The organism is Pseudomonas helleri (assembly GCF_045830615.1).
GTDB lineage: Bacteria > Pseudomonadota > Gammaproteobacteria > Pseudomonadales > Pseudomonadaceae > Aquipseudomonas > Aquipseudomonas helleri.
Genome location: NZ_CP174501.1, coordinates 3,374,641 through 3,486,748 on the forward strand (window position 1 = coordinate 3,374,641; position 112,108 = coordinate 3,486,748).

General features: G+C 56.4%; 118 protein-coding genes, 1 tRNA gene and 6 pseudogenes (1 of these 125 cut by a window edge). 58 read left to right on the forward strand and 67 right to left on the reverse strand.

What is annotated here, in order from left to right:
- A protein-coding gene (locus tag ACJJU9_RS14955; RefSeq protein WP_407728875.1) for an APC family permease crosses the window boundary here: on the forward strand, positions 1-689 show its 3' portion. The gene continues 682 nt to the left of window position 1, outside the view; 689 of the gene's 1,371 nt are visible here — the last part of the coding sequence; the start codon falls outside the window, past its left edge; it ends in the stop codon at positions 687-689.
- On the forward strand, positions 686-1,132 hold the full coding sequence (locus tag ACJJU9_RS14960) for a DUF3574 domain-containing protein (RefSeq protein WP_407728876.1): 447 nt from the start codon (positions 686-688) through the stop codon (positions 1,130-1,132). The genes ACJJU9_RS14955 and ACJJU9_RS14960 overlap by 4 nt, the downstream gene beginning before the upstream one ends.
- Here ACJJU9_RS14960 and ACJJU9_RS14965 read toward each other — a convergent pair.
- On the reverse strand, positions 1,129-1,593 hold the full coding sequence (locus ACJJU9_RS14965; protein ID WP_048386895.1) for a DUF3574 domain-containing protein: 465 nt from the start codon (positions 1,591-1,593) through the stop codon (positions 1,129-1,131). The genes ACJJU9_RS14960 and ACJJU9_RS14965 overlap by 4 nt on opposite strands.
- Positions 1,594-1,982: 389 nt before the next feature.
- On the opposite strand from ACJJU9_RS14965, the gene ACJJU9_RS14970 reads away from it, so the two are divergent.
- Genes ACJJU9_RS14970 through argE form a run of 4 tightly spaced genes read left to right on the forward strand, consistent with a single transcriptional unit; the run spans position 1,983 to position 5,580 of the window.
- Positions 1,983-3,314 (forward strand): flavin-containing monooxygenase, encoded by a 1,332-nt coding sequence (locus ACJJU9_RS14970; protein ID WP_407728877.1) that lies wholly within the window; start codon positions 1,983-1,985, stop codon positions 3,312-3,314.
- 24 nt (positions 3,315-3,338) lie between these two features.
- On the forward strand, positions 3,339-3,749 hold the full coding sequence (locus ACJJU9_RS14975; protein WP_047293191.1) for a RidA family protein: 411 nt from the start codon (positions 3,339-3,341) through the stop codon (positions 3,747-3,749).
- A gap of 11 nt (positions 3,750-3,760) precedes the next feature.
- Complete coding sequence (locus ACJJU9_RS14980; RefSeq protein ID WP_047293189.1) at positions 3,761-4,438, forward strand: DUF1028 domain-containing protein; 678 nt, start codon at positions 3,761-3,763, stop codon at positions 4,436-4,438.
- On the forward strand, positions 4,435-5,580 hold the full coding sequence (gene argE / locus ACJJU9_RS14985; protein WP_407728878.1) for an acetylornithine deacetylase: 1,146 nt from the start codon (positions 4,435-4,437) through the stop codon (positions 5,578-5,580). The genes ACJJU9_RS14980 and argE overlap by 4 nt, the downstream gene beginning before the upstream one ends.
- An 89-nt stretch (positions 5,581-5,669) precedes the next feature.
- Here argE and ACJJU9_RS14990 read toward each other — a convergent pair whose 3' ends face one another.
- Positions 5,670-6,581, reverse strand: coding sequence for a LysR family transcriptional regulator (locus ACJJU9_RS14990; RefSeq protein ID WP_047294692.1), 912 nt, complete (start codon positions 6,579-6,581; stop codon positions 5,670-5,672).
- A 250-nt stretch (positions 6,582-6,831) separates the two neighbouring features.
- Between ACJJU9_RS14990 and ACJJU9_RS14995 the strand changes: the two genes are divergently transcribed.
- The gene (locus ACJJU9_RS14995; protein ID WP_047294695.1) at positions 6,832-8,247 is read left to right on the forward strand and encodes a cytosine permease; all 1,416 of its coding nucleotides are present in this window, start codon (positions 6,832-6,834) and stop codon (positions 8,245-8,247) included.
- A gap of 231 nt (positions 8,248-8,478) precedes the next feature.
- Positions 8,479-8,835, forward strand: a complete 357-nt coding sequence (locus tag ACJJU9_RS15000) for a DUF488 family protein (RefSeq protein WP_353231839.1) — start codon at positions 8,479-8,481, stop codon at positions 8,833-8,835.
- 43 nt (positions 8,836-8,878) lie between these two features.
- On the opposite strand, the gene ACJJU9_RS15005 is transcribed toward ACJJU9_RS15000, so the two are convergent.
- The 5 genes from ACJJU9_RS15005 to ACJJU9_RS15025 all read right to left on the reverse strand — a co-directional run bounded on the left by ACJJU9_RS15005 (position 8,879) and on the right by ACJJU9_RS15025 (position 12,925).
- Positions 8,879-9,103, reverse strand: a complete 225-nt coding sequence (locus tag ACJJU9_RS15005) for a hypothetical protein (protein ID WP_407728879.1) — start codon at positions 9,101-9,103, stop codon at positions 8,879-8,881.
- 114 nt (positions 9,104-9,217) lie between these two features.
- The gene (locus ACJJU9_RS15010) at positions 9,218-10,150 is read right to left on the reverse strand and encodes a hypothetical protein (protein WP_407728880.1); all 933 of its coding nucleotides are present in this window, start codon (positions 10,148-10,150) and stop codon (positions 9,218-9,220) included.
- Between the two features lie 43 nt (positions 10,151-10,193).
- The gene (locus ACJJU9_RS15015) at positions 10,194-10,643 is read right to left on the reverse strand and encodes a glycine zipper 2TM domain-containing protein (RefSeq protein ID WP_048369308.1); all 450 of its coding nucleotides are present in this window, start codon (positions 10,641-10,643) and stop codon (positions 10,194-10,196) included.
- A 132-nt stretch (positions 10,644-10,775) separates the two neighbouring features.
- Entirely contained in the window at positions 10,776-11,735 is a 960-nt protein-coding gene (locus ACJJU9_RS15020; protein ID WP_407728881.1) for a tetratricopeptide repeat protein, read from the reverse strand.
- Positions 11,732-12,925: a retropepsin-like aspartic protease gene (locus tag ACJJU9_RS15025; RefSeq protein WP_407728882.1), complete on the reverse strand. Its 1,194-nt coding sequence runs from the start codon at positions 12,923-12,925 to the stop codon at positions 11,732-11,734. Before ACJJU9_RS15025 ends, ACJJU9_RS15020 begins: the two co-directional genes overlap by 4 nt.
- Before the next feature lie 237 nt (positions 12,926-13,162).
- Here ACJJU9_RS15025 and ACJJU9_RS15030 point away from each other — a divergent pair, with 237 nt between their 5' ends.
- Together ACJJU9_RS15030 and ACJJU9_RS15035 are read left to right on the forward strand one after the other, a co-directional pair.
- Positions 13,163-13,372, forward strand: a complete 210-nt coding sequence (locus tag ACJJU9_RS15030; protein ID WP_082148698.1) for a hypothetical protein — start codon at positions 13,163-13,165, stop codon at positions 13,370-13,372.
- A 20-nt stretch (positions 13,373-13,392) separates the two neighbouring features.
- The gene (locus ACJJU9_RS15035) at positions 13,393-13,599 is read left to right on the forward strand and encodes a hypothetical protein (RefSeq protein WP_123751518.1); all 207 of its coding nucleotides are present in this window, start codon (positions 13,393-13,395) and stop codon (positions 13,597-13,599) included.
- A gap of 169 nt (positions 13,600-13,768) precedes the next feature.
- Here ACJJU9_RS15035 and ACJJU9_RS15040 read toward each other — a convergent pair whose 3' ends face one another.
- Entirely contained in the window at positions 13,769-14,068 is a 300-nt protein-coding gene (locus ACJJU9_RS15040; RefSeq protein ID WP_401095399.1) for an RcnB family protein, read from the reverse strand.
- Positions 14,069-14,515: 447 nt separating this feature from the next.
- On the opposite strand from ACJJU9_RS15040, the gene ACJJU9_RS15045 reads away from it, so the two are divergent.
- The 3 genes and pseudogenes from ACJJU9_RS15045 (at position 14,516) to ACJJU9_RS15055 (ending at position 18,746) form a co-directional block, all read left to right on the forward strand.
- Positions 14,516-14,989 (forward strand): hemerythrin domain-containing protein, encoded by a 474-nt coding sequence (locus ACJJU9_RS15045; RefSeq protein WP_407728883.1) that lies wholly within the window; start codon positions 14,516-14,518, stop codon positions 14,987-14,989.
- A gap of 246 nt (positions 14,990-15,235) precedes the next feature.
- A pseudogene (locus ACJJU9_RS15050) lies at positions 15,236-15,364 on the forward strand (IS3 family transposase); the annotation flags it as partial.
- Between the two features lie 148 nt (positions 15,365-15,512).
- On the forward strand, positions 15,513-18,746 hold the full coding sequence (locus ACJJU9_RS15055) for a DEAD/DEAH box helicase (protein WP_407728884.1): 3,234 nt from the start codon (positions 15,513-15,515) through the stop codon (positions 18,744-18,746).
- 77 nt (positions 18,747-18,823) lie between these two features.
- Here the strand turns inward: ACJJU9_RS15055 and ACJJU9_RS15060 are convergent.
- Positions 18,824-19,861: pseudogene (locus ACJJU9_RS15060) on the reverse strand (phage late control D family protein).
- Between the two features lie 152 nt (positions 19,862-20,013).
- Between ACJJU9_RS15060 and ACJJU9_RS15065 the strand changes: the two are divergent.
- Both ACJJU9_RS15065 and ACJJU9_RS15070 read left to right on the forward strand, forming a co-directional pair.
- Positions 20,014-20,289, forward strand: a complete 276-nt coding sequence (locus ACJJU9_RS15065; protein WP_407728885.1) for a BrnT family toxin — start codon at positions 20,014-20,016, stop codon at positions 20,287-20,289.
- Positions 20,267-20,569 (forward strand): BrnA antitoxin family protein, encoded by a 303-nt coding sequence (locus tag ACJJU9_RS15070; protein WP_407728886.1) that lies wholly within the window; start codon positions 20,267-20,269, stop codon positions 20,567-20,569. Before ACJJU9_RS15065 ends, ACJJU9_RS15070 begins: the two co-directional genes overlap by 23 nt.
- Positions 20,570-20,580: 11 nt before the next feature.
- On the opposite strand, the pseudogene ACJJU9_RS15075 reads toward ACJJU9_RS15070, so the two are convergent.
- From ACJJU9_RS15075 to ACJJU9_RS15095, 5 genes and pseudogenes are all read right to left on the reverse strand, one after another.
- Positions 20,581-20,763: pseudogene (locus ACJJU9_RS15075) on the reverse strand (late control protein); the annotation flags it as partial.
- 234 nt (positions 20,764-20,997) lie between these two features.
- A complete protein-coding gene (locus ACJJU9_RS15080; RefSeq protein ID WP_407728887.1) occupies positions 20,998-21,744 on the reverse strand; it encodes a hypothetical protein in 747 nt (248 codons plus the stop codon).
- A complete protein-coding gene (locus tag ACJJU9_RS15085) occupies positions 21,741-22,892 on the reverse strand; it encodes a hypothetical protein (protein ID WP_407728888.1) in 1,152 nt (383 codons plus the stop codon). The genes ACJJU9_RS15080 and ACJJU9_RS15085 overlap by 4 nt, the downstream gene beginning before the upstream one ends.
- A 370-nt stretch (positions 22,893-23,262) precedes the next feature.
- Positions 23,263-23,469, reverse strand: coding sequence for a tail protein X (locus ACJJU9_RS15090; protein WP_407728889.1), 207 nt, complete (start codon positions 23,467-23,469; stop codon positions 23,263-23,265).
- Positions 23,444-23,725: pseudogene (locus ACJJU9_RS15095) on the reverse strand (phage tail protein); the annotation flags it as partial. The gene ACJJU9_RS15090 and the pseudogene ACJJU9_RS15095, both read right to left, overlap by 26 nt.
- Before the next feature lie 20 nt (positions 23,726-23,745).
- Between ACJJU9_RS15095 and ACJJU9_RS15100 the strand changes: the two are divergent.
- The 3 genes and pseudogenes from ACJJU9_RS15100 to ACJJU9_RS15110 form a co-directional block, all read left to right on the forward strand.
- Positions 23,746-24,311 (forward strand): annotated as a pseudogene (locus ACJJU9_RS15100) (tyrosine-type recombinase/integrase); the annotation flags it as partial.
- 1,164 nt (positions 24,312-25,475) lie between these two features.
- Positions 25,476-27,200 carry an AAA family ATPase gene (locus tag ACJJU9_RS15105; RefSeq protein ID WP_407728890.1) on the forward strand — a complete coding sequence of 575 codons (1,725 nt, stop codon included), beginning with the start codon at positions 25,476-25,478 and terminating at the stop codon, positions 27,198-27,200.
- A gap of 968 nt (positions 27,201-28,168) precedes the next feature.
- Entirely contained in the window at positions 28,169-29,059 is an 891-nt protein-coding gene (locus ACJJU9_RS15110; RefSeq protein ID WP_153350314.1) for a hypothetical protein, read from the forward strand.
- Positions 29,060-29,206: 147 nt separating this feature from the next.
- Here ACJJU9_RS15110 and ACJJU9_RS15115 read toward each other — a convergent pair whose 3' ends face one another.
- The 26 genes from ACJJU9_RS15115 to ACJJU9_RS15240 all read right to left on the reverse strand — a co-directional run bounded on the left by ACJJU9_RS15115 (position 29,207) and on the right by ACJJU9_RS15240 (position 49,047).
- Entirely contained in the window at positions 29,207-30,127 is a 921-nt protein-coding gene (locus tag ACJJU9_RS15115) for a hypothetical protein (protein WP_153350315.1), read from the reverse strand.
- The gene (locus ACJJU9_RS15120; protein WP_153350316.1) at positions 30,127-31,794 is read right to left on the reverse strand and encodes an SGNH/GDSL hydrolase family protein; all 1,668 of its coding nucleotides are present in this window, start codon (positions 31,792-31,794) and stop codon (positions 30,127-30,129) included. The genes ACJJU9_RS15115 and ACJJU9_RS15120 overlap by 1 nt, the downstream gene beginning before the upstream one ends.
- A gap of 15 nt (positions 31,795-31,809) precedes the next feature.
- Positions 31,810-32,763: a phage baseplate assembly protein V gene (locus tag ACJJU9_RS15125; RefSeq protein WP_153350317.1), complete on the reverse strand. Its 954-nt coding sequence runs from the start codon at positions 32,761-32,763 to the stop codon at positions 31,810-31,812.
- The gene (locus ACJJU9_RS15130; protein ID WP_153350318.1) at positions 32,736-33,440 is read right to left on the reverse strand and encodes a hypothetical protein; all 705 of its coding nucleotides are present in this window, start codon (positions 33,438-33,440) and stop codon (positions 32,736-32,738) included. Before ACJJU9_RS15130 ends, ACJJU9_RS15125 begins: the two co-directional genes overlap by 28 nt.
- Before the next feature lie 2 nt (positions 33,441-33,442).
- Entirely contained in the window at positions 33,443-33,985 is a 543-nt protein-coding gene (locus tag ACJJU9_RS15135; RefSeq protein ID WP_153350319.1) for a DNA-binding protein, read from the reverse strand.
- The gene (locus ACJJU9_RS15140) at positions 33,982-34,902 is read right to left on the reverse strand and encodes a hypothetical protein (RefSeq protein WP_153350320.1); all 921 of its coding nucleotides are present in this window, start codon (positions 34,900-34,902) and stop codon (positions 33,982-33,984) included. The genes ACJJU9_RS15135 and ACJJU9_RS15140 overlap by 4 nt, the downstream gene beginning before the upstream one ends.
- Positions 34,899-35,609, reverse strand: a complete 711-nt coding sequence (locus ACJJU9_RS15145; protein ID WP_153350321.1) for a phage tail protein — start codon at positions 35,607-35,609, stop codon at positions 34,899-34,901. The genes ACJJU9_RS15140 and ACJJU9_RS15145 overlap by 4 nt, the downstream gene beginning before the upstream one ends.
- 8 nt (positions 35,610-35,617) lie before the next feature.
- Positions 35,618-37,231 (reverse strand): phage tail protein, encoded by a 1,614-nt coding sequence (locus tag ACJJU9_RS15150; RefSeq protein ID WP_407728891.1) that lies wholly within the window; start codon positions 37,229-37,231, stop codon positions 35,618-35,620.
- Positions 37,221-37,832 carry a phage tail protein gene (locus ACJJU9_RS15155; protein ID WP_048386631.1) on the reverse strand — a complete coding sequence of 204 codons (612 nt, stop codon included), beginning with the start codon at positions 37,830-37,832 and terminating at the stop codon, positions 37,221-37,223. Before ACJJU9_RS15155 ends, ACJJU9_RS15150 begins: the two co-directional genes overlap by 11 nt.
- Entirely contained in the window at positions 37,825-39,000 is a 1,176-nt protein-coding gene (locus ACJJU9_RS15160) for a baseplate J/gp47 family protein (protein WP_048386629.1), read from the reverse strand. The genes ACJJU9_RS15155 and ACJJU9_RS15160 overlap by 8 nt, the downstream gene beginning before the upstream one ends.
- On the reverse strand, positions 38,997-39,314 hold the full coding sequence (locus ACJJU9_RS15165) for a DUF2590 family protein (protein ID WP_407728892.1): 318 nt from the start codon (positions 39,312-39,314) through the stop codon (positions 38,997-38,999). The genes ACJJU9_RS15160 and ACJJU9_RS15165 overlap by 4 nt, the downstream gene beginning before the upstream one ends.
- Positions 39,314-41,293 (reverse strand): phage tail tape measure protein, encoded by a 1,980-nt coding sequence (locus ACJJU9_RS15170; RefSeq protein WP_407728893.1) that lies wholly within the window; start codon positions 41,291-41,293, stop codon positions 39,314-39,316. The genes ACJJU9_RS15165 and ACJJU9_RS15170 overlap by 1 nt, the downstream gene beginning before the upstream one ends.
- A gap of 6 nt (positions 41,294-41,299) precedes the next feature.
- A complete protein-coding gene (locus ACJJU9_RS15175; protein ID WP_407728894.1) occupies positions 41,300-41,440 on the reverse strand; it encodes a DUF6890 family protein in 141 nt (46 codons plus the stop codon).
- 23 nt (positions 41,441-41,463) lie between these two features.
- Positions 41,464-41,751, reverse strand: a complete 288-nt coding sequence (locus tag ACJJU9_RS15180) for a putative phage tail assembly chaperone (protein WP_048386620.1) — start codon at positions 41,749-41,751, stop codon at positions 41,464-41,466.
- A 41-nt stretch (positions 41,752-41,792) separates the two neighbouring features.
- Positions 41,793-42,248, reverse strand: a complete 456-nt coding sequence (locus ACJJU9_RS15185) for a lysis system i-spanin subunit Rz (RefSeq protein WP_407728895.1) — start codon at positions 42,246-42,248, stop codon at positions 41,793-41,795.
- Positions 42,245-42,712, reverse strand: a complete 468-nt coding sequence (locus ACJJU9_RS15190) for a lysozyme (RefSeq protein WP_407728896.1) — start codon at positions 42,710-42,712, stop codon at positions 42,245-42,247. The genes ACJJU9_RS15185 and ACJJU9_RS15190 overlap by 4 nt, the downstream gene beginning before the upstream one ends.
- Entirely contained in the window at positions 42,712-42,915 is a 204-nt protein-coding gene (locus ACJJU9_RS15195) for a hypothetical protein (RefSeq protein WP_407728897.1), read from the reverse strand. The genes ACJJU9_RS15190 and ACJJU9_RS15195 overlap by 1 nt, the downstream gene beginning before the upstream one ends.
- Positions 42,912-43,124: a TraR/DksA family transcriptional regulator gene (locus ACJJU9_RS15200; protein ID WP_407728898.1), complete on the reverse strand. Its 213-nt coding sequence runs from the start codon at positions 43,122-43,124 to the stop codon at positions 42,912-42,914. The genes ACJJU9_RS15195 and ACJJU9_RS15200 overlap by 4 nt, the downstream gene beginning before the upstream one ends.
- The gene (locus ACJJU9_RS15205; protein WP_407728899.1) at positions 43,124-43,573 is read right to left on the reverse strand and encodes a phage protein; all 450 of its coding nucleotides are present in this window, start codon (positions 43,571-43,573) and stop codon (positions 43,124-43,126) included. Before ACJJU9_RS15205 ends, ACJJU9_RS15200 begins: the two co-directional genes overlap by 1 nt.
- Positions 43,574-43,584: 11 nt before the next feature.
- On the reverse strand, positions 43,585-44,694 hold the full coding sequence (locus ACJJU9_RS15210; RefSeq protein WP_407728900.1) for a DUF2586 domain-containing protein: 1,110 nt from the start codon (positions 44,692-44,694) through the stop codon (positions 43,585-43,587).
- Positions 44,695-44,705: 11 nt separating this feature from the next.
- The gene (locus ACJJU9_RS15215; RefSeq protein WP_407728901.1) at positions 44,706-45,386 is read right to left on the reverse strand and encodes a virion morphogenesis protein; all 681 of its coding nucleotides are present in this window, start codon (positions 45,384-45,386) and stop codon (positions 44,706-44,708) included.
- On the reverse strand, positions 45,376-45,819 hold the full coding sequence (locus ACJJU9_RS15220) for a phage tail protein (protein WP_407728902.1): 444 nt from the start codon (positions 45,817-45,819) through the stop codon (positions 45,376-45,378). Before ACJJU9_RS15220 ends, ACJJU9_RS15215 begins: the two co-directional genes overlap by 11 nt.
- The gene (locus ACJJU9_RS15225) at positions 45,816-46,277 is read right to left on the reverse strand and encodes a head completion/stabilization protein (protein WP_153350333.1); all 462 of its coding nucleotides are present in this window, start codon (positions 46,275-46,277) and stop codon (positions 45,816-45,818) included. The genes ACJJU9_RS15220 and ACJJU9_RS15225 overlap by 4 nt, the downstream gene beginning before the upstream one ends.
- A 100-nt stretch (positions 46,278-46,377) precedes the next feature.
- Positions 46,378-47,109: a phage terminase small subunit gene (gpM, locus tag ACJJU9_RS15230; protein WP_407728903.1), complete on the reverse strand. Its 732-nt coding sequence runs from the start codon at positions 47,107-47,109 to the stop codon at positions 46,378-46,380.
- A complete protein-coding gene (locus ACJJU9_RS15235; RefSeq protein ID WP_407728904.1) occupies positions 47,106-48,125 on the reverse strand; it encodes a phage major capsid protein, P2 family in 1,020 nt (339 codons plus the stop codon). Before ACJJU9_RS15235 ends, gpM begins: the two co-directional genes overlap by 4 nt.
- Before the next feature lies 1 nt (position 48,126).
- Positions 48,127-49,047 carry a GPO family capsid scaffolding protein gene (locus tag ACJJU9_RS15240; RefSeq protein WP_407728905.1) on the reverse strand — a complete coding sequence of 307 codons (921 nt, stop codon included), beginning with the start codon at positions 49,045-49,047 and terminating at the stop codon, positions 48,127-48,129.
- Between the two features lie 162 nt (positions 49,048-49,209).
- On the opposite strand from ACJJU9_RS15240, the gene ACJJU9_RS15245 reads away from it, so the two are divergent.
- The 3 genes from ACJJU9_RS15245 (at position 49,210) to ACJJU9_RS15255 (ending at position 52,377) form a co-directional block, all read left to right on the forward strand.
- A complete protein-coding gene (locus tag ACJJU9_RS15245) occupies positions 49,210-51,264 on the forward strand; it encodes a terminase large subunit domain-containing protein (RefSeq protein ID WP_407728906.1) in 2,055 nt (684 codons plus the stop codon).
- On the forward strand, positions 51,203-52,042 hold the full coding sequence (locus ACJJU9_RS15250) for a phage portal protein (protein ID WP_407731001.1): 840 nt from the start codon (positions 51,203-51,205) through the stop codon (positions 52,040-52,042). Before ACJJU9_RS15245 ends, ACJJU9_RS15250 begins: the two co-directional genes overlap by 62 nt.
- A gap of 77 nt (positions 52,043-52,119) precedes the next feature.
- On the forward strand, positions 52,120-52,377 hold the full coding sequence (locus ACJJU9_RS15255; protein WP_082158037.1) for an ogr/Delta-like zinc finger family protein: 258 nt from the start codon (positions 52,120-52,122) through the stop codon (positions 52,375-52,377).
- Between the two features lie 43 nt (positions 52,378-52,420).
- Here ACJJU9_RS15255 and ACJJU9_RS15260 read toward each other — a convergent pair whose 3' ends face one another.
- A complete protein-coding gene (locus ACJJU9_RS15260; RefSeq protein ID WP_407728907.1) occupies positions 52,421-52,609 on the reverse strand; it encodes a hypothetical protein in 189 nt (62 codons plus the stop codon).
- A 100-nt stretch (positions 52,610-52,709) separates the two neighbouring features.
- Positions 52,710-53,060, reverse strand: coding sequence for a helix-turn-helix domain-containing protein (locus tag ACJJU9_RS15265; protein WP_407728908.1), 351 nt, complete (start codon positions 53,058-53,060; stop codon positions 52,710-52,712).
- 84 nt (positions 53,061-53,144) lie between these two features.
- On the opposite strand from ACJJU9_RS15265, the gene ACJJU9_RS15270 reads away from it, so the two are divergent.
- From ACJJU9_RS15270 to ACJJU9_RS15290, 5 genes are all read left to right on the forward strand, one after another.
- A complete protein-coding gene (locus tag ACJJU9_RS15270; RefSeq protein ID WP_282362915.1) occupies positions 53,145-53,357 on the forward strand; it encodes a DNA-binding protein in 213 nt (70 codons plus the stop codon).
- Positions 53,358-53,386: 29 nt separating this feature from the next.
- Positions 53,387-53,869, forward strand: coding sequence for a YmfL family putative regulatory protein (locus ACJJU9_RS15275; protein ID WP_407728909.1), 483 nt, complete (start codon positions 53,387-53,389; stop codon positions 53,867-53,869).
- Positions 53,870-53,948: 79 nt separating this feature from the next.
- Entirely contained in the window at positions 53,949-54,182 is a 234-nt protein-coding gene (locus tag ACJJU9_RS15280) for a hypothetical protein (protein WP_407728910.1), read from the forward strand.
- 2 nt (positions 54,183-54,184) lie between these two features.
- Entirely contained in the window at positions 54,185-56,878 is a 2,694-nt protein-coding gene (locus ACJJU9_RS15285) for a toprim domain-containing protein (RefSeq protein WP_407728911.1), read from the forward strand.
- Positions 56,879-57,207: 329 nt separating this feature from the next.
- Positions 57,208-58,392 (forward strand): tyrosine-type recombinase/integrase, encoded by a 1,185-nt coding sequence (locus tag ACJJU9_RS15290; protein ID WP_407728912.1) that lies wholly within the window; start codon positions 57,208-57,210, stop codon positions 58,390-58,392.
- 83 nt (positions 58,393-58,475) lie between these two features.
- Here ACJJU9_RS15290 and ACJJU9_RS15295 read toward each other — a convergent pair.
- The 9 genes from ACJJU9_RS15295 to thrS all read right to left on the reverse strand — a co-directional run bounded on the left by ACJJU9_RS15295 (position 58,476) and on the right by thrS (position 65,929).
- Positions 58,476-58,552: transfer RNA gene (locus tag ACJJU9_RS15295), tRNA-Pro, on the reverse strand.
- A gap of 89 nt (positions 58,553-58,641) precedes the next feature.
- Complete coding sequence (locus ACJJU9_RS15300) at positions 58,642-58,998, reverse strand: MerR family transcriptional regulator (protein WP_019829202.1); 357 nt, start codon at positions 58,996-58,998, stop codon at positions 58,642-58,644.
- Positions 58,979-59,281: an integration host factor subunit alpha gene (ihfA, locus tag ACJJU9_RS15305; protein WP_002553164.1), complete on the reverse strand. Its 303-nt coding sequence runs from the start codon at positions 59,279-59,281 to the stop codon at positions 58,979-58,981. The genes ACJJU9_RS15300 and ihfA overlap by 20 nt, the downstream gene beginning before the upstream one ends.
- 3 nt (positions 59,282-59,284) lie before the next feature.
- On the reverse strand, positions 59,285-61,663 hold the full coding sequence (pheT, locus tag ACJJU9_RS15310) for a phenylalanine--tRNA ligase subunit beta (RefSeq protein WP_407728913.1): 2,379 nt from the start codon (positions 61,661-61,663) through the stop codon (positions 59,285-59,287).
- Between the two features lie 26 nt (positions 61,664-61,689).
- A complete protein-coding gene (gene pheS, locus ACJJU9_RS15315; protein ID WP_048369332.1) occupies positions 61,690-62,706 on the reverse strand; it encodes a phenylalanine--tRNA ligase subunit alpha in 1,017 nt (338 codons plus the stop codon).
- 107 nt (positions 62,707-62,813) lie between these two features.
- Positions 62,814-63,170: a 50S ribosomal protein L20 gene (rplT, locus tag ACJJU9_RS15320; protein ID WP_048369333.1), complete on the reverse strand. Its 357-nt coding sequence runs from the start codon at positions 63,168-63,170 to the stop codon at positions 62,814-62,816.
- Positions 63,171-63,200: 30 nt separating this feature from the next.
- Positions 63,201-63,395 carry a 50S ribosomal protein L35 gene (rpmI, locus tag ACJJU9_RS15325; protein WP_002553160.1) on the reverse strand — a complete coding sequence of 65 codons (195 nt, stop codon included), beginning with the start codon at positions 63,393-63,395 and terminating at the stop codon, positions 63,201-63,203.
- A gap of 60 nt (positions 63,396-63,455) precedes the next feature.
- Entirely contained in the window at positions 63,456-64,007 is a 552-nt protein-coding gene (gene infC / locus ACJJU9_RS15330) for a translation initiation factor IF-3 (RefSeq protein ID WP_173430611.1), read from the reverse strand.
- Positions 64,007-65,929, reverse strand: a complete 1,923-nt coding sequence (gene thrS / locus ACJJU9_RS15335; protein ID WP_273221617.1) for a threonine--tRNA ligase — start codon at positions 65,927-65,929, stop codon at positions 64,007-64,009. Before thrS ends, infC begins: the two co-directional genes overlap by 1 nt.
- Before the next feature lie 361 nt (positions 65,930-66,290).
- Between thrS and ACJJU9_RS15340 the strand changes: the two genes are divergently transcribed.
- On the forward strand, positions 66,291-66,608 hold the full coding sequence (locus tag ACJJU9_RS15340; protein WP_153333182.1) for a hypothetical protein: 318 nt from the start codon (positions 66,291-66,293) through the stop codon (positions 66,606-66,608).
- 280 nt (positions 66,609-66,888) lie between these two features.
- Entirely contained in the window at positions 66,889-67,101 is a 213-nt protein-coding gene (locus ACJJU9_RS15345) for a cold-shock protein (RefSeq protein WP_003179963.1), read from the forward strand.
- A gap of 70 nt (positions 67,102-67,171) precedes the next feature.
- On the opposite strand, the gene ACJJU9_RS15350 is transcribed toward ACJJU9_RS15345, so the two are convergent.
- On the reverse strand, positions 67,172-67,483 hold the full coding sequence (locus tag ACJJU9_RS15350) for an I78 family peptidase inhibitor (RefSeq protein WP_048369337.1): 312 nt from the start codon (positions 67,481-67,483) through the stop codon (positions 67,172-67,174).
- Between the two features lie 312 nt (positions 67,484-67,795).
- Between ACJJU9_RS15350 and ACJJU9_RS15355 the strand changes: the two genes are divergently transcribed.
- From ACJJU9_RS15355 to lpxO, 10 genes are all read left to right on the forward strand, one after another.
- Entirely contained in the window at positions 67,796-67,996 is a 201-nt protein-coding gene (locus tag ACJJU9_RS15355) for a hypothetical protein (protein ID WP_048369338.1), read from the forward strand.
- Positions 67,997-68,302: 306 nt separating this feature from the next.
- A complete protein-coding gene (locus tag ACJJU9_RS15360) occupies positions 68,303-69,382 on the forward strand; it encodes an asparaginase (RefSeq protein ID WP_048369339.1) in 1,080 nt (359 codons plus the stop codon).
- A gap of 204 nt (positions 69,383-69,586) precedes the next feature.
- Positions 69,587-69,838 carry a DUF1654 domain-containing protein gene (locus ACJJU9_RS15365; RefSeq protein ID WP_048369340.1) on the forward strand — a complete coding sequence of 84 codons (252 nt, stop codon included), beginning with the start codon at positions 69,587-69,589 and terminating at the stop codon, positions 69,836-69,838.
- Positions 69,839-69,842: 4 nt separating this feature from the next.
- A complete protein-coding gene (locus ACJJU9_RS15370; RefSeq protein ID WP_048369341.1) occupies positions 69,843-70,532 on the forward strand; it encodes an endonuclease in 690 nt (229 codons plus the stop codon).
- A 387-nt stretch (positions 70,533-70,919) separates the two neighbouring features.
- Positions 70,920-71,366: an NUDIX hydrolase gene (locus tag ACJJU9_RS15375; RefSeq protein ID WP_407728914.1), complete on the forward strand. Its 447-nt coding sequence runs from the start codon at positions 70,920-70,922 to the stop codon at positions 71,364-71,366.
- A 123-nt stretch (positions 71,367-71,489) separates the two neighbouring features.
- Entirely contained in the window at positions 71,490-72,212 is a 723-nt protein-coding gene (locus tag ACJJU9_RS15380) for a GntR family transcriptional regulator (protein ID WP_407728915.1), read from the forward strand.
- A complete protein-coding gene (locus ACJJU9_RS15385) occupies positions 72,199-73,203 on the forward strand; it encodes an ADP-ribosylglycohydrolase family protein (RefSeq protein WP_123751537.1) in 1,005 nt (334 codons plus the stop codon). Before ACJJU9_RS15380 ends, ACJJU9_RS15385 begins: the two co-directional genes overlap by 14 nt.
- Before the next feature lie 92 nt (positions 73,204-73,295).
- The gene (locus ACJJU9_RS15390; RefSeq protein ID WP_407728916.1) at positions 73,296-74,759 is read left to right on the forward strand and encodes a purine-cytosine permease family protein; all 1,464 of its coding nucleotides are present in this window, start codon (positions 73,296-73,298) and stop codon (positions 74,757-74,759) included.
- Positions 74,752-75,696 (forward strand): PfkB family carbohydrate kinase, encoded by a 945-nt coding sequence (locus tag ACJJU9_RS15395; protein ID WP_407728917.1) that lies wholly within the window; start codon positions 74,752-74,754, stop codon positions 75,694-75,696. The genes ACJJU9_RS15390 and ACJJU9_RS15395 overlap by 8 nt, the downstream gene beginning before the upstream one ends.
- Before the next feature lie 218 nt (positions 75,697-75,914).
- The gene (gene lpxO, locus ACJJU9_RS15400; protein WP_407728918.1) at positions 75,915-76,814 is read left to right on the forward strand and encodes a lipid A hydroxylase LpxO; all 900 of its coding nucleotides are present in this window, start codon (positions 75,915-75,917) and stop codon (positions 76,812-76,814) included.
- An 82-nt stretch (positions 76,815-76,896) separates the two neighbouring features.
- On the opposite strand, the gene ACJJU9_RS15405 is transcribed toward lpxO, so the two are convergent.
- The 3 genes from ACJJU9_RS15405 to copC form a co-directional block, all read right to left on the reverse strand.
- Positions 76,897-78,267 (reverse strand): gluconate:H+ symporter, encoded by a 1,371-nt coding sequence (locus ACJJU9_RS15405; RefSeq protein ID WP_350576454.1) that lies wholly within the window; start codon positions 78,265-78,267, stop codon positions 76,897-76,899.
- A gap of 93 nt (positions 78,268-78,360) precedes the next feature.
- On the reverse strand, positions 78,361-79,206 hold the full coding sequence (copD, locus tag ACJJU9_RS15410; protein ID WP_278941003.1) for a copper homeostasis membrane protein CopD: 846 nt from the start codon (positions 79,204-79,206) through the stop codon (positions 78,361-78,363).
- 4 nt (positions 79,207-79,210) lie between these two features.
- A complete protein-coding gene (copC, locus tag ACJJU9_RS15415) occupies positions 79,211-79,585 on the reverse strand; it encodes a copper homeostasis periplasmic binding protein CopC (RefSeq protein ID WP_048369350.1) in 375 nt (124 codons plus the stop codon).
- Positions 79,586-79,698: 113 nt separating this feature from the next.
- Here copC and ACJJU9_RS15420 point away from each other — a divergent pair, with 113 nt between their 5' ends.
- Positions 79,699-80,244 carry a histidine phosphatase family protein gene (locus ACJJU9_RS15420; RefSeq protein WP_407728919.1) on the forward strand — a complete coding sequence of 182 codons (546 nt, stop codon included), beginning with the start codon at positions 79,699-79,701 and terminating at the stop codon, positions 80,242-80,244.
- A 486-nt stretch (positions 80,245-80,730) separates the two neighbouring features.
- Here the strand turns inward: ACJJU9_RS15420 and ACJJU9_RS15425 are convergent, their stop codons facing one another.
- Positions 80,731-81,219, reverse strand: coding sequence for an Lrp/AsnC family transcriptional regulator (locus ACJJU9_RS15425; RefSeq protein WP_048369352.1), 489 nt, complete (start codon positions 81,217-81,219; stop codon positions 80,731-80,733).
- Positions 81,220-81,424: 205 nt separating this feature from the next.
- On the opposite strand from ACJJU9_RS15425, the gene ACJJU9_RS15430 reads away from it, so the two are divergent.
- From ACJJU9_RS15430 to lpdA, 4 genes are read left to right on the forward strand one after another with little or no spacing between them, the layout of a single operon-like run.
- Positions 81,425-82,657 (forward strand): 3-methyl-2-oxobutanoate dehydrogenase (2-methylpropanoyl-transferring) subunit alpha, encoded by a 1,233-nt coding sequence (locus ACJJU9_RS15430; protein WP_048369353.1) that lies wholly within the window; start codon positions 81,425-81,427, stop codon positions 82,655-82,657.
- 4 nt (positions 82,658-82,661) lie between these two features.
- The gene (locus ACJJU9_RS15435; protein ID WP_407728920.1) at positions 82,662-83,717 is read left to right on the forward strand and encodes an alpha-ketoacid dehydrogenase subunit beta; all 1,056 of its coding nucleotides are present in this window, start codon (positions 82,662-82,664) and stop codon (positions 83,715-83,717) included.
- Positions 83,718-85,004, forward strand: a complete 1,287-nt coding sequence (locus ACJJU9_RS15440) for a dihydrolipoamide acetyltransferase family protein (RefSeq protein ID WP_407728921.1) — start codon at positions 83,718-83,720, stop codon at positions 85,002-85,004.
- Positions 85,005-85,006: 2 nt separating this feature from the next.
- Positions 85,007-86,395 (forward strand): dihydrolipoyl dehydrogenase, encoded by a 1,389-nt coding sequence (lpdA, locus tag ACJJU9_RS15445; RefSeq protein ID WP_407728922.1) that lies wholly within the window; start codon positions 85,007-85,009, stop codon positions 86,393-86,395.
- Between the two features lie 80 nt (positions 86,396-86,475).
- Here the strand turns inward: lpdA and ACJJU9_RS15450 are convergent, their stop codons facing one another.
- Positions 86,476-88,119 carry an ABC1 kinase family protein gene (locus ACJJU9_RS15450; RefSeq protein ID WP_407728923.1) on the reverse strand — a complete coding sequence of 548 codons (1,644 nt, stop codon included), beginning with the start codon at positions 88,117-88,119 and terminating at the stop codon, positions 86,476-86,478.
- A gap of 185 nt (positions 88,120-88,304) precedes the next feature.
- On the opposite strand from ACJJU9_RS15450, the gene ACJJU9_RS15455 reads away from it, so the two are divergent.
- Together ACJJU9_RS15455 and ACJJU9_RS15460 are read left to right on the forward strand one after the other, a co-directional pair.
- On the forward strand, positions 88,305-89,690 hold the full coding sequence (locus ACJJU9_RS15455) for a nucleobase:cation symporter-2 family protein (protein ID WP_153351574.1): 1,386 nt from the start codon (positions 88,305-88,307) through the stop codon (positions 89,688-89,690).
- A gap of 153 nt (positions 89,691-89,843) precedes the next feature.
- A complete protein-coding gene (locus tag ACJJU9_RS15460) occupies positions 89,844-90,101 on the forward strand; it encodes a helix-turn-helix domain-containing protein (protein WP_407728924.1) in 258 nt (85 codons plus the stop codon).
- Positions 90,102-90,111: 10 nt separating this feature from the next.
- Here ACJJU9_RS15460 and ACJJU9_RS15465 read toward each other — a convergent pair whose 3' ends face one another.
- The 5 genes from ACJJU9_RS15465 to ACJJU9_RS15485 are packed head-to-tail and all read right to left on the reverse strand — an operon-like array spanning position 90,112 to position 94,546.
- Positions 90,112-90,879 (reverse strand): ABC transporter permease, encoded by a 768-nt coding sequence (locus ACJJU9_RS15465; protein ID WP_048369360.1) that lies wholly within the window; start codon positions 90,877-90,879, stop codon positions 90,112-90,114.
- Positions 90,876-92,075 carry an ABC transporter substrate-binding protein gene (locus ACJJU9_RS15470; protein ID WP_153332751.1) on the reverse strand — a complete coding sequence of 400 codons (1,200 nt, stop codon included), beginning with the start codon at positions 92,073-92,075 and terminating at the stop codon, positions 90,876-90,878. The genes ACJJU9_RS15465 and ACJJU9_RS15470 overlap by 4 nt, the downstream gene beginning before the upstream one ends.
- Positions 92,041-92,889, reverse strand: coding sequence for an ABC transporter ATP-binding protein (locus ACJJU9_RS15475; protein ID WP_407728925.1), 849 nt, complete (start codon positions 92,887-92,889; stop codon positions 92,041-92,043). Before ACJJU9_RS15475 ends, ACJJU9_RS15470 begins: the two co-directional genes overlap by 35 nt.
- On the reverse strand, positions 92,886-93,956 hold the full coding sequence (locus tag ACJJU9_RS15480; protein WP_407728926.1) for an acyl-CoA dehydrogenase: 1,071 nt from the start codon (positions 93,954-93,956) through the stop codon (positions 92,886-92,888). The genes ACJJU9_RS15475 and ACJJU9_RS15480 overlap by 4 nt, the downstream gene beginning before the upstream one ends.
- Before the next feature lie 32 nt (positions 93,957-93,988).
- A complete protein-coding gene (locus tag ACJJU9_RS15485; RefSeq protein ID WP_048389590.1) occupies positions 93,989-94,546 on the reverse strand; it encodes a carboxymuconolactone decarboxylase family protein in 558 nt (185 codons plus the stop codon).
- A gap of 101 nt (positions 94,547-94,647) precedes the next feature.
- Between ACJJU9_RS15485 and ACJJU9_RS15490 the strand changes: the two genes are divergently transcribed.
- The 3 genes from ACJJU9_RS15490 to ACJJU9_RS15500 all read left to right on the forward strand — a co-directional run bounded on the left by ACJJU9_RS15490 (position 94,648) and on the right by ACJJU9_RS15500 (position 96,755).
- Positions 94,648-95,559: a cupin domain-containing protein gene (locus ACJJU9_RS15490; RefSeq protein ID WP_407728927.1), complete on the forward strand. Its 912-nt coding sequence runs from the start codon at positions 94,648-94,650 to the stop codon at positions 95,557-95,559.
- Between the two features lie 66 nt (positions 95,560-95,625).
- On the forward strand, positions 95,626-95,964 hold the full coding sequence (locus tag ACJJU9_RS15495) for a DUF6388 family protein (RefSeq protein ID WP_407728928.1): 339 nt from the start codon (positions 95,626-95,628) through the stop codon (positions 95,962-95,964).
- Positions 95,965-96,263: 299 nt separating this feature from the next.
- Positions 96,264-96,755 carry a hypothetical protein gene (locus tag ACJJU9_RS15500; RefSeq protein ID WP_407728929.1) on the forward strand — a complete coding sequence of 164 codons (492 nt, stop codon included), beginning with the start codon at positions 96,264-96,266 and terminating at the stop codon, positions 96,753-96,755.
- Positions 96,756-96,835: 80 nt separating this feature from the next.
- Here the strand turns inward: ACJJU9_RS15500 and ACJJU9_RS15505 are convergent, their stop codons facing one another.
- Positions 96,836-98,167 carry a PLP-dependent aminotransferase family protein gene (locus tag ACJJU9_RS15505; RefSeq protein ID WP_407728930.1) on the reverse strand — a complete coding sequence of 444 codons (1,332 nt, stop codon included), beginning with the start codon at positions 98,165-98,167 and terminating at the stop codon, positions 96,836-96,838.
- A gap of 98 nt (positions 98,168-98,265) precedes the next feature.
- Between ACJJU9_RS15505 and ACJJU9_RS15510 the strand changes: the two genes are divergently transcribed.
- The 7 genes from ACJJU9_RS15510 to cyoD all read left to right on the forward strand — a co-directional run bounded on the left by ACJJU9_RS15510 (position 98,266) and on the right by cyoD (position 106,931).
- Positions 98,266-99,177 carry a DMT family transporter gene (locus ACJJU9_RS15510; protein ID WP_407728931.1) on the forward strand — a complete coding sequence of 304 codons (912 nt, stop codon included), beginning with the start codon at positions 98,266-98,268 and terminating at the stop codon, positions 99,175-99,177.
- 257 nt (positions 99,178-99,434) lie between these two features.
- Positions 99,435-100,280: a lipopolysaccharide biosynthesis protein gene (locus ACJJU9_RS15515; protein WP_407728932.1), complete on the forward strand. Its 846-nt coding sequence runs from the start codon at positions 99,435-99,437 to the stop codon at positions 100,278-100,280.
- A gap of 217 nt (positions 100,281-100,497) precedes the next feature.
- On the forward strand, positions 100,498-102,771 hold the full coding sequence (locus tag ACJJU9_RS15520; protein WP_407728933.1) for an FdhF/YdeP family oxidoreductase: 2,274 nt from the start codon (positions 100,498-100,500) through the stop codon (positions 102,769-102,771).
- Positions 102,772-102,902: 131 nt separating this feature from the next.
- On the forward strand, positions 102,903-103,847 hold the full coding sequence (locus ACJJU9_RS15525) for a COX aromatic rich motif-containing protein (RefSeq protein ID WP_407728934.1): 945 nt from the start codon (positions 102,903-102,905) through the stop codon (positions 103,845-103,847).
- A gap of 11 nt (positions 103,848-103,858) precedes the next feature.
- Positions 103,859-105,970, forward strand: a complete 2,112-nt coding sequence (locus ACJJU9_RS15530) for a cbb3-type cytochrome c oxidase subunit I (protein WP_406549862.1) — start codon at positions 103,859-103,861, stop codon at positions 105,968-105,970.
- A complete protein-coding gene (locus ACJJU9_RS15535) occupies positions 105,967-106,599 on the forward strand; it encodes a cytochrome c oxidase subunit 3 (protein ID WP_153332732.1) in 633 nt (210 codons plus the stop codon). The genes ACJJU9_RS15530 and ACJJU9_RS15535 overlap by 4 nt, the downstream gene beginning before the upstream one ends.
- A complete protein-coding gene (cyoD, locus tag ACJJU9_RS15540; protein ID WP_282364260.1) occupies positions 106,596-106,931 on the forward strand; it encodes a cytochrome o ubiquinol oxidase subunit IV in 336 nt (111 codons plus the stop codon). The genes ACJJU9_RS15535 and cyoD overlap by 4 nt, the downstream gene beginning before the upstream one ends.
- A 276-nt stretch (positions 106,932-107,207) precedes the next feature.
- On the opposite strand, the gene ACJJU9_RS15545 is transcribed toward cyoD, so the two are convergent.
- Entirely contained in the window at positions 107,208-107,723 is a 516-nt protein-coding gene (locus ACJJU9_RS15545; protein WP_407728935.1) for a DUF1440 domain-containing protein, read from the reverse strand.
- A 212-nt stretch (positions 107,724-107,935) separates the two neighbouring features.
- Between ACJJU9_RS15545 and ACJJU9_RS15550 the strand changes: the two genes are divergently transcribed.
- Together ACJJU9_RS15550 and ACJJU9_RS15555 are read left to right on the forward strand one after the other, a co-directional pair.
- Positions 107,936-108,379, forward strand: a complete 444-nt coding sequence (locus tag ACJJU9_RS15550; protein WP_153332726.1) for a hypothetical protein — start codon at positions 107,936-107,938, stop codon at positions 108,377-108,379.
- Positions 108,380-108,438: 59 nt separating this feature from the next.
- Positions 108,439-108,921, forward strand: coding sequence for a DUF2867 domain-containing protein (locus tag ACJJU9_RS15555; protein ID WP_048369376.1), 483 nt, complete (start codon positions 108,439-108,441; stop codon positions 108,919-108,921).
- A 73-nt stretch (positions 108,922-108,994) separates the two neighbouring features.
- Here ACJJU9_RS15555 and ACJJU9_RS15560 read toward each other — a convergent pair whose 3' ends face one another.
- On the reverse strand, positions 108,995-110,302 hold the full coding sequence (locus ACJJU9_RS15560) for a DUF2002 family protein (RefSeq protein ID WP_407728936.1): 1,308 nt from the start codon (positions 110,300-110,302) through the stop codon (positions 108,995-108,997).
- Positions 110,303-110,512: 210 nt separating this feature from the next.
- Here ACJJU9_RS15560 and ACJJU9_RS15565 point away from each other — a divergent pair.
- Positions 110,513-110,671 (forward strand): annotated as a pseudogene (locus tag ACJJU9_RS15565) (type II toxin-antitoxin system ParD family antitoxin); the annotation flags it as partial.
- 305 nt (positions 110,672-110,976) lie between these two features.
- Here ACJJU9_RS15565 and ACJJU9_RS15570 read toward each other — a convergent pair.
- A complete protein-coding gene (locus ACJJU9_RS15570; RefSeq protein WP_407728937.1) occupies positions 110,977-111,354 on the reverse strand; it encodes a hypothetical protein in 378 nt (125 codons plus the stop codon).
- 135 nt (positions 111,355-111,489) lie between these two features.
- Positions 111,490-111,732: a hypothetical protein gene (locus ACJJU9_RS15575; RefSeq protein WP_407728938.1), complete on the reverse strand. Its 243-nt coding sequence runs from the start codon at positions 111,730-111,732 to the stop codon at positions 111,490-111,492.
- Between the last annotated feature and the right edge of the window lie 376 nt (positions 111,733-112,108).

Here is a 112,108-nt window from a genome sequence, read left to right on the forward strand (position 1 = left end):
ATGGGCGGCGTGGCATGTTCATCGCCATGCTCGGCGCGCTGAGCCTGCTGCTGGCTATTTATCTGGCCTTGAACTGGGCCTTTATTCAGGGCCTGGGCTACGAGGGGCTGGCGGCCAGCGAGGCGCCGGGGGTCGAGCTGCTGAATAGGGCATTTGGTGCACCCGGTGTCGGCCTGATTCTGCTGGTGGTGGGTATTTCAGCGATTGCCAGTATCAACTCAACCCTGCTGGTGGGTGCCCGCACAACGTTCGCAGCGGCGCGGCAAGTGCCGCAATTGAGCGGCCTCGCCGTGTGGGACAAACGCCATGGCGTGCCACGTCGGGCGTTGCTGGCGATTGGCGCCGTGTCGCTGTTGTTGGTGCTATTTGGCAGCTTTTCGCAAAGCGGTTTTAACACCATGGTGGAATACCTGACCCCGGTGTACTGGCTGTTTCTGAGCCTGAGCACCCTGGCCCTGTTGATCTTGCGGCACAAGTATCCCGATGCGCCAAGACCGGTCAAAGTGCCTTTATACCCGGTGCTGCCGCTGCTGTTTTTCTCGCTATGCCTGTACATGCTGTATTCCAGCGTGGTGTTCGTCGGTTACGGCGCACTGCTGGGGATTGCCGTACTGGTACTGGGCGCGATTTTGCTGGCGTTGATGGGCAACACCAGCATCAAGCCGTCATCGACTGAGGAGCTGTTATGAAGAAGTGGGGCGTGTTTGCGCTGCTGCTGGTGGTTGCCGCCGTGGTCGCCGTGGGCGTCACGCGAGACAAAAAAACGCTGGCGGGCGACCTTGATGGCCGCGCCATGGTGCGCAGTGAGCTGTACTTTGCTGCGGTGGACCCGCAGGCGTGGGATGAGTTTTTGTCTGCCGAGGTAACGCCACGCTTCCCGGATGGCCTGAGCTGGTACAAGGTCAACGGGCAATGGCGCGGGCCGTCCGGCAAGCCGGAAAAGCTGGCGTCGCGCATCATGATCCTGATCCATGCCGACAACAGCGCCAACCGCGAAGCGCTGGCCACCATCGGCCAGATGTTCCAGGAACGCTTCGGCTATGCCGTGCTGCAAGTGGTCAATCCGGTCCGGGCAAGCGACCCGGACTGGACAGCCGAACGTCTGGACGACAATCGGCAACTTTCACACTAGAACGACACCTGCGCCGGTTGTGACAGGCGCAGCACAGACAGATCGCCGGTGATGCGCTTCCAGGCCAGGCGAATGGCTTCGATGTCCTGCTCATGCTGCGCGTTGCCTTCGTGCAGGATGACGATCACCTTGGTGCTCAGCCGCTCCGGCTCGGGGGCGCCGTGGTCGCGCCATTGGCCGTAGGCTTCGAGCACGCTGAAGCCGTCCGGAAAGCGTGGCGTGACCTCCTTGTCCAAAAACTCTGTCCAGCGCTGCGGGCTGATGACATCAGCGCCGCTGCCGCCCAGCGACCCCAATGAGAAATACAGCTCCGTGCGCAGCCATTGCGCCTGGGCGGGTCGCGTCGGGTCGCCGTGCAGTGATGAACTGGCCGGGTCTTTGGTGTGTACAGCAGCGGGCGGTGCACTGGCACAACCGGCAAGCGCCAGAAACAGTGCAGCGAACAGAAAACGTGACGGCATGAAGCGACCTGCAATCTTTGTGAGTGGGGGTGGAAAGGCCGACACTATAGAGGGCGTTTTGACGGCTCATCCAAGACTAAAAACAGCTTTTTAAATAGCTTAAAGGCATAAGAAATCGCCCCCTGCTTGTGTAGGAGCGAGCTTGCCTCGCGATCTTTTGACCCTGACATTTCAAGACACCATCAGATCAAAAGCCCCTCACCCTGGCCCTCTCCCGAAGGAGAGGGAACCGATTGGGGGATGCTGAAGGTTTTTAGCAATCTGAGGCTATGGTGCAGCTACACAGTGGCTCCTGCGGGCTGGATCAGGCCTCTGTATCTGATATTTATGCTCACATCCCAGCTTAATAATATTTTATTTAAAACAGCCCTCCCCCTAGCCTTGAAGTCATGCACGAACTGAATCCAACTGCATTACGCAAGGACAGAGACATGACGCTAGCGACAAAAACAATAGACACCTTGGTAGTGGGGGCTGGCCAGGCGGGTGTGGCCATGAGTGAGCACCTGAGCAAGCAAGGTGTGCCTCATCTGGTGCTGGAGCGCAGTCGTATCGCTGAACGCTGGCGCACCGGTCGCTGGGATTCGCTGGTCGCCAACGGACCGGCCTGGCATGACCGCTTCCCCGGCCTGGAATTCGATGACGTGGCCGCCGATGGCTTCGCCCCCAAAGAACGCGTCGCCGATTACTTTGAAGCCTATGCACGCACGTTCAATGCGCCGATCCGCACCGGTGTCGATGTGCTCTCGGTGGTGCGCAATGTCGGCCGCCCGGGCTTTACCGTGCACACCAGCGAAGGCGTGATCGACGCCAAGCGTGTGGTTGCAGCCACCGGCCCGTTCCAGAAGCCGGTGATCCCGGCCATTGCTCCGCAAGGCAGCGCACTGCATCAAATCCATTCAGCGGATTACCGCAACCCGGCGCAACTGCCTGCGGGCGCTGTGCTGGTGGTGGGCGCCGGTTCGTCCGGGGTGCAGATTGCTGATGAACTGCAACGCTCCGGGCGCCAGGTGTATTTGTCGGTGGGTGCTCACGATCGCCCTCCCCGCGCCTACCGCAACCGTGATTTCTGCTGGTGGCTGGGGGTGCTGGGTGAATGGGATCAGGCGGCGATGAAGCCGGGGCGCGAGCACGTAACGATTGCCGTCAGCGGTGCCCACGGTGGCAAAACCATCGATTTTCGTGAGCTGGCCCAGCAAGGCATGATCCTGGTGGGGCTGACCCAGGCGTTCAACAACGGCGTCGCCAGCTTCCAGCCCAACCTGCTGGAAAACCTCAAGCGCGGCGATGAAAACTACCTGGCACTGCTGGATGCGGCAGACGCCTACATTGAGCGCAATGGCCTCGATTTGCCGCTGGAGCCGCAAGCTCGCCGGGTGTTCCCGGACGCCGACTGCGTGAAAAACCCGATTCTGCAGCTGGACCTGGCCGCCGCCGGGATCACCTCGATTATCTGGGCCACCGGCTTTGCCGTGGACTACAGCTGGCTGCAAGTCGATGCCTTTGACGCCGCTGGCAAGCCGCAGCACCAGCGCGGTGTGTCGAGTGAATCGGGGATCTACTTCCTCGGATTGCCATGGCAGTCACGCCGTGGCTCGTCGTTTATCTGGGGCGTGTGGCACGACGCCAAATACGTGGCCGACCACATCAGCATCCAGCGCCAATACCTTGAATACCGCGACGCTGCACCGGTTGTTCGGCAATCGCCTGTCAGCGCCTGATTAACTATTTCTGGAGTTTTTTTGATGCCTACTCACACTCGCATCCGCATGTTCAACACCAAAGAAACCTACCCGAACCAGAGCCTGGACAACGACCTGTGCCAGGCCGTGCGTGCCGGTAACACGGTGTATGTCCGTGGCCAGGTGGGCACTGATTTCGAGGGCAACCTGATCGGCCTCGGCGACCCCCGCGCCCAGGCCGAGCAAGCCATGCGCAACGTCAAGCAACTGCTGGAAGAAGCCGGCAGCGACCTGAGCCACATCGTTAAAACCACCACTTACCTGATCGATCCGCGCTACCGCGAGCCGGTGTACCAGGAAGTCGGCAAATGGCTCAAGGGCGTGTTCCCGATTTCCACCGGGCTGGTGGTGTCGGCGCTGGGTCAGCCGCAGTGGCTGATGGAAATTGACGTGATCGCAGTAATCCCGGAGTAAGGAGGCTCGCCATGACCTTTTCAATCGTCGCCCGTTGCGCAGAAACCGGCCAGTTGGGCATCGCCATCAGCTCATCGAGCATTGCCGTGGGCGCTCGTTGCCCGTGGCTACGTCCCGGTGTGGGGGCGGTGTCGACCCAGAACATCACGCTGCCGGCATTGGGCCCGGATGTGCTCGACCTGCTGGAACAAGGCCTCGCGCCCGGCGCGGCCATCGACACGGCGCTGACCCGCAATGGCTACAGCCAGTACCGGCAACTGACGGCGATTGATCATCAGGGCCGCACCGTGCACTTCAGCGGCAGCGAAACCCTGGGCACGCACAATGCGCTGTCGGGCGAACAGTGTGTGGCGGCGGGCAATATGCTCGCTGACCGCACAGTGATTGCCGCAATGGTTCAGGCGTTTGAGCAAGGCGAAGGTCAGTTGGCCGACCGCCTGCTGGCCGCAATGCACGCCGCCATTGCCGCCGGTGGTGAAGCGGGCCCGGTGCATTCAGCCGCGTTGGTGGTGGTGGGCGAATTGACCTGGCCGATCATCAATCTGCGGGTGGATTGGGCCGATGAAAACCCCATCGGTGAGCTGCAAAAACTCTGGGACGCCTATCGCCCGCAGGTCCAGGATTACATCGACCGCGCCCTCGCGCCTGACCGTTCCCCAGGTTACGGCGTGGCGGGAGATGATCGATGAGCCGCAGCCGCGAACTGCTGCACACGCTGGTGGGGTTTGACACCACCAGCCGCGAGTCCAACCTGCATTTGATCGAGTTTGTACGCGATTACCTGGCAGGTTTTGGCGTGAGCTGCGAGCTGGTTTACAACGACGAACGCAGCAAGGCCAATCTGTTTGCCAGCATTGGCCCGAGCGAGGTCCCCGGCATTGTGCTGTCGGGGCATACCGACGTGGTACCGGTTGATGGCCAGCCCTGGACAACGCCGCCGTTCGAGCTGACCGAACACGATGGCAAGCTGTTTGGCCGGGGCACGGCAGACATGAAGGGCTATATCGCCTGCGTGTTGGCACTGGTGCCGACGCTGGTGCAGACGCCGTTGCGCATACCTGTGCACATTGCCCTGTCGTATGACGAAGAAGTCGGCTGCCTGGGCGTTCGCTCGTTGCTCAGCGTGCTGGAGCAGCGCCCGGTCAAGCCGATGCTGTGCATTATTGGCGAGCCGACGGAACTCAAGCCGGTGCTCGGGCATAAAGGCAAGTTGGCAATGCGCTGTGATGTGCACGGCGAAGCCTGCCATTCGGCCTATGCTCCCTATGGCGTGAATGCCATCGAGCATGCCGCCGAGTTGATTGGCGAGCTGGGCCGCCTCGGTCGCCAGTTGCGCGAACGCCAGGACCCGCGCTTTGACCCGCCCTTCAGCACCGTGCAGACCGGGGTGATTGCCGGGGGCAAGGCGCTGAATATCGTGCCCGCCGATTGCCGCTTTGATTTTGAGATTCGCGCCTTGCCGTCACAGGACCCAGGTGAAGTGGCCGAGGCATTGCAAACCTATGCGATGCAACAGGTCCTGCCACGCATGAAGGCGGTGAGCCCGCAGAGTGCGATCCGTTTTACCGAGCTGTCAGCGTATCCGGGGCTGGTCACCGATGAGCGCAGCCAGGCGGCTGAGTTGATTGCGGCGTTTTCCGGGTCTCGGGAATTCGGCACGGTAGCGTTTGGCACTGAAGGCGGGTTGTTCGATGCCGTGGGCATCCCCACGGTGGTCTGCGGCCCGGGCAGCATGGACCAAGGGCATAAGCCGGATGAGTTTGTGAGCGTGGCGCAACTGGCCGGGTGTGATGCGATGCTGCTGCGGATGCTGGATTCTATCCGCGCTTAAGTTTCGTCCTTGTAGGAGCGAGCTTGCCTCGCGATCTTTTTAAAGATCAAAAGATCGCGAGGCAAGCTCGCTCCTACAGGGCCGTGAGGTTAGCTGAGGACTCTGGCCAGTTCTTCGCGGCAATAATCGACAAACAATTGCACCGGTTTGGTCAGCGGCGCCCGACGCAGCCACACGGCTGAAAGCCCGGAGCCGGTGACGGTTTCGGCCAAGGGAATGCACACCAGTTTCTGCCCGTCGTAGGTGTATTCGGTGAAGGGTTTGGTGACCAGAATCGAAAATCCGAACCCCCGACCGACCATGCCCCGCACCATCTCGATCGACGGCGAGCTGAAGACAATGTTCGGGGTCAGTCCGCGCTCTTCGAAGATGCTCACGAAGTAGGTCCGACTCGGCAGCACGTCGAGCAAAATCATCGGCTCCAGCACCAGGTCGGCCAACGACACTTTGGCCTGCTGCGCAAAGCGGTGGTCCGCCGGTAACAGCGCGTAGGGCTGCTGCGGCGGCATCAATGGCGTGGTCTCGATACTGCCGCCCAGGTCGTGTTCGAAGAGCATGGCCATGTCGATGCTGCCCGCTGTCAGCGCCTGCACCAGCTCTTGCTGTTCGCCATCACGGATGCGGATTTCCACCCCCGGCCAACGCTTTTTGAACCCTGCAATCAGCCGCGGTAAGTACAGCGGCGCGACGGTCTCGAAGCAGCCGATGTCGATCTGGCCCGACACCACGTCATTGTCCGCTAGGGCGTTTTGCTCAAATTCATGGGCCACGCGCAGCAATTCCTGCGCCTTGCGATAAAAACGCGCGCCGCTGGGCGTCAGCGAAACGCCTTGAGCGTGGTGACGAATAAACAGCTGCACGCCAAAGCTGTCTTCCAACTGCTTGATGGCGGTAGACACCGAAGGCTGGGCGATATAAAGCTTGCGTGACGCCTCTGCGACGCTCCCGCATTCGGCCGTAGTAATAAAATATTTGAGTTGGCGCAGGTTGTAGGCAGCCATCGGAACCTCGATAAACGTGGGGTTTCGCCCCAAACAAGTGCAGAAAAAAGCCGTTTTTTTCAGCGTTGGCGGTGTATGCAACATACCGGAGCAAAAAAAGGTATGAGCTATATTTTTTAAGGTCTATAGCAACAAACTTACTAATTTACCTGCTTGCCACCATTACAGATGATCACTCCAACAACAAAGCGCTGCCCTGAAAGCGCACTGCGAAGTACGCCCACGTACTCTTCCTGCCTTGGAGTTCATCATGGTCACCACTGCAACATCCTCCGCACCACTCATCGAAAAGCACACGATTGGCTACGTGCCCCCGGAAGATCGCCATGGAAAGGTAAGAGACCTCTTCACCCTGTGGTTCGGCGGTAATATCGCGCCGTTGCCGATTGTGACCGGCGCACTGGGTGTGCAACTGTTCCACCTGAATCTGGTGTGGGGCATCGTCGCCATTCTGGTCGGCCACTTGCTCGGCGGCGTGCTGATGGCGCTGCACTCGGCCCAGGGCCCGCAAATGGGCATCCCGCAAATGATCCAGAGCCGCGCCCAGTTCGGCTCTCTCGGCGCGTTGCTGGTGGTGGTGATCGCCGGCGTCATGTACATCGGCTTCTTTGCTTCCAACATCGTGCTTGCCGGTAAATCCCTGCACGGCGTGGTCGACTCGGTGCCCGTACCGGTCGGGATCGTGATCGGCGCCATCGGCTCCGGGATCATCGGCATCATCGGCTACCGCTTTATCCACGTGCTCAACCGCATCGGCACCTGGGTGCTGGGCGCCGGTATCGTGCTGGGTTTCGGTTATATCTTCACCCACATCCAGACCACCGACTTTCTGACCCGCGGCGAGTTCAACATCTCCGGCTGGCTGGCCACTGTGTCGCTGGCGGCCCTGTGGCAGATCGCGTTTGCCCCGTACGTGTCTGACTACTCGCGCTACCTCCCGGCGGATGTACCGGTGGCGTCCACCTTCTGGGCCACTTACATGGGCTCGGTGCTGGGCTCCAGCCTGTCCTTCATCTTTGGTGCGGTGGCCGTGCTCGCTACGCCGGTCGGGATGGACACCATGGACGCCGTGAAACTCGCCACCGGCGCGATTGGCCCGTTGATGCTGGTGCTGTTTCTGCTCAGCGTGATCAGCCACAACGCCCTCAATCTGTACGGCGCCGTGCTGTCGCTTATCACCTTGATTCAGACCTTTGCTTATCGCTGGATTCCGACGGCCAAAAGCCGTGCGCTGATCTCTACCGTGGTACTGGCGGCATGTGCGATTGCGGCGGTCTTCGCCTCGAAAGACTTTATCGGCCATTTCGTCGACATGGTGCTGGTGCTGTTGGTGGTCCTGGTGCCGTGGACGGCGATCAACCTGATCGACTTCTACGCGATTCACAAAGGCAAATACGACATCGCTTCAATCTTCCGCGTCGACGGTGGCATTTATGGCCGCTACAACCCGCAGGCATTGCTGGCCTACGCCATCGGCATTGCAGTGCAGATCCCGTTCATGAACACACCGTTGTATGTGGGCCCGATCTCGGCACACATCGACGGAGCGGATTTGTCCTGGGTCGTAGGGCTGCTGGTGACGTCGCCGCTGTACTACTGGCTGGCGAGCCGGGACAGTGCGTACAAGCGCCGAATGAATGAATCGAAACTGGTGGGCAGCGTCTGATTAAAGGCCCGGCTTTTAAGCGCTGACGATGTATGAGGCTGCGATGGGATGCGAAAGCACCCATCGCAGCCTTCGTGCCTTGGCAGCGACTACAGGGTTTGGTGACATCAGTAGCCATTTGAAGACCCTGCATGCGAGCGTGGCGACTGTGCATGCGACATGATCTACCGCACGTAAGTGCACCCTGCCCTGCTACGCTGTGTGTCTTGTCGCGTGAACAGGGAGGACGCCATGAGCGTTATGTTGAAGCGGGCTTATGAACAGCCGAGTGACACGGATGGCCAGCGCATTCTGGTCGACCGGCTTTGGCCTCGGGGCGTGGCCAAGGCGAAAGCCAGGATTGATCTGTGGCTCAAGGAGGTCGCGCCCAGCACCGAACTTCGCCAATGGTTCGGGCACGCACCTGAAAAATGGCCCGAGTTCAAAAAGCGCTACTGCGAAGAACTCAAGAACAACCCCGCGCTGCCGCAACTCCAGCAACAGGCGCAGCAAGGCGACATCACGCTGATTTATGCGGCCAAGGATCAATCACACAATGAGGCGGTGGTGCTCAAAGAGATGCTTGAGGGCCGCCTTGTGCTGGGTTGAGTTGCTTTTTTCTGGTGTGACAGGAATACAGCGTATGGGCGGCCTACTTACGCGATTTGCCGAACATCATGCGCCAGCGATTGCGGTTGAGCAGTACCCAGCCGGTCAACTGCATGCACCCGGCCAGTACCAGACTGCGCATGAGGGCAGGCTCTGTAGGCTTTGGCCCGGTATAGATGCTGTACAGGGCGAAAAAGACACCGAGCAGGCCGAGAATGAAAAAGATCAAACCGAGGATGGTGAGGCGATGCAACTTGAGCGAGGACATGGCGTAAATCGTTAAGGACTGGAGGCGTAACGTTACCCGGTAATGGGTCTGGCTGCCAATCGGTCAGCGATTCGAGGGGGCGACTCGCTGACACGCTCAGGCAACTTCAGCCCACTAGAACGTCAGCCCTCCTTGTTCGAGGGTCAAGATCAAGGCGTTCAAGTTATCGGGGGCCACGCGTATCAAGCCTTTGCCCGGCACATCGATCTCCGCAATCATGAACAGTGCCAGCGCTGTAAAAATTGGCATGATGCACACCAACACATTGCTCCCGGACTTGCCCCGCGCATTGTAACCAATCAAAAAGTTGGAACAAACCGCACTTAACACAAGCAGTGCCCATGCAACGACCGGTATCTGATGCCGCCAGCTGGACATGGTTTTTTGTTGGGCCACATACAACTCACTGCTTGCATTTAGCACGGTCACAATGACCGGGTTGGGATTTTGCTTAGCGAGCTTGCTGATTTGAAACCACATATAGGCTTGTTTTTTGATGGATTCCATCCGGATATCCGCGCGTTTGGCATCATCATCGGTGGCATAAAATGCAATCCGTAGGGCCAGGTATTCCTCCAGCAACTTCTCTGCGGTCTCTTGCTGAGACTCGGTGAGCAACGTCGTGCGCTGGAATGCATTACCGATGGCGACAGCTTCATTTTCTTCGGCGGCCATGCGTGAGTTCAAACCGCTTATTGCAAAAGAAAGAATAAAACCCACCAACAAACCAAACATCGACAAGATGCAGCCTAATACAACTTTTAGCTCATCATCGAAATCAGCATTGCGAACAGCTTTACCGCCCCATACCACCTTGCCTGCAAACGCTGCCAGGCACAAAACCAGCAGCATCGACACTAAAATCAACCACGAATACATATCAATGGGATGGAATATTGAGAGCATGTTTTTAATTTTTAAGTTGGGATTTGAACTAGGTATAGCACGCCAAAAAATCGCGCACGCACGATTTATCAGGTGCACCTGCTGCAGGAAGGAAATGAGGATTTGTGGCAGTGACTGGTTTGGCAAAAAGCTCAGGGGCACACAGCCCCTGAGCTTTTAATATCGTGCGCCCGAACAGCGCACATCAGTTCTGCGGAATAACTCGCGCACCGCTGCCGGAGCCTTCGATGTACACGTGCATGCCGGGCGCCAAAGCCGGGTTTACCGGCTGGGTTACTGACACCAGAACACCGCTTTTGAGGCGCACAATGAGTTGTTGCGCTTCACGGGGTTTGTCGTAATTTTGCTTCTCGGCGTAATTACCCCCCACGGCCCCCGCCAGCGCCCCCGCCACCATTGCCACGTCCCGCCCGGTGCCTGCACCGATCAAACTGCCCAGACCGGCACCTGCGATACCGCCCACAATGGCGCCAATACCACTGTCATGGTTTGACTTGACTTGCGTGAGTTCAACTTGCTCAAGCACGCCCGTACGGATTTCAAACTCCCCGCCGTTATTAGATCCACCAGTGACACAGGCGCTGAGCACTAGCGCTGCGAGGGTGATTGTTAACGTGGATATGATGCTTCTCATGGCGCACTCCCTGTTGAAAAGAAAGGTAGGTTTAAACCCGAAAGAGCGTAGCACATGGTTTTCGCAGGTTCGGGGAGATGTGCGCAAGGTGGATCGGGAGTGTTTTGGCCGGATGTTATTGAGGCAGACAGCCTATTGTTTGAAGAGAATTCCGTCACGTTGCCTGCCCAACTCGATGTTCTTGGCGAGTTCATCCTGCCATTGTTTTTTCTGCTGTTCCGTTGTCAGGTCCGGGTCCAGTTTTCCACTTTCGGTGAGGTTTGCGGCCCGTTGCGCCGCCGATGGAATCTTGTCAGCACTGAGCCGATACCACTTGTAGGCCTTGGCCATATCGGCGGAAACGCCATAACCCTTTTCATACATGTAGCCCAGATTGGCCTGTGCCATCGAGTCGTTGGCGAGTGCCGCGATTTCATACCAACGAAAGGCCGCCTTGAGGTCCTTGGCTTTTCCGTTACCCGTTGCAAAACACTTACCTGCCTGAAAGGCTCCTTGCGCCAATCCTGCCTCACCTGCTCGCACATAGAAATCGCAAGCCTTTTGCATCGACGCATCGGCTAGGATGTTGCGCTCATTGAGCAAGCCCAACTGTAATAACGCTTTTGCATAGCCAGCTGCGGCTGCGAGATTGTAGAGATCGAGAAACTTCTGCTCAGAAAACTTAACTCCAAGTTCATGCTGGTACATAAAACCCAAGTTGTAGGTAGCCTCCGGATTTTTCTGCCTGACCGCTGCTTCCAGGTAGGTCTTGGCCAGGTCGAGATTTTGCTCGATATCGCCACCTGCCAGATACAGGGCGCCCAAGGTTGCGTTGGCCCGCTCATAATCCTTGGCCGCCAGCGCTTTCCAGATGTCCAGCGCGCCGGGAACATCCTTGGGCGTGCCTCTGCCCGTCAGCTTAAGACCCGCCAGCATGTGCCTGGCCGCCAATTCATCGGGATTCGCAGCCAGTTGCTGAACCATGGAGAACGCGTTGTCATAGCGCCCTGCCGAATACTCGGCGCGAGCATACTCAATCGTTAACGCACTGGCAGAGGTCTGCAGAACAACCAGTGCTAACAAGCACGGGAGCAGTGTCTTAAGTGGTTTCATATCAAGCACGCCCTTGCAGATTTAACGTTGTAAACCAAGTGGTAGTGAGAGAAGCCCCTCCAGCCCAACACATAGGGTGCAGGTAGCTTGCGAGTCCCCGAAAAGATCGCGGGCATCCGGATTGTTTTATTACCCGCCTCCACCTCGACTTCGGCACTGTAAGGTTGTTCGTAAGCCGCTCCGCGTGCGTCATTGACGACACCGCTGGATGTGATGTCCCGCACAGCACCTTGCGGCATGATCGCAGTCGCCAGATAGTCGCCCGAGTACCCGGAATCCAGTGCCACGATCGTACTTTTGCCATCCACTTTGGCGATGAAGTACAAGAATTGGTTAAAGCGCATGAAATCGCTGTTCAGGAAGACCCTTGCTCGACACTCTTTTTCCAGGCTTGCAAGTTCATGAGCCGTCAGGTTGATGGCAATTCGCTCCGGCGAGAGATACAAACTGTCGAATCGCGAGATCATATCCAGACCAATAAGCGTCATCTGCCCTCCAACTAACACCACAACATCGCGCATTTGCGTATTGCCGATCTTCAGTTCCTTGATCTGATAAAAAGCCGCCTTTACTTTGCCAGCCCGATAATAAGTGCCTATCTCGGCGTCATAGTGCAGGGGCGTTAACTCAAGTTGCCTCGCATCCTGTTCGCTGATAAGGGTGACACTGGCACCGGTATCAAGTGCGCCGCTTACCTTCTGGCCATTTATTTCGATATCGACAAGAGGCTTTGTGCTGTCTTGCAAAAAGCCCTCGCTTTCCGGATTCAAGGCAATATTGGTTTCAGCTTGGCTGATCAATCGCGTAGGCGATAAGGCTGCCAACTTTTCGAATAGAGCAACAGGAACGAGCTGAAACAACTGATTCTTTGCACGAGTATCAAGCGTTGCGAAAATACCGCGCAGATCATCGAATCTACCGGCACTGATCGCATTTGCGCTGACCAACAGCAGGCAACCCGACTTTAAACTGTCCTCTACTTGCTCACAGAGCGACCCTTGGGCGCCGTCAGCTCGGTTTCTTATCAGCGTCCTCTCCAGTATCAATGCCGATACAACATCCCCACCCTTGCGTTCGGCTATCTTGGCGATGACTTCTTTTCGCGGGTAGGCCAACGCGACGGCAATCTCCTGCAACCCCTCTGCCAAAGCCGTCTGTGCCTGCAAGACTATGCACACGATCACTACCACTCGCTGAATCACCCTTATCACCACCCTCCTGGTCGTTTGATGTTGGGCCGCCCATTGCTTCAAGGCATATCGGATTTATCCTACAACTGGATTTTTACAATTTAAGTGTCCAGCGAATTCACGCGCACAGGCCTTCGCAAAACCTCATTACCACTGGGATACATAACGGGGCTGGCAAGCCAGGCGGATCAATGATAGTTAGATGACTGCCCATCCAGAACTGCAGAAGTTGTGACAATGCCGAAGAAACAAACTGCAACATCTGCAGCCGCTACTGCTGCAGATATCGAGCGATCCATCCTTACGCTCAACAAAATGGCTGAACGTTTATGGGGCGATGGCAGAGAGACCGAGGCTAAAGCACTGCTTGAAGCACTTGATGCATTAAACCGGGCGTTAGACAGAATCCGCATTGGCGAGAGCCGCCGTGTCGTGACTCTCCACTGAACACAGCAGGAACCCATCCCATGAACAAGCCTTCAGGTAACGAGGGAATAGCCAGAGCCTCCGAAAACCTTTATGACCACGGCCAAAGGATGCGCGTCAAAGCCTGGCGACTGATTCAGGCAGGTGATCGCGAAGAAGCGCAGAAACTGTTGTCCATGGCCGATATGTGTGATCGGTCGCTGGTGCCGATGCTTTCGGGTAATGAGATGGCCTGGAAGCGCGAGTGAGGGATCAGGCTATCTACTGCACTGCATCAGCCAGGACGTCATAGCAGGACGTCATCGAAAGCCTGGGCCAAGTCAGCCTGTAACTCTTCGCGAATAGCAACAGTACTGACCTGGCCGAAAATACATGCGTTCAGAAAGAAGCGCACGACGTCAGGCCGGCACTATTTCATTACTTGTTGACCATCTCTTTAATCGTTCCGGTAGGGACGCTAATCAACATGTATTTGCCCTTGATCTCCACCCACTGCTCATGCTGCTCAGGTGCTTTAAGCTTGCGATTTTTCCAGTCTTTGATTTCCAGGCTCTCACGTTGATATTCAGCCGGGACTATATCGCCAATCTTCATTTCCACTGCGCCGGCACCTGGTCGATCAAGAGTCACGCTAGGCTCATCGGCGGCAAAGGACAGGCTGGACAGTGAGCAAAGCAGCCCGATGGTTAAAGCGGCAAATGGTTTTTTGTAAGTCATCAGTTATTCCCTCTGTGGACGTGGCGCAGCGAGTGCGTTGATCAATCCTCTGTCAGACCGGGCAGTGCTCAGGCAGGGCTTTCAGAATCCTTTAGCCCGCTCATAGCGAACACGTTGCTGACCCAATCAAGCAGACTTCATGAAGAAGTCACCACAGCTATGCGCTCGCTGGGGTGGTATGAGGTTGACCAGCCTGCACAGGAAGCGTTCATTAAAATGACGACTAAGTGAGAGGTAATCCCGTTTGAACAATTGAGCAGGGATTTATGCATCGTCCGAAAGACAGGATCGGGCATGCTGCATGAGCGCCATTAGCCACCATCCACCGCAACCGACTGAATTTAAGCGAAAAAAAATTCCCGGAAAACTGGCACGGCAAATGCGACAGGCATAAGGACATTGCCGGCAAAGATCGGCCCCCACCATCCGTGATAGCGAGGGAATACCATGAACGCCATCGACCTTCTGAAAGCCGACCACGAAAAAGTAAAAGGCATTCTTAGTCAGTTAAGCGAGTCGACTGATCGGGCCGTCAAGAAACGCAAGGAGCTTTTGGAAAAGCTTGAACTGGAAGTAAGCATTCACACCCAGCTTGAGGAGCAAATCCTTTACCCGGCCTATAAAGCTGCAGGCGGTAAAGCTGAGGCAGAAATGTACTATGAAGCCAAAGAGGAGCACCGCACAGTCGACTCCCTGGTACTGCCTGACCTGAAGGGCACAGATCCGACAAGCCCTGAGTTCGCTGGTCGCGTGAAAGTGATCAAAGAACTCTTGGAACACCACATTGAAGAAGAAGAAACCGACATGTTCCCTCACGCGAAAAAGATCTTGGGAAAAGCCAAACTTGATGAGCTCGGGGATCAAATGCTTACTCTCAAAGCAAGCCTGAAGAAAAGTTTGACCCCATCGAAAGCCGCTTGATAGTACCTCTTTGATTTAAACCCAAGCCCGCTACTCAGCGGGCTTTCAGTTATTGCAGTGGTCTAATGATTCCGGACACCCATTCAGGCACGAATGTTCGCCATATCGAGGTGTCAGATGACCAGACAACGCCGTATCTTTTCCGCTGAATTCAAACGCGAGGCTGTCGACCTCGTACTCAAGTAAAATTACAGCCGCATTGAAGCCTGTCGTTCGCTCGGCTTTGGCGAGTCGCCTTTGCGACTGGATGGTGACTTGGTCACCAAAGCACTGGATATGGCCTATGAGCAACGCGGTAAGCCTCAAGGGCTGCTATTTCTTTCGGATCAGGGGTCGCAATATGGAAGTCGCCACTTCCGTCAGCGTCTGTGGCGGTAACTACGCCACCTTGTATCTCTCAGGTAAGTGACCCGGCTCACGATTAGCATCACTTTTGCGCGCCGGGCGCCATCAAGCGATGCAACATGCCTGATATCCTTCCCTGCCAGGAATCCAAGCCCCAGCGCTTTCAAGGACGTAGTGAATGAATTCGCAAAATATCGTCCGTTATTGGCACGCCGTCGAACTGCTGCAACCTCAGGCAGTCCCAAAGCTGAAAAAGCGCGACAGCGACTACCAGCCGTTTTTCCAAGACATCCCCACCTCAGCCCAAATCCTGCCGTGGATACCAGCCAATCCCCTGAGCCGACAGCGCCTGCCGAACAAACGCGTATGGAGCCACACGCTCTACGCACACCTCTACAACAACCTGGATGTTTCTCGCCAGCTAGAGACTCTCTACGGCGCTGACCAAGGCTACAAGGAGCCACAACAAAGGCTCACCGCCCTATACGCACTCAAGTTCAACGATCAAGGCATGATGGTGGTTGATAGCTTGGTGCTATCCAGCGAGGCATGGTTCGTCGGCTGCGCCATCAACAAGAAAGATTGGACACGCGGCTTCGAGGAGACCCAGGATTCCCTCCGCGAACAGGCTAAAAGTCTGCTCAGTGGCGTGGTCCACGCTGCTGACCTGTCACGGCTGACAAACTGTATTCGCCAGACCTTGGGACTCGATGATTTTTTCGCAGACACGCCGCGCGAACATCGCTTCCGCTCAGCACCGATCAACCCGAACAAGCCCGAACAAGAAGACGATCCGCTCAACAGCTTCCTGCTAAGCGATTTGGCCGATATGGCCGATGCCCTGGCCCGTGGCGAAACTAGCGAGCCGTTGGCCCGCTACCTGAGTCATCACGACACCACCCAGCACCTGCACCTCGACAAGTCCGAAGCAGATCTGGCTCTGATTGATCGCCTCGCCCCCTCGCGCTATGCGACCGGCTGCTGGCCTGCCGAAAGACATTTGGGGTTGGTGCACTCCCAACAACTGGCAGTCAACAGCCTGCTCCAAAACCTCAGTAACAACACCGGCATAATGGGCGTCAACGGTCCGCCAGGTACCGGGAAGACCACCCTGCTCCGCGACCTGATCGCAGCAGTGGTGACACAGCGAGCCGACGTACTGGCCTCGTTGACCAGGGCCTCGGACGCCTTCATCCAGGATGGTCGCGAATCCGCCAACGATGGCGGACGCGAACGCTTTGCCTATCAGCTCAACCCCCGCCTGTTTGGCTTCGAAATGGTGGTAGCCTCCTCCAATAATGGTGCCGTGGAGAACGTTACTCTCGAGTTGCCCCAGCAGGATAAGGTTGACCCATCCTGGCTGCCCGATGCCGAATACTTCAGCGAACTGGGCGAACTCACCAGCGACAAACCGGCTTGGGCAATGATTTCTGCGGCATTGGGCAGCAAAGCCAAACGTACCCAGTTCGTCGATCGCTTCTTCTATGGCAAGCGTCCACCCAATAAGACCCAAGACGAATCCACACTCTCCCAACCAGAGGCCCTCGACAACGGTATCTTGGACGAAGATCTCCCGGACGACGACCCAACGCCCGACGCATCCGTAGCGAACAACACGCAAGACAAGCCAGCCCCCAAAGGCATGCGCGAATGGTTGTCCGAGCAAGTTCCACAAATGAAGTTGCTCTCGTCCGCCGAAAAAACCAATTTCTGGCGCACCGCCGTAAAGCAATACCAGGACGCCAAGAACGCCGAACAAGCGATACGCACTCAAGTCAGCGACATTCTGGAACGGGTTCAGGCAGTGATCAGCGCCAAAGCCCGAGTACATCAGAAGGAAAAGGAGCGCCAAGTCCGTCTGACCCAACGCAGCGGTCTTGATGACGAACACGCTACGCTGGAAACACTGCAGCTCAAGCCCGCTCGCGAGCAACTGCAACGCGAACTCCAGGCTCTTGAAGCACACCTTGCAAAAAAACCGGGTTTTCTCGCCAACCTATTCAGCCTTTGGGGTGCTCATCGCACGTGGGCAGCTCGGCAACGACTGCTCAATAGCACTTGCACCTTGGCCAAGGACGCCTTCGACTGTGCGCAACGCCAGGCACAGCGGCTAAGCGGCCGGCTCACCGAACTCAATCAACAATTGGCTAGAGACGAACAGGAGATCAATGAAGCCGTGCTCCACGCCGCCCTGCAACTCGACAAGGCTCGCAGCATTGCCCAGGCGGGCAAGGCCAGGCATTTGCAAGTCTGGCTGGAACAAGGTCAGATCGGCAGAGGCAGCGAGATCGAGCTGCTCGAACCCTGGATAGTCGAAGGCTGGCGTCAGGCTCGGGCACAGGTATTCATTGAAGCGCTCAAGCTGCACCGCGTCTTCTTCCAGATCGAAGCCTCGCGTTTACGCGCTAACCTGGACTTCATCACCAGCACGCTTACTGGCAGTCATTATCGGGGGGTATCCAAGTCCGTGGTACGTTCTGCATGGGCCTCGCTGTTCATGGTAGTACCGGTGCTCAGCAGTACCTTCGCCTCGTTCGCCCGCTCCTTCGGTAGCCTTGGCTGCGCAGAGATTGGCTGGCTGTTGGTGGACGAAGCAGGTCAAGCTACACCGCAGGCTGCAGTGGGGGCCCTATGGCGTTCACGCCGGGCTGTGCTTGTCGGTGATCCGCTGCAATTGGAACCGATCGTCACCGTATCTGATGCCGTGCTCGAACACATGCGTACCCGCTATCAAGTCGATGCACACTGGCTACCCAATCGCCAGTCTGCCCAAACCTTAGCCGACCAGGCCACCCCTTGGGGTCGCATGGCTGGTCCCAAGGACAAGAAACATTGGGTCGGCCTGCCGCTGGTGGTGCATCGCCGCTGTGACAAACCAATGTTCGACCTGGCTAATCGCATCGCCTACGACGGAGCCATGGTCTATGGCACCATCGAGCCCTCTCCCGCCAAAGAAACTCCTGCCGGTCTACTCACCGGCTGGGTGCACGCGAGTGGCCGCTCCTCTGGCAATTGGGTCGACAATGAAGGCAAGGCGCTCGAACGTTTGTTGGCATTGCTTTATAGCGACGGAGTGCCGCTGGATAGCATCGCAGTTATCACGCCCTTTCAGGACGTGCGCAACCAGCTAAGGGATCGATTAGATACCAAGATCGTGCGCGGTACGATTCACACCATGCAAGGTAAAGAGGCTGCAATAATCATCCTTGTCCTGGGTGGGAGCAGTGAAAACGGCGGCGCTCGCGAATGGGCAGTGTCCAAGCCTAACCTGCTCAACGTCGCTGCCACCCGGGCCAAGCGCCGCCTGTATGTGATTGGCGATCGCAATGACTGGAAGCAGCGGAAACTCTTCTGTGACGTTATTGAGCTGCTACCAGCTCATTCCCAGATAACCACCGACAGCCATGTATGACAAATACCGACGCCTTAAGTACTTCTTCTAAGCTTTATACGAAATCAGAGAGCGGGTTGGGTTTGGGGTTTTGATGGTTAGAGGTCAACGATTTTCAGCGGCACTACAGGCTTCAAACCACTAGCCTTGACTTTGCCTTGCTTCCCCCCGTTGCATTCAACGGTGGTGCTCCAGCCGCTTTGGGTAAAGACCTGTTCTACCGAGTCCACCAGGTACTCGCCCTCGAGCCCTGTCTTGAAGCCTTGGGCGTTGATGCTCCGCTCGGCGAACGGGTCGGTGCGCCCGGGCATTTCCAGTCGAACAGCAGCGGTAGAACGGTTGAAGGCTGTCAGCCGAGCTTTGGCCGCTTGTTCGGCGGCAGATTTGTTTGGGTAGATATGCCGGTCAGTGTGCACGGGGGGGAGTTCCTCCGGCGCGTCTTCATTGTTGAGGGTGATGATGTGCAACTGGCCGGTGTTTGGATCCTGATGTTTGGTTATCACGGCTTTGTGGGCGCTGCGATCGACCAAACGAAACTGCCATCGGCTTACGTCGATGCGGGTCAATGTGAATGCGCCCAAGAGCTTGCCGCTTGCGCTTTGCCCCGCCTGGCCCGGCAGGACCAGTAACATGCCGTCGGCCACTTTGGCGGTGCAGTCGTATTGCTTGGCCAGCCGGGTGATGAAGTTGAAGTCTGACTCGCTCAGTTGATCCGCCCGGGCAACTTCGGTCGTCACCGGGCAGATGGGCGATCAACCATTTCACACTGCCACGTCGTTGACGATGCTGCCCAGGCTGACGTTTTCCCAACTGCCACTGCGTGTGCTTTTGCCGCTGCCTCGCATGTCGCTGGCTTTGCCTCGGATCACCAACGTGTCGGGTGGGCCTGATAACTCGACTTCATCGACGGTGTAACGGCCCAACCGGGTCAGCGCTGTGCCGGTATAGCCGAGGAAGATTTCGATGCTGGCCCCGCGATTTGGCAAGGCGACGGCGCTGTCGCGGTCATCGATGCGCAGTTCAAAGTCGTCGGACTCCATTCCGGGTTTGTCAGTGGTGCGCAGCAATAGCAGGCGGTCATTGATCAACGAAGTGATGTCGGCGCCGTCTGCGACGATGCGAAAGGTGGGGGTCATAAATACTCCAAATTAGAAAATTCCCACACAAAACACAGAATCAAGGAAGGTTTAAAAAAAGCCCAAACAGGCTAGTTTCGCCGCTCGCCTTCTGTCTGCTTGTTGCCACAGTAGGCTTGCCCGCTTATTTATTTGTGAGTACGATAAAATCAATGATCGTTTTCGACGATGCTAAGCGTCAAGCCAACCTTGCCAAGCATGGTCTTGACTTGGCAGATGCTGGCTTGGTGTACGACGCGCCGAACAAGATCACACTCTGCTCGCCTCGACAGGATGAAGATCGGTTGCTGGACATCGCCATGGTCGAGGTTATGGGGGTCGTTCTGGTGCTGGTTTATGTGGAACGTGACCAGGATGTTCGAGCTATCTCATTGCGCCGCGCTTCAAAACAGGAGAGAAAACACTATGCAAACCTCCAGCAAGACTGATTGGGAACGTGTCCAGCGTGAAGCCGCTGCCGATGAGCCTGTAACGCCAGAAACTGGTGAGTTGTATGACCCCAATGATCCGGCAGCCGTTGATGCGTTCTTCACTCAAGCAACTGTCCGTCGTCGAGGCGAACGCGGACCTCAAAAAGCTCCGCTCAAAGAGCGGGTCACTTTGCGGCTTTCTCCAGAGGTAGTGGACTACTTCAAAGCGGGTGGTAGCGGCTGGCAAACTCGCTTGGATCAAGCGCTGCAACAATATGTGCAAGAGCACCAGGGTTGAGAATGCAAATGATAAAATATCCATTTTTCGAGGCTGGCCGCGCGACTTGGCAGGGATACGGCGCTGTCGCGGTCATTGGTACTCAGTTCGAAGTCGTCGGACTCCATACCGGATTTGTCCGTGGTGCGCAGTAATAGCAGGCAATCATTGATCAATGCGTTGATATCAGAACCATTTGAAACAATGTGAAATATGGGGCGCTCGGGTTAATTTCAGACATGAAAAAAACCACTCAATAGTTGGCTAATAATTTAAGTGCCATACTGATTTATTCAAGACTTATTTTAATACAACCCTATTTTATGGTCCGGAATTTCCGAGCGCTCACAGAGCAACCAATTCAGCTAGAAGAGCTATTGACGGACACTTTAGCAATGCCAACTTACGCTTCCTGACTCATTCCTCACGAAGCAAGTAAAACCATAAGATTACTTCCCAAACAAATAAAGCAAAAACAAACTAACGACCAACCCAACCTCGATCACGAACAACACAAATAGCTTAAACCTGAGATTCCTTGGCACCGTTTCAAAATCTGCCGAATCAAGTGTGCCGCGCTTTATAAAAACATGACTACAAGTCAGTATTACCGACACCGCGATTATGAAAATCAGCCTTCCAAAGTACCCACCAGCGTTCAGTTTCAACCTGATACCTATTGCCGAACTATTTTTTAAACCAGTAGCAATCGTACTAATTTGGGTACGCCATAGGCGCAGACATAATAAAATCCAAACAGGTATTGCAACGATCGTTAACAGTGCAAGCCCAAGCCGAGCCCCCCCCATTGATGACCAGTCCACGACCGTTACAGCCGCGAATAGAAACAGAGCCCACGTAAAACACCCCCCTACCTTATAAAGAGCAATCAGCCTTGCTTTTAGTTCCTCCGGAAACTTCGCAATATCTTCAACACAAGCTCCACCGTCTGGAATATAAACACCGGGAGCTTTTATCACCCCGACGATCCCACCTAAAACAAACAAACGCCCCCAGGGACCTCCATTTTTTAAGGGCGCTTTAATTGTAACGACTGGAGAGTTTTCAAAATAACCCAGCATTTCATCCAACTTTGCATACGCCACATATAACGCCACACCAACAAAACCAATACACCCAGCAAAAATAAATAGCCCCACACCTAACGTTATTGCATCACTCGTACTTATACTCATTTAACGGCCTCGTAAATTATGTCGCTAATGCTCTCCCCAGCCTTTCCTCCCGCAATACCAGCACCTAAAGAGCCCACTCCTACGACCAGTACGCCACAGACCAATGTCCCAACACCGCCAGTTGGCACACCAAGCCCCAAACAAACATATCCAACAGTAGAGCCTGTTAACACTGCGCCTCCCGCTGCACCACCTGCGAAGCCGCCCAAAAAGCCGCCTGTTTCAGTAAACTTAACCCTCTTGCAAGCCTCAGTATTACCCGCCGAACAAACGTCTTGAACCTTCATGTAAGAGGCAGTTCCACCAATACCCGTGCCAATCCAACCACCGAACTTAAGATATTTGGATGCCTTGGACACACCTTCAATATGGGTGGCATATCCCGGTATTTGATCGGGGCCGCCCGCTGCCGTCCAGCGATGAACCAAGCTCCGCGTAGAGATGCCAAGTGCACTTTTTAAATTTGGATGGTCCGCAAACCCTATGCCTTTACGGGTTAAAGCGGTCAGGTTCGTGTTGAGTTGTGCCAGCAGCCGCTTACGCTCTGCAAAAAACGCTGACGAACGCAGATGTCCATCCGCTTGGAACGAACGAACGTGTAACGCTTCGACCTCTTTAAAAAGTTTTGATACGTCATCCAGGTTCTTGGCAAACATCGCCTCGCCAATACCTATTGCCGTTGCACCCTGGGCGAAAAAGGTTTCGATTTCACCACGGTGCCTGACCATGAAGTCAGCCTCTTCCGGGCTAAGCGCGTTAACTGCTTCATTAGCTTTGGCAGCGGCCGCCATCAATATCGCTTCTTCACGGGTGCATTGCAGGTTATTGGGATCGCTCAACACGATCATCGAACCGGCATTGACAATACTCAGCCCGGGGTTGAGTGCATCAAACTTGCTCATCACAGCCGGGTATTGCGACGAGAACAGCGCAGCCTTTAACTGATCGACTGTCGTGCTTTTGGGAACAACATAGAAACCCGGCTCTTGCAGTGGCTGCCTGAACTCTGGCTTTGAGACTGGGAGTAGCTCTCTCTCCCGCTCAACGTGGCTATGAAAACTGCCGGGCCTGCCTTGCCCCGTAATGTGCGCATACCGACCCAAGTTGTCATCGCTTAACGGACTGAAGGGGTCAGCGTCGACCAGCAACAAGTCTCCGTTTTAAACAGCCTCTACGATTTGTTGGTCACTCATTGGCCGACCGAACACATCAACATGAAATAAGTTAAGAGGCGTATGGGGCAAATGCAAAGCAAGCTCGACGTTCGCTTTTGCAAAGAATGGTGATTCTATATTTCTGAAGCTAATTCCGAGTCGTTCGCGATCTTGTCGACGAATAAGGCGCATGCAGTATTTTCCCTAATTAAAACTGACCGCGCCGATTGATACCGGCCAACGTCTTGAGGAGCGCGGACTGTATCGGCCAGTTCTAACAAGGATCTGTCAGACCTTTCCTTTAATTGAGAAGGCTTTATCTATTTCATGCTCGGCCATTTAAAAACGATGCCGTTTGCAGTCATCAACCCCACAACATCACCCCCTCCTCGCTCGCCCCCACCACATCCGGCAAGTGAATCACCACCCCAGCCCGATACAGCTGCACCTCATCGGCCAGCCCTTGGTTGGCATCGAGCACGGCTTCGACCGTGCCGTTGAGGTGGCCGTAATAGTTTTGGCAGAGGATGTCGAGCACGTCGCCTCTAGCGGTTCTGCAGGTCGTCGCCATAGAGCATAAACTCCAAGGTGAAGCCCTGTTTACGGGGGATGCCGCCTTGCAGGAAGGCGCTTTGTTCTTCTTCGATGTTTTTTAAACACCAGTTGCCCAGTACGTCGCCGTAACCGGTGGTCAGGCCCAGCGGCTGGAGCTGGGCGCCGATGCTGCGCAGGGTGTCGAGTTGTTTGAGGCTGCCTTTAAACCCGGGGTAGATCGCGCCTTTGAGGGTGATGCGTTCGCTGCCCATGCCGATGGCTTGTTGGTTTGGTCCGCTGGTAAATGGAGACTATGCTCAAGGTTAAAACTAGGTGTTGGGTGCAGGAAATCTGCAAGACTCAATGGTATTGGAAGATTGTGGTGGTGGAGTTGGTTACCGTGCTTTTTGACTCACCTGGACGAACGTTAAGAACCGGGACGAGCGCCTGGTGATTCTCAACACCGTGGCCAAGTCGGTCATTGAGAAGCAGCGAGGCCAGCACAAGCTGTACGTCTTCCCTTTTGGCAAGCCAGACGGCGATGGGGACGAAACGATGGTTCACCGCATGAATGACTCAGCCTGGAAGAAGGCCAGGGTCAGAGCGGCGAAGAAATGGCAGGAGAAGTATTTACGACCAGCACATGATGGCTTTTCCAGAATCCGCATTCACGACCTGAAGCACACCTTTGGCAGAAGGCTGCGTGCAGCAGGCGTGACTGAGGAGGATCGCAAAGCATTGCTCGGTCATAAGAACAGCAGCATCACCAGTCACTACTCAGCGGCAGAGCTGGACCAACTGATTGAGGCTGCAAGTAAGGTATCAGTAACCGACTCACGCGGGCCGGTACTGACGATCCTGAAGAGGAGGCAGGGATAGCAGGAAACCCAAGGTCACTCGAAAAGTCACTAGGGTAGAAATGAAAAAACCACCAAAAGGTGGCTAAGTCATTGAAAAATATGGTCGGGACGGAGTGATTCGAACACTCGACCCCTAGCACCCCATGCACGCTTGTATCTCTACAGGCCGCTAATTTCAAGGCTTCGCGCTTGGCGCTCGCTGCAACGATGCCCAACAGTGCTTAACCGTGAGTGACAAAGTCACTCGAAAAGTCACTCGGCCTTTTCCCCCCACCGACTTCCTGCCGACCGAACACTATCCCAAACCTACCGGCATGAAACCCTATCCTGCCGCTTCAGCCTATCCGCTTGGGGCCCTAGAAATACTCCTTTCGCTTATGCAAAGGCCGTTTGGTTCGAAGGGAAATCCTCGATAACGATGGTTCGATTCCCTTCACCAGCTCCACGTATTTCAAGACCTCCAGCGGTGAATGTACATGACTTCAATCTACTTGGGGGCCATTTTAGGGGACGTTTCGCCATGGATGACGTAGAAACCCAATTCACCGTTGAAGTCGACCAGCCTGATTTCAACCTCCCTATAGGTGCTAATCCTAAAATGTGTGGGGGTCCAGAAAAAAAGTAATATTAGTAATATCCCATCCGAAAATCGGCTACAGACCTTGTAAACCAAGGCATCCAGCCGTATCAGGAAAAGGCGATATTTGAGCGATAGGAAGGCGATAGTATTACCTTTCTATAAAGCTATATTTCTATTCCTTATAACCCAATGAATCCGGGGGGTTGGCGGAAATATTACATTTCATATCGCTTCGTATTACCTCCCGTTGTAATACCCAAAACCCAGAAAAACCGGGGCCGCCAGCCTCGCTGGCGACGTCGTATTCCTTATATCGCTCTTTTTAAAAAAGCCCCATGCCCTTAAGAACCAATCTCAACTCGGACTGTTCCGTCCTTAGACGATCCGGGTTGGATGAACCGCTCGCAGGATTCCTGCTGACCGGCCTGGAATCTGGACTCCGCAACCATTCCTGAGTAACCTCGCGAAATCAAAAATGATGGCCATTTAACTCATAGTTATTAGGCTAGACCTAGCGAGGGACCGTCCTATGGAAATTGTTGTACACGCAAACCCAAATCCATACCAAGGGGTATTAGTTTTAGTCTCCCCGATTTCTGCGTCTTGACCGGAAAGAACGGCAGTGGCAAAAGTCACCTATTGGAGGCTATTGCGAGCAAAGTAGCGAAAATCCATATTGACAATGTTGAAGTTACAAATATTTTGCACATTGGATTCAATGGACTGACGCCACAAATAGCCGAACATTGCCACCCATCGCAAATTACAGAACACATAACTACTTGGTGCAATCAAGTCACTGAGCTTGGCCACTTGTACAAACAAGCCTTACAGAACAACCAAGTTCAGAATCTCACCCACTTCCTTTCTGGATATGGCAATCCGACTATTAATGCCGTCATCAGCAAAATAATTGCAGACACCGGCAAAGATCTTCATGAAATAAAAGAAGAAGAGATCGCTAGAAACATCAGCTTTGCGGACATCACACCGAACTCGTTATTCTCCGCACAGCTTGCGATGACTATAAAATCTTATCACTACCGATTAGAAAAAAATGATTTTGCGGAGTACAGAGCATCAAAGCACGGCGGCACCGGATACAACTATCTGAGCCGAGAAGATTTTGTTGAGAAATACGGTCCTCCTCCATGGGATCTAATCAATGACATTCTGGCTCGTGCAAATTTGCCATATGAAATATCACCACCAAATCTTGCAGACTTCGAACTCCCATACCGCGTCACATTAAAAGATACAAATAGCAATATCGAGATCTCGACTAATGATTTGTCATCTGGCGAAAAAGTCCTTATGTCACTCGCGCTAGCGATTTATAGGACAACGGAAGAAGGAATTCTTCCCGAACTACTGTTACTTGATGAACCTGATGCCGCTCTGCACCCTCAATTTTCAAAACTATTAATTGAAATTCTGACAGAGACGATTGTAAACAAAGCGGGCATTAGAGTTATCATCACTACACATTCGCCTTCAACCGTCGCGATGGCACCAGAAAATAGTGTTTTTGAAATAGATAAAAGAACAAGAACCCCATTCAGCGTAAGAAACTCGGACGCTGTTCGCACGCTAACAGAGGGAGTGGATTTTCTCCGTGTCTCATTCGAAAGCCGCCGACAAATATTTGTCGAGAGCAAATATGACGTAGTGTACTTCGACAAGCTTTTTGGCGCCGTCTCCCGCTTGCACAAGTTCACCTACCAACCCGTATTTATAGAGCCGCATAGCGGCACCTCAAATTGCACCGACGTTATTAGCATAGTAAATAGACTGCGCCATGCTAAAAATGATTTAGTCTGGGGAATAATCGACTTCGACAACGATAACAAATCTACCGATTCGATTATCGTGCTTGGTGGCGGCAGTAGATATGCAATCGAAAATTATCTATTAGACCCGCTTTATGTCTGTTTTTGCTTAATCCGCAACAACCAAAAAAAATTCACTGATTTCGGCGTAAGCACCGGGAAAGCACGCTATTCGGAAATTCCGGATCTCACACAGCAAGAGTGTCAAATTATGATTGACAGCTTACTGACCCAATCCGGAATAGCCTTGAACGACCTTTTACTTACCAAACTAGTCAATGGATTCGAATTAAATTATCCGAGCTCCTTCCTTTTACACCAGGGCCATGACTATGAAGAAAAACTTAAAGCTGCGTTTCCAGGACTACAGGCGATAGCTCGAGGCAAAGGAGATGCAGTGCTTAAGCTAGGAGTCATGGAAGCCATATCGGATTACCCCAAGTTTTTACCTGTTGAAATTTTCGAGACCTTCTCTAAAATTTTAAATTCAAAGAATTAAATTGTAGAGACTGCTATGAACGGAACAATCACTCACCACACTTTTAAAAAACCGATACAGAAAAATACATGAGCTAGTCTTTTCACCTGTCACCCAATGGTGCTTTCGCTCCCCCGAGAGCACTTTTGGAGATAGGGTGACCCTTAGGCCCTTCCGCAGTTCTCGTCGTAATTAATAATTACTAATCTTTAACCGCGTCAGCCCTGAAAAATGGCAATGCACATATTTTCCGCCCCCTTATCAAGGCATTGAATTTGCGCTCTAGCAGGATAGATTCCATGGTCAGTCTGTGAAATAAGCCAAGCTGTCTTTAAGCCCCGTCGCGCATGGCTTGCAGGGAAGTCAGCGTCTACCCGCACACAGCCAATATCCGCCCCAAAAGATCGTGCGCTTTTTTGAAAACACACCAAAAACCGTGTTTTAAAAGTTTTCGCCCAATGAAACCGGGCACTTCAGCGTTGCTCCTTCCGTGGCCGCCACCTACGCAACTGTGTAACCGCGCTACATTTCCCTTCAAAACTTTGCACTCTGTGCAATGGCCGAGCCCCTGCAGAGCCCCATGTCCCGCCTAGGCTGCAGGCTCGTTTGCACTACATCTGGATTTGCACAAAAAAAGGACACAAGGCCCGTCGGCGGGAGGGGGATAAGTGCTTTTTCGTCCCATTTTTTATTGGGCAGCAGGATTTTTCTGGCTGGCAGCAATAGATCACCTAAAGTCGCTCTATTAATCACCCTCCCGGGCCTCTTTGGCCTTATGCAGAGCGAGGCTTCTGTTCAACAACCGGCCAGCTTTCATCTGTGGATAAAAGGCGTCCGTATGAGCCTAGGTAAGATTTTGTTTTGGAGTAAGATGGGAAAAGCGTACTATTCTCGGCTACTACAGCAAGGATGAGCCGTTACTACAGAACAACACGAACGTCGATATTGTATTTTGATAAATTTATAAATCAGTCTTGGAGAGAAAAGCAGTGGAGCTACCGTATGAAAAAATAGCAATCACTATCCCTATATTATTAATTGCTATAGAGCTAGGCGTGCGTGCAACAAAGATCACTGACTTCCCACTATATGAAGCTAATAACGAAATAGGTTACATCCCTAAACCATCCCAATCGGGATCATTCCTCCATAGCCACTCGTGGGAGTTCAATTCTCTTAGCATGGGATCAGGCCCTTTCAAACCTAGCGAAGACATTGATACCCTTTTGATCGGTGATAGCGTTGTGCTGGGGGGGAACCCTTACCGGCAGGAAGAGAGGCTTGGACCTAGACTCCAAGCAGAAATCCAAAACGCCGTTTGGCCCATATCTGCCGGAAGCTGGTCACTTAGAAACGAACTAATTTATCTCAAACAACACCCTGAAGTTGTTAAAAACATAGACAACTTTATTTTCATATTAAACTCAGAGGACTTCGATCAAGCATCTTCTTGGAGATGCGATATAACACACCCACGCTCCAGCCCGACTCTTGCCACTGCTTATGTATTCAAAAAATACATATACAACTGGAACAAATGCAGCGAGCCACGTAAAGAGTTAAAAGTAGAACCGGGCGACTGGAAGAAAGAACTAAAAAACTTTCTAAACGACAAAGTAATAGAGGGAAGACCTGTAACATTTTTTCTATACCCGAATAAAAATGAACAAGCAGGAAACTCACCCGTTGCGTCAGCTCTTGAAAAGTACGCAACCGATCTTTTGAGCAGCCAAAACAGTTCCGTCAAGGTATACAGCGTTGCTCGCGATCCACGTTGGTCGGAAAGCTTCTATCGTGACAGCATTCACCCAACACCAGAAGGAACCAGAATTTTGGCCTCGATACTCAGCACACCAAATGACGTCACCGAACTGAAGTAAGGTGTTTAACTTCGGCAAGAGCGGCAAGTTTTAAAAAGTGAACGCCGGCAGACCGCTCACCAGCTATCACTATCGTTTTTAAGTGTTCTCATAAACCAAAAATAGCCCGTACATGACGGGCTGTTTATCGAACAACTCAGTTAGCTATTATGGAAGGACTGACGGGACGGTATAGGTATCACCGTAGTAGCGCCCACCTTCACACAACACATTTTTTTCATACAGTGCGTAATCGATGTCATGGACCTGCTGATAAGTTCGGCCGGACACCGTCAGGTCTTCAACGTATACCCGGTAGATAATCCAAGAAGGCCAACGAGTTTTTGCCGTAGAGGCTCCACTGGTATAGGTGTTGTTTAAACCTGTATTACCTACACCTAGCAGACTGGTAAATATGGAGGTTTCTAATGCTGGGTTCGTCAACCAGCCACGACTGGCGCCGTTCATAAACACAGGCCCAGAAGCACTTTCACTATTGCTCAGCTTGCCCAGCTCGTTTTGCACTTCCGTCTTTTTACCGAGCACGAGGCGCTGGTTACCTCCTCCAGTCGCCAATTCAACAAGAGCAGTAGCACTCATCCCCGTGTAGGTGGAGTCCACTACCCCTGTCTTATATGGCCGCGTTACCTGACCCCAAATCGAGATATACAAGTCGTTAGTCGGGTTTTGGAAAAGCCATTTACGCAGCTCAAGATCAATATTGATACGCGCATAAGGGGTGTTTTTGGCTGACACCAGCCCCGGCGCCTGCGACACTAACGCATGCAACCCGCCTTTCGACGAGCGCTCAAGAAGACCTGTAGCACCGCTCATGCCTGCATAATTCAGCGTAGGCACCAAGCTGGCCTCCGAACCTGCACCATAAACCGCCTGAGCTTTCTTCCACAGCACGTTGCGCAGAGTGCTACCGGATGGGCCAATACCACCAGGCCATACACCCGATGGGTGAGTTGGGTCAATCAGAAGCAACGAGCCCGCGCTTTCAATTACGTCAACTTCAACCAGTTTGGGCGCATCAGGGTTATTGAATTTCAAACCAGGAATAATCAATACACGACCTACGCTCATCACATCCAACCTCTAATTTGACTTTCTTGGTAAACACGCTTCCCAATGGCAATGTTGCCAAGGGCATTCAGATGACCGCTGTCAGACCGCAGCGAACGCGGCGTAAGGCCGTTAGAAATATCTGCTAGGTCATCGCTAGTGAAAGTAATACCCGCCGCTGTTGCTGCCTCGGCAGTCCTCAACCATGCCGAAATATCCAGCCAGAACTCAGTGAAAGCCGCTGCAATTGCTGCGTTGCAAGCGTCCAGCCTTGCACGGCCCGACGTTCCGAATTCCTCCCCTACCCAAGGCGGAATGGACATGACAATCACTCGTTTAACGCGTGGCGTCAGGTAGTCAATCATGCTGCGAATCGAAGCCACGATCAGCGCAGGAGCAACGTCTTTAAACGAGTTACGACCGATCCAAATCGTCACATGCCGATCGGCATGCGCGAGCCCATCCGCAGGGGTGAAATAACTCATAGCTGGACAGCTAACCGCTTCACCCTGGGCCGACCGGGTGAACGTCAGAACACCGCCCGCCATATTCAGCATGCCCAGCACACCGGCCAACAAACCTTGCCGGCCACCGCCATCACTCAGGGGGTTATTCAACGCCGCAGTAACCGTCACAGATCCAGTTGCCGGAATAGTGTTACCGGCAACCGTTAAGCGCGCTGGTACGCCGCCCTGTCGTGCTGCGATCTGGCTGTAGCCCTGACCACCCCAGCCGCCGTTGTAAGCTGGCAGACCGCACAAGGCTGCCAAAGTTGTAGGCCAGCCACCGGCTGTGAGCGAATCTCCCCAGCACGCCCAAGCCGCAAGCGGAAAAGGCGGTACAACAGTGCTGATGCCTATCCGTTTAGCAATGGAATTAATCACGCGTTGCGTGAATCGTCCTTGCCGGTCTAGCTCAAGATCACTTTGGGTAAACTCACTATCAGTGAGAGAAAACGACATATCGTTTGCATCAGCGTCGAATGTCCCGAAACCCGCCTCAATAACGGCGGCTTTCGAGGCTCCGTCGATCAACGCCGGTGCATCTTCAGGCCGCATTTTCGCGCCCATGCATTTGGCCGCGTATCTCGTGGGTTGGCCTCTACGATCAGTCTGTAGCCAGCTGGAGTTCATATCCTCGTCGCCAAGAGCAAACGACATATCGTTAGCCTCAGCATCCATGGTTCTAATACCTAATTCATCAATAGCCTGCATATTGGGATAACTATCAATTGGCTCCGCAACTCCATCCCCTTTATTTTTGTAGAGCGTTACGTAAGTCTTAGATACATTGCTAATAGCCTGAAAGTTCTCACCTGGTGAAGTGGTACGTAATCCATGCTCAATGTCATCTTTAATCCCGCCTGAGATAACAGCGGCATCCTTAGCGGTTTCTGCCCGATCAGCAGCTGCTTCGGCAGCAACCAATGTTTCAGATACATCGTTGAACTGGATATGTAAGCGGTAATCACGCTCCCCCTTCACCACTCGCAAGTCATAGATGCCATTAGGTGCTGCAAATTGCACCAAGCCGTTTTTGTCTGTGGTGAATGGGTTGGCCAATGGCAGGCCATTAGTTTTATATAGCCCTCCAAACAGATTCTCGGTACCGCGTTGATACAGGTAGCAAGTTGCTCCGGGCAACTTGTTGCCCTGGTCGTCCTGGGCGAAAAAGTTCTTTAATTCCACTTGGTATTCCTTCGATTAAGCGGTGATGGGTTCCAACTGCGCGGCCAGCGCCAATGCCTGGGCGGCCTTCGCAGTGAATCCAGTGGCATCAGTTGGGCTCGGCGTGGGGCCAGGCACGTGGGTGTGGCTGGCCAGCTGTGCGTTCATCGCCTGCACCAGATCGAGCAGATCGCACAGGATCTGCAGCACGTTCACGTCTTCGGAGCCCAGCCAGGTCTTGGTGGCCAGGCTGCGGCGCATGCCTTGGATTTGCTCCTGCACGTTGCCGCCCACGGTCAGGTTGAGTTTTTGCGCCACGACCTGGTTAAGGTCGCGGCCACTGGCCAGGTGCAGGTCATCCAGTGCGGCCAGGCTCGCGGATCCGCCCGACAGCAGCTTGAGCGCGCCGACCGCCTCGATCGTCTTGACCCCGCCGACTGACTCCGTTGAGTGGTCTTCAACCTCTACCGTGCTGCTTTGGTGACGCTCAGCGTTGGTCAGGCTCTCAACGTCGCGTTCGATCGACTTGTCACGGATCCGGCCATCGGTCTGGCGCAGCCAGTTGCCATCGGCGTCAACGCGCTGTTGCGCGCCTTCGCTGTGCTGCCACACCTGGTCACCCTTCGGCACCCTGGGCAGGCTCAAGCCGTGCGGCAAGATCGTCTGGATGTAGGGTTTGTTCGGCAGGCCATAGGCGAAACACACGACTACCTGCGTGCCCTCTTCCGGGAAGGCGAAAAAGCCCATTTCATCCCCACCCATCGGCATGGGCAGTGGCACACCGGCCAGCAGCGGCAAAGCCGGGTCAGGTTCGCCGTCAACGCCCAGCAGCTCCACGTCCACCGCAAAGCGCGGACGAAAGTCGTCGCAGATGCCGGCGCCGGCCGGGGCGTCTGCCACACCAACAACCCGGGCAAAGCGCGGCAGGTGATAACCGCCGGTGAGTTCGGGAAATTGCCGCTCTACACTGCGGCGGATTGCGTCTTCCATCGGATCGCCATTTGGTTGCCGGTGAGCGTCACGTGGGTGATGCGCTCGCCTTGGTTGATCGATGCACCTGGTCGCAACCCGGGAAGGGCCGCGATCATCGCGCTTTGGTTGTTTTGGTAGTCGTTGAACAGCTCCACGGGCAGCTGTAGCGGCGATCGGGCGCCAAAGAAGCTGTCGGCCCAACTGCCCACAAACACTTCGCCATCGCCCTGCTGCTGCCACATAAAGTCCGTGATGCCGAAAACCCGGGGCAAACTGTCCATGGCCTGGTAACCGGCAGCCAGGTTGTAGAAGAACGGGGCTTTGACCTTGGCGTATGCCTTGTCCGGAACGCGAAAGCTCAGGCCGGTTTTCTGGTTGATCTCGGCCAGCACGGTGGTCAGATCGGCATGACGCAGGTTTAGCGGCAATGGTTGGGACAGGATCGCGGCCAGTTCGCGGCAGAACAGCACCTGCTCGATCGCGTTAGACGACGTGCAGCGCTCGACGTAGCCGATGAAGTGGCGCTGCAGCGGGTTGTCGTTGTAGCCGATGTCCAGCGTCACCAGCCCTTTCACCGGCGCCGCTGCCTGAATGGTCAGGGTTGCGCGGCCCGGTGTGCGCAGCTCAAGACGCACGTCATCGCTGACCAGGGGATAGACCAGACCGCCGATGGTCAGCACCTTGTGCAGTTTCATGCTCACAGCACACCGCCCAAGTAGTTATCCAACTTTTTCAGCGTGGCTTCGAAGCCGGTCAGTTCCTTGCCAGACTCGCCATTTTCGCCTGCACCTGGTGCAGTCACTGACTGCCCCGGGGCGCCCTGTTGGGTGACGCTGTTGCCGGCGCGGCGCGTTTCGACTCGCTCAGGGTTTGAGAGCTTTTCCGACAGGGTGAATTGCACCTGCCATGCCCGCAGGGTGTCGTCTTCACGGGCGCTGACGCCGTCGGAAAACTCCACCTGGCGCACGCCAAACGCGGACGCGGAGTCATTAACGACCCGGTAGGTTTTGCGCTGGCCACCGCTGCCGGTTGCTTCCGCCAGGCGCATGATGTTGCGCAAATACGCGCTGTCGACGAACGGGATCTGCAGCGTGACCGTCAGCGTTTTGGGCTTGAACCCTTTGTGAGCCGAGTCCGTGTTGCTGGTCTGGCCCGACAGATCGTCACTTTCGATCTGCAGGTTGGCGGTGACCTTGATGTTTTTGCCGCGCACGCGTTCGCCATCGAGCAATAAGGTCATAGGCCCACCAGTTCCTGAACAAAGCTCAAGCCTTTCAAAGAGCCGACCAGCATCAGGCCAGCGGCCAAGCCCCATTCGTGACCTGGTGCATCGCCCTGCAGCAGTTGCCGGCGCAACTCGGCCGCATTGCCTGGCCCGATCAACCGCGCGCGCATGCTGTCATCGGCGGCGGCGCCATCGAACATGGATTTGAGGTCGGCCAGCTTCTTAGCCTGCGCTTGTGCCTGACTGGCTTTGCGCTTGGCCAACTTGGCCAGGTCAGCCATGGGAGAACTGTCGGCGTAGCTCTCCAGTGCCGACAGTTGGCTGTTCAGTGCCTGGGTGGCGGCCTTGGTCACGGTGCAGCGCTCCAGCGGCAAAGCCCCCCAGCGCGGCAAGGTGCCCGCGTTGGGCAACTCCCACTTTTCGGCGTCCAGGGCGAACAGGTTTTTGGCCCGGCGCTCGGCGCGCTGCAGGTCCGGCATTGGCAGCACAGCATTGAAGCGGGCCAAGGTCGCGGCAAACTTGTCGTAGCGGGTGCCCAGGAACATCACCACCAGGGCGTATTGCGAGCCCGCCGGGCGGCTGTCGTCGCCGGTGTCTTCGAGCTTTTCGCCCAGCTGCTGCAGCAAGTTGGGGGCAGACAGATAACGTTGGTAGCCGCGGCCCTGCCCCACACCACTTTGAAACGGCGTCACCACCAGGCAGGCCGGTACTTCGCCCAGGGCATCGGCTAAACCGGCACGGCCAGCGGCGACGGCGGCTTCTGCAGCGGCGCCGACCGGACCCGGTGACGTGGTGGCCAAGTCCGCCAGACCTTCAAGGCGTTGCCCGGCGCTGGCAAGCTCGATGGTGGCCAAGTCCTTGGCGTTATCGAGATCGCTCAGCCACTGCGTGGACTGCTCAGGCCAGCGCAGGGTAATGGGGGCCCAATTCATAGCGCTGCAGACTCCCACGCCACGGCATTGATGGCGTCCAGATCCGCGCTCGCTCGCGCTGCTGCCAAGGCTTGCTTAAGGTCGTTGGCCTTGCGCAAGCGCTGCAGCTTGAACTCGGTGAATTCGTTGCTCACCTGCAGCAGTTGTTCGTGGGTGTGCTCGCGCAAGTCAGTCACACCGGATTGATCGCGGCAGGCGTACCCACCGCCCAGGCCACGCAGAATCAAGCCGGTCAGGTTCAATTGGTCTTCGACCCAGGCGTCGTAGAAAAAACGCTCGCCCAACGCTGCCGACCAGAATCCGCCGGTGATTTCCTGCAAACAGGCCTTATTCACCGCTGCAAGTTGGGCGCTGTAGCGCAGTTCCAGCACCGTCGGCATGTCATCGATCCAGCGGCCATTGCTCCAGACTTGCCCCGGGCCCGGTACCGCCAACGTGTAACCCTCAGGAAGTGAGCCGGCGCGCTCGATCACCAAAGGTTCGCGGGTGGTGGTGCTGTAGACCGTCAGCCCCTGGTAGGAATCGACCAGTTGCCACTTGCGGCCATCCCAAAGCGCGGCTTTTTTGTCCGGTACCGGCGGCGGCGCCACTTCAACACACCCGCCCGGAATCAGCCAAACGCCCGGTTCTAGAGGGGATTCATCCGCCACGGTGGTGCCGGTGTAGATGCCCAGGTGATCGGTTTGGTAGACGGTTTTTGTTTTCATGAACGGCCTCAGTACTTAATGCAGGCAAGGAAAGCGATGTTTTGGGGACGCGTTTCTGCCGCGCCGATATAGCTGACCGTAACGGGGTGAACGTGATCGGGAACCGGTGCCACCGTCACGGGGTGCGTGTGATCGCCGTTTTCACTGGTCGACTTGTCATGCACGCCGGGTTGGCCGTAGTTGACGATGTTGCGCGGCTCGTCTGCGTCGCCTTCTTGGTCAACGCCGTCTGGGGTATTGGCTCCCGATCGGACCGCGTGAGCATGTCGACCGGCACTGGCTGTGGTCGCGGTTGGCGTGTGGGCACCTCCCGGGTTAGTGGTGCCGGTCGCGGTGTGGCTGCGAATGGCATCCGCTTGATAGCTGCCCAGTACCCGGCCTGCATCGATCCCTCGCCCGTCATCCCAGTAACGAAGGTGTAAGCCGCGTGGGTCCGGCAGATTGAAGGTATTGATCCCGTCACCAGCGCCGAACCGGGTGCCGATCTTGGCAAACAACCGGGCGTAGGCCGTACGAGAAACCGCCGCCCCGTTGGCCTTCAAAGAGCCAGGCGGCGGCGTATCCATGGCCACGGCGAAGACTTCCCCGACCTCGGATTCTGCGATCTGTTGGCGCAGCATATTCAGCGCCTTGGTGGTCGCCAGAATTTCGCTACTGTTTGTGCCCGGATCGTCGCTTTTGGCGTTGGGGATCTCGCTTAGGCCGACGTCTTCTTTCTTCGTGGCCCGCGCGCGCAGGTGCTCGTAGTCGCCGCTGCGCAAGGCAAACTGTTTGACCAGGGCGCCGGTGATGGGCTCGCTGGCCCGCAAGTCCGTTATGTCGCCGGCCACATCCACGCTGGCCAGCTCCACCAAGTAATGAGCGGTACCGTTGCTGTCGACGTAGTCCGCTTTAGCCTCGCCAAAGACCACTTTCCACGAGGCCACGCTGTCGCTGCCCTCACGTGCCAGCGCAACGTCCAGCCAGGCTTTGGCTGGCAACGCTGGTAGCTGCGCATGCACTGGCTCGGCCAGGTCGACCCGGATCCCCTCAACGTAGGCAATGCCTGCTTTGACCTGGTACAGACCAAAGCTGCGCTCCATCTGCAGGCTGTCGGCCAAAAAGCACGCTCGGCCAAACACGTCACGGTTGCTCATGCGCTCGCGCCGATCGATGCCGTTCAGCCGCACCGTGAAGTCGTGCTGCCAGGTACTGGCGTCAACGGTGACGCCCGTCAGTGCCTGGGCGCCGTTGAACTCCACCAGGAAGTTGCGGGTAACGTTGTTGCCGATCTGCAGCGGCGGGATGTTCTTGCGCTTCTGCTGCACCGGCACGGTGGCCACTGCCAGCAGGACGCCTTCTGCCGCTTCAAGGCCGATCCAGTTGAAGTCCCAATCGCCGACGTCGGAGCCTACCATTAGGCTGTAAACCACCTGGTTGGGGCTCACATAGCCTTTGCGGTCGTAGCCCTTGATGTAGACGATTTGATCGGCAGGCGGCTTGCCGGCGGCGCGATCCACGGGGGCATTCGGATCAAGCCCTGGCACAAGGGCCAGGACGAAACGGGCAATATCAAGTTTTTCCCCGGCGCCTTGCTTTTGAGCAATCAGACTTTCGCCGGCAAGGGTAATGCTAGCTCCCATGGGGGCTCCTAACGGTATCGTTCAAAAAGGTGAGCACGGCCAGTTCATTGATCACCACAAGGCGGCTCGCGCTATCGTCGAGAGTGGCTATCAGGGTCTGCTGGTCATCGTTGAAGTCGGCCACGGCAATGTTGAGTTTCACCGGCGTGATCGTGACGAAGTCGTACCGGCGGCACGTGCGGCCGTATTGCTGCATCAGTACGCGCAGCAACACCGGGTTTTCGCTCAGCTGCGTGTCGGAGAGGTGCAGCAACACCACGTCCCAATCCAGACCCGGCAACCGCTCCTGGATCTCCACATAACCCACGCCCAGGCGTTCAAAGATGCGAACCATGCCGGCGGTGCTGCCCGCGTCCACGGCGTTGATAAACGCGTACTTGACCCGCAAGCGGTAGAGCTTTTCGGGCTCGCCATGGAAGCGCTGAATGTCACGCTGCCAGGCCAGCAGATCGAGCACGCTCAAGTGGCAGGTTTCGGCATCCATCTGCAGCAGTGGCCAGTTAACCCAGTTCTCGACCTTGCCCCACCACGATTGCGCGGCGGCTTTGAGCTTGGCCAACTCCGGGCCGTCCAGCCAGAAAGGCAAACTCAACTTAAGCATTGAGCTCTACCTCAACCCCGGCCAAGCGCGGGATGGTCAGCTCTGAAAGGATGTCTGCGTTGTCGAAGTGCAGCGACTCGATGCCGGTAAATTGTTTGTGCAGTTCTTCGCCCAGGCGGCTGAACGAAAAGCGTGACTGGGGATGCGTCAACGTCGGTTGATAGTCACTGGCTGTGCTCTCACGGAATGCGGCACGAATGAACAGCTCTATGTCCGTTTTCAGTGCTGGCCAGCGCTCGGTACCTACTTCGGCCTTGGGCCAGACGGTCACCCGCACGGTGTGCAGCGTGGCGGGCATTTCCATCACCACCAGGTCATCACCGTGGCCATGGTTGCCCTGGTCACGAATGTAGTTGTTGATTTCGGCCAGAAAGGTGTCTGCCGGCGAGTCGGCCTCAAACAACACCAGCGCGTTGGCACTGCCGGGGCCCCGGGGCGCGTTGTGCTCAAAGTAAACGCCATCCGGCTGCACGCCCGGGAAGGACGAGATCATGGCGCGATACACAGCGTCGGTATGCCATTGGTTGACAGCCGAGAACTGGTTGCGGGTGCGCAAACGCAGCTCGTCATCCGGTTCTATGTCGGCCCCGGGGTGGGTCAGCCAGCCGTCAGCGTTGACCACCTGAACCACGCCGGGTACCGGCTCCGGCAGAATCGAAAAGTAACCTGGTGCGAGATTGAACCCGCTGCCCGCTTGTTTCGCCCGGGCCAAGACACGGATCTGAGACTCGCCATCGGCAAAGCTGGCAGCTGCCACCGTCACCAGCTCGTACACGTTGCCGTTGATCGCGATCGATTGCACACGGGTACCGGCCGGGATTTCCAGCAGACCGGCCAGCGCGCTGCGAGTGAACAGCAGCAACCCTTCGGCCTTGGTCGCAGGCTTGCGGGTAACGTTGACCGCCCAGGCCAGCATATCCAGCCACGCCTTCTCGGCAGTTTTCACGAAGAAGTTCGGCAACACAGTGCCGGCGATAAAGTCGATCAGCCACATTACCGGCTTGGTCACCAGGGCAGTGATCACCCGCCAGAACGGCGACCAGGCGCTGGTGTTGCTCAACTTGCTGCCCTGGGCGACGACTTCCAGTTCCCAGGCTGCGCGCAACTTGGCCTCGGTGGTCGGAATGCCGGCGTCACTCATCGCCTTTTTAAAATCTACGTCGCTCAAAACACTACCTCGACAGTTCCAAATTCAACGGTCTTTGCGGCTAACAGGTACCGCCCCTTGCCTTCTTCGGTGATTTGCACGGATCCCGGTACCAGGCGTACGTCCGTCTCCACCAGCAGTTCCAGTTGCTGAATGCAGTCGGCACGACGGAAGCGATCGCGCTCGGCCACCAGCGTCACCAACAGCCCGCTTTCGCGGATCATGTGGCCGATGTCTTGAGCGATGCTGGTCCGATCGTCCACCAGCAACGGCTGGTTTGAAGGGTCTAGGGTCAGATCGTTGTTGGTGATCAGCAGATCGATATAGAGGCTCATCAGCCCACCCCCATTGCCAGCATGTTTTCCAGCTCTAACGGGCTCATAGGCTTGGCGGTGTGGATTTCGACTTTCTCCACGTGCGTGCCCTGGTTCTGGTTGCTGGTGTTCTGAATGCTGGTCAGCAGCCCGCCACGCGGCACCGCTGTAGGCCGCGACGGCGAAAGGCTCGGGATAGCCGCATTAATGGTCTGCTGGGCTTTGTCTGCTGCACTGGCGGTGTCTGCGGCCCTTATGGCGGCTTCGGCGCCGGGCACCTGCGGCAGCTCGCCAAAGCGGGTTTCGATGTTCACGCCCGGGATCTTGTTCATCATGTCGATCAGTCCGTTGATGGCCTGCTTGAACACGTTGGCGATGCTGTCCCACGCGGCTTTCGCCATGCCCGACCAGCCGCCCATGGAATTGAACCAGTCCGACATGGCGCCGAGCTGCTCACTGACCCACTTGAACGCCTCGCTGTCGAGTAGCGCGGACGTCCATTCATCCCAGTAGTAGACGGCGGCAACCACTGCCGCGATCAGCGCGACAACACCCACCACCACCCACGTGACCGGGTTGGCCAGCAATGCGCTGTTGACCAGCCAGATCGCGCTCTGCCAAGCCAGCATTGAGACTTTGACCAGGCCCATCCAGCCGTACATCAGCACCAAACCGGCCACAAACGCCACGGTCATGGCGGTGTGGAACAGGAACATGGCAATGCTGCGGTAGCCCGTCCAGGTGAGGACTTTCCAAACCACCACCATGCCCAGCCAAGCCATTTTGCTGAGTCCGACCACCAGCGTGAGCGCAGACATGGCCGCTGTGATCGTGAGAATGGTCAACGAGGCAATACTGATAACGCGGGTGATGTTGGGGAACAGCTGCGACCAGCGCGTCAGGGTCTGCGCCACGCTGGTCAGCTTGGCCATGAGCGGGCTCAGGATCGGAATCAGGGCCTGACCGAACGCAATCCGCAACGCTTGCACAGCGGCACCGAACTGCTGCCACGGGTCAACCATGGCCTGGGCCATCTTCTGCGCGCTTTCAAGCCCACGGACATTGCCCAGTTGATCAAGGCCGTTACGCAGCCGGTCAGTGTCCTTGGCCAGCGCACCAATGACCCGCGCACCTTCACCGCCAAATGCGTCAGTCAGCGCCGTACCACTGGCCGCACTGGTCAGGTCACCAAACTTGCCCTGCAGCTTGTCCATGATGTCGAGGATCGGCAGCAACTTGCCGTTCTGGTCGGTGAACTTCATGCCCAGCTTCTGCGAAGCGGCGCCGATGTTCTCGAAAAAGGATTTGTACATGCCGCCGGCGTCGCCACCTTCCATGGTGCTGCTCAACGAACCAATGACCGCGAACTGCTCGGCCAGGTCGACACCTGCAGTGGTCGCGATCGCGCCGAACTCCTTGAACGCGTCCTTGAGCTGGGCGCCGTCAGTGCGGAACAGTTGCACCGCCAAAGCGGTTTGCCCGCCCATCTTCTCGACCCACTGGCTTTTGCCCATGGCATCAGCCTGGTTCTTGAACAGGTTGTACATGGTGCCCACGTAGTCGCCCATGGTGCCGGCGTCGGTTTTGGTGGCCTTGGCCAACAGGTTGCTGGTGTTGGTGAAGGTGGCCAGCTGGCTGCCGCTCAAGCCCTTGATAGCGCCCTCAATGCTGTACGCCGAGGCCACAAAGTCACGGGCGTTTTCACCGTAGGCCACCGAGAATTCCAGTGACTTTTGGTTGAGCGCATCCAGCGCGTCTTCGGCCACGCCCAAGGAACGAACCTCGCCCAGAGCGCGATTCATTTCCAGTGCCGGTTCCAGGGACTGTTTGATCGCCACACCCGCGCCCACCATGCCCGCGAGCCCTAAGCCCATGGTCTTGATGTTGTTTTGACCTTGCTCAGCCAAGTCCGAAAAGCTGGTCTTAACCTTGCCCAGAGGCGCGGTGACCTTGTCGGTCAGGCTGAGAATGAAGGCCAGACGGGCGCTGCGATCTGCCATGTGTTTTTATCCGTTCAGTGCGTAGGCAATGCCATTGGCCACGGCGTTTTCCGTTCGTCGCCAGTACTCGTCCTCTAGCCACTTGGCCGTACCCATGTTCTCGATCGAGGGCTCGGCGCCGGGCATCCAGCGATGGGTCAGGGCCATTAACTGGCCCAGCCCGTCTTCTTTCAGTCGTTCGGCGTGCTCAAGGGCTTTTTTACGATGATTTCAACGTCCGGGGCGTACTCTTCCAGCACGGTGCCGGCCAACTGCATGGTCAACACCGGGTTGGCCAGAATCTGTTTCAGTGCTGCCCGATCTGCCTGCCCGACAGTCGTCACCAGCAGGTTGTTGGCCGGGGATACCTTGTTAGTCGGGGTCAAGGTGTTGAAGTACTTGGTCACGTCCTGCGGGGTCAGAGTGAAAGTGAATTCGAGGGTGCCTACTTCCAGGGTGATTTCGCGGCGGTCAGTCATCGGTGTTACTCCGTTTAAGGGTAAAAAATGGGTGATACGGCTTAGCGCAGGCAGATCCGGCGCATGTGGTCTTGCAAGCCCAGGATCATTTCGCGGCTGACGGCGAGTTGATCTCTGAGGGTGAAATAATCCGATCGAGCGTCTGCTGAGAGTTCGGCGGTGGCTGCATCAGCCACGCCGCCGGTGCCGGTTTTGGCGGGCACTGTGGCTGGGCAGGCGGTGTTGACGCGCAGCCGCTGAGTGCCCCCACCAACAGCAAGCTGCAGGTCAGCGTTTTGGGAAAGTGCATGGTTCAACTCCTGGGTACGGGTGCGATCGATCTCGTCGCGATCGGCGAGCATTTCGCCGCTGATACGGGCCGCTTCGCGCAGGCCGGCCACCTCAAGCTGAGTTTTGTCCCGTTCGTCCAAGGCCCGATCGCGCTCATCGATGAGCTGGCCACACGCAAACAAAAGAGCAAAACCCAATGCAATCAAAGCGGTGACAAGCCAATTCATAGGCCCACCTCGCACAGTTCACGCTCAGCAGCGCGGCGGTTCACCAGCCCGGCCAATTGCTTGCCCCCGGCATAGATCCAGCGCGACAACTGGGCACAAGCGCCACGTGCATCACCCGCGTTCAGCAGGCGTAGCAGCGTTGAGCTGGCAAACTGGCTCTCACCCACGTTGTAAACAAAGGATCCAAGGGCAGCACGGCGCGTGTCAGGCAGCGGCACGCGTACCTGGCGATCAACAGCAGTCAGCGCGATACGCAATTCACGCTGCAGCAACTCGTCGCACTGTTCGTGTGTCGCCCGATCGCCCAGCTTCACGCCCTTGGTGACGCCTTCGCAGATAGTCGGAATGCCCACCGGATCGAGGTAGGCCACCAATGAGCGGCCCTCAAACCAGGTAACCACTGCAGCGGTCATGCCCAGGACGCCGGTCAGCGCGCCGATCGCGATTTTGTTACGCAGGCTCATTACTTTTTCCTCCAATCGCGCAGCATCTGTCGGTATTTGGGCACCAACAGCAGGATCTGCAGCACCATGTAGAACGCGGTCAGCATGTAGGCCACGGCCGACCAATCGATGGCCCCGGTCGCGCCGGTCGCTGCCACACCAATAGCCGGTGCGGCCTTGGCCACAGCGATGACAGTGTCCTGAGCGGCCTGATTCGTGCTCATCGGGTAGTCCTTTTCTCGAAAATGGTCTGGCATCCCACGCAACGCTCAATCCCGCCAAACGCTTGGCGCGCCTTGGGGATATCGCCGCCGCAGTCCAGGCATTCGCTAAGGCTCGGCCCGGTCGATCGCGACTTGGCCAACTGGTGGGCAATCGCCCGGTCACGGTCGCGTTGTTCCAGCGCTTGGGCGCGATCGAACGGGCACACCATCAGCTCAAGCCCTCGATCTCGGTAGCGTCCAGGTACGGCACGCCGTTGATGCGAATAAAGTCCGGGCTGGTGACGTCAAACGGCACCTTGTGCTTGGAGGTTTCACCGCCTTTGGGGTCAATGCTGAGCAAGCTGGAGATCCGCAACTTGCAGCCAAATGCCTCAATGCGCAGTTCTTCTTCGCCTGCCTTGGCAAAGAAAACGCTGTCAAAGGGCTCAAGCTTGCGAAAGCTGCCTGCAGTGCGCGCGGCTTCGATCAACAGGTTGAAATTGTTGGTGTCGAATTCCATTTCACCGCTGGCCGAAACCTCGCCGTCCACATGCCCATCGGGCACGCCACGGCTCTTGGCCACGGCGGTGTTATCGGTGATGTCGAGGGTGCAGTTTTGAACGTGAACCAGCATGTCGCCCAGGTTCACGTCAAAGTTCTTGCCGCCAATACGTGACATAAGGGTGACTCCTAGTCGTCGGTGGAAAGATCGAGGGCGATGTTGGCCGTCAGGTCTTTCGGGCAGTTGAGTGGCCGGATCTTGATGTAGATCTCAACCTTGATTTTGCTGAGCCACACCAGAACGATGTCGCCGTCTTTGGGCGATTCGATCTCGCCCGGGAACACCTGACCGGCGAACGTCACGGACTTGGCCATCTGGCGCAGTGGCTTCATAAAGGCGCTGACAGCAGCGGCCATGCTGTTGGGCGTGTTGTTCAGGCGACGGTCACCCACACGGCGGATCAGCAACGGGCGTACCTGACGCGCAGCCTTGTCAGCCAGGCGCAAGTACTCGATCACCAGGAAGTCGCTCGCCGGCGCATCGAGCATGTTGCCGTCGCCCCAGTACACGCCCGGGTAATCGGGATAGGTCTGCGAAACCGAGAAACGGGCCTTGTCCAGCTCGGCACGGGTCGCCGTCGGCAACTGCACCGCGTCTTTGTCCACAGGCACAGGCCCCAAGCCCAGCAGCGCACCGGACGCTACCCGCATCGGGCTGTCAGCAACGCTTACCGCAGCATTGGCCAATCGCCCGGCCAGCACGCCCAGGTCATTGCCGTGCAACTGAGGCACGACCAGGACACGCGGCGCGACAAGGCCGGTGGTGATGGCGCGCTGCTCGGTGAGGTACTGATTCCACGTCTGCAGCGCCGTGATGCCAGCACTGGCCGCCATCACGAACACCCGGCGGCCATACGTGTTGTTGAGCGCAATGGCTGCGTCATGCATGGCCGACAGTTCGCCGGCGGCTTTCACCGGCTTGGTGATCACCACTGCCTCAACCGAATGGCCTTGTTGCATGGCCTTTTCCAGCGCTTTAGCCCAGTCACCGTCTGCAGCGATCGGCGCCGCCAGGCAGGCCCAGCGATCGCCACCGTTCAGTTTGGCGGCGGTGATCTGGGTTTTCAGGTCACTGGCCGGAATGCCCAGGGTGTTTTCCAGATCGCTGTCGGTGTTCAAAGGGATCAGCTCGCCGACGTTCTTCGCGCCGGGGCCGATAAACAGAAAATAGCGTTCGATCTCAGTCACGGCACCCTGGCCAAGATTGAGATTGTTAACGGTGACTTGGCCGAGTGCCATACAGTGCCTCGTTAGCGGGGTGAGTTAAGGATTTGTTGAAAGACCTGGTTAACCAGCTCGCTTGTTTCGTTGCCGTTGTTCACGCCCAGGAACTGACGTTTCGGCAAGGTGATTTCCCAGCTTTGCGCACCCGAGGACGCTTTCTTTTCGTCGTTCAAAATGCGGATCAGCAGCCCCGCCTTGGCGTAGTTCACATGCTCTTGAATCCACGCCACAGAGGGTTTGGCCATGGCCTTTCTGCCCTTCACGTGCACGCGAAAACCCACTTGGCGCAGGCGCTTGGCTTGTTTGTCGGTGCAGGCAATACCGGGTGGGACCTTGTTCCAGCGGCGCATCTGCGCAGCCGTACGGCGTTCGCTGACACCGTTGTGCTGCTGTGAGGCAACCCAACGCGTCAGGGCGTTTTTCCAGCCCAGTTCGGCTTCATCGGAACTGACACGGGTCACCTGCAGCAGCTTGGCCAACCCGGCTTCCATCTTCTTTTTGCCCTTGGTCGGGCCTTTGCGCTCAGCGAACGGTGTGCCGTCCAGGTTCTGTTGTTCGCGCACACGCTTGCGGCTCTGCGTACGTACGCGCTTGCTGACGTTGTTCAGCAGCCGGCGGCGCAACTGGGGCGACAGCTCAAGCAAGGCCATTTGGGCTTCAACGCTGAGCAGGCCCCGAACATCGAGGTTCAGCGGATTAGCGGCCACGGGCGGCCACCTCGCCGTGCTCGGCAACCCACAGATCGAACGGAACAAACGCCCAGGTCTTGTCGAAGGCCTCGATCTCGCCGTTGGGATCCTCAGCCAGATACTGCGGCTCGATGAATTCCAGGGTGATTTCGACGTCAGCCAGATCGTTGTCCAGCATCGAGACGTCAAACTTCGGCGCTGGCAGGTCGTCGCGATTTTTGTCGTTGGTCTCCAGCCAACTGCCCACCAACGCCATAAGACGCGCCGGGTGATCCGCGAACCGCTCAAAGACGATCGTTGCGCTGTAGCGCATGTCGCCCATGTGCAGGCCGTCAACGTCAGGCTTCCAGAACAGATCGAGCGTAACCTGGTCGGTCCAGCTGTCGAGCTGGTCGGGCAGCACTAAACGGCGCTCTTTGAGGAACTTGGTCAGGGCAATAAGCTTGATCACAGCAGCACCGCCGTCATGCGGCCACGGCCCTGCAGCGAACGGACAGCGGCCTGGCTAAACGCCAAAAAGGTTTCGGCGCGCTCAGGGGCTTCCTTGCCGGTGTTTTCGGCGCTCTCGCGGCGGGTGATGGTGGCGAACTGGGGCAGCAGTTCGGCTTTGGCGCGGCAATACACGGCGCGCTTGTACGTCTCTGCTTGAAATGTGCGTTCCGGCAGCACCATAGGGTCAGCAGATTTCAAGCAGGACACGCCTGCGGCTTGCCATTTGCCTTTGCACTTGGCCAAGTCTGCGTTGACCTCGGTCATTGCCGAGATCAAGCCAACGACCAGCGTTTCGACCAGGTATTCCCCTGGAAGGCGGTAGGCCTTCTGAAACTCAGTCAGAGAGAGGTCGGGCCAAAAGCCGTCGTTCTCGATCTGACGCTCCACAAACGTGGTGGGGTTGCCTGAAAAGCTCATCGCTGGCCGCTCAAATAGGGGCGAGGAAACTGTTTCAGTGGGGCATGGCCATAAATGGTTGGCTCACATCCACAGTTTCTCGCCGGGGGGGGGTAGTCGTTTAGGGTTTTGCGGGTGGTGGCTGGTAGGGCGCTGCGCTTTCTTTTCTCAGCGCCCTGCGGCAGTTTTCGACCCGCGTATCAACGCCAACTTTCGGATACAACGCAGTGGCACGTTCAAAGTGCAGCAGAGCCAGGCCCCAGTCCTTGTCCTCCATGGCACGGATACCCACTAACTTGTGGTACTTGGCCGGGATCTGCTCCGTCAGTTCCCATTCACCGTCAACAAGCGACAGCAAGTCGGACAAGTAGGGCTCCGGGCTGCGCTTGGCGTTGTATTCCGCGTAGGCCCAATCGATCACGGCGTCCGCAACGAAGGTCTGAATGTCGCGCTTAAATAGCTCGGGCATCTTCTGCCCCTGCCCGATCGCGAAATGGGCCAGTTCCATGCCGTCGTCAAATTCTTCCGTGTCGAACAGCCAGATCATCACCTGCACCAGGACGCGATTAGGGAAGTTCAAACCCGACTCGCAATAGCGCTGCACATAGTCCTGGTACTTGGGCAACAGCTCGTCCCGCTTGAGCGCCTGACGCCCGGCCAACCCATTGATTGCACTGAGGCGTTCAAGGTCTTGATCCAAGGCTGCTTCCTGCAACATCAGATGCTTACGGGCATTGGCTGGGCTGCTCAGGGCGGATTCCGGCGAATAGGCCACCGGCGCACTGGCTGCTGCGACTACTGCGGCTGCGCCTGCTGCCAACAGGCGGCGCTTGTGCGCCAGGGCCAGGCTCACGCTACAAGCTCCACGTTCTCAGTCATGGCGAACTTTTCCAGTTGCTCAATGACGTAGCCTTCGTTGCGGCTGTTGTAGTCCTCAATACGGGAGCGCTTCGGATTGTCGATCGTCTGCTTACGCCAACTGGAATCTTGGAAGTAGATCGACAGGTTGTCCCAACTGGTGACTACCACTGCGTTAACCGGGAAAAACGGCACGCTGAAAGCCGGCAGACCGCCATAGGTCGCAATAACCTGGGCTTCTTCGATGCGCTCTTTTTCGGTCGGGACATCACCTTGCTTGGCATAAAGCTTGGCTTTGTCAGCGGCGAGCAAGTCGCTGCCAATGATCGCAATCAAGTCACCCGCATCGCGCAGACGTTCATCCACCAATTGCTTGGTGTCATGCACTAAACCGTCGAGGTTGGCATAGTCACCATCGGTACCCAGCGTGACCTTACCTGCCGTTTTGCCTTCCTGGAGCACTTGAGCCGGAATCTGCTCACGGGCTTGTTGCAACCATCCCTTGTTGACGTCTTGCAGCATTGGGTACTTTTTGATGTCGGTCTGCACCGCCGCGTGCGTACCGTGAAAACCGACCAGGATGCGGTCCAATGCAATTTGCTTCTGAACTGCAGCGGAGTAACGCTGGTGGAAGTCCGGAAACTTGGCCCAAGCGTCAATTTTCGCGTAGGCCATGCCTACGTCAGACTCAGTTGACGACAGCTCATAAGTCGTCTGGGAGAGCGCCGAAGCGTCCTTGGCTTCACGATCATTTTCGGTAACGTCAGTTCGGCCAGTGACAGGACCAGAGGTGCCAATGAACACCTTCTGCCCTTTGATCTCAGTCACACCAATGACGTTGATGCGCTGCAAAAAGTCGGACTTGGCCGTGATCGCGTCGTTCAGCTCTTGAGCGATCGTAGGGTCTACGCTGAAGTGCTCGCTGGCCAGCTCAACGCCATAGCTTTCAGCAATGGCAAGTTGCAGCTGGGCGAACATTTTGGCGCCGTAGGCACTTAGTGAGTGAGCCATGTCAGAGCACCCGCTTTTTCTTAGGAGTTACCGGGCCGGTATTGCGCGGCAGTTGACGGCCATTCGGAGTGTTCTGCAGAGCGGAGAACTGCTTTTGCAGGCTTGCCAGAGCAGACAGCACGGCCTTGTTCCCGCCACCGTTGCGACGGAATTCACGCTCTTCCTCGGCAGTGGCGACGATGTCGTCAACCGCATCGCTCACGCTGTCGATCGGTTCCTGGTCGGGCTCAGGTGCTTCTTCAACAGCTGGATCGATGACTGCCTTAATACCGGCAGCGACGATTAACAGCTGCTCCAGCAGGGCTGCTAGAGCCGTTGCGGTAGCTTCATCCATAGGGGTTTTGCTCTCAGTGAAAGTTGACGGGGTTTCGGCGGGTTTGTTGTCCAGGGAAAAACGCTTGAACACGTTGGTGAGCAAACTAATCAGCTTGCCCACCTCGCCTTGTGGCTTTTCTTCGCTCAAGTTGCCCAGCTCGACAGAGGCGGCGTAGTACGCGGCTTTGTTGGTTTTTTTCGAGAAATACAGCTCTTGAGTGCCGGTGCTGGCAGGCTCATCCGTGACGGCCATGCCGGTCATGTACGCTTTGCCGGTACCACGGAAATTCGGATAAATTTCAATGCTGCTGAACAGCTTCTGACCTTGGTCGTTGAGCGAAAGAAGTCGATCATTCGGCTTAAGCTGTGCTTCCAGTGCGATTTGGCCGGGTTCCAGTTCTTCGTCTTCTTCAACCAGGCGAACGGCGAACACCGTGCCAAATGAACCTGACCACCGCTCGTGGTCACACCAGATCACGGCGGTGTAAAGCGAAGGCTTGTAGGTCTCAGCGATATCACGCAGTTCCTGGGGAAGGATCTCGCGGCCATCGACGGTCGGGCCGCTGACAGCGACACGTTTCCAGTACGAAACAAGGGAACGGGGCATGAGTGATAACTGCGCTCAATCGGTGAAGTAGCCCACACGATAGGGAGCCGATACCCCTCAAACAAACGGTTTACTTTCGCTTTCCTCCTATTTTCACAATCTAGGAGAAACAAGGAATTTAACTGCGCGTTCACCGCCTTTTCGCCGCATAGACTGCGGCCCATGTTCTATTCAACCGAAGTTAAAGAAGCCGCCAAACGCCTGTTTCTGCGCCGCTGTAAGGCCAAGGAAATTCAGGCGCAACTCAACCTGCCTAACATCCGGATCGTCTACTACTGGATCCGTCAGGGCGGATGGGAGGACATGCTGTCGGACGAAGAACCGCTGACAGCGGTTGGCCGGCGGATCACCCTTCTCCTGGACAAGGCCGGTAGCCTGACCAAAGACGATCTGAATGAACTGGATCGTCTGACAACCGTCCGTGAGCGCCTACTTAAGCAGGCTGCCAAACCGGCAGCGGTACCGGCGGCAACTGCAGACGAACCGGACGAACCCCGGGAACGCTCTCAACGCTCGCGTGGCGAACGCCAAGGCCGCAGGGATAGCGGCGATAAGAAACGGGAAAAGAAGCCCAAAAACGATATCAGCGGCCTAACTGAGGTCGACTTTCTGGATCAGTTCATCGGCAGCATGTACGGCTACCAAAAAGAACTGTTCGCGGCCAAGCAAAACCCGCTGACCTGCCGGATCCGGAACATCCTCAAAAGTCGACAGGTCGGTCTGACCTACTACTTCGCCGGCGAAGCGTTCATGGACGCGGTGTTAACCGGCGACAACCAGGTGTTCTTGTCGGCCAGCCGATCGCAGTCGGAAATTTTCCGCAGCTACATCATTCAGTTTGCCAACAAGTGGTTTGGCATCGAGCTGACCGGCAACCCGATCGTGCTCAGCAACGGTGCCGAACTGCGCTTTCTCAGTACCAACAGCAGCACCGCCCAGGGCTACCACGGCCACGTTTACGTGGATGAGTACTTCTGGATCCGTGACTTTGAAAAACTCAGCACCGTGGCCAGCGCCATGGGCACTCACAAGAAGTGGCGCAAAACCTACTTTTCAACGCCCAGCGCGGTGTCGCACCAAGCGTACCCATTCTGGTCAGGCGACGAGTTCCGCAACAGCAAGCGCGGGAAAAAGGCCGGCGGGACCTGGCCGACCGAAGCGGCCTACACCCAAGGCGCGCTGTGCCCGGACGGCCAATGGCGCAAGACCATCACCATTCAGGATGCTATCGACGGTGGCTGCGATCTGTTCGACCTTGAGCAACTGCAGCTGGAGTACGACGAAGAGAAGTTCCAGCAGCTGTTCTATTGCAAGTTCATCGACAGCACGCAAAGCGCGTTCGGCCTCAAAGACCTGGAGCGTTGCTATTCCGACCTGACGTTGTGGGAAGACTACAAGCCCGACGAGGATCGCCCCTACGGCAACAGCCCGGTATGGATTGGCTACGACCCAAGTCGAACCCGCGACGACGCCACCTGTGTGGTCATTGCCCCGCCGCTGGAGCCCGGGGCGAAATTCCGCATCCTGGAGAAGCACAGTTGGCGGGGGCATTCGTTCAAGCACCAGGCCAAGGAAGTCGAGAAACTTACCCAGCGCTTCAACGTGCAGCACATCGGCATCGATATCACCGGCATCGGTTACGGCGTGTTCGACCTGGTGCGCGATTTTTACCCGCGCACAACGCCGATTCACTACAGCCTTGAAGCCAAAAACACGTTGGTTCTCAAGGCACAGGACACGATCCAAGGCAGCCGTATCGAGTGGGATGCAGGCTGGACGGACGTCGCCCAAGCCTTCCTGACCATCAAGCGCGGTACCACCGGCAGCGGCCAGATCACCTACAGCGCTTCGCGCACCGAGGCCACCGGCCACGCCGACATTGCCTGGGCAATCATGCACGCCCTGGCCAACGAACCCTTGAACACGAACAAGCGGCGCCGTAGCCGCTATCTGACGAGCGACAGCAATGCCCAAACCACGACGCAGAAAGCAGCAGGCCACTCAACCACGACCGCAGCAGCCCACGCGAATGTTTACGTTCGGCGAGCCGGAACAGGTCTTGAGCGGCAACATTGGCGAGTACATCGGGGTGTTTCCCAGCGACGACGGCGATATCTACAAGCCCCCGGTGTCGCGTACCGGCCTGGCCAAGCTGCTGCGTGCCAACGCGCACCACGGCGCCATTCCGAAGTTCAAACGCAACCTGCTGCTGCGTGAGTTCAAACCATCGACGGGCTGCAGCGCACACACCATGGGCTGTGCTGCGCTGGACTACATGGTGTTTGGGGATGCGTTCTTCTACCGCCACCCCAATGCGTTCGGGGAATGCCTGGAGCTTGAGCACCTGCCCGCGATCAACATGCGGGTAAAGGTCGACGGTGGTTACCGCATGCTGCAGGCAGACAACCAGTTCATCGACTTTGACCAGGACGAGATCGCCCACGTCATGGACTACGACGTCGAGCAGACCATTTACGGCATACCGGACTACCTCGGCGGGCTGCAGGCGCTGTTGCTCAACGAAGCCGCGACCCTGTTTCGCCGCCGCTACTACAGCAACGGCGCACACGCGGGCTACATCTTCTACACCAACGACCCGGATCTGACGGAAGAAGACGAAGACAACCTGCGCGAACAAATCAGCTCAAGCAAAGGTGTGGGTAACTTCCGCTCGATGTTCGTCAACATCCCCAACGGCAAAGAGAACGCCATTCAGATCATCCCGGTGGGCGACTTTCAAGCCAAAGACGAGCTGGAGAAGGTCAAGAACATCACCCGCAACGACGTGATCGCCGCTTGGCGAATGAACCCAGCACTGGCGGGCATCATCCCGGAAAACAGCGCAGGTTTTGGCGATATTCAAAAGATCGACCAGGTCTACACCAGCAACGAGATACGCCCGATCTGCCAGCTGTTTGACCAGGTCAACTCAGTGCTACGCGAAGACAGACGATTTAACTGGAAGGAAGCTAGCACGGAAGGCGAAAACACTTAGAAACACTCAATAGACGGCAAATACCACTACTATTTGTGGCAAAATAGTGGCGATTATTTGCCCCTGGGGAGGGACATATGCGAGTAACGTGCAAGTGTGGAAATAAGGGGCGGATCTCTTCGAGAGAGACACTCAATACGGAATTTTCAAAACTGTATTGCCAGTGCCTAAACGCAAAGTGCGGGCATACGTGGGTTGCACACCTGACGTTTTATCGCACGCTGAGCCCGTCAGCGCAGACCTTTGACAACATGCTGCTTGATCGTTTGAAGAGCATGCCCAGGGCACAGCAGCGGGAATTGTTTGAGCAACTGGGGGCACAGTCGACGGCGTAAACCGCCGACTCACAATGCCGGCGATCGCGTTACTGGGAATGGGCTATCGAGTGACAGCCTGTTCTTCCGGGTTGGTTGCCAAGGTCTCTGTTACCCGTCGCAGTTGCTTACGATCCTCTTCACACAACTGTCGGTAAAGCCTAATCAGACCCTGCTCGACATTCGTAAGTGAATGCCATTCAAAACCACCATTTTGTACGCAGCCGCAATCAACTTTCGCATCATCCAACATGCTTACTACTCCATAAAATGCATTGTTGAATTGACGTTATCGGGCGAGCTCAGGGCTTTGAAATAGGTTTTCGACGAATGATTCAGATTCTTTTAAGAAATTAATTCTTGGCTCGGGCAGCGTCATCCGCCATTGCTTTGAGGATTCTGCGGACGGCCCTTTGGTCGTCATCCGGAATGCTTCGATATTGCTTTACCAGACCGTCCTCCACTTGTGAGAGAGAGTCCTCTGAAAGCGTTGTACGAACGCCGGTGAGCACGTAAGGAACGTCAAAGCCGAATTGAGTAGCGACCCTGCTCAAGTAGGCAGCTGTCGCATCACTCGACCCAGCTTCATAGTTTGCTTGCGTTCGCTTGGCTATTCCGAGGGCCTCTGCAAGTTCGTTCTGCGTCATCGAACACCGCTTACGTTCTTCTTGCAGCCGGGCCCCAATCTCTTCAGAAAGATGCAAAATAATTCATTCCTTGTATTTACAAATGCATCTAAGTGCATCATTGTGCATCTCACATCACATGAAATTGCACGGAACTGCACTATGCCTAACACAAGTACTACCGATCAAGCGCGTAAGCAGGCGCGTGAGGCCCTGGAGAAACGCGGGCAATCGGCGAAAGATTTCGCCGTACTGAACAATCTGAACCCCAGCACCGTTTACGCGGTGCTGAGTGGACAGAGTCTTTGTCGCCGTGGGGAGGCACATCGCGCCGCTGTGTTGCTAGGCATCAAAGACGGCGTGATTGAACAGTAATGCCAAAGGCTCACAGGGAAAAACAGAAGATGAAAACCATCATTCTAAAAACTCGCAAGGACGTGGTCAGTGAGCTGATTCGCTCTTTGCCTGGCGGCTGCAAATTCGCTTCCGATCTGCTCGGCATGAAACAAAAGAAGTTCGAAAACCATGCTTACGAAAACAACAAAAGCCGGCCACTGACGGCTGAACAGCTTTATCTGTTGGAACTCGTCACCGGGACTACTCATTTTGCTGAGTATGTCGCGAGCATGTACGGCGGGATGTTCGTACCCGTGCCTAAACCGGACACCTTGGACAATCTTGAGTTGTACACCTTAGGTGTTCAGGCCGATGCCAAGCGCGGGATGGTCGACCAAATCATTGCCCAAGCCCTTGAGGATGGCGAGATTGACGAAGCCGAAACCGAAGCAATCCTGAAAGCTGACAGCCTGCATATGGCGGCAAGACGTGCAGAAGTTCTCGCGGTTATCCACCTGCACGCAAAAAGCCCGGCATCCGGCGCTCAGTAACACCACCAACCCAAAACATTGCCTGCCCCACACAACCCCGTGGGTTTGGGTGAGCTGCGTCCAAATTCGAGGTTTCACTATGGGAAATGCCGTGATTGTCACCGCCCAACTGCCACCGGCAGAGGCTCAAGCATTGCTCTTGGCCCTGCGTGAGCAGTACCGCTCAAGCCTCAATGAATATTGGTATGCCGACCAGTTCCGCTTTATCGCGGACGGCCTGCGCCATGGCGCCATACTCGCTCAAGTCCCGGTAATGGCTGCCCAAAAACGCCTTATGGCAGCCCTTTCCCTCAGCCTTAAATCAGTGAAGTAACCATGAGAGACGATCTGCGTCACGACGTCCTACAGCGCATCGAGGCCGAGTTTGGTCTTAAACACCGCGCACCTACCGACTACATGCGCGGCGGGACTTGCCCTAAGTGCAACAAAAAAGAGCTGTACACCCGCTTCGATAGACCGTGGCAGCTCATTTGCGGCCGTCAGGAAAAGTGTGGCCACACGGTGCACGTCAAAGAGATTTACGACGATCTCTTTGAGGATTGGAGCAAGCGCGTTCCTGCCACTGAAAACACCCCGACAGCAACCGCACGTGCATACCTTGAGTTTGCCCGCGGCTTTGACATGTCACTGATTGGCGGTTGGTTTACACAGGAAACCTATTACTCCAACCAGCATAACGCCGGCAGTGCAACAGTACGCTTTGCCCTGGAAAAAGGCGGGTATTGGGAACGTTTGATCGATCGGCCATCGCGCTTCGGCAAGATGAAAGCTCGCTTCCAGCCTGGAGAGTCCTACAAAGGCGTCTGGTGGTGCCCACCGTGCGTGGACGTGGTTGAGGCGAAGGAGATCTGGATTGTCGAAGGCATATTCGATGCCATCGCCCTAGTGCATCACAACATTGCCGCAGTCTCGGCTATGTCCTCAAATGCCTTTCCAAACGACTCCCTGCAGGCCCTTGTAGCCGCTCGCCACGGCAAACTGCCGAAGCTGGTTTGGGCGCTCGACAATGAGCCAGGTGCACACGCATACACAAAGCGCTGGGTTCGTATGGCCCGCGAACTGGGCTTCACCTGTGAAGCCGCACAGATCCCCCAGCGGGATAAGAAGAAGTCCGACTGGAACGATCTGCATCAGCGTTGGCAGTTCCTCGACGAAGGCGAGAAACGTGATTCTCAGGTAGAAAAAGACCTGAACATTGCCCGGCACCACGGTGCGCTGTTGATCGCTGAGAACGCCACCGAGAAAGCATTGGTGATGTTCGATTGGAAGCGCCGCAGCGAATTCCATTTGGAGTTCGGCAACCGCCTGTACTGGTTCAAGCTCGATCTAGAGAAGTACAACAAGGCCATTCAAGAGCTTGAGGACAGCGAGCACCACGACGACCAGCAGTTGAACAACAAACAGATGCGCGCCAAGGCTATGCAGCAGTGCGGCGCGCTGCAGCGTATTGCCACCTGCAATCCGAAAGCCCTGTATTACCAAGAGAACAAGTTAACCGACGAGTCCTGGTACTACTTCCGGATCACGTTCGCCCACGATGCGGCGCCGATCAAAAACACGTTCACCAGCTCGCAGATCGCATCGTCTGCAGAATTCAAAAAGCGCCTACTCGGTATTGCCCCAGGGGGGATGTTCACCGGCACCACCCAGCAGTTGGATGCGTTCATTGAAGAACAAACCGACGCTCTCAAGACCGTGCAGACGATCGACTTCACCGGTTACACCCGTGAACACGGGGCCTATGTCTATGGCGACGTGGCTGTGCGCGACGGGAAAGTTTTCGAACTGAACGAAGAAGACTTCTTCGACATGGATCGGCTGAGTATCAAGACACTGAGCCAGTCCGTAGTCCTCAACCTCAACACTGATTTGGAAAAGTTCGATACCGAGTGGCTTGAAATCATTTGGGAGTGCTTTGGTGCCAAAGGCCTGGTCGCTCTCGCCTTCTGGTTCGGCTCGCTGTTTGCCGAACAGATCCGGCAGCACCAGAAAAGCTACCCCTTCATGGAAATCATAGGTGAACCAGGTGCCGGTAAATCAACGCTGATTGAGTTCCTGTGGAAGCTGTCCGGGCGGCTCGACTATGAAGGCTTTGACCCAACCAAGGGCACCCCTGTTGCTCGAGCACGAAACTTTGCTCAGGTGGCAAATTTGCCCGTGGTGCTGATCGAGTCGGAGCGAGAAAAAACCGATGGCAGCCAGACCAAGCAATACGACTGGGATGAGCTCAAAACCGCCTACAACGGGCGTAGCGTTCGATCTACGGGCGTAAAGAATAACGGCAACGATACCCGAGAGCCTCCATTCCGTGGCGCCGTGGTCATTGGCCAGAACCATGCGGTGAATGCATCCGAGCCCATCCTGCAGCGTTTGATCCACATCGCCATGACCAAAGACGGCCAGACGCCGCAGACCAAGTTACAGGTTGAGAAACTGGAGCGTATGCCTGTGGACCGCGTTAGTGGGTTCCTGATCAAAGCAACGATGAAAGAAAACATCGTGATGCAGACCGTACGTGAACAAGTGCCGATCTACGAACAAAAGCTGCTGGCTCTACCGGAGATACGCACCGTCCGGATCGCAAAAAACCATGCTCAGTTACACGCTTTGATAGATGCCCTGGTTCACGTTATTCCGTTGAAAAAGCACCAAATAGACGCGGCCCATACCGAAATCCAGAGCATGGCCAAAGAACGCCAACTGGCTATCAACGCTGACCATCCGATCGTCGTCGAATTTTGGGAACTGTACGAGTACTTGAACAGCGCAGCGGGCGGACTCAACCACTCCCGTAATGACGGCCTGATCGCTGTGAACCTCAATGACTTCGCCAAGGAAGCCGCAGAGAAGCGTCAAAAAGTGCCGGATCTGACAGAACTGAAGCGCCACCTCAAAACCAGCAAGTGCCCCAAGTTCATAGAGACGAACAGAAATGTTTGCTCGGCATGGGATGTCGATGCCGCTAACAAAGCAAAAACCGTGCGGTGCTGGATGTTTCAGACAGCCTGAGATCTCTCTCCAACAAGTGCCGCCACGAACAGCATGGAAAAAGTTATGACCAATCGAAGCGCGGCTCAAGTCGCGCCTATCCTCCCGCGCTTTATTCGCGCCGGATATGCATACGGCTATCTCGGCATGTGCCGGGAAGAATTCAACAAAACCGTCCGGCCTCATGTTCGAGAATTCCCGATCGGAAGACAGGGTGTGGGCTTCGACCGACTTGAACTTGACGCCTGGGCCGACGCCTACATTCAGACTATGGCAATTGATAAAGCAACCAATCAGGACAACAATCGGCACCGCAGCGAGCGCCAAGGCGGATCCAAAGGAGATACGCAATGGCACATAAAGCAATCACTGGGCTCCAGCAAATGCCGAGTGGCATCTGGAAAATCGACAAGAAGTATCGAGGTGAACGAATTCAAGAGAGCACTGGCACTCGTGACCGCGCCGAAGCGGAGCAGTACCTGATCTATCTCTTGGAACAGCGCCGAAAGGAAAAAGTGTACGGGATCAAAAAGGTGAGAACTTGGCGGGAAGCGGCAACTCGCTTTCTGCTTGAGGTGAAGGATCAGGCGTCAATCCATATATCTGCAACCTATATGGCTCAGCTTGATCCGTTCATTGGGGACATGCCGATCACGCACATCGATGACGACTCCTTGGCACCGTACATTCATTCCAAGCTGCACCCTGCGGAAGGCAAGCCTGTAACGAATCGCACGGTCAACATTGCCCTTCAGCGGGCAATCAGGGTTCTCAATCTATGCGCGCGCAAATGGCGTGATGATGAACGCAGACCATGGCTCGATGTTGTGCCGATGATCTCGCTGCTGGATGAGAAGACGAACTGCCGCAAGCCCTACCCGCTTTCTTGGGAAGAGCAGTCGATCTTGTTCGCTGAACTGCCGGCTCACCTGCAGACCATGGCCATGTTCAAGGTCAATACGGGGTGTCGGGAGCAGGAGGTTTGCAAGCTTCAGTGGGATTGGGAAATCGCGGTACCGGAGCTGGATACCACGGTGTTTTTGATTCCGGCCGGGTTCGGCGGACGAAGCGCAAGGTCTGGCGTGAAGAACCGGGACGAGCGCCTAGTGGTGCTCAACACGGTGGCCAAGTCGGTCATTGAGAAGCAGCGAGGTCAGCACAAGCTGTACGTCTTCCCTTTCGGCAAGCCAGACGGCGATGGGGACGAAACAATGGTTCACCGCATGAATGACTCTGCCTGGAAGAAGGCCAGGGTCAGGGCGGCTAAGAAATGGCAGGAGAAGTATTTGCGGCCGGCACATGATGGTTTTACCCGGATCCGCATTCACGACCTGAAGCACACCTTTGGCAGAAGGTTGCGTGCAGCAGGCGTGACTGAGGAGGATCGCAAAGCTTTGCTCGGCCATAAGAACGGCAGCATCACCAGTCACTACTCAGCGGCAGAGCTGGACCAACTGATTGAGGCTGCAAACAAGGTATCAGTAACCGACTCACGCGCACCAGCGCTGACGATCCTGAAGAGGAGGCAGGGATAGCAGGAAAACCCAAGGTCACTCGAAAAGTCACTAGGGTAGAAATGAAAAAGCCACCCTAAAGGTGGCTAAGTCATTGAAAAATATGGTCGGGACGGAGTGATTCGAACACTCGACCCCTAGCACCCCATGCTAGTGCGCTACCGGACTGCGCTACGCCCCGACTAGGCGTTACATCTGTGTTGCGTGTTGCTAGAACGTCGAGAAATATACCTTAAGCTTTTGAAATACGAAAGTATTTTAAATGCAGGTTTATTTGCGAAGTACCAGTAAAACGTCTTCCAATTCGGAGATCGTTTGGCGGATCAGTTGTTTGTATTGCGTGGTGTCGTCTTTGGCTTCATCGCCTGACAGACGCAGACGCGCGCCGCCGATGGTGAAGCCTTGGTCGTACAGCAGCGCGCGAATTTGCCGGATCATCAGCACATCTTGGCGCTGATAATACCGGCGGTTTCCGCGACGCTTTACGGGGTTGAGTTGAGGAAACTCTTGCTCCCAATAGCGCAGCACGTGCGGTTTTACCGCACAGAGCTCGCTAACTTCGCCAATGGCGAAGTAGCGTTTGCCTGGGATCGGCGGGAGCTCGTCGTTATGACTTGGTTCCAGCATAGGCCTCTACTCGGGCTTTCAACTTCTGCCCTGGACGAAAGGTGACCACACGGCGAGCCGTGATCGGGATTTCCTCTCCCGTTTTCGGATTGCGGCCAGGCCGCTGTCGCTTGTCACGCAAGTCAAAATTGCCAAAACCTGACAATTTGACCTGTTCATTGTCTTCAAGAGCGTGCCTGATTTCTTCGAAAAACAGCTCAACCAATTCTTTGGCTTCGCGTTTATTCAGGCCCAGCTCTTCATAAAGACGTTCCGCCATTTCAGCTTTCGTCAGAGCCCCCATACGTCACTTCCTTAACGTGGCGTTCAACCTGTTTTCGAGCGAGGTGAGGATATTTTGTGTCGTGGTGTTCACCTCATCGTCATTAAGAGTGCGCGATGGATGCTGCCAGGTCAAGCCAACTGCAAGGCTTTTTCTAAGCGGATCAATACCTTTACCCTGGTAAACGTCAAATAGCCTTAGGTCTGTGAGCCATTCGCCTGCATTTTCACGGATTACATTCAGCACGTCGCTGGCTGCAACGTCACGATCGGCCAACAGCGCCAGGTCACGACGGACTTCCGGGAAACGCGACAGTTCGTGGAATTTAGGCATTTTGCCCGAAGCCACTTCTGCCAATACCAGCTCAAACAGGAACACTGGACGATCCAGGCCCAAGGTTTTAGCCAGCTCAGGATGGATCGCACCGACGTAGCCTACTTCACGGCCATCGCGCTCAATGCGAGCGGTTTGACCAGGGTGCAGAGCTGGATGGCTACCCACTACGAAGGTGAAGTCATCAAGCGCGCCAGCAAAACCCAGCACAGCCTCAACGTCAGCCTTGACGTCAAAGAAGTCGACTACATCGCGACCTTGCGCCCAGCCTTCCGGCAGACGGGTACCGCATACAACGCCAGCCAGCATCGGCTCTTGTTTCAAGCCTTCCAGTTGCCCTACAAACCGCAGGCCACTTTCGAAAAGACGAACGCGATCTTGCTGACGATTGAGGTTGTGCTGCAAGGACTTAACCAGGCCCGGCCACAGGGAAGCGCGCATGGCCGCCATGTCGTTGGAGATCGGATTGGCCAGCAACAGAGGCTCAACACCCGGGCTGAACAATTCGAACTGCTTCGGATCGATAAAACTGTAAGTAATTGCTTCCTGATAGCCGCGCGCGACCAACAGACGACGCAATTCCGGCAGTTCGCTACGCGCTTCAGCTTTCGCTTGTGGCGCAAGGCGAGCTTGCGGGTAACGAACCGGAAGACGGTTGTAACCATAAAGACGGGCCAGCTCTTCGATCAAATCAACTTCAAGGCTGATATCGAAACGATGGCTTGGCACTTCTACGCGCCACTGCCCTGCCCCGTCGGCGGAGATGGTCAGGCCCAAAGCGCTGAGCAAACGCTCAACTTCGGCAGGGTCCATTTCCAGACCCAGCATTTGGGTGATACGCGCAGCACGCAGGGTGATCGGAGCAATGGATGGCAGGTATTGCTCGTTGACGGTTTCAACGATTGGACCCGCTTCACCGCCGGTGATGTCCAGCAGCAAGCCTGTGGCCCGCTCCATCGCTTCACGTGCCAGTTTCCAGTCCACGCCACGCTCGTAACGATGCGAAGCATCAGTGTGCAAACCGTAAGAACGCGCTTTGCCTGCAACAGCAATTTGATCGAAAAATGCGCTTTCGAGGAACACGTCGCGGGTCGTTGCCGAGACACCACTGTGTTCACCGCCCATGACACCGGCAATTGCCAATGCGCGGGAGTGATCGGCGATCACCAGCGTGTCGCTACGCAGGGCGACTTCCTGACCATCAAGCAGAACCAGCTTCTCGCCTTCTTCTGCCATGCGCACGCGAATACCGCCATTGATCTCGGCGAGATCGAATGCGTGCAACGGTTGACCCAACTCCAGCATCACGTAGTTGGTGATGTCGACAGCAGCGTCGATGCTACGCACGTCCGCACGACGCAGGCGCTCAACCATCCACAGCGGCGTAGGACGGGACAGATCAACGTTACGGATGACACGCCCCAGATAACGCGGGCACGCAGCAGGCGCAAGCACTTCAACAGGGCGAACTTCATCGTGCACGGCTGCAACAGCAGCGACCACAGGACGTTTCACCTCCGCTGCGTACAAAGCACCCACTTCCCGAGCCAGGCCCGCCAGCGACAGGCAGTCACCGCGGTTAGGGGTCAAGTCAACTTCAATGCTGGCGTCTTCCAGGTCCAGATAGACGCGAAAATCTTCGCCTACCGGCGCATCGACAGGCAATTCCATCAAGCCGTCATTGCCTTCGCCAACCTGCAGCTCAGCTTGCGAGCACAGCATGCCGTTGGACTCAACGCCCCGCAGCTTGGCTTTCTTGATTTTGAAATCGCCTGGCAGTTCGGCACCAATCATGGCGAACGGGATCTTCAGGCCTGGGCGCACATTGGGTGCACCGCACACAACTTGAAACGTCTCGGCGCCATTGCTGACCTGGCACACGCGCAATTTATCGGCGTCCGGGTGCTGTTCGGTGCTGAGCACCTCACCCACAACAACACCGCTGAAATCACCGGCGGCCGGCGTAACGCTATCGACCTCAAGGCCGGCCATCGACAAACGAGCAACCAGCTCGTCGCGACCTACCTGCGGGTTAACCCAACCACGCAGCCATTGTTCACTGAATTTCATCCTGCTCTCCTAAGAATTCGTTACGACTAGCGAAATTGCGCGAGGAACCGCAAGTCGTTATCGAAGAACAGACGCAAGTCGTTCACGCCGTAACGCAGCATGGCCAGACGCTCAACGCCCATGCCGAAAGCAAAGCCCGAAAACTCTTCCGGGTCGATTCCAGACATGCGCAACACGTTTGGATGCACCATGCCGCAGCCCATGACTTCAAGCCAGCCGGTCTGTTTGCAGACACGGCAGCCCTTGCCGCTGCACATCACACATTCCATATCCACTTCGGCCGAAGGCTCAGTGAACGGGAAGTACGACGGACGGAAGCGCACGGCCAATTCTTTTTCGAAGAACACCCGCAGGAACTCTTCGATGGTCCCTTTCAGGTCCGCAAAGTTGATATCGCGATCAACCAGCAGGCCTTCGACCTGGTGGAACATCGGTGAGTGAGTGATATCGGAGTCGCTACGGTACACACGGCCTGGGCAGACGATGCGAATCGGCGGCTGCTGCGATTCCATGGTGCGGACCTGTACCGGCGAGGTATGGGTGCGCAACAGCATGTTCGCGTTGAAATAGAAGGTGTCATGCATCGACCGGGCCGGGTGATGGCCTGGGATGTTGAGCGCCTCGAAGTTGTGATAGTCGTCTTCGACCTCAGGGCCTTCGGCAATGCCGTAGCCAATGTGAGTGAAGAACTGTTCGATACGTTCCAGAGTCCGGGTAACCGGATGCAGACCGCCGGAGGTCTGGCCACGGCCAGGCAGGGTCACATCAATAGACTCGGCAGACAGTTTGGCGGCCAGTTCAGCCTCTTCAAACAGTGCCTTGCGCGTATTGAGAACCTCTGTGACACGTTCCTTGGCAACGTTGATCAGGGCCCCCACTTGCGGGCGCTCTTCTGCCGGCAAATTCCCCAGGGTCTTCATCACCTGAGTCAATTCACCTTTTTTGCCAAGGTATTGAACCCGGATTTGCTCCAGGGCATTGATATCTTCAGCGCTTTGCACAGCCTCTAGTGCTTGAGAGACCAGCGCATCCAGGTTTTCCATGTACAGACTCCAGATACAAAATAGGGGAAGAGCTTGAAGGCTCTTCCCCTATTTAAGACGTTTAGCGCTTGCGCCCACGCAGTGAGCGCAAGAACTGTCGGGGGTACTTAAGCCAAGGTGGCTTTAGCTTTCTCGACAATCGCAGCAAACGCCGCTTTTTCGTTCACTGCCAGATCAGACAGAACCTTACGGTCGATCTCGATGGAAGCTTTTTTCAGGCCAGCGATCAGACGGCTGTAAGACAGACCGTTGATACGAGCACCAGCGTTGATACGAGCGATCCACAGAGCGCGGAACTGACGTTTTTTCTGACGACGGTCACGGTAGGCGTATTGGCCTGCCTTGATTACCGCTTGCTTGGCAACACGGAATACGCGCGAACGTGCACCGTAGTAGCCTTTAGCAAGTTTCAGAATTTTTTTGTGACGTTTACGGGCAATGACGCCACGCTTTACACGAGCCATGAGTTACTTCCTCTAGTCTTGATCCAAAAATTAACGAAGGCGCAGCATGCGCTCGACTTTTGCCACGTCAGACGGATGCAGCAAGCTGCTACCGCGCAGTTGACGCTTACGCTTGGTCGACATTTTGGTCAGGATGTGGCTCTTGAAAGCGTGCTTGTGCTTGATACCGTTTGCAGTTTTCAGAAACCGCTTAGCAGCACCACTTTTAGTCTTCATCTTTGGCATGTTCGGATACTCCGCATTCAGTTGATAAACATAACCGCAAGGCCTGCCGTGCCCTGGTGGTTACTTCTTCTTTTTCGGGGCGATGACCATAATCAGCTGGCGTCCTTCCATCTTAGGATGCTGTTCGACGGTCCCGTATTCGGCAAGGTCAGCTTCAACCCGCTTCAACAGTTCCATACCCAGCTCCTGGTGGGCCATCTCACGGCCGCGGAATCGTAATGACACCTTGGCCCTGTCCCCATCACTCAGGAAACGTACCAGGTTGCGCAGTTTTACCTGGTAATCCCCTTCCTCCGTCCCTGGACGAAACTTGATTTCTTTTACTTGAATCTGCTTCTGGTTCTTCTTCGCCGCAGCAATCTGCTTCTTCTTCTCGAAGATCGACTTGCCGTAGTCCATCACCCGGCAAACAGGCGGGACTGCGTCCGCTGAGATTTCTACCAGGTCCAGCTTGGACTCTTCAGCGATACGAAGCGCTTCATCAATCGAGACGATGCCAATCTGCTCGCCGTCAGCGCCAATTAACCGAACCTCGCGTGCCGAGATATTCTCGTTGATCGGGGCTTTCGGTGCAGCTCGTTTATCTTGTCTCATTTCACGCTTAATAATAATTACTCCGAATCTGGGCGACCACGCCGGGAAACCGCTTGCGCGAGGAACTCAGCGAACTGGGCGACGGGCATCGAGCCCAGGTCAGCACCTTCACGAGTACGCACAGCGACAGTCTGCATCTCGACTTCCCGATCTCCGATAACCAAAAGATAGGGAACCTTGAGCAAAGTATGCTCGCGGATTTTAAAGCCGATCTTTTCATTTCTCAAGTCAGACTTGGCACGAAATCCGCTCTGATTGAGAGTTTTTTCAACTTCGGCGGCAAAATCTGCCTGTTTATCAGTGATATTCATGATCACTGCCTGAGTTGGCGCCAGCCACGCAGGGAACGCACCTTCGTAATGCTCGATCAAAATACCGACAAAACGTTCGAACGATCCGAGGATCGCGCGGTGCAGCATAACGGGATGCTTGCGACTGTTGTCTTCGGACACATATTCAGCGCCAAGACGGATCGGCAGGTTGAAATCGAGCTGTAAGGTACCACACTGCCAGACACGACCGAGACAATCTTTTAGCGAGAACTCGATCTTCGGACCGTAGAAGGCACCCTCACCCGGCTGCAGATCATACGCCAGACCCGCACTATCAAGCGCTGAAGCCAATGCACTTTCAGCACGATCCCACAGCTCGTCGGAACCTACGCGCTTCTCAGGGCGAGTCGACAGCTTGAGCTCGATGTCTTTAAAGCCGAAGTCTGCGTACACATCCAGAGTCAGCTTGATAAAAGCGGCGGACTCGGCCTGCATCTGCTCTTCAGTGCAGAAAATATGCGCATCATCCTGAGTAAACGCACGAACACGCATGATGCCGTGCAAGGCACCCGACGGCTCGTTACGGTGGCAAGCACCGAACTCAGCCAGACGCAGCGGCAACTCACGGTAGCTCTTCAGCCCCTGGTTGAACACTTGCACATGGCAAGGGCAGTTCATCGGCTTGATCGCGTAGTCGCGGCTTTCCGACTCAGTGGTAAACATGTTTTCAGCGTAGTTAGCCCAGTGACCGGACTTTTCCCACAGGCTGCGATCTACCACCTGAGGAGTCTTGATCTCAAGGTAGCCATTGTCGCGCTGTACTTTGCGCATGTACTGCTCAAGCACTTGATACAACGTCCAGCCATTCGGGTGCCAGAACACCATGCCCGGCGCTTCTTCTTGAGTGTGGAACAAGCCCAGACGCTTACCGATTTTGCGGTGATCGCGTTTTTCGGCTTCTTCAATACGCAGAACGTAAGCAGCCAACTGCTTTTTGTCGGCCCAGGCCGTGCCATAAATACGCTGCAGTTGCTCGTTTTTGGCATCGCCACGCCAGTAGGCGCCCGACAGCTTGGTCAATTTGAACGATTTCAGAAAACGCGTATTCGGGACGTGAGGTCCGCGGCACATATCAACGTATTCTTCATGGAAGTACAGACCCATGGCCTGTTCGTTCGGCATGTCCTCGATCAGACGCAGCTTGTAGTCTTCGCCGCGCTCGGCAAACAGCTCGATCACTTCAGCACGTGGCGTCACTTTCTTGATGACGTCGTAATCTTTTTCGATCAGCTGCTGCATGCGCTGCTCGATAGCCGCCATGTCATCCGGAGTGAACGGACGCTCAAAGGCGATATCGTAGTAAAAACCTTCGTCAATAACAGGACCGATCACCATTTTGGCGGTCGGGTACAACTGCTTGACTGCGTGACCGACCAAGTGAGCGCAAGAGTGACGAATGATCTCCAGCCCCTCTTCATCCTTGGGCGTAATGATTTGCAAGGTGGAGTCATGTTCGATCAGATCGCAGGCATCAACCAGCTTGCCGTTGACTTTGCCGGCCACGGTGGCCTTGGCCAAGCCTGCACCAATGGAAGCAGCGACCTCGGCCACAGAGACCGGATGATCGAATGAACGTTGACTGCCGTCGGGAAGAGTAATAGTTGGCATGGCGCCTCCTCTCCTAGTGGTGACCCCTACCAAAGGTCACGTGGGTTGGGATGAGCCAGTACGCGATTCGGTGGTGTACCTGCCTCACAGTGGCAGGAGCCTTGCGGCCAACCGGAAACCGAACCAGAGTGACTGGAATTCAAATCAAAAGTTTATGGCGGTGCCTGGCGGCCCAATAGCTCACCATCACACAAATCAGCCAAGGGCGGCATGCTAACACAGATGCCTGAGCCTCGCCCCTCCCTCTTTTTTTGCGTAAAAAACAGCCAGCGAATTTTGCTAAATGATGAACTTGAGCTTAATTAGTGCCTCAGATAGTGAGTGACATCATTTCAGATTCAACGATCTCAAGGAGCATCACATGCGCATGACTCATCTTTTGGCTTTCGCCGCACCACTGGCACTGTTGCTGCCGTTGAGCGCCCAGGCAGCCTGGCCCAAGGACACGGTCTTGAAAGAACAATTCATGGCCCAGTGTGTACCCGCAGCAGCTCAAACCATCGGCGAAAAGGCTGCCAAAGTGCACTGTGAATGTGGCGCCACTAAAATCGGAGAGAACTTCACCCAGGCTGAAATCAAAGAATTGATGAGCAAGGAAGGCGCTAAAAATCCAGAGCTCCAGCAGAAAGCTTTGAACGCAATCGCAGAGTGCAAAGCAAGCCCTCAACCCAAGAAATAGGATTTTGTATGGCAACAAACAAGGCTAAAACGCCCAAAATGCAGTTTTGAACTAAAAAATACGCCTCATTAGTTGCTTTTTTTTAAGGCCGTTTTCGCCCTGAAACCCCCATAAAACGGGACCCCGCGGCTTTTTTAGCCCCAGACAAATGCTAACAATGCTGCAAACTACAGCTCAGGGGGGGTCCCAAAGCGCACATTTCGACTATGATAGCCAAGTGTGCCCAGTTGGCCTGAGCAGCACAGTACTACTGAAAATATAAGTTTCTTGGAGATACACCATGTCTAATCGCCAAACCGGCACCGTAAAATGGTTCAACGATGAAAAAGGCTTCGGCTTCATCACTCCTCAAGGTGGCGGTGACGACCTGTTCGTACACTTCAAAGCTATCGAAAGCGACGGTTTCAAAAGCCTGAAAGAAGGCCAAACCGTTTCCTTCGTGGCTGAGAAAGGCCAAAAGGGTATGCAAGCTGCACAGGTTCGTCCGGAGTAAATCTCCCGCGAACTAAAAAACCCCGTCCATGTGACGGGGTTTTTTATGCCTGAAATTCGGCTACATGCCTTTAGCCGCAGTTAACGCGAGTAATGACAGCGTTGTCATCGGCATTCAGGTTCAAACGATCGGAACGGTACTCAAGGGTGATCATGTCGTGCGGCGACAAGATCCGTGCAGTCTGCGCGCCAGCCTTGATACGGGCTTGCTCCAGCAGGGCTGCAGAGGCTTTTTGGCCAATCGCAAAATCGGCAGCTTTGGCATCGCAACGCGTATGCCCAGTGTCAGCAACAGGCTCCTTCACAGCATCGTGCGTGCTGCTGCACCCAGACAGCACTGCGACTGCCAACAATGAACCCAATGATGCTAGCTTCCAGGACATGAAGCCTCCTTAAGATAAATAGTCAGAACCCTTGCGACAGCGTTTGCGCACATAGGTTGCATGTGGACTGATAGCATTTTCAGATCAGGCCTACAGTCGCAAGAGTTTGCCCGACTGGATTACAACCGCGCACGCCTAATCATGACGAAATATGTACAACCCATAAACTGTCTTCATTCAGGCATAACCGCCGTCGCAGTAGGCAAAGGCGGATAGGTCAGCAGCGAGCGACATGAATAATTTCACCATTCTGATCGTCTCGAGATGACATTTTGCTAAAATCGCGTTTTTGAAACCCCTCATGAGATACCCATGACAACAGTCAGCATCGATGCAGATATCAAAGCCAAGTGGCCGCAAGGGCAATGCTCTTATAGCCCAGGCAGCCCGGAAGAGCTGGCCATCATCGGCATTGATCTTCTAGTCAAAGAGCTGGGCACAGAGGCTGCAAGAGCGTTTGTCAGCCAGGTGTTTGAAAAATACAAACCTGCTGACAGCCCAAAATCAATCTGAGCTCCCCCTCCTCGCGCGCCCTCCAAAAGCATCGCCAAACTCCGTTTTGGTAGATCGCCATTCTGCATTTCAAAACACTGTGAGCAGTCGAATCCCCGAACAGACAACACCTCGAATGTTCGGGATTCCGTCCCTGCGCATAAAACCAAATAAAAAATTCAAAATATCTCCTTACAAAACAACAAGTTACAAAAATACAAATTGGCACTGACAGTGGCATGGAGTGTGCTGCCCTTCCTTCGGCTCATGCCTTTGCAATGACGTGCGCCGCGCGAATATGCGCGCTTACTAATAAGAGAGAGAACAATGAAAACAGCAGTCTTGAAATCAATTATTCCGGGTGCCCTGGCCCTCCTTCTGGCTATGCCGGCAGCTCAGGCTCAAGAAGCCGCCGCCAAACCTAACGTGGTCATTCTGGCAACCGGCGGCACCATTGCAGGCGCAGGCGCCAGCGCAGCCAACAGCGCAACTTACACCGCAGCCAAAGTGGGCATCGACCAACTGATTGCGGGTGTTCCTGAGTTGAGCCAATTGGCAAACGTGCGTGGCGAGCAAGTCATGCAAATTGCCTCCGAAAGCATCACCAACGACAACTTGCTGCAATTGGGGCGCCGGGTTGCCGAGCTGGCAGACAGCAAAGATGTCGACGGAATTGTGATCACCCACGGCACCGACACCCTGGAAGAGACTGCCTACTTCCTCAACCTGGTTGAAAAAACCGACAAGCCAATTATCGTTGTTGGCTCCATGCGCCCAGGCACTGCAATGTCCGCTGACGGCATGCTCAACCTGTACAACGCGGTAGCGGTAGCCGGCAGCAAAGAAGCTCGCGGCAAAGGCGTACTGGTGACCATGAACGATGAAATCCAGTCGGGTCGTGATGTCAGCAAAATGATGAACATCAAGACTGAAGCATTCAAAAGCCCTTGGGGCCCGCTGGGCATGGTGGTTGAAGGCAAATCCTACTGGTTCCGCTTGCCGGCCAAGCGTCACACCATGGACTCTGAATTCGATATCAAAAACATCAAGTCCCTGCCTAATGTCGGCATCGCCTACTCCTATGGCAACGTAGACGACACCGCTTACAAAGCACTGGCACAAAACGGCGCCAAAGCGATCATCCATGTTGGCACCGGCAATGGCTCGGTATCGTCTCGCGTCGTCCCGACCCTGCAAGAACTGCGTAAAGATGGCGTGCAAATCATTCGTTCTTCCCACGTAAACAACGGCGGGTTCGTACTGCGCAATGCAGAACAGCCTGACGACAAATATGACTGGGTTGTCGCTCACGACCTTAACCCGCAAAAAGCCCGCATCCTGGCCATGGTCGCCCTGACCAAAACCCAAGACAGCAAAGAGCTGCAGCGGATGTTCTGGGAATACTAAAAACCCGCGCCAAACGCCGCCCGGCGTTTGGCTCCCTACCACTCATTCGCCCGAATGAGTGGTCTATTTGCTTGATTCTCTTCTTGTTTTCGCACTAAACCGAAAAAACGCAGTCCCATCCCGGCAGCGCGAGCATTGCAAACAGTTGCCAAATCTCTCGCAGTAAAATACTGTATGCGCATACAGCTAACCAAGGATTGCATCATGGCTAAAAAAGGGGCGAAAGAGCCTACCCTTCCAAGTCCGTACGAAGTTTTCGGTATGCGCATACAAAAAATCATCAGCTCGCCTAAAGCCCAAAAAGACCGGATGGCGGTGCTTGAACGGCAAGAAGGTGACAACCCGGAGTTCTGGGAACGCTTGCTGGAAGAAATCTCCGAAAACGATAACGTCACCATCGCTCACCGTGATTGTGGCGGCGTGAATGTTTTCTGGACCGTATCTGAGGAAGACTGAGTCAATGAGGGTTCGTTTACTGGCATTTGCCAGCCTCTTTACTGTGTTAAGCGCACACGCCGCAGCCCCGCAAACATTCAACGAAGCTAAAAAGGTCGCCTGGAAGCTCTACGCCCCGCAATCAACCGAGTTTTATTGTGGCTGCAAATACACCGGCAACCGCGTCGACCTTAAAGGCTGTGGTTACGTCCCGCGTAAAAATGCCAACCGTGCAGCGCGCATTGAATGGGAACACATTGTTCCCGCCTGGCAAATTGGCCATCAGCGCCAATGCTGGCAAAACGGCGGACGTAAAAACTGCACCCGTAACGACCCGGTCTACAAAGTGGCAGAAGCCGATTTGCACAACCTGGTGCCGAGCATTGGTGAAGTTAACGGTGACCGAAACAACTTCAGTTTTGGTTGGCTGCCCGCACAATCCGGTCAATACGGCTCTTGCCTGACGCAAGTCGATTTCAAAGCCAAAAAAGTCATGCCGCGCCCATCCATACGCGGCATGATCGCGCGCACCTACTTCTATATGAGCAAGCACTACAACTTGCGGCTCTCCAACCAGGATCGGCAGTTGTATGAGGCCTGGAACAAGACCTACCCGGTGCAAGCCTGGGAACGCCAACGCAACCAGGCAGTGGCCTGCGTAATGGGCCGGGGCAACGAATTTGTCGGCCCGGTCAACCTCAAGGCCTGCGGCTAAAATTGTTACATGCCCTTCAGACGCTGCAGGGCATGTAAAACGAACCGTTGTCCACTTTATGCCGATACGGCGCTGGGCACTTGCAGCACAGCGGATTGCTGAGCGCCCTCAATGATTTCGACCCAAAGGAACCCTTGGGCTTCAGTTGGCAGCTCAATCCCAATGGGATTTGCCCGCGCCCTGCCCCTACCCCCTCACGCAGGCCTTGCGCCAACTGCTTCGAGAGCCGTTATTAGGCTGCGCCCAAGCTTCTTTAATACGGACTCCCCTGTAAATATCAAAAATCGTCTTACACGAGCCCTTCGCGGTTAAGCATACTGCCCCATCGCACATCAGCCGTGCCGCACGCCTTCTTCTTTTCAGATCATTACCACAGTGAGCAGTCCAATGCGCCAACGACCCTCCTCCCGATTACTGGTCATAAGCCCCGAGAATCGCGTACTCCTTTTCCGTTTCACCCATAAGACAGGCGCTTTGCAAGGTCAGGAATATTGGGCAACACCCGGCGGTGGAGTAGAGCCGGGAGAAACCTTTGAACAGGCCGCCATCCGCGAGCTGCAAGAGGAAGTCGGCATCGTCGCGGCCGATGTGGGCGCAGAGTGCGCACAACGGGTGTTTGAGATGCAACTACCTGACGGCACATGGGTGATGGCCGATGAACGCTTTTTTATCGTGCGCGTGGGCGTCGAACAGGTCAGCGATGGCGGCTGGACCGCTCAAGAACGCGAGGTCATGACCCAGCATCGCTGGTGGTCTCGCCAAGACTTGCAACAGACATCTGCCCTGTTCTTCCCACAAGACCTGTTGTCGATACTGGGCTTGCACCTGCCCTGAACCGCTTCGCACCACCCGGTACTACGGGGCCCGTACGTCACCTTCGGTCATCGCCCATGCCCGTGAAAATTTCATGGAACTCCCGGGTTGCTGAACTGTCAGGCCTGAGCTATTACTCTCTGCATGATAAAACAAGCTCGATTTAACAAAAAACAACAGGTAGTCAATGAGCTCGTCCGCCAGATCGAAAGCGGGCTCATGGAAGACGGTTATGTCTTGCCCGGTGAAGAACAACTTGCTGAGGAACTGGGTGTCAGTCGCAGCACGCTGCACAAGGCGCTGATGGAGCTGGAGCGGCGTAAATACATCGCTCGACGCACTGCTGGAGGCTCGGTTGTGACCTTTGACGGTATACCTCTCGATCAAAAAAAGGGTTGGGCGCAAGCCCTGGCCAGTACTGGCGCGCGCATCCAGACCGAACAGCTCAAACTGGAGGCCGTAGAACGCCCGGACTTAAACCTTCTGTTTGGCTTGAGCCATTTCATTGTGCTGGAGCGCCGACGTCGGCGTAGCGACGGGACAGCGATATCCCTGGAGCGCTCATTCATCCCCGCAATCGGCGGCCTTGAAGGTCTGCCCGGGGTCGGCATGATTGATGACTCACTCACCATTACCCTCGCCGCCTATGGCTTTATTGGCGATCACGGGGACCAGTGGATAGGCGCCGAACCCCTGAACGATGAAGACGCCTATTTACTCGGCCGCCCGGCAGGTACGGTGTTTCTCAAAACGTTACGCACCACCTATGACCGCCATGGGCGACTGATGGAGCATGTCGAAAGCTGGCTTGATCCGACGCACTTTCGCATGCACCACTCCTTTGGAGCCCCCAATGAACTCGAATGATCGTGCGCTGGGTGCCTTTTATGGCCTGGCGCTGGGTGATGCCCTGGGCATGCCTACCCAGTCGTTCAGCCGCGCCCAGATCATCGCGCGCTTCGGGCAGATCACCGGACTGGTAGACGCACCAGCGGACCAGCCGATCGCCCCCAACATGCCCAAAGGCTCAATCACCGACGACACCGAGCAAGCGATTCTGGTCGCCCAACTGCTGGTTGACGGTAATGGCGATATCGACCCAAACACCCTCGCGCAACGCCTGATCGCCTGGGAAGCCGTGATGCAGGCCAAAGGCTCTCAAGATTTACTGGGGCCCTCAACCAAGCGCGCAATCGAAATGATTCTGGCAGGCCACAGCCCTGAAGAATCAGGCCGCTATGGCACCACCAATGGCGCAGCGATGCGCATTGCCCCGGTCGGCATAGCCGCTGACATCAGCCAGCCAGACCTGTTCATCAAGGCGGTGGTACAAGCCTGCCAGGTCACTCACAACACCAGCCTGGGGATCGCCAGCGCAGCCGCTGTGGCAGCGGTAATCTCCAGCGGTCTCAACGGTAAAAAACTCGAGCATGCCCTCAATGCAGGCACAGAAATGGCCTACATCGCCGAACACCACGGCCACTGGGTCGCAGGTGGACGCATAGGGCCGCGTATTCGCTGGGCCCGGCACGCCAGCCATGAGTGCAACCCGGACAACCTCGGTGATTTGCTGTACGACGTCATTGGCACTTCGGTCGCGTCACAAGAATCTGTAGTGGCCGCCTTTGCCCTTGCGCAACGGGTTGCCAGCGGTAGCCTCAGCAGCTTTAACGCCCTGTGCATCGCCGCCAGCATTGGCGGCGACACCGACACCATTGCCGGGATCCTCGGCGCGATGCTGGGTGCATGTGCCGGGCTGGAACAATGGCCGCAGGCGTTGATCCAGCAAGTCAAAGAGGTCAATAACCTGCAGTTGGAACCCTTGGTTGAACACTTACTGATACTGCGCAACACCTGAAAAACCGCGAAGGACCGCCCCACCCTCAGCGCTCACAGACAGCTGCGAGCGACTGTGTCCGATCGGCAAAATAGCACCAGGAGCAGCCCCCCATGAGCAACCCCAACGTCGGGCACAGCGCCGGGCAACTGGAAACCCGTGGCATAGAGCCCGTTCCCGAAAACGAATGTAATGGCAATCCGTTACAACTGTTTTGGGTCTGGTTTGCGGCAAACATCAGCATTCTCGGTTTGCCATTGGGCGCCACGTTGGTGGCCTTCCACCAACTGGCCTTTTGGCAGGTGATCATTGTTGCGCTGATCGGCGCGGCAGGCTCATTTGCCGTGGTCGGCGTCATTTCCATTGCCGGGCGTAGAGGCCGTGCGCCAAGTCTGACGCTGTCACGCGCGATCTTCGGCGTGCGGGGCAATATTGGCCCTACGCTGGTTTCCCTGATTTCACGCGTAGGCTGGGAAACCGTCAACACCACCACCGCCGCTTACGTCCTGCTGGCGTTGTCCGCCATTGTGTTCGGCACCCCCACCGAGGCGACCCATGCCCCGCTGCTCACCCTGCTCTTTATCGCCATTTTTACCCTGTTGACCTTGTCGGTTTCGGGCTTGGGCCATGCCACATTGCTGGTCATTCAGCAGTGGGCCACCTACCTGTTTGGCGCGCTCAACCTGCTGGTCGCGGGGTTTCTCTGCGCCACCATCCACTGGCAGGCCGTGTTCAGCGCCCCTTCGGCGCCGGTCAGCGCCATGATTATCGGTATCGGGATCATGGCGGCCGGCACCGGGATCGGCTGGGCCAATGCGGGCGCCGACATGTCGCGCTACCAACACCGCAGCGTCAGTGCCCGGCAATTGGTGGCGTCTGCCGCCTGCGGCGCGGGTATCCCGCTGGTGCTGCTGATTACCCTGGGCGGCTTGTTGTCTGTCGGCAACCACGACCTCGCCTCGGCAACCGACCCCATTGCGGCCATACGCAATATGTTGCCGGCCTGGATGGCGGTTCCCTACCTGCTCAGCGCTTTTGGTGGCTTGCTGCTGTCCAATCACTTGTCTGTGTACTCGGCCGGGCTCACCACATTAACCCTGGGCATCAAGATCAAAAGGGTGCAGGCCGTTGTCGTCGATATCGTCGTCATATTCGCCGGTTCGACGTACTTCATGCTGTATGCCGACAGCTTCTACGCTCCATTCATTACCTTTATCTCCCTCACAGCCATTCCGATCACCGCATGGGTTGCCATCTTTATCGTCGACCTGATTCATCGCCACTACTACAGCCCCGCCGACCTGATGGACCTCAGCCGTCACAGCCGTTACTGGTACAACGGCGGCATTGAATGGCGGGCGCTGGGCTCCTGGGCGCTGGCACTGGTGCTGGGCTTTTGCTTTACCCAGGTCGGCAGTTCAGACGCCAACTGGTTCGTCGGGCCGCTGGCCGACTCATGGCTGGGCCATAACGGACTCGGCTGGGTTGTCACGTTTGTGGTGGCAGGTGGTTTGTATGCACTGCTGGGCGGTGCCAAAGACCGTCGCCCTGCCAGCACGGGGTCTGCCAATGCCTAGATTGCTGCACACAGGCCAAGTCATCATCGATCTGGTCATGGCCCTCGACACCTTGCCCCGCCCCGGCGGTGATGCGCTGGCCAGCAGTGCCAGCTTCCATGCCGGTGGCGGCTTCAATGTCATGGCCGCTGCCCGGCGCAACGGCCTGAACACCGTCTATCTGGGCCGTCACGGTCAAGGTCAGTTCGGTGACATTGCACGTCTGGCCATGCGTGACGAAGGCATCGAATTCATCCAGCCGATTGACCCGCACAAAGACACCGGGCTGTGCGTAGCGCTGACGGAGGCCAACGCCGAACGCACGTTTATTTCCTGTATTGGCGCTGAAGGGACTCTGTCCAATGAAGACTTGGCAAGCGTCCAGGTCGCACCCGATGACTACGTGTACGTCAGTGGCTACAGCCTGCTGCATGCGGGCAAAGCCCACTCCCTGCTCAATTGGCTGAATGGACTGCCTCGCAGCGTGCACGTCACATTTGACCCGGGGCCATTGGTGCACAACATTGACCCCGCCTTGATCAGCGCTTTATTGCCGCGTCTGCACCTGTGGACCAGCAATCGCAGCGAAGCGCTCAGCTTTACCTCAACCCGCACCGTGGCCGACGCCCTGCCCGGCCTGCGAGCGCGCCTGCCCGGCGATTGCCTGATCGTGCTGCGCGACGGCCCGCAAGGCTGCTGGGTCAGCGACGCCCACGGGTCACAGTTGATTGCCGGGTTCAAGGTGCAGGCCATCGACAGCAATGGTGCTGGAGACGCTCATTGCGGGGTCATGATTGCTGCGTTAAGCGCTGGCTACGCTGCGCCAGAGGCGGCCAAACGCGCCAATGCCGCGGCGGCTTTGGCCGTTACCCGCCGGGGGCCGGCGACGTCACCCAAAGCCGATGAAGTTGACAGACTGATTCAGGAAGCCCGCATTCAGGCGCAAAAACACTGCTAAAACAGCTCAAAACAAACAGAAACTGACTCGCAACCCGACCAAAGACTGTACGCACACAGACACTTATCTGTCGTCAAAGGCTGGAAAATGCGCAAACTGGTGTTTAACCTTACGCTTTGGCTCCCTTCCAGCTACACCAGTACCCGGCAATTCCTACAGGATGTCGGGCCACTTGCGTGCAAGTCGGGCAGTGTATTTCTTACTGTGTGACGATACTTTTGAAACTCATCATTATTGCTGTTTATGTCTTTTCCATCGCATACGTCCACTTGCGGGGCAACGTTCGCCACAAGCTAGGGCGCCAACTGAGCGACCACTCCACGTTTCTGGCGCCACTCAACTGCTTCTTGTATCTGTTTTCCAAGGTGCCCAGCCAGCCTTACCTCAAGCCGGAAGACTTCCCGCAGCTCCAGATCCTGCAGGACCATTGGCAAGAAATTCGCGAAGAAGCACGAAACCTGATGCAGGCCGGAGAGATCAAACGCTCCGAACAACCGAACGACGTGGGTTTCAACTCGTTCTTCAAGAGCGGCTGGAAGCGCTTCTACCTGAAATGGTACGGCGATAACCACCCTTCAGCGGTGGAACTGTGCCCACGCACGATTGAATTGCTCAATGGTATCGGCACCGTCAAGGCGGCGATGTTTGCCGAGTTGCCACCCGGCTCGAAACTGGTTCGCCATCGTGACCCTTACGCCGGTTCGTTGCGCTACCACTTGGGCCTGGACACCCCGAATGATCCGGGCTGCTACATCAATGTCGATGGCCAGAACTATGCCTGGCGGGACGGTGAAGCGGTGATGTTCGACGAAACCTTTATTCATTACGCCGAAAACACCACCGACAAGAACCGCATCATCCTGTTCTGTGACGTTGAGCGCCCAATGAAATATCGCTGGGCGGCGGCCTTCAACCAGTGGTTCAGCCGCACCGTCATGGCGTCGGCCAGCTCGCCGAATGATGACAACGATAAAACCGGCGGCCTGAACCGGGCCTTTACCCGGCTGTACAAGATCCGTCTGCGCGGCAAAGAGCTGAAAAAGCGCAATCGCACGCGCTACTACCTGGAAAAATGGGCGATCTTTGGTGGATTGCTGGCAGTGTTCCTGCTGATTTAGCCCACCCTCCTGTGGGAGCGAGCTTGCCTCGCGATCTTTTGACCTTTTAAAAGATCGCGAGGCAAGCTCGCTCCTACAGGCGTCACACCAGCAAATTCCACAGCAACAGCGCGCCCAGCAGCCCCACCAACGAGACGATGGTTTGCAACACTGACCACACCATCAGGGTCTGCTTGAGTTGCAGGCCAAAGTACTCGCGCACCATCCAGAAGCCCGCGTCGTTGACGTGGCAAAAGAACACCGAGCCCGCCCCGATTGCCAGCGCCACCAACGAGCCTTGGACACCTTCAAGGCCGATGATCAGGGGTGCCAGAATACCGGCCGTCGTGGTGGTCGCCACGGTTGCCGAACCCGTGGCCTGACGCAACGCCACGGCAATCAGCCAGGCCAGCATCACGTAGGACAGATGCGCACCAGTCGCCACTTTACTGATGGTGTCGCTGATGCCGGCTTGCAGCAGGGTTTCTTTCAGGCCACCGCCTGCGCCAATCGTCAGCAGCAACACAGCAATCGGCGCCAGGCTTTTGCGCAGTACACCGCCCACTTGATCACGGGCCATGCCGATGGACCAGCCCAGGCAAATCACCGCCGCCAGCACCGCCAGCCCCAGCGCAATCAACGGCTCACCGAGAAACTTAAGGGTCACAGCCAATCCGCTTTCCGGCGCCATGGCCACCTTGGCCAGCGTGCTGCCCAACATCAACAGCACGGGCAGCAGAATAATCAGCAAAGACACCGCAAAGGTTGGCTTGCGTCGGGTCGGGACCTTGGCGGAAAACAGCGCGCCCAACTCGGCTGGCTCCACCACATGCATGCGCTTGGACAACCAAATGCCGTACAGCGGCCCAGCCAGAATCACCGCCGGAATCGCCAGGCACAGCCCCAGCAACATGGTCAGCCCCAGGTCCGCGTGCAAAGCGCTTACTGCAATCAAAGGCCCGGGATGTGGAGGCATCAAGGCATGCAGCGCCGTCATGCCGGCCAATGCCGGGATGGCGACCTTAAGCAGCGGTTGGCCCGACTGCCGGGCGATCACGAAAATGATCGGCACCATCAGCACCAGCCCCACTTCGAAAAACAAGGGCAAGCCAATCACCATTGCCACTAATGCCATCACCCACGGCAAGGCGCGGCCCTTGGCATGGCGCAACAAAGTGGCGGCGATTTGGTCTGCCGCCCCGGACTCCGCCATCAAAGCTCCGAGCATCGCGCCTAAGGCAATAATGATCCCGGCTTCCCCGAGGATGCTGCCTGCGCCTTTGCTGAATGCCTTGGCGACCATTTCTGGCGGCAACCCGGCACCGATGCCGGCAATAAAGGTACCGATCAGAATCGAAAGAAAAGGCGTGAGCTTGCAGACGCTGATTAAAACAATAATGGCGACAATTGCCAGCAGGCAGCACACGATCAACTGCGTGTCGTGCGCAAGCCATAGCGGATGTGAAAGATCCAACGAAAAGCCCTCTCTTTGTATTTTTTTGTTACGAGAGGGGTAAATATAACGGATGGCAAAACCGCTCTGGATGAAGATTGAGACAGATGCGCCCTAGCTGACGACCAGCGGTGGCAACGTGCCTAACAGTGAAACTGCCGCTACTGCCGACACCCCAAACAGCCACTCCAGTGCGACACTGCGACGCAAGACCTCGAAGTGCCCCGCGCGACTCATCAGCAGATTGAACAGGGCCAACAGCAGCATCAACCCGACCAGCGCCACCTTGATCAACAGGATCAGCGCAAAGCCCTGAAACAGCGGCGTAGGCCAGAGCGCTCCGGTCAGCACCCGCGTATTGATCAGCCCTGTAAGAATGATCCCGGCCACCAGCACGAAACCGATATTACTGAAACGCCGCAATACCGTATCGACCGCTACCCCGGCAGGCCGCGTAAGGATCCACCACAACACCGGCAGCCCGCCCACCCAGGCACCGACACACAGCAAATGGATCATCTGATTGAGGATTAACAACTGGCCCTGCCAACCATCAAGCATCGCGCCATGACCAACGGGCGCCAGCGTGGCCAGCAGCAAAAAGCTCACGGCAGCGATCAGGCCGAAACGCGCCGTGGTGTACAACGCGATCAGTAACAGCCCATTGAACAGCAAATGGGCGGTCCAGACCTGACCGAAAAAGGTACTGCCCAGCACCAGCTTCAGGGTGGCCAGGTCCAGCGTGTCTTCCCAGCTCCCGGCCATTGAGAACGTCGTCAGCAGTAACCAGGCAAGGCCACTGGCCAGCGCCAACCAGGCCAACCCGCGGTAGGCGCCCTGCACCTGCTGCCGGGGACCTGACAGCGTCCCCGGCAACAACGGTCTGAAGACCCAGCCACCGAACAGAAGCAACACTGCACTGAAATGCACAAACCGGCAGACCACCATGGCGCTGAACATCAAATCAGTTGCTCACCGTGAAGCTGTATTCGCCGTTACTTTTGTGGGTATCAACCGACACCGCGTTCCACTTGACCTCGTACTGCCCCGCCGCCAAGGGCTGCTCAGGCGTCACGATCAATACTTTTTTATCCGCAGGTTCGGTTTTGACACTGCTCAATGCGACGGGAGCGCCGTCATGGCTGACAGCCACTTTGGTAAACGCCTGCTCAACACCTTCGCTGAACTGCAAACGCAATACCTTCACGTCGCTTGCGCTGCTATCAGCAGCCGGGGTCGCTTGTTCGAGATGCGCGTGGGCGAAGGCAGTGCTGGCACCGGCCATCAGTGCCACCAACGCTGATGCATTGAGGATTTTTTTCAAGAAAGCAGCAGACATCGCGAAGTACCTTGAGATAGGAATACGCCGCAATAATACTCGCCTAATCTCATTTGGGGGGCGCCCAAACGCTGCCCGAGGGTTAACAACGCGTACCGCGCAAGGAATTGATAATGCCCACTCGCCTCAGTTTTATTTCTCACGCCCGCACTGAAGCGCAGCGTCAAGGGCGCTTTGCACTGGATGAGCCGCCTGAACCCAAAGGCCTGGAAAAAGCAGCACTTATTGCCTCAGCCCTGAAAAAACCCGTGCGCATCCTTTGCGCGCCAGAAGCGCGCACCTTGCAAACGGCCCACGCCTTGGGTGGCGAAATAGAAATCATCCCCGAGCTTGAGGATTACGACGCAGGGGACTGGAAAGGTCACAGCCTGACAGACCTCCAACAGAATATTCCCCAGGCGCTGGCCGAGTGGATCAGCAACCCCGACAAGGCCCCCCATGGCGGCGAAACGGTGAATGAGCTGTGCGTGCGGGTTGGCACCTGGCTCGACTCATTTCGCGAAGAAGGCCACTTTGCCGTGGTGACTCACCCCTTCGTCATCCGCGCCGCGATCTTGCATGCCCTGCAGGCCAGCACCGCCTCCTTTAACCTGATCGATATCGAACCGCTGGCGATTGTCGACCTGCGCTTCAATGATCGCTGGCGCCTGCGGTTTTAAAAGCATGCATCACACCCAATTGCCCCCCGTAGGAGGGGCCGTGTCTTCGACGCCGCGCTGTCGCGCAGCAAACAGGCCGCCGAGTATCTTCAGCATCCCCCAATCGGTTCCCTCTCCTTCGGGAGAGGCGTGGTGAGGGGGCTCTTGACTTGAGTACATATCCGTTGCTGCGGCAACGGCCACTTAGGGTTCCGGCCTTACGCCGCGTCACTTTGCAAAAAGCGGCAAAGTAACCAAAACGCTTTTGCCCCTACCCCTCGGTGCCTCGCTCTGGCTCGGCATGCCCTCACCACAGGCCTTGCTCCGTAGGCCCGCCGCGATCGGCCATCCATGGCCGTGTCGCGGCTAACCCGGCGTCCTGCCGGGCTACCCACTGCGCAAAACCTGCGTTCGGCCAGCGTGGTTTAATGGGGCCTTTTAGATCAAGATCAAAAGCAAGATCTAGATCAAAAGATCGCGAGGCAAGCTCGCTCCTACAGTTGAACATCACTCTTCCAGGGTCAGGCCGCCCGGTGGCAAGGGCAGCGCGGTTTTGTAGCGCACTTGTTTGAGGGCGAAGCTGGAACGAATGTTCGCCACCCCCGGCACTTTGGTCAGAAAGTCCATCATGAAACGCTCCAGCGCCTGAATGCTCGGCACCAGCACCCGGATCAAATAATCCGGGTCGCCAGCCATCAAATAGCACTCCATGACTTCCTGGCGATCCGAAATCGCCGCCTCAAAGTGCTGCAACGCCTCCTCGACCTGCTTCTCCAGGCTGACATGAATAAACACGTTAACGTGCAGGCCCAGCATGTCGGCGTCCAGCAGGGTCACTTGTTCACGAATCAGCCCGCGCTCTTCCATGGCTTTGACCCGGTTAAAACACGGCGTCGGTGACAAATTAACCGAGCGCGCAAGGTCCGCATTGGTGATGCGCGCATTCTGCTGAAGGTTGTTGAGAATCCCGATATCCGTTCGATCTAGCTTGCGCATGAGATAAAAACACCTGTTTTTTATGTTTATGCAGAATTCTTATCCTTATTGAGCGCAAAGCACAATCAACTACAGATAAATATTCTTCACGGTCAGGCCTATGATTGTTGTAGGACAAGATTTGGCTTTTTAAACAGCCAGATGTTCGACTCACAACTAGCTCCCGCGCCTAATAAACACGACAAGATCGAGCGTAGAGAAAGCCATGACCGACTATGCACCGCTGCGCCTGCACGTTCCCGAGCCCTCCGGCCGACCAGGCTGCAAGACCGACTTCAGCTACCTGCGCCTGACCGATGCCGGCAAGGTCCGCAAACCCGCTATCGACGTAGACCCTGCCGACACGGCTGATCTGGCCAAAGGCCTGATTCGCGTGCTTGATGATCAGGGCCAGGCACTTGGCCCGTGGGCCGAAGGCGTCCCGACCGAGGTACTGCGCGCCGGTATGCGCGCCATGCTCAAAACGCGAATTTTCGACACCCGCATGGTGGTCGCCCAGCGTCAGAAAAAAATGTCGTTCTACATGCAAAGCCTGGGCGAAGAAGCCATTGGCAGCGCTCAGGCCCTGGCGCTGAACCTGGATGACATGTGCTTCCCGACCTACCGCCAGCAGAGCATTTTGATGGCCCGCGACGTGCCGCTGGTCGACCTGATCTGCCAATTACTGTCCAACGAGCGCGACCCCCTTAAGGGTCGGCAATTGCCCATCATGTATTCGGTGCGCGACTACGGCTTTTTCAGTATTTCCGGCAACCTCGCCACTCAATTCGTACAAGCGGTCGGCTGGGGCATGGCCTCGGCCATCAAAGGCGACACCAAAATCGCCTCGGCCTGGATTGGCGATGGTGCCACCGCCGAATCAGACTTCCACACTGCCCTGACCTTTGCCCACGTGTACCGCGCGCCGGTCATTCTTAACGTGGTGAATAACCAGTGGGCGATTTCGACCTTTCAGGCCATTGCCGGCGGCGAATCCACCACCTTCGCCGGTCGTGGCGTAGGCTGCGGGATTGCCTCGCTGCGGGTTGACGGCAACGACTTTGTGGCCGTGTACGCCGCCTCGGTCTGGGCCGCAGAACGCGCGCGGCGCAACCTGGGCCCCACGCTGATCGAATGGGTCACTTACCGCGCAGGCCCGCACTCCACCTCGGATGATCCGTCCAAATACCGCCCGGCTGACGACTGGAGCCACTTCCCGCTGGGCGACCCGATTGCCCGTCTCAAGCAGCACCTGATTGCCACCGGCAACTGGTCGGAAGAAGAACACGCGGCGGTCAGCGCCGAGCTCGAAGCCGAAATCATTGGCGCGCAAAAAGAAGCCGAGCGTTTCGGCACCCTGGCGGGCGGGCAAATGCCGAGCGCCGCGACGATTTTTGAAGACGTGTACAAGGACATCCCCGACCACCTGCGTCGGCAACGTCAAGAGTTGGGGTTATAACCAGATGAACGACAACAATAAAATTCAGATGGAGAACGCCGTGAGTATCAGCACCATGACGATGATCCAGGCCCTGCGCTCGGCCATGGATGTCATGCTTGAGCGCGATGACAACGTGGTGGTGTTCGGCCAGGACGTCGGCTACTTCGGCGGCGTGTTCCGCTGCACCGAAGGCTTGCAGGCCAAGTACGGCAGCTCGCGGGTGTTTGACGCGCCGATCTCGGAAAGCGGCATCGTCGGTGCCGCCGTGGGCATGGGCGCCTACGGCTTGCGTCCGGTGGCTGAAATCCAGTTTGCCGACTACTTCTACCCGGCTTCTGACCAGATAGTCTCTGAAGCGGCACGCTTGCGCTATCGCTCGGCGGGCGAGTTCATCGCCCCCATGACCCTGCGCATGCCTTGCGGCGGCGGCATTTATGGCGGCCAGACCCACAGCCAAAGCCCCGAAGCGATGTTCACCCAAGTCTGCGGCCTGCGCACCGTCATGCCGTCCAACCCGTATGACGCCAAGGGTTTGCTGATTGCCGCCATCGAAAACGATGACCCGGTGATTTTTCTTGAGCCGAAACGCCTGTACAACGGCCCGTTCGATGGCCACCACGAGCGCCCGGTCACGCCGTGGTCAAAACACTCCGCCAGCGCCGTGCCGGATGGCTACTACACCGTGCCGCTGGACTGCGCCGCCATCGTGCGCCCTGGCACTGAAGTCACCATCCTGACCTACGGCACCACCGTCTACGTGGCCCAGGCCGCAGCCGAAGAAACCGGCATCAACGCTGAAGTCATCGACCTGCGCAGCCTGTGGCCGCTGGACCTGGATGCAATTGTTACCTCCGTAAAGAAAACCCGTCGTTGCGTTGTCGTGCACGAAGCCACCCGCACCTGCGGCTTCGGCGCCGAGCTGATTGCGCTGGTTCAAGAGCACTGCTTCCACTATCTGGAAGCACCGATTGAACGCGTAACCGGCTGGGACACGCCCTACCCGCATGCACAGGAGTGGGCCTACTTCCCCGGCCCGGCGCGAGTGGGTGCGGCTTTGCAACGGGTCATGGAGGTTTAAATGGGTACGCACGTTATCAAGATGCCGGACATTGGCGAAGGCATTGCGCAAGTTGAGCTGGTGGAGTGGTTTGTCAAAGTCGGTGACCTGGTCAGCGAAGACCAGGTGGTGGCCGACGTCATGACCGACAAAGCCACCGTGGACATTCCGAGCCCTGTGGCCGGACGTGTACTGGCGCTGGGCGGTCAGCCCGGCGAGGTCATGGCGGTGGGCAGCGAACTGATCCGCATTGAAGTCGAAGGCGCGGGCAACCTGCGTGAAGACGCTGCGCCCGCACCCGCAGTGGCCGCCGAAGCACCGGCAGTTGCGCCCAAAGCCCCGGCGCAAGCCCGGGTTGAAGTGGCGGCGGTGTCGGTGGCGGCGGTCAAAACTGCACCAACCCCGCGAGCGGCTCCTGTAGCCCGTGAAGCCAACGAACGACCGCTGGCCTCCCCGGCTGTACGAAAACGCGCATGGGATGCCGGGATTGAACTGCGTTTTGTGCAAGGCAGCGGGCCTGCAGGCCGCGTGCTGCATGACGACCTTGATGCCTACCTGGCACAGGACACCAGCACCAGCGCTGCACCTGCCAGCGGTTACGCCATGCGCACGGATGAACAGCACATCCCGGTGATCGGCCTGCGCCGCAAGATCGCGCAGCGCATGCAAGATGCCAAACGCCGCGCCGCGCACTTCAGCTACGTTGAAGAAATCGACGTGACCGCACTCGAAGAGCTGCGGGCCCAGCTCAATCAGAAATGGGGCGAGACCCGCGGCAAGCTGACCTTGCTGCCATTTTTGATGCGGGCCATGGTTGTGGCCTTGCGCGACTTCCCGCAGATCAACGTGCGCTATGACGACGAAGCGCAAATCATCACCCGTTTTGGCGCCGCCCACATTGGCGTGGCCGCGCAGAGCGATGGCGGCTTGATGGTGCCGGTGGTTCGCCACGCAGAAAGCCTGAACCTGTGGGCTGCCGCCGATGAAATCGCCCGTCTGGCCAACGCCGTGCGCACTGGCAAGGCAACCCGCGAAGAACTGTCCGGCTCGACCATCACCCTCACCAGCCTCGGCGCGCTGGGCGGCATAGCCAGCACCCCGGTGGTCAACCTGCCGGAAGTCGCCATTATTGGCGTCAACCGCATCGTCGAGCGCCCGGTTGTGGTCAAAGGCCAGATCGTGATCCGCAAAATGATGAACCTCTCCAGCTCATTCGACCATCGCGTGGTCGACGGCATGGACGCGGCGCAATTTATCCAGGCCATGCGTGGCTTGCTCGAACAACCTGCCAGCCTGTTTCTGGAGTGAATATGCAACCCACTCATCACACTACGCTGCTGATTATCGGTGGTGGTCCTGGCGGCTATGTAGCAGCGATCCGCGCCGGTCAGCTAGGTATTCCAACGGTCTTGATCGAAGGCCAGTCGCTGGGCGGTACCTGCCTCAATGTCGGCTGTATCCCGTCCAAGGCGCTGATCCACGTGGCCGAACAGTTCCACACCACGCAGCGCTACAGCGCTAACCAGTCGCCTTTAGGCATCAAGACCCAAGCTGCGACCCTGGATATCAACCAGAGCGTGCAATGGAAGAACGGCATTGTTGATCGCCTGACCACCGGTGTTGGCGCGTTGCTGAAAAAGCACGGGGTCAAGGTCATTCATGGCTGGGCCAACATCCTTGATGGCAAAGCCGTGGAAGTCGACGGGCAGCGCATCGAGTGCGAGCACCTGTTGCTGGCCACCGGCTCGCAGACGGTGGATTTGCCGATACTGCCGATTGGCGGGGCCATTATTTCGTCCACCGAAGCGCTCAACCCTGCCGCGGTCCCTAAACGTTTGACTGTCGTGGGCGCGGGTTATATCGGTCTGGAACTGGGCATCGCCTACCGCAAACTGGGGGCTGAAGTGACAGTGGTCGAGGCCCGTGAGCGGATCTTGCCAACCTATGACAAAGACCTGACGTTACCGGTGGCTGAATCGCTCAAAGCGCTGGGCATCACCCTGTACCTTGAGCACAGCGTTGAAGGCTTCCAGGCCAGCAGCAAAACCCTGTCGATGCGCAATCGCATGGGCGAAAGCCAAACCCTGGAAACCGATCAGGTGCTGGTCGCCGTCGGTCGTCGCCCGCGCACCCAGGGCTTCAATCTGGAAACCTTGGCGCTGGCCATGAACGGCTCGGCAATTCGCGTCGACAGCCGTTGCCACACCAGCATGCGCAACGTCTGGGCCATCGGCGACCTCACCGGCGAACCGATGCTCGCGCACCGGGCCATGGCGCAAGGTGAAATGGTGGCCGAGATCATTGCCGGCAAACAGCGTGAATTCAGCCCGGCAGCCATTGCGGCGGTGTGCTTTACCGACCCGGAAATAGTCGTGGTGGGCAAAAGCCCGGCTGACGCTGAAGCGGCGGGGCTGGATTTTATCAGCGCCAGCTTCCCGTTCAGCGCCAACGGCCGGGCCATGACCCTGGAATCCAAAACCGGTTTCGTACGGGTAGTCGCGCGGCGTGACAATCATTTGATTGTTGGCTGGCAAGCCGTGGGCGCCGGGGTTTCCGAGCTGTCGACCGCCTTTGCCCAGTCGTTGGAAATGGGCGCTTGCCTGGAAGACATCGCCGGCACCATCCACGCTCACCCGACCTTGGGCGAAGCCGTACAAGAAGCCACCCTGCGCGCCTTGGGGCATGCGTTGCATTTGTAACAGCCTCTTGTAGGAGCGAGCTTGTCTCGCGATCTTTTGATGGTTAAAAGATCGCGAGGCAAGCTCGCTCCTACAGATCATTACGGGCTTTTAAACAAGCTCCATAGAAACGCCAGCAAACCTCCCAATGTGGCAATCCCGGCCAACCACCCCACCGCCGACAAGCCTTGCCAAACGGGCCCGGCCGCGGCTATTTGCGGGCCAAAAGCAATCAGCAGCGCGCTGATCAACAACGCCAGTGACAGACGGGTTGAGGCTAACCGCAGCGAGCGCTCCAGGCGTTCCAGTCCCGGCATATCGACCTTGAGGTCGACCACGCCGTGCTTGAGCCGATGCACCATCAAGCGGGTCAGTTTGGGCAAGTCCGCCAACACCCCGCGCCCCAGTTGCACGCCCTCAATGCCCAGACGCTTGGCGGCTTTCCAGTCAAATTGCTCGCGCAGCATCTTTTCCACTGCAGGCTTGGCCGTGGCCACCAGATCAAGCTCCGGATCCAGCTGAGTCAACACGCCATCCGCGGTGATCAGCGCTTTAAACAGCACCAGCAAATCCGCGGGCAGCGGCAAGCGGTATTCACGGATCAACTCAAGAAAGTCGGTGATCAAGGCGCTCATTTTCAGAGGTCCGCCCTTTTGTCTCGACATGTATTCGCGGGCCGCCTGCTCGATCAGCGACAGGTCTTGCACCCGCTCGCCACTCCAGTCGATCAAGACACCCACCAATACCTCGGTGCTGCCCTCGGTCAAAGCCCGCATAAAGTTCATGACTTCAAGCCGACGGCGTTCATCAAGACGCCCCACCATGCCGAAGTCGATAAACCCCACGCGGTTCTCACTCATTGCCCGCAAGTTGCCGGGATGCGGATCACCATGAAACAGGCCATCTTCGAGCAACATTTTGATAAATGCCTGCGCTCCGCGTTTGGCCAGCAGGCTTGGGTCCAGCCCCTGCTCTATCAATGCCGCACGGGTCAGCGGGGTAAAGCTGGGCAAAAACGCCTGAACCAATAAGCGCTGGTTGCTGAACGCCCAATAAATAGCCGGGATGACGATGTGCGGGGTCTGCGCGAAATTCTGCGCCACGCTGTCGCAGTTTTGCCCCTCTTGGGTGAAGTCCAGTTCTTCGAGCATCGCCCTGGCCAGCTGCCGAACCATCTGGCGCGGTTGATACAGCGCCAGCGCATCATTTTGCTCAATCAACTGCGCGAGGCTTTCCAGCAACTGCAAATCCGCGGTCATTTGTTGGCGCAAGCCGGGCCGCTGGACTTTGACCACCACCGCCTCACCCGTGAGCAACCGCGCGCGGTAGACCTGGGCCATCGATGCCGCCGCCAAAGGTTGGGTGTCAAATTCGGCAAACGCCTGATCCAGCTCACAGCCCAGGTCTTCCAACACTTGGGCTTCAAGCTCACACCAGGGCAAGGTCGAAGCCTGACTGTGCAAGGCTTGCAGTTCTTCAACCCACGCAGGCGGCAGGATGTCACTGCGGCTGGCGAGTATCTGCCCGCACTTGATAAACGTCGGCCCCAACGTTTCCAGGGCCATGCGAACCCGCTGCGGGGTAGTGGCGGGCAGCGATTCGCCGGGTTCGGCCTTCACCTCGGCGAGCAAGCGCCCCAGCCCCAGGCGAATCAAGACGTCCTGCGCGCCAAAGCGCACCAGGGTCGCCACAATGTGCTGCAGTCGGCGATGGTGTTTCAAGGCGGTCCAGGTGGGTTCAAGCATCAAGTCACGTCCCTTTAAAAGTGCTGCCGTGTGCCCTTCGGGCCTTTAACTGCGACCACAACGCGGCTTAATCATTCGATTGATTTAAGTTCGCTTGGGCCCGGAGCGAAAGCCCGTGCAAGCAAACACTGGGCGTGGTGGCCTAACACCAGTAGAATCGCGCTCTTTTTTCCAGGGCGCTCGCCATGACCTCTCCCAAAACCCCGCATGAAGCCGAGTCCCAGACCAGCGAACTGGTCTTTGGCCTCGAAGACCGCCCCAAGCCGTGGATCGGCTTTCTGGCCGCGCTGCAACATCTGTTGGCCATCATCGTGCCAATCGTTACCCCCGGGCTGCTGATTTGTCAGGCACTCGGGGTGTCGAGCCGCGACACCAACTTGATTGTCTCCATGTCGCTGGTGATCTCTGGCATCGCGACCTTTGTGCAATGCAAACGCTTCGGACCTTTTGGCGCCGGTTTGTTGATTGTTCAGGGCACCAGCTTCAACTTTGTCGGCCCGCTGATTGCCGGTGGCGCGTTGATGGTCAAACAAGGCACCCCGGTCGAGGGCGTGATGGCCGCGATTTTCGGTGTGGTGATTGCCGGGTCGTTTGTCGAAATGGGCATCTCGCGGGTCTTGCCGTTTGTTAAACGCATGATCACCCCGCTGGTCACCGGCATCGTGGTGCTGATGATTGGCCTGACGCTGATTAAAGTCGGCCTGATCAGCATGGGCGGCGGTTTTAGCGCCATGGCCAATGGCACCTTCGCCAACGGTGAAAACCTGATGCTGTCCGGCGTAGTGCTGGCGATTATCGTGATCCTCAACCGTATCCCGCTGGTGTGGATGCGCAGTTGCGCCATTGTCATCGCTTTGGCGGTGGGCTACGCGCTGGCGGGTTATCTGGGCCGTCTGGACTTCACCGGCATGCATCAGGCCGAAGTGTTCCAGGTGCCGGTGCCGCTGCACTTTGGCCTGGGGTTCTCGTGGGCGTTGTTTATCCCGATGCTGGTGATTTACCTGGTGACGTCGCTGGAAGCGATTGGCGACGTGACCGCCACCAGCAAAATATCGCGCCAGCCAGTTGAAGGCCCGGTGTGGATGCAGCGTATCAAGGGCGGCGTGCTGGTCAACGGCGCCAACTCGTTGCTGGCCGGTGTGTTCAACACCTTCCCAAGCTCGATCTTTGCGCAAAACAACGGCGTGATTCAGCTCACCGGGATTGCCAGCCGCCATGTCGGTGTGTGGATTGCCGGCATGTTGATCCTGCTGGGCTTGTTCCCAAGCGTGGCCGGGGCCATCCAGGCCGTACCGGAACCAGTACTGGGCGGCGCGGCCATGGTGATGTTCGGTGCGGTGGCGGCGTCGGGGATCAATATTCTGGCGAGCATTCAACTGGACCGTCGCGCATTGCTGATCATTGCCGTGTCGTTGGCCTTGGGCCTGGGCGTGTCGCAAGTGCCTGAGTTCCTCGCCCATATGCCAGCAGCCTTGCGCGATGTGCTGGAGTCCGGGGTCGCCACAGGCGGTATTTGCGCCCTACTGCTGAACTGGTTCCTGCCAGAAACAGAAGCCCGGCCAGCCGTCTGATACCCCGCCATGCAGGATTGTTTAGAAGCAATCCTGCATGGATTTGGTAAATATCCTACTTGTTAGTAGGCATTTACAGCTCCCGCCCTTTCCCTATTTCATTGCTTGAATTACTCTTTTTTGTGACCCCTCTGGCTATCACGGGCTGCATCTATGAGTACATACGGATCACGCTTAAAGCAGGAACGTCTGCGCCTGAAGCTGACGCAAGAACTTTTCGCCGACGCTGGCGGGATTGGCCGTTACGCACAAGGCTGTTATGAGCGGGACCTGAGCATGCCTCGCGCCGATTATCTGGCCGCCATCACCATGATCGGTGTGGATGTGCTGTACATCATCACCGGCCGTCGCACCACGCACAGGCAGCCACCCTTCGGTTCATTGAGCAAAGGTTCTATGACCGAACACTAGCGGCACCGGCTCAGGCATGCACCCAACGCCGGTGCAGGCTGCGCGCGCAAGCATCCAGGGCAAAGCCCAGCACACCGATCAGCACCACCATGGCCATCAGCTCTGAGTAAGCCAGGCGGTCACGCGTGTCGAGGATGAAGTATCCCAAACCGGCACTCACACCGAGCATTTCGCATGGCACCAGCACGATCCATAAGATCCCTATCGACAACCGCACCCCGGTCAAGACATGCCCCAAAACCCCCGGCAGAATGACCCGGCGCAAGGTTTCCCAACGCGTGGCACTCAGGCTTCGGCTCAGTTGCAGCCACCTCGGGTCCAGTTGCCGAACACCGGCGATGGTATTGAGCAAAATCGGCCACACGGCGGCAAACGTTAGCAAAAAGTAGATCGGCTGATCGCCCACGCCCATCAGCATCACCACCACCGGCATCCAAGACAGCGGCGAGATCATCCGTAAAAACTGAAACGCTGGCGTGGTGGCCGCTTCAAGGTTGCGCGAGCCGCCAATCAACAGGCCCAGCGGCACGCCGATCAACAGGGCCATCAGCAAGCTGATCAGAATGCGCTTTACGCTCACCCAGACGTTGTCATACAGCTGCGCACTGCCGAGCAAGTCAAACAGGCTGGCAAAGGTGGCCTGCGGCGAGAATCGTGCCGACAGCCCCTGCGCGCTGCCGAATAGCTCAATGCCCAGCCACCACAGCAGCAACAGGCTCAACAGCCCTGCCACGCCGAGCAGCCATTGGCGTGCAAGTGAAGGTGCTTGGGTTTTCAAAAGCCGAACTCCTCGGTGCGCTCAAAACTATCGGGCAGGCCGAACGCTTTCAGGCCACCGACGCTGGCAATGCTGTTTTTGACGAAGCGGTCGTCCACCAGGTCCTGCGCCACCTGTTTGGGGTCGAGGTCAGCGAGAAAACCGTTATCGCCCTGAATCAGCGTGTGTTTGAGGCGCGTGACCAGCTCTTCGGTGTAGCTCGGGAAAGGATACGGCTGGAAGTCGATGCGCTGTTCGTCCCAATTCGCGTGCCGGATCGCACCGTCATGCTCATAGCCCGTGCGCTCCGTGGCCGCAGGGGACAGCACCCGCTGCAACACCTGCGAGCTGTGCGGGGTGTAGCGATTTTCGCCGTCTTTAGCCAACAGTTTGGCGGCCTGTTCACGGTTGTCGCGGGTCCAGACTTGCGCTTTAACAATGGCATTCACGACTTTTTGCGACCACTCGGGGCGATTGTTCAAGTCATGCTCGTGCATAAACACCACGCAGCAGGCGTGGTTGCGCCACATGTCCCCGGTAAAGCGCTGCACACGCCCAACCTTAAGGTCTTCAGCCAGGGCATTGAACGGCTCGGCAACGATGTAGCCGGCGATACGCTGGGTGGCCAGTGCTGGCGGCATGTCTGAAGGCGGCATCACCACCAGATTGACCTCATTCGCGGCCAACGGGCTGTTGACGGGCCGTGTCACCGGCTGCAAACCGTTTTCGCGGAACAACTGCTGCACCACCACGTTGTGGATCGAGTACCAAAACGGGATCGCTACCGATTGCCCGCCCAATTGCTTGACGTCGGTAATCTGCGGCGCCACGGTCAAACCCGAGCCGCCCACATGGTTCCAGGCCACGACCTTGGCCGGCACCTTGCTGCCATAACGTGCCCACACCGTCATCGGCGACAGCAAGTGGATCACGTTGACCTGGCCCGAAATAAACGCCTCGATCACCTGCGCCCAACTGCGCAACAGCACCGGGCGCTCGGCCTTTATGCCTTCGGCTTCAAACAGGCCATTGTTGTGCGCGACCAGCAGGGGTGTGGCATCGGTGATGGGCAGGTAGCCAATGCGAACGGGCGCATCCGGCTCGGCAGCCGCCCGCGCTTGCAAGCTGGCCAGCATTGGCAAAGCGCCCGCTGCGGTGAGCATGGCGCTGAGTTTTAAAATGTCACGTCGAGTGTGGGTAAAGTCGTCCAGGCACATGTTCACGCTCCAGCGAGTTGGGCAAAGGGTCAATAACTGCATCGGGTTTGCGGCTTGCCCGCCGAAGGGTTTTAAGAATGTCTATGCGCAAGGCACCCAGTTCATCGATCCGCTCGTCGCGCGGCTGCGCCAGATCAATGCGCCACTGCGCCACCGTCTGCGCCGGGCTGTGACCCAGTAGCAGAATTCGGTCGCTGAGCAGCAGGGCTTCGTCAATGTCATGGGTGATCAACAATGCGGCGGTGTTGTGCCGCTCGATCACTTTGAGCAAGAGCTGTTGCATGTCGGCGCGGGTCACTTCGTCGAGCGCGCCAAACGGCTCATCAAGCAAAAGCACGTGGGGTTGGCGTGCCAGACACCGCGCCAATGCGACCCGCTGCGCCATGCCGCCCGACAGTTGCGCCGGGTACTGGCCGCGTGCGTGCTGCAAGCCCACCTCGGCAATGGCCTGGTCCACCCGCGCCTTGCGTTCGGCGCTGGAGACTGTGGGCTGGCTGGCGAAATCAAGGCCAAACGCGACGTTGCTTTCAAGGCTCAACCACGGCAACAGGCTAGGGTCTTGAAAGGCCACGGCCACCCGCGGATGCGGCGCGCTGAGCGGCTGGCCCAGCACGCTGACGCTACCACCATGGGCTGTCTGCAAACCGGCCAGCACCCGCAGCAGGCTGGACTTGCCGACGCCGCTGGGGCCAAGCACCGAGACCACTTCACCGGCCATCAATTGCAGATCAAAGCCTTCCAGCACTGACTGCCAACCCGCGTCACGGGCATAGCCCAGGGTGATCTGGCGCGCCTCAAGCACCACCGCACTCATTGCGCACTGGCCTGGCTTTGACGCTGTAACTCGGCCCGCAGCTGTACCAGGCTTGGGGTCACAATCGGCACAAAGGCCGATTCGCGCCAGCGACGCGCAAACGCGCTGCCGTAAGCACTCAGGTAAGCCTTGCCACCGCTGGCTTGCAGTTCGAATTGCACGGCACTGGCGGTGGCTTCGGCCAAGGCGATGCGGATCTTGAACAGCGCTGCCGGTTGCGTCAGAAAACGGCCGTCCAGCAGCCCGGCCTTGAGGGCTGTAACGTGGCTTTCGAGAGCCGCCCGTTGCTCCTCCAGGAGTTCGAGCAAGCCTGCGCGTGGGCCTTGCAGATGCGCTTGCGCTTCATTAAGCGAACGCCGCGCCAGGCCAATGGACATGGCACATTGCAAGCCCAGGAAGGCCGGGCGCACGGCGGGCAAAAACACTTTGGCATTGTCGTGCAACAACCACTCTTCAGCCACCTGCACGCCCTGCAAATCAATGGCTGCGGTATTGCTCGACTGCAAGCCCATCAGTTGCAGGTCCGCCGAGCGCGTCAGCCCCGGCAGGGCGTCAGGGATCGCCAGCACAAACGGCGTACCGCCCTCTTCCCGATCAATCGCTGCCGCCACCACAAACCCGCTTTTGCGCAGGTTGGTCACCCAGTGCAAACGCCCGTTGAGGCTCCAGCCATTGGCCTCGGCCCGCGCCTGGACTTGCAGCGCCTCGACCCCCGACAGAAACTTCATGGCATTGGACAGGCCCGTCGCACCCGCCAGTTGACCGCTCAACAAATCGGGCAGCAAGCGCTCACCCAGGGCCTTGTTCGGGCTTTGCAGGACATATTCGATAAACGCGCGCTGGCCCCAAAACACAAACGCCGAGGCCAGCGAATGACTGGCGACACTGGCCACGCTTTCTATCGCATCGACGACGGAGCCGCCGCTGCCGCCCAACGCCGGGTCAACCCCGACCCGCAGCACATTGGCGGCCGCCAGCTGTGACAGAACGGACTGCGGGTCGCTGTGACCCAGGTCGAGCGCTTCGGCTTCGTTCTCCAGCCAATGACTGAGTACGGGGTCGAGCATGTGGGTATCTCCTTAAAATCGTGGCCCGCTGATTACTCAGGTTTGTTCCAGCTGTAACGCGCCAGCTCAGGGTTCAACGGGGTCCGCGCGAAGACGTTGGCAAAGTTGCACAAGGTCGCCAGGCTCACGCCCAGAATCACTTCCAGCGCTTGGCCTTCGGTAAAACCGGCGGCCTTGAAGGTGGCGTAAGTGCCGTCGCTGACATCACCACGGGTGGCAATCACTTCACGGGTAAACGCCGCCAGCGCTTCCAGTCGCTCAATTGGCAGTTCGGTTTGGCCGCGCAGCGCCGTCACCACTTCGTCTGGCAGCTTTGCCTTGTTTTGCGCCACGGCGGTATGCCCTGCGACACAAAAATCGCAACCATGACGCGTGGCAGCAATCAACTGCACCACTTCGCGCTCAGGCAGGGTCAGCTCAGACTTGCCGTTAAGCGCCGAAACCGTGACATAGGTTTCCAATGCCGCCGGCGCATTGGCTAGAATCCCTAGCAAGTTCGGAATAAATCCTGAGTTTTTTTGCGCGTTTTCCAGAAATGGCTTGGCGGCTTGCGGTGCGGTTTCCAGGGTATGAAGGGTGACGCGAGACATGTGGTGACTCCTGCGTAAGGTGTCTAAACAGTCTGTTGGTTATAAAAAATTCATTCCATATTCTAAAGTAGCGATTACTTGCTCCTGAGTGTTTCCATTAGATGATTTCTTCCACCCCACTAATCGATTGGTTATTAGAAAGCCTTGAGCTGGATGCCAGTCTTTTTCACGTCGGCCGTTATTGCGGCGGCTGGCACAGCAGCACCGAGGGGTTGGCCCGTGCCAGTTTCCATATGGTCGTGCAGGGCCAGTGTTGGCTGCATGTCGAGGGACAAACCACGGGTGTGCAGCTCAACGCGGGAGATGCGCTGTTTCTGCTGCAAGACTTGAAGTACCGGCTGTCCAGCGCCCAAGACCCAAGCCTGGCCGCGCAACTGCCGCGCCAGACCATGCAATCGCTCGACAGTCAGGCGGAAGATGGCGTGGGCCTGGTCTGTGGTTTCTTCCATTTTCAGCCGGGGCTTTCCGCGCTGATCATCGAAGCCCTGCCCGCGTGGATTCTCTTGCGCGCCGACGACCCGTCGTCCCACGCAGCGCGCACGCTTTTCCAGTTGATACTGGAAGAATGTCAGCGAACACCGGGGCCATCGTCAGCCCTGCTTGAGCGCCTTAGCCACCTGCTATTTCTCTATGTCTTACGCCAGCAAGTCGGCGACAACCCGAACCTGGGGGGCTTGGTCGCCTTGGCGCGGCAGCCGCTGTTTTCCAGCTTGCTGGAGCAACTGATCGAACACCCCGAGCGGCCCTGGACACTGGAAAGCATGGCCGCCTGCACTGGCCTGTCACGCTCGGCGTTTTTTAAACGGTTTAGCGAGCAGGCCGGGCAATCACCGGGGCATGTCTTACTGGCGCTGCGCATGCGCCATGCCTGCCGCTTGCTACAAACCGGGCACACCGTCGAGCAAGTCTGTGGTGCGGTGGGCTATCAGTCGATTGCCGCCTTCACCCGGGCATTTACCAAAGCGATCGGCGTGCAACCGGGGGCGTATCGCAAGCAGCATGAGCGGCGTTGAGCGGCGTTGAGCGGCTTGGCGCGCAGTCTATGCTGTGTTTATAACCTTCATCACGTGGAGATCTGTGTGACCGAACCTGGACCTCGGCATCAAAAAGCCCTTGACCGGTTCCTGGGCGAACGCCCGGAATTGGCTACTAAACTCGACAATCTAAACCCGCTGGAAGCCCGCGCGGCGGGCCTATCCATGGAGGAATATCGTCAGGAACGCCTCAACGAAGCCTTTGAAGCGGAGGCTGAAAAACTGGGCTTTTTTGCCTGGGAACTGACCCTGCAATTGACCAGTGAAACGCCCGAAGACTTTCAAGCACAGCGCCTTGAAGTACACCGCGAAGTGGCGCAAATGGCAGGCATGGAATGGGCCGAGTATTGCGAGTTGTATGGCCTTGAGGTTGAGGCGCATTAAAAGTGTAGGGGCGAGCTTGCCTCGCGATCTTTTGATCCTGGCTCTTTTTACGGGGGTGTTCGCTCGCAGCCTTCGTGCCTTGTCAGCGACTACAGGGTGTACGCGATTCAAACTGTAGGAGCGAGCTTGCTCGCGATCTGTTGATCTTGGCTCTTTTTACGGGGGTGTTCGCTCGCAGCCTTCGTGCCTCGTCAGCGACTACGGGTTGTACGCGACTCAGCCCATCTTCAGGGCCTGTGCTATACCCATAGGGACAAATGTTTGAACGCGGCACGCAGCCGCCACTGGAAGAGGTTCGCATGTTCAAAGGATTTGCTGGTTCTGCCAAAGATAAAAGCACGCACGCCGTCAACGACCTGCCGTCCAACAACATAGAACTGTTCGACAGCTACACCGGCTTGATTCTCGGCCGCCTTTACCGCAATTTCCCGCTGCCCATCACCCTGAGCGCAGAAGAATTCATCGACTACAACACCCTCGAAGACAGCAACCGCCAGCTACTGAGCCAAGAAGAAAACCTGTTTCTGGCTACCGTCAAATGGCTGGCCGACGTCGGCTACATCCACTTCGACGGCATGTCAGGCGTTTCGTTTTTTGAAGTCGTCCTTACGAGCAATGGTCTGCTGATCCTTCGAGCCTTTGCCGAAGGCCAGGATGGCACCCTCACTCTCGGAGAAAAACTTGCGCAGCACGTCCAGGGTGAAGACCCGCGGGCATTAAGGATATTGGTGACCCAAGCCCTGAATCTGGGGAGCCAGATACTCAGCCCAATGACACGCTCAGGGATTTGAACCACCAGCACAGGTCGGCCTGCCACTGAAGAGCTCAGTGGCAGCTTTTACCCGAGCAAAACCAAACCCCGCGCTAAGCCCTACGAATACGCATCAACCACCCACTTCACTTTATCCAGCCCCTCACGCAGTGACGCCAAGTCTACTGACCCTAGCGCCAGACGAATCGCTCGCGGCACATGGGTCGAGGTCGCAAATGGCTGCGCAGACGACACCGAAACGTGCTCGCGCATCAGGGCCGACACGACTTGCTCTGCGCGGGCGTCTTCAGACAAAGGCAGCCAGATAAAGTAGGAGTACGGGTGACGGACAGTGCGCAACCCAGCCAGAAGTTCGTCAGCAATGTTTTGTCGGGCATGTGCGTCTTGGCGCTTTTGCACTTCCAGACGGCTTACAGTTCCATCCTCCAGCCACGCGCTAGCAAGCGAAGTCATGACGCCGGGGGTGTTCCACGCGGTCACCCGGATCACGCGCTCCAATGCCGCGATCAGGTGGCCGGGGGCGGCCATAAAGCCGACACGCAAGCCCGCAGCAACACTTTTGGAAAGCCCTGACACGTAAATTGTCCGTTCTGGCGCCAGTTCGGCGATCGGCAGCGGTGGGCTTTCGACAAGAAAAGCGTAAGCAGCGTCTTCAATAATCTGCAGATCATGGGTGCGCGCTATGGCGACCAGTTGCTGACGCTGCTCGATGCTCATCACCCAACCCAGCGGATTGTGCAGTGTCGGCATGCTGTAAACCGCACGGACTGAACGGCTGCAGCAGAGTTTTTCCAGCGCGTTGAGATCGGGTCCGCAGTCGGTCACCGGCACAGACAAGACTTCCAGGTGCAGGGTCTGCGCAAGCGCTTTAAACCCCGGGTAAGTCAGCGCATCAACCGCCACCACATCGCCAGGTTTTAACAAGGCCATCAGCGCCACCGTCAACCCATGCTGAGCGCCATTGACGATCAACACCTGTTCGGCCGGGACGTTCAAACCGCGAGCTGACAGATGCCTCGCCACTGACGCCCGCTCGTGCAGGCGGCCGCCATGTGGCTGGTAACGCAACAACGACTCCAGATCCCCGGATAACGCCAGTTGCCGCAACGCAGTGCGAAGCATGTCGGCCTGCCCCAACGCGGACGGGTAGTTGTAGTTGAGGTCCAGCATGCCCGCCGTGACTTTCGGCTGGTCAATGCCGTGACCTGGCGGCAGCGACGTCTCCCTGACGAACGTCCCGCGCCCGGTCTCTCCGCTGACCAGCCCCATGGCCTCAAGCTCTGCATACACGCGGCTCGCCGTGACCAGCGCCAACCCCTGTGTCGCGGCCAACTGGCGATGCGTAGGCAAGCGTGTACCCGGAGACAACCGCCCTGAGCGGATATCAGCGGCAAACGAGTCAACCAGCGACTTATATCGGGAACGGGGCATCGGAATATGTATCCATGACAATATTTTGATTGTCATCAATCTTCGGCCATAGCATGCGTTTAAAGCAATCCTGCCTTTAGCCTTGAGCGTGAGACCCGATGGAACGCACCTCTAATTTGCACACCCCTGCGACCGAGAAAAACCTTTCCGGCTGGATCAACGGTTTTATCGGCGTGGTCATTTTCAGCGCCTCGTTGCCCGCGACCCGCGTCGCCGTGCAAGAGTTTAATCCGGTTTTTCTGACCTTTGCCCGAGCCTCAATCGCCGGGGTGCTGGCGCTGTGCATTCTGCTGGCGCTTAAAGCCAGACGCCCCGACCGAAGCCAGCTGTTTTCACTGCTGCTTGTGGCGATCGGCGTGGTGCTGGGGTTTCCATTGTTGACCGCATTGGCCTTGCAGCATGTCACCTCAGCGCACTCCATCGTCTTCCTCGGCCTGCTGCCGCTCTCGACTGCTGCCTTTGCCGTGTTGCGCGGGGGTGAACGCCCGCGCCCGGCGTTCTGGTTCTTCTCGGTTCTGGGCAGTGCACTGGTCATCGCGTTTGCCATCTCACAAGGGCTGACCGCCTCTGCCAGAGGCGACATGTTGATGCTGTTGGCAGTCCTGATCTGCGGTCTTGGCTACGCCGAAGGCGCCAAACTGTCGCGAACCCTGGGCGGCTGGCAGGTTATTTCATGGGCGCTGGTGCTCTCGCTGCCAATCATGGCAACACTGGCCTGCATCATGGCCCCCGCCTCTTTCACGGGTATAAGCCCGCCTGCGTGGTTCGGCCTGGGCTACATCTCAGTGTTCAGCATGTTGATCGGCTTTTTCTTCTGGTACCGCGGCCTGGCCCTGGGGGGTATTGCCGCCGTGGGCCAGCTTCAACTGTTGCAGCCTTTTTTCGGGCTGGCCCTGGCCGCTACTTTTCTGCATGAAACGGTGACCCTTGGCATGTTTGGCGTGACCGGCGCGGTGATTGTGTGTGTTATTGCGGCCAAGAAGTTTGCCGCAACCAATAAGGCCCAGTAGTTCAACAACACCACAAATAGCAGGTTCCAACTCAGAGAACCTGCTATAACTCAGCAAATTAAAAATATCAACCAGCAACAAGTTTTTTAAACTTACGTTAAGACAACTAACACTTCTTTACAGTTGTGAAAATCTGGTGAAATTTCACTCGATTATTGCTTCAAAACTTTCAAGCTGACAGATTTTTCATGAGCGAAGTCAATATCCCACACCTATACTGGAAAAGGACTGCATATGCTTTGTACATATGAGAGTAAATGTTCTTCAGCTACTGCTCCAGAGGGTTCAAAGCCATGGGCGTTGCCAGCACCTATATTTCCACCCCTTCTCCTGCGCCGCTTGCCCTGTCGGGCTGCAAGGATATTGCTGAGGGTGCTGTATTTATCATTGCTTCGGGTGCATCAGCCAAAGACTTCCCTCTAAATGAGTTTAAACACGTGCCGATGATTGTGGTGAACGGTGCGATTTCGATGTTCCTGAATACTTCAATCAGCCCTTTTTTCTATGTCTGCACCGACTCTGGCTTCTTCACACAGCAAAGCCGCTTGTTCCACGCAGGGCTGGCACTTAGCCAGCGCGTAGTCCTGCGAGAAGATTATGTGCTGCATGACATTCCCGTGCCATCCGGCGAATTCTACGCCTTGAAAAAAGCCGCTAAATCTACCTGGAGAGATTTATTCTCAGTCGAGCCTGGTAATTTGATCCGCCGCTCCAAATTCCATACAGGCCGCAACAGCAGCATCGGCTTCAGCAAAGATTTGAATGAAGGTTATTTCGACGCCAGAACAGTGGCCTATCTTGCCTTGCAAGTTGCCTATCACGCGGGCTTCAACACAGTATTTATGGTCGGAGTAGATTTGTGCCCTGATACAGGGCGTTTTTATGAGACGGTTCAATCAGACAAGTCACCCTGCGTATTGGATGAGCATATGGAATCTCGCATTCTGCCCTCCTTTGAACTGATGGCAGAAAAGGTCATAAACGCTGACTTTAGCGTTTACAACTTGTCCAGCACCTCGAAACTTCCCAGCAGCCTGATCCCCTATAAGTCAATTGATGAAGTCCGAACACTATTGCCTCACAGCAGGCAGAAGAATAATTAATCATCACTCTGTCCAAAGTCGCACACCCTGCCTGAGCATTTTTTGTGCACACGCTGGGGCATTCTTGACAGATCAATAGGGCTTACCTATGGTCAATCGTACCGATAATAACCTTATAAAAAACAGACTTATAACCGTGAGTCAGTTTGTTGGGTTACGCCCGGATTCAGGCTCAACGCTGTCGTAGAGCGTGTTTTCTGGGGTTCAAGGAGTGAACATGTCCAAGCAAGGAAAGGTCGAGGGTATTCGTGATTACACAGCGCCTGCCGGAGGATGGGGCGCGTTAAAGGCCACCGCGAATGCCATTCGCGAACAAATGGAGAATGTGCAGGCCGTCAGCACGCTCCTGAGAACCAACCAACCCGATGGGTTCGATTGCCCTGGTTGCGCCTGGCCAGACAAAAAGCACAGTTCAACTTTCGAATTTTGTGAAAACGGCGCCAAGGCTGTGACGTGGGAGGCGACCAGCAAACGTGTGACACCGGAGTTTTTTGCCGAACACACGGTCAGCGCCCTGCTCAATCGCAGCGATCACGAGCTGGAAAACTACGGCCGCCTGACCTGCCCGCTGGTGTATGACCGCGCCTCTGACACGTTTAAACCCGTGGCCTGGGACGTTGCGTTTGAACGTATTGGCGAGGTCTTACGCAGCCTCGACCCCACTCAAGTTGAGTTCTATACCTCGGGTCGAGCCTCTAACGAAGCGGCTTATCTGTTCCAGTTATTTGCCCGCGGTTTAGGCTCCAACAATTTCCCCGATTGTTCCAATCTGTGCCACGAACCCACCAGTGTCGGCCTGCCCCAGTCCATCGGCATTGGTAAGGGCACGGTGTCTCTTGATGATTTTGATCTGTGCGAGTTGGTCATCTCCATTGGCCATAATCCGGGTACGAATCACCCGCGGATGATGGGCACGCTGCATGAGGTCTCACGCCGCAAAGTACCGATCCTGGTGTTTAACCCTATTAGAGAACGCGCCCTGGAGACCTTTGCCGACCCGCAGAACATGGTTGAAATGGCGACCTATGGATCAACACCGATTGCCTCCACCTACCTGAATGTTAAAGCAGGCGGTGACGTGGCTGCGGTTAAAGGGGTGATGAAAGCTGTACTGGAACTTGAGGAGCGTGTCGGTGAAGTGCTGGACCACGCGTTTATCGCGACTCATACCCAAGGCTTTGAAGCACTGAAAGCAGACTTGGTCGCGACCGAGTGGTCGCTGATCGAACGCCACAGCGGGCTCACCCGCGCAGAGCTGGAACAAGTCGCGGCAGCCTATGCCAAATCCAATGCCACCATCATCACGTACGGCATGGGCATCACCCAGCACAATGCCGGCACTGAAAACGTGCGTTCGCTGTGCAATCTGCTGATGCTGCGCGGCAACCTGGGCAAACCGGGCGCCGGCATATGCCCGTTGCGCGGGCACTCCAATGTGCAAGGCAACCGCACGGTGGGCATCACGGAGAAACCCTCGACGAGCTTTTTGCAAAAAATTGAACAGACCTTGGGCTTTAAGCCCCCTTCTGCCCCGGGCCATAACGCGGTGCAAACCATGCAAGCCATGGTTGCCGGTACCTCAAAGGCGCTGATTTGCCTCGGCGGAAATTTTGCGGTGGCGCTGCCCGACCCCGAACAATGCTTTCCGGCCATGAAACAGCTGGACCTGAGTGTGCATATCGGCACCAAGTTGAACCGCTCACATTTGCTGGTCGCGAAAGAGACTTATATTTTCCCTTGCTTGGGCCGTACAGAACTGGACCTGCAAAATGGCATCGCGCAAGCGATTACCGTTGAAGACTCGATGTCCATGGTCCACGCCTCTGCCGGTCGCTTGCCGCCCGCCTCCGAGCACCTGCGCTCAGAACCGGCGATCGTGGCCGGGATGGCAAGCGCCGCACTGCCTCATTTGTCGATTGCGTGGCCGGAAATTGTGGCCAATTACGACCTGATCCGGGACCTGATCGAAAAAACCATCCCCGGCTTTGAAGACTATAACCAGCGAATCCGTGTGCCCGGCGGTTTCAGATTGCCCTTGCCGGCTACCGAACGCGTTTGGCACACGCCCTCCGGTAAAGCCGAGTTTTATGTGTACCCAGGTGTGGATGAAGACTGGGTGGTGCAAGGCGAGGATGTGTTAAGGCTCATGACCTTGCGCAGCCATGACCAATACAACACCACTATTTACTCCTTGGATGATCGCTACCGGGGCGTCTTCGGCCGACGCGATGTGCTGTTCATCAGCGCGCAAGACTTGCAGGCTCGCGGCCTGGCCCACGGTGATCTGGTGGACATCGAGACGGTGACCTCGGGCCGGCAAATGCGTTACGAGAAACTGACCGCCGTAGAACACGCCATCGCGCCCGGCTCGGTGGCCGCTTACTACCCGGAAGCCAACTGTTTGATTGCCCTGGACAACATTGATCCGCAGAGCGGTATTCCGGCTTACAAATCAGTGCCGGTGCGGGTCATACGCTCCAGCCTTAACTGACACCCTAGATCGATCAATCACTAGGCAGTCTCCTGACGGACCCTGGACTGGAGGTCATCTGAACGCATGCCTTGACTAAAGCCACCTCAAACAAGCGCTGATCAAGTTGTAAGACTCAAGGAGATTACCGCGTGAAAGGAATCACACCCTGCGCTCTGATTGTCTCGGGCCTTTTGCTGCCCGCACTGGCGCATGCCGCTCCATCTGCTGACACGGCGATCGCCAACGCCGGCTTTATCGACGCCGCAGGCCCGATTGCGGCCGCGCAATTTGAGCACTTCAAGACGATTATTTCGCTGATGCTCATTGTCGTCGTGCCGATTTTTATCCTCGTCCCTTGGGTGCTGTGGCGTTATCGCCGCGGCGGTCGGGGCGCGTATCGGCCTGACTGGGATTTCAACTGGGGTAACGAAGCCGTTTTGTGGGGCATACCGATCATTCTGATCGTTGTTCTCAGCTCGGCGCTGTGGGCGCACACGCACAAATATGACCCGTACCGCCCGCTCGGCAGCGACCCGCTGGACATTGAAGTGGTCTCGCTGGACTGGAAGTTCTTGTTCATCTACCCGCAGCAAGGTATCGCCACCCTTGACTACCTGGCACTGGAGCAAGACCGCCCGGTGCGCCTCAAGCTCACCAGCGGCACGGTAATGCAGTCCTTCATGATCCCGCAACTGGCCGGGCAGATTTACACCATGGCCGGCATGACCACGCAATTGAACCTGATGGCGGACCGCGCCGGTGAGTACCGCGGGCGTAACACGCAGTACAACGGCGATGGCTTTGCCACTCAATCGTTCCCCACGGTGGTGATGCCGGCCGGGCAATTCGACGCGTGGGTCCGTGACACCCGCCAAAGCGCGCAGACACTGGACCTGAGCACTTACCAAGAGCTGCTCAAACCCAGCATCGAGCATACGCCGCGCTATTACGGCAGTGTCGAAAGCGGCTTGTTCGAGCGGGTTCTCGGCAGTTTCACCGGCGGCCATGAGCACGCCAAAGCGGCTAGCGCCCACCCATCACCAGGGCATGAACAGCATCTTCAACACACCAGCACAAAAGGGGCAGAACAGTGAGTTGGGAGACTATTTTCGGGCAACTTAGCTGGGACTCACTGGTGTTTGCCGGCGCCATCAAGCACCCCTCAACCAGCGAATTCGTAGCGTCCGGGGCGGGCAGCATTGTGATCCTCGGCGCGATCGGTGTGGTGGTTTTGCTGACCGTCATGCATTGGTGGAAGCCGCTGTGGCGGGACTGGCTGACCAGTGTCGACCACAAAAAAATCGGCATCATGTACATCGTCATCGCCCTGGTCATGTTCTTGCGGGCCTTGATCGAAGCGGGTGTGATGCGTTCTCAGCAACTCGCGGCCGCCGATGGCGCGGGCTATCTCTCGGCTGATCACTTTGGCCAACTGTTTACCACCCACGGCACGATCATGATTTTTTTCGTGGCGATGCCGTTTATCACCGGCCTGATGAATTACGTGATGCCCCTACAGATCGGCGCACGTGATGTCAGCTTCCCGCTGCTGAATGCGATTTCGTTGATGCTGACGGCGGCAGGCGCAGGTTTGATCATGGTCTCGTTGGTCGTCGGCGAGTTCTCAACGGGCGGCTGGAGTGGCTACCCGCCCTACACCGGCATTGAGTTCAGCCCCGGTGAAGGCGTGGATTACTGGATCTGGTCAGTCACCCTGGCATCAATCGGCTCAACCCTGACCGGGCTCAACTTTGCCGTGACCCTGTACAAACAGCGTTGCCCTGGCATGTCGATGTTTCGCATGCCGCTGTTCTGCTGGACCACGCTGTGCACCTCGATTTTGATGATCTTCGCCATGGCGCCGCTCACGGTCGCGACGATCATGCTGGCGCTGGATCGCTACGTCGGTTTCCACTTCTTCACCAACGGTGACGGCGGAAACATGATGAACTTTGCCAACCTCTTCTGGCTGTTCGGGCACCCGGAGGTCTACATCCTGTTGCTGCCGGCCCTGGGCGTGTGGTCAGAGGTGGTCTCAACGTTTGTCGGCAAACGGATCTACGGCTACACCTCGCTCGTCTACGCCACCATGTGCATCGCCGTGCTCTCGTTCGGCGTGTGGCTGCATCACTTTTTCACCATGGGCCAAAGTGCCAACGTCAATGCCATTTTCGGTATTGCCACGATGATCATCGGCATTCCGACCGGGGTTAAGGTGTACGACTGGATCCTGACCATGTACCGCGGGCGGATCCGTATCACCACGCCGATGCTGTTTCACATCAACTTTCTGCTGACCTTTGTCCTCGGCGGCATGACCGGCATTCTGCTGGCCAACCCCACCGTCGACTTTCAGGTGCACAACTCGCTGTTTTTGATCGCGCACTTCCACAACATGATCATTCCGGGCGTTCTGTTTGGCATGTTTGCCGCCGTGCAGTACTGGTTCCCGAAAGCCTTTGGCTTCCGCTTGCACGAGGGCTGGGGCAAAGCGGCGTTTTGGTCAATGGCACCCGGCTTTTTGCTGGCGTTCTTCCCGCTCTACTGGCTCGGCATGAATGGCGCGCCACGGCGCACCGTAATGTGGTCCGACCCATCGTTCACCCCCTGGTTTGCTCTGGCCATGCTCGGCGCCGCATTGCTGCTGCTCGGTACGGTGTTCTTGCTGGTGCAGATCGCCGTGTCGATCCGCCAGCGCCGCCAACTCACAGTGTTGCTGGGCGATCCGTGGGACGGGCGTTCGTTAGAGTGGTCGATACCCTCCCCTCCACCGGCGTGGAATTTCTCGGTCATCCCTCACGTCGACGGCCGCGACGCCTTTACCGAAGCCAAGAAAACCGGTCAGGCCTATCGCTCACCCGCGGCCTACAGCGACATCGAAGTCCCGCGCAACTCGATGGCGGCGCCATTGATCGGCGTCTTCAGCTTCACCCTGGCGTTTGGCCTCGTATGGCATATCTGGTGGCTGGTGGTGTTCTCGTTTGTCGCCGCTTGGGCTGTGGTGATCGCACGTTCGTTTGTCTCACAGACAACCGAGATTATTCCGGCCAGCCGCGTCGAAGCGGAACACGAAGCCTTTTTGGCTGCCGTACGGGCCACGCCCGGCGTGACCCGCGACCTGGAAATGAGCCCGAAAAATCGGGGCAAGGCCGCCCCGGACAGAATCGGGCAGCCCGGCCAGAAACTCCCTGATGACGTGTTGGAGTCAGCCCTATGAATGCACCTCACTCTCTGCACCCTGGGGTCAACCTGGACGTGACAGACCGCGAGAGCCACGCCAAAGCCTCAGAAGTCATCTTCGGGTTCTGGATTTTCCTGATGAGCGACCTGGTGCTGTTTGCCGCGCTCTTTGCCACCTATGCCGCCATGAGCAGCCAAGGCATCGCCCATGGCCCGACGCCTGCCGAGGTCTTTGACCTGGGCTCGGCCTTTATCGAAACGCTCTTGCTGTTGTTGTCCAGCTTCACTTTTGGCTTCGCCATTTTGGCCATGAAGTACAGCACCAGCCGCGCCCGCCTGCTGGGCTGGCTGGGTCTCACCGCTGTGCTTGGCGCGGCCTTTGTGGCGTTCGAACTCCACGACTATTACGTGATGATCGAAACCCACGATGCGTGGCCGCAAACCAGTGGCTTTCTGTCCGCCTACTACTTATTGACCGGCACCCACGCCGTGCACGTGTCGGCCGGCATCCTCTGGATGATCGTGCTGGCGGTGCAAGTGATGACGCTGGGGGTCAATACACCGGTCAAACTGCGGCTTTTACGCCTCGCGTTGTTCTGGCACATGCTCGACATCGTCTGGGTCGGCATCTTCACCTTCGTCTACCTGTTCGGAGTCGCCACATGAACCCGGAAACCTCATCGAGCAACACTGTGCAGACGCAACCGGGCAACGAGCAGCGTAGCTATTGCATCGGCCTCGTGTTGGCCCTGGTCCTGACCCTGATCGCCTTCGGCCTGGTCTGGCTCAAGGTCGTTACAGGCACCCAGGCCCTCGCGGTATTGGGCTTCCTGGCGTTGGTGCAAGTGGTGGTGCACTTGCGCTTTTTCTTGCACATCGACTTGGGCAAATCTCACCGCGATGACCTGATGCTCATACTCTTTACATCGTTGATCTTGCTGTTGATCGTTGCAGGAACGATCTGGATTTTGTGGGACCAACATGCGCGCATGATGTAAAAGCGCAGACGCAAAAAAGGGTGACTGGTTAAGGTCACCCTTTTTTGTTGTACGAGTAAGGCTCAAACACCTGCGCGGCGTAAGCCGACTCAATAAATCAGAGTGATTGATCCCAGTTAGTCATCAAAAAACTGAACACAGCAAAGGCAATAAAAATAATTAAAAACACATGCTTTTTTTGAACCCGGTTTTTCATACTGCTCCCCTTTTAGTCTATTTCTGTCTTTTATAACCGACTGACGCCAGACAGTCATCGCCAGTCGCAGGAAACCAAATTTACAACTGATTGCGAGGAATGCTGTAGCGACGGTCACGCCTGACCGCCTCAATCGTCCAAATCCAGAAGGCCGTGCCGACAAACTCCGAGATCAGCGCTTGCGAGCCCGCCAGCCACAACCACCCCGAAAGCCCCAACAACGGAACGACCAGACCGTGGGCAAACACCGAAACACCCACGCCAAAACCAACACCGTGCAGCATTCTTGCTCGGGGTAAAAACTCCACCGCCACGCAATAAATAATCGCCATCGCGATAGAAAACAGGATATGAACACCATTGCCGCCCCAGTTGATGCTGTACCCCAGCCACTCATAGGTCATGAGGTCCACGTTAAAACCGAGCTTTTCCAGAAGCACGACCGGCGGCGGCGTGGTACTGAGGGTTCTGGGCGGAATTAAAGTCTCAAAGCCCGACTTCACCAGCGCCGAAATAACACCGGCCACTATGCCGGCCCAAATAGCAAGCTCTATGTTTCTTTCTGATTTGGGTCTCACTGCCAATAACGTTGACATTAAATAACTCCATATCCTTATCGAGTAACGTGCAGTACTGCCTTTATTAATACGCACACACCTGCGCAGAGGATGACTGTAGTCGATGTTTTTTTCCTTTGCCTAATCATGACGCCTGCAAAGAGCTGAGCCAGAGTGAAGCCAGCCTGGCAGGAGCGAGCTACAATCGAGCTACCTCTTACGCTGAGTGTCTGTTATCGGAGCCCTGCGACATGTCAGATACCAATATCGATAAATTCAATGACTTGGCTGGCAAAATTTTTGCCGAGCTGTACGAGCACTTCCCGATCCCCTACGACCTCGTCGCAAAAAAACTGGCGACCCCCACCTTCACCTCTGAAGGCAACGACCTGTGCCTGCTGGAGCTGCCCGCAAGCGACGCCGATTTTTTTAATGCCACCGTCCGCTGGCTTATCGGCACCGGCTACCTGACCGGCGAAATCTGCCCCAACACCCAAGTCTCGGGAGCCGTCCTGACCTTAAAAGGCCTGGAAGCCCTGAAATCAACGCCGCACTGCCTTACCCACGGGCTTTCAATCCGCCAGCGCCTGGCCGAAACCATGAAAGAAGGCAGCAAAGAAACACTCAAAAGCGTGCTGGCTGAAGAAATCGCCCTGGGCGCCAAACTCATCACCCCTGTGGTAGAGATTCTCTAGAGTGTGCAGGGCTCAAGACGTTGTGATAAATAAAATCAGCTCACCGGAAGGGAAAAAGTTTGGCCATCACCTCCCCTGCACCCACGCTGCGCGCGCCGTCCGAACTTGACTACTACCACATCAGATCGGTCCAACTCCCGGTGCACATCAGCCCGCTTGACGCCTGGAACATCATCACCGCCGACTCGGGGCTGCTCATGCGAACAGCGTTCCAGATAAGGGACGCGATCTCCGCAAAATTTGGCGTAAAACGGATCGGCGGCTTCACAGGCGCCGAGCGCAAAGACGTACACGTCGGCGATCATCTGGATTTCTTTCTGGTGGAACATAGCGACCCGCAGATGCTGATCCTGACCGAGCGCGACAGACACCTGGACGTGATGATCTGCATTTCAATCGCAGATCGCTTGCTCACCATTACTTCATCAGTCGTTACCCATAACCTGTATGGGCGTATTTATATGGTGCCGGTGGGGGTGGCGCATAAGGTGATTGTGGGGAGTTATGTGAGGCGTTTGGCGCGGGTGGTTGGGGGTGGATAGGGGCGGGTTCGCGCTAGGGTTGCAGCCCGCCAGGAACATGAATGGACTCAATTCATCAAATCCACCACTGCACTCAAGTCTTACAGCACCACTCTCGATGGGCTCGCACTGCAGCCATTGAGAGTTCAGGAGTATTCGCCGCTCTAGCCCTAATCTTTTCGCCCGCGAGGCAAGCGTACTCAGAAGTGTCCAGGCTGGGTTTAAGCTGCAACTTGAGTTCCTCACACAAATAAATTAAACCTCTGTCCCACAACGTGTGGAGATCACTGCGCAGTAGAAGCCCGTTACTAATATGATTGGTTTCTTTACCTAAGTAAGGCGTGACATGGGCAGCCTCAAGCACCTGCTGAACTGCGGAACCTGAGATAGCGCAACGTCCCTCATAGGCGGTAAGCAACCCACTGCGAAATGCCCCCTGCCCTTGACGAAGAGTTATCTCTTTCAAGGTTCGTGTACGGTTATCTTCGACGCCGTCTGGCGAAAAAGTAGACGATTCGGTTGCAGCACTAATGGTGATACCGTCCTCTGAGAGAGTCGTGCTTTCAAGCGTAAAGAACCCTTTTTTCCACGAAATAACCTTTGCTAGCCCTAATACTCTATATGTCGTGACTTGTGGTTTCTTAGTAAGCTGCACAAGAACAGCCACAGGCACTCCATCCTCCTTACACCTATACAGCCCCTGATTGGTGAAAAGTTTAGTGGAACTCCCACGCGGGCTCTCCTCTTGAGCATAGGTGTAGTGCCAACTTCCATTCTCTTGATAAATGGGCATTTGATCGCTGTAAGGACTGTCTAGCCTCTGACTAATCGACAGCGCATAGTCAGATTCCTTTGGCTTGTAAATGCCTTTTGCTGAAATCGCAACAGTAGATGGTGCATTTTGAAGTTGTTCCCAAGTCAAAACTTGCCCCGCACGCTGTTCAAACCACGCTAGTAACTCTGAATGGGTAACACGCTGACTTTCAGGGGCAGAAGCCCCGGCAGAAAATGAGAGCCTTCCTGCATCAACCAGTTCGTCAGTAAGCGATGGATACAAAATCTTCAACAAACCAATTAACGAATTTTCAGACTCTAGCGATAAGGGTATACCGTAGTGAATCAACTCCCCACCTTGATTTAAGCGCTTTGGAAACACGGTCATATTGCTATGGTGAATATATTCGCTCCCGACGTTCACACCGTTAACACTCTGAAGTTCAGAAACTCGCGCCGCCAAACCGGGATCAATTATCAGGGCAGATTTTCCTGAAATATTCTTCACATTTACGATCAGGTACTCGCCATGTTTATAACGCCAAATGCAGATCTTATCCGTATGGCTGACGACGGAAAATTTCAAATTTTCAAGAAACTGATTGATTTGCTGGGGCTTCAATTTCATTTTTGCTAGCACTTAACAATAGTAGGAGCGCCCGCCGACACAGGCTTGAGATTTTACCTGCGACGATAGCAGAAATATCCTACAAATTGCCCAGCAATGTACTGTGATGAAGCTTCATCATTTTTAGAAGGCACGAAGCAAACCGCAGACCCCGTAATTTCGATAGCGGTCAGGTGTTTTTTAAGGATGGAGAGGCACGGTAAGCACATCATGTGCAGCACTCAACACTTCAGCATCACTTGGCCCAATCAGATGGGCGAGGCGGTGAAAGCCAAAGTTGCTACTGGTCAATACCCCACTGAAAAAGAAGTCATTCGTGATGGCCTTCGAGCGCTGATGGCCCGTGACCGTGAAATGGAAGGCTGGCTGGTCGTCTAGGTAAAGCTACAGCTTACAACCAGACACCTTGGAGGATGGATCGCATCACAGAGGGTGATGCGTTGGCTACCAATGAATGAATTTTAGGCAAGCCAGCCGCTACTTTTGCCTAGAAGCCACAGTACTAACCCTGAGCTAATCAGCACTGCGCTACAAACATAGCCGAAGAAAAATTCAGCGGCATTCAAACTTACCAAGCACTCTCAAAAATTTGTCAGTGATTAACTCGTTGCGTTGAAGCTGGCTCGATCAAGAAAGAGAGCCATTTATTAGCAACGATACCGTTACTGCTCAAATCAACCAAAAATCTTGCTAACCAACACTAGCAAAAAAAGCAAACTTATTAGCACGATTCCAGCCCACTGCAAAAAAACTAGCCTACGCTTAAGCTGCACTGGAAACCGCCTGATATCTTCAGCATCAACAGTTCCGCGCCTAATATATAAACCGGGAAAAGTTACAACCCCTGAAACACTACCAACCAGCAGCAACTTACCCCAAAGCCCGCCTTGCTTAAATTGCGCCAAACTTTCAATAAAAGAACAGTTCCGCAAACACCCCAACATCAAATCCATCTGAGCAAATGCAATTCGAAGCGCAAGAGTTATCCAAACAAACATACAGACAATTACTGCACCACATAGACAACCAACGACAAAGTCGACAGTACTCATTTTACGATCTCGCAGATCACATCACCCACCAACTCTCCAGCAATGCCTGAAGTTAAAGAGCCAGCCCCCACATCCGTTACCCCGCATAACGCTGTAAGCCAAGTAAAATACATAAACCTGCTACGACAGGGACCGTTAAAAGTGAAACGGCAACGACGCCACCTCCAACACCCACACACAAAAATCACTGTTTTCAACAGTCTCTACGATCTGTTGCTCACTCATTGGCCGACCGAACAAATCAACATGAAATAAGTTAAGAGCCGTATGGGGCAAATGCAAAGCACGCTCTACGTTCGCTTTTGCAAAAAATGGTGATTCTATATTTCTGAAGCTAATTCCAAGTCGTTCGCGATCTTGTCGACGAATAAGGCGCATGTAGTATTTTCCCTGATTAAGACCGACCGCGCCGATTGATGCTGGCCAACTTATTTGAAGAGCGCGGACTGTATCGGCCAGTTCTGCTAGAGATCTGTCAGATCTTTCCTTTAATTGGGGAAGTTTTATCTATTCCATGCCCGGCTCGATATGGTTTCACCTCATCGGCCACATCCTTGCTCAGCACGTTCCGACAGGAAACCTGGGCCGTCACAGCGTGCAACACCAAAGATGATCAGGCACTGCAAAAATTGCTCAGCCAACTGCAGACTCTGCTCTTGTGGCGAGCTATTTCGCGCATGCTCGCCCCAAAATTTGCTGCCTTCACATGATTACCTCGCCCGAATAATTCCCGCAAATAACTTAATTACGGAAT

Coding starts and splice junctions, on each gene's coding strand:
- ACJJU9_RS14960 (WP_407728876.1), top strand. CDS start 686: ATGAAGAAGTGGGGCGTGTTTGCGCTGCTGCTGGTGGTTGCCGCCGTG.
- ACJJU9_RS14965 (WP_048386895.1), bottom strand. CDS start 1,593: ATGCCGTCACGTTTTCTGTTCGCTGCACTGTTTCTGGCGCTTGCCGGT.
- ACJJU9_RS14970 (WP_407728877.1), top strand. CDS start 1,983: ATGCACGAACTGAATCCAACTGCATTACGCAAGGACAGAGACATGACG.
- ACJJU9_RS14975 (WP_047293191.1), top strand. CDS start 3,339: ATGCCTACTCACACTCGCATCCGCATGTTCAACACCAAAGAAACCTAC.
- ACJJU9_RS14980 (WP_047293189.1), top strand. CDS start 3,761: ATGACCTTTTCAATCGTCGCCCGTTGCGCAGAAACCGGCCAGTTGGGC.
- argE (WP_407728878.1), top strand. CDS start 4,435: ATGAGCCGCAGCCGCGAACTGCTGCACACGCTGGTGGGGTTTGACACC.
- ACJJU9_RS14990 (WP_047294692.1), bottom strand. CDS start 6,581: ATGGCTGCCTACAACCTGCGCCAACTCAAATATTTTATTACTACGGCC.
- ACJJU9_RS14995 (WP_047294695.1), top strand. CDS start 6,832: ATGGTCACCACTGCAACATCCTCCGCACCACTCATCGAAAAGCACACG.
- ACJJU9_RS15000 (WP_353231839.1), top strand. CDS start 8,479: ATGAGCGTTATGTTGAAGCGGGCTTATGAACAGCCGAGTGACACGGAT.
- ACJJU9_RS15005 (WP_407728879.1), bottom strand. CDS start 9,103: ATGTCCTCGCTCAAGTTGCATCGCCTCACCATCCTCGGTTTGATCTTT.
- ACJJU9_RS15015 (WP_048369308.1), bottom strand. CDS start 10,643: ATGAGAAGCATCATATCCACGTTAACAATCACCCTCGCAGCGCTAGTG.
- ACJJU9_RS15020 (WP_407728881.1), bottom strand. CDS start 11,735: ATGAAACCACTTAAGACACTGCTCCCGTGCTTGTTAGCACTGGTTGTT.
- ACJJU9_RS15030 (WP_082148698.1), top strand. CDS start 13,163: ATGCCGAAGAAACAAACTGCAACATCTGCAGCCGCTACTGCTGCAGAT.
- ACJJU9_RS15035 (WP_123751518.1), top strand. CDS start 13,393: ATGAACAAGCCTTCAGGTAACGAGGGAATAGCCAGAGCCTCCGAAAAC.
- ACJJU9_RS15040 (WP_401095399.1), bottom strand. CDS start 14,068: ATGACTTACAAAAAACCATTTGCCGCTTTAACCATCGGGCTGCTTTGC.
- ACJJU9_RS15045 (WP_407728883.1), top strand. CDS start 14,516: ATGAACGCCATCGACCTTCTGAAAGCCGACCACGAAAAAGTAAAAGGC.
- ACJJU9_RS15055 (WP_407728884.1), top strand. CDS start 15,513: ATGAATTCGCAAAATATCGTCCGTTATTGGCACGCCGTCGAACTGCTG.
- ACJJU9_RS15065 (WP_407728885.1), top strand. CDS start 20,014: ATGATCGTTTTCGACGATGCTAAGCGTCAAGCCAACCTTGCCAAGCAT.
- ACJJU9_RS15070 (WP_407728886.1), top strand. CDS start 20,267: ATGCAAACCTCCAGCAAGACTGATTGGGAACGTGTCCAGCGTGAAGCC.
- ACJJU9_RS15080 (WP_407728887.1), bottom strand. CDS start 21,744: ATGAGTATAAGTACGAGTGATGCAATAACGTTAGGTGTGGGGCTATTT.
- ACJJU9_RS15090 (WP_407728889.1), bottom strand. CDS start 23,469: ATGGCGACGACCTGCAGAACCGCTAGAGGCGACGTGCTCGACATCCTC.
- ACJJU9_RS15115 (WP_153350315.1), bottom strand. CDS start 30,127: ATGAGCGTAGGTCGTGTATTGATTATTCCTGGTTTGAAATTCAATAAC.
- ACJJU9_RS15125 (WP_153350317.1), bottom strand. CDS start 32,763: ATGGAAGACGCAATCCGCCGCAGTGTAGAGCGGCAATTTCCCGAACTC.
- ACJJU9_RS15130 (WP_153350318.1), bottom strand. CDS start 33,440: ATGAAACTGCACAAGGTGCTGACCATCGGCGGTCTGGTCTATCCCCTG.
- ACJJU9_RS15135 (WP_153350319.1), bottom strand. CDS start 33,985: ATGACCTTATTGCTCGATGGCGAACGCGTGCGCGGCAAAAACATCAAG.
- ACJJU9_RS15140 (WP_153350320.1), bottom strand. CDS start 34,902: ATGAATTGGGCCCCCATTACCCTGCGCTGGCCTGAGCAGTCCACGCAG.
- ACJJU9_RS15145 (WP_153350321.1), bottom strand. CDS start 35,609: ATGAAAACAAAAACCGTCTACCAAACCGATCACCTGGGCATCTACACC.
- ACJJU9_RS15150 (WP_407728891.1), bottom strand. CDS start 37,231: ATGGGAGCTAGCATTACCCTTGCCGGCGAAAGTCTGATTGCTCAAAAG.
- ACJJU9_RS15155 (WP_048386631.1), bottom strand. CDS start 37,832: ATGCTTAAGTTGAGTTTGCCTTTCTGGCTGGACGGCCCGGAGTTGGCC.
- ACJJU9_RS15165 (WP_407728892.1), bottom strand. CDS start 39,314: ATGAGCCTCTATATCGATCTGCTGATCACCAACAACGATCTGACCCTA.
- ACJJU9_RS15170 (WP_407728893.1), bottom strand. CDS start 41,293: ATGGCAGATCGCAGCGCCCGTCTGGCCTTCATTCTCAGCCTGACCGAC.
- ACJJU9_RS15175 (WP_407728894.1), bottom strand. CDS start 41,440: ATGGCCCTGACCCATCGCTGGATGCCCGGCGCCGAGCCCTCGATCGAG.
- ACJJU9_RS15180 (WP_048386620.1), bottom strand. CDS start 41,751: ATGACTGACCGCCGCGAAATCACCCTGGAAGTAGGCACCCTCGAATTC.
- ACJJU9_RS15185 (WP_407728895.1), bottom strand. CDS start 42,248: ATGAATTGGCTTGTCACCGCTTTGATTGCATTGGGTTTTGCTCTTTTG.
- ACJJU9_RS15190 (WP_407728896.1), bottom strand. CDS start 42,712: ATGAGCCTGCGTAACAAAATCGCGATCGGCGCGCTGACCGGCGTCCTG.
- ACJJU9_RS15195 (WP_407728897.1), bottom strand. CDS start 42,915: ATGAGCACGAATCAGGCCGCTCAGGACACTGTCATCGCTGTGGCCAAG.
- ACJJU9_RS15200 (WP_407728898.1), bottom strand. CDS start 43,124: ATGGTGTGCCCGTTCGATCGCGCCCAAGCGCTGGAACAACGCGACCGT.
- ACJJU9_RS15205 (WP_407728899.1), bottom strand. CDS start 43,573: ATGTCACGTATTGGCGGCAAGAACTTTGACGTGAACCTGGGCGACATG.
- ACJJU9_RS15210 (WP_407728900.1), bottom strand. CDS start 44,694: ATGGCACTCGGCCAAGTCACCGTTAACAATCTCAATCTTGGCCAGGGT.
- ACJJU9_RS15225 (WP_153350333.1), bottom strand. CDS start 46,277: ATGAGCTTTTCAGGCAACCCCACCACGTTTGTGGAGCGTCAGATCGAG.
- ACJJU9_RS15235 (WP_407728904.1), bottom strand. CDS start 48,125: ATGGCTCACTCACTAAGTGCCTACGGCGCCAAAATGTTCGCCCAGCTG.
- ACJJU9_RS15240 (WP_407728905.1), bottom strand. CDS start 49,047: ATGCCCCGTTCCCTTGTTTCGTACTGGAAACGTGTCGCTGTCAGCGGC.
- ACJJU9_RS15245 (WP_407728906.1), top strand. CDS start 49,210: ATGTTCTATTCAACCGAAGTTAAAGAAGCCGCCAAACGCCTGTTTCTG.
- ACJJU9_RS15255 (WP_082158037.1), top strand. CDS start 52,120: ATGCGAGTAACGTGCAAGTGTGGAAATAAGGGGCGGATCTCTTCGAGA.
- ACJJU9_RS15260 (WP_407728907.1), bottom strand. CDS start 52,609: ATGTTGGATGATGCGAAAGTTGATTGCGGCTGCGTACAAAATGGTGGT.
- ACJJU9_RS15270 (WP_282362915.1), top strand. CDS start 53,145: ATGCCTAACACAAGTACTACCGATCAAGCGCGTAAGCAGGCGCGTGAG.
- ACJJU9_RS15275 (WP_407728909.1), top strand. CDS start 53,387: ATGAAAACCATCATTCTAAAAACTCGCAAGGACGTGGTCAGTGAGCTG.
- ACJJU9_RS15280 (WP_407728910.1), top strand. CDS start 53,949: ATGGGAAATGCCGTGATTGTCACCGCCCAACTGCCACCGGCAGAGGCT.
- ACJJU9_RS15285 (WP_407728911.1), top strand. CDS start 54,185: ATGAGAGACGATCTGCGTCACGACGTCCTACAGCGCATCGAGGCCGAG.
- ACJJU9_RS15290 (WP_407728912.1), top strand. CDS start 57,208: ATGGCACATAAAGCAATCACTGGGCTCCAGCAAATGCCGAGTGGCATC.
- ACJJU9_RS15300 (WP_019829202.1), bottom strand. CDS start 58,998: ATGCTGGAACCAAGTCATAACGACGAGCTCCCGCCGATCCCAGGCAAA.
- ihfA (WP_002553164.1), bottom strand. CDS start 59,281: ATGGGGGCTCTGACGAAAGCTGAAATGGCGGAACGTCTTTATGAAGAG.
- pheT (WP_407728913.1), bottom strand. CDS start 61,663: ATGAAATTCAGTGAACAATGGCTGCGTGGTTGGGTTAACCCGCAGGTA.
- pheS (WP_048369332.1), bottom strand. CDS start 62,706: ATGGAAAACCTGGATGCGCTGGTCTCTCAAGCACTAGAGGCTGTGCAA.
- rplT (WP_048369333.1), bottom strand. CDS start 63,170: ATGGCTCGTGTAAAGCGTGGCGTCATTGCCCGTAAACGTCACAAAAAA.
- rpmI (WP_002553160.1), bottom strand. CDS start 63,395: ATGCCAAAGATGAAGACTAAAAGTGGTGCTGCTAAGCGGTTTCTGAAA.
- thrS (WP_273221617.1), bottom strand. CDS start 65,929: ATGCCAACTATTACTCTTCCCGACGGCAGTCAACGTTCATTCGATCAT.
- ACJJU9_RS15340 (WP_153333182.1), top strand. CDS start 66,291: ATGCGCATGACTCATCTTTTGGCTTTCGCCGCACCACTGGCACTGTTG.
- ACJJU9_RS15345 (WP_003179963.1), top strand. CDS start 66,889: ATGTCTAATCGCCAAACCGGCACCGTAAAATGGTTCAACGATGAAAAA.
- ACJJU9_RS15350 (WP_048369337.1), bottom strand. CDS start 67,483: ATGTCCTGGAAGCTAGCATCATTGGGTTCATTGTTGGCAGTCGCAGTG.
- ACJJU9_RS15355 (WP_048369338.1), top strand. CDS start 67,796: ATGACAACAGTCAGCATCGATGCAGATATCAAAGCCAAGTGGCCGCAA.
- ACJJU9_RS15360 (WP_048369339.1), top strand. CDS start 68,303: ATGAAAACAGCAGTCTTGAAATCAATTATTCCGGGTGCCCTGGCCCTC.
- ACJJU9_RS15365 (WP_048369340.1), top strand. CDS start 69,587: ATGGCTAAAAAAGGGGCGAAAGAGCCTACCCTTCCAAGTCCGTACGAA.
- ACJJU9_RS15370 (WP_048369341.1), top strand. CDS start 69,843: ATGAGGGTTCGTTTACTGGCATTTGCCAGCCTCTTTACTGTGTTAAGC.
- ACJJU9_RS15375 (WP_407728914.1), top strand. CDS start 70,920: ATGCGCCAACGACCCTCCTCCCGATTACTGGTCATAAGCCCCGAGAAT.
- ACJJU9_RS15380 (WP_407728915.1), top strand. CDS start 71,490: ATGATAAAACAAGCTCGATTTAACAAAAAACAACAGGTAGTCAATGAG.
- ACJJU9_RS15385 (WP_123751537.1), top strand. CDS start 72,199: ATGAACTCGAATGATCGTGCGCTGGGTGCCTTTTATGGCCTGGCGCTG.
- ACJJU9_RS15390 (WP_407728916.1), top strand. CDS start 73,296: ATGAGCAACCCCAACGTCGGGCACAGCGCCGGGCAACTGGAAACCCGT.
- ACJJU9_RS15395 (WP_407728917.1), top strand. CDS start 74,752: ATGCCTAGATTGCTGCACACAGGCCAAGTCATCATCGATCTGGTCATG.
- copD (WP_278941003.1), bottom strand. CDS start 79,206: ATGTTCAGCGCCATGGTGGTCTGCCGGTTTGTGCATTTCAGTGCAGTG.
- copC (WP_048369350.1), bottom strand. CDS start 79,585: ATGTCTGCTGCTTTCTTGAAAAAAATCCTCAATGCATCAGCGTTGGTG.
- ACJJU9_RS15420 (WP_407728919.1), top strand. CDS start 79,699: ATGCCCACTCGCCTCAGTTTTATTTCTCACGCCCGCACTGAAGCGCAG.
- ACJJU9_RS15425 (WP_048369352.1), bottom strand. CDS start 81,219: ATGCGCAAGCTAGATCGAACGGATATCGGGATTCTCAACAACCTTCAG.
- ACJJU9_RS15430 (WP_048369353.1), top strand. CDS start 81,425: ATGACCGACTATGCACCGCTGCGCCTGCACGTTCCCGAGCCCTCCGGC.
- ACJJU9_RS15435 (WP_407728920.1), top strand. CDS start 82,662: ATGAACGACAACAATAAAATTCAGATGGAGAACGCCGTGAGTATCAGC.
- ACJJU9_RS15440 (WP_407728921.1), top strand. CDS start 83,718: ATGGGTACGCACGTTATCAAGATGCCGGACATTGGCGAAGGCATTGCG.
- lpdA (WP_407728922.1), top strand. CDS start 85,007: ATGCAACCCACTCATCACACTACGCTGCTGATTATCGGTGGTGGTCCT.
- ACJJU9_RS15450 (WP_407728923.1), bottom strand. CDS start 88,119: ATGCTTGAACCCACCTGGACCGCCTTGAAACACCATCGCCGACTGCAG.
- ACJJU9_RS15455 (WP_153351574.1), top strand. CDS start 88,305: ATGACCTCTCCCAAAACCCCGCATGAAGCCGAGTCCCAGACCAGCGAA.
- ACJJU9_RS15460 (WP_407728924.1), top strand. CDS start 89,844: ATGAGTACATACGGATCACGCTTAAAGCAGGAACGTCTGCGCCTGAAG.
- ACJJU9_RS15470 (WP_153332751.1), bottom strand. CDS start 92,075: ATGTGCCTGGACGACTTTACCCACACTCGACGTGACATTTTAAAACTC.
- ACJJU9_RS15475 (WP_407728925.1), bottom strand. CDS start 92,889: ATGAGTGCGGTGGTGCTTGAGGCGCGCCAGATCACCCTGGGCTATGCC.
- ACJJU9_RS15480 (WP_407728926.1), bottom strand. CDS start 93,956: ATGCTCGACCCCGTACTCAGTCATTGGCTGGAGAACGAAGCCGAAGCG.
- ACJJU9_RS15485 (WP_048389590.1), bottom strand. CDS start 94,546: ATGTCTCGCGTCACCCTTCATACCCTGGAAACCGCACCGCAAGCCGCC.
- ACJJU9_RS15490 (WP_407728927.1), top strand. CDS start 94,648: ATGATTTCTTCCACCCCACTAATCGATTGGTTATTAGAAAGCCTTGAG.
- ACJJU9_RS15500 (WP_407728929.1), top strand. CDS start 96,264: ATGTTCAAAGGATTTGCTGGTTCTGCCAAAGATAAAAGCACGCACGCC.
- ACJJU9_RS15505 (WP_407728930.1), bottom strand. CDS start 98,167: ATGCCCCGTTCCCGATATAAGTCGCTGGTTGACTCGTTTGCCGCTGAT.
- ACJJU9_RS15510 (WP_407728931.1), top strand. CDS start 98,266: ATGGAACGCACCTCTAATTTGCACACCCCTGCGACCGAGAAAAACCTT.
- ACJJU9_RS15515 (WP_407728932.1), top strand. CDS start 99,435: ATGTTCTTCAGCTACTGCTCCAGAGGGTTCAAAGCCATGGGCGTTGCC.
- ACJJU9_RS15520 (WP_407728933.1), top strand. CDS start 100,498: ATGTCCAAGCAAGGAAAGGTCGAGGGTATTCGTGATTACACAGCGCCT.
- ACJJU9_RS15535 (WP_153332732.1), top strand. CDS start 105,967: ATGAATGCACCTCACTCTCTGCACCCTGGGGTCAACCTGGACGTGACA.
- cyoD (WP_282364260.1), top strand. CDS start 106,596: ATGAACCCGGAAACCTCATCGAGCAACACTGTGCAGACGCAACCGGGC.
- ACJJU9_RS15545 (WP_407728935.1), bottom strand. CDS start 107,723: ATGTCAACGTTATTGGCAGTGAGACCCAAATCAGAAAGAAACATAGAG.
- ACJJU9_RS15550 (WP_153332726.1), top strand. CDS start 107,936: ATGTCAGATACCAATATCGATAAATTCAATGACTTGGCTGGCAAAATT.
- ACJJU9_RS15560 (WP_407728936.1), bottom strand. CDS start 110,302: ATGAAATTGAAGCCCCAGCAAATCAATCAGTTTCTTGAAAATTTGAAA.
- ACJJU9_RS15570 (WP_407728937.1), bottom strand. CDS start 111,354: ATGAGTACTGTCGACTTTGTCGTTGGTTGTCTATGTGGTGCAGTAATT.
- ACJJU9_RS15575 (WP_407728938.1), bottom strand. CDS start 111,732: ATGCGCCTTATTCGTCGACAAGATCGCGAACGACTTGGAATTAGCTTC.